The sequence below is a fragment of the Bryobacter aggregatus MPL3 genome, from assembly GCF_000702445.1.
Classification (GTDB): domain Bacteria; phylum Acidobacteriota; class Terriglobia; order Bryobacterales; family Bryobacteraceae; genus Bryobacter; species Bryobacter aggregatus.
Genome location: NZ_JNIF01000003.1, coordinates 1,438,578 through 1,553,920, shown reverse-complemented (window position 1 = coordinate 1,553,920; position 115,343 = coordinate 1,438,578). Strand labels below are relative to the sequence as shown.

The following is a 115,343-nucleotide window of genomic DNA, read 5'->3' as shown; positions in this document are numbered from 1 at the left end:
CGCCATGCGCGCCAATGCGGCGGTTGATCGCGATGTCTTCGTCGTGCACCAGCTTTGCTTCGGCAATCAATTTTTCGCGCAGCAAGCCCAGTTGCTCACCGGCCAGGCTGGCCCGCAGCTTCTTCATGCGGTCGATGCCCCAGAAGAGGTTCACCGCGGTAGGGCGCGTCGCGGCGAGTGTCGCGCAAATCTCTTCGAATTCCGCCTCAAAGTTCGCGTCGCTTGCCTGCTGCGCGCCCAGCGCCACGCCCATCGCGGCGGCAACGCCAATGGCTGGCGCCCCACGGATGATCATGGTCTGGATCGCGTCCGCCACTTCCTTATAGTCGCGGCAGAGGACAAACTCCTCCACATGCGGCAAACGGGTCTGGTCGATCATTTCGACGCCCTTATCAGTCCAACGCAAGGTTTCAATCATGCCTGATTCAGTCTTCCTCCCTGGCTCATCATGCCAGCGACAAATGTCAAATTATATGCGGCGTGCATGAGCGTCGAGGCTGCCGTCGAGCCTGTTCGTTGACGCTCCGCGCCGAAAGCAATACTGGCCAGCGTGAGGATGAGAAGCCTCTGCCAGTTCCAGTTGTATTGCGGACCGTGCAGCAATGCGAAGGGGACGGCGGTGGCCAGCAAGCCCCCGGCGACGCCCAGACTTCGGATGAACAGCGGCTGCGCAAATCCGCGAAAAATCAGTTCTTCAAACAGCGGCCCGACGGTCGAGGCGACCAGGCCAATCGCCACCAGGCTCCAACGATCCTGCAGCAGGCTGTCGAGCACCATACCCTCCCGGGGCGTGTTGAGCCCGACAGCCACCAGGGCCATGACAATCGCCAGCACCGGGCCCAGCAATGCGGTGAGGGCCATTCTCGGCCACGGAATGCGCCACGACAACGCTTTCCAAAAGGCAAGGTCATAGCGCGTGCGCAGCAGCACAAACAAGCTGCCGCCGACGCCAAGATAGAGCAGAATCTGGACGAGCGCGGCCAGCACACCCTTCTGCGGAATCCAGAGCGCAAACAGCCGCGCGGCCAGGCTGGCAAGCAGGAGAACCGGCAGGATCATCCCGAGCAGAATGCCCAGGTCTTCATAAGTCCAGACCGGATTCTCCTCGCGCGGCTCCATCCCTCTACTTTGCTTTCCTGAGCAACTTCACCAGCGCCTGGCCCGTGTAGCTCTTCTTGACCTTTGCAATGTCCTCGGGAGTGCCGCTGGCCAGCAGCGTGCCGCCGCCTTCGCCCCCCTCCGGACCCATATCGAGAATCCAATCGGCGCTCTTGATGACGTCCAGATTGTGTTCGATGACGATGACCGTGTTGCCCAGATCCACCAGCTTTTGCAGCACTTCGAGCAGACGGCGAACATCCTCAAAGTGCAGGCCGGTGGTGGGCTCATCGAGAATATAAACCGTGCGGCCCGTCTGGCGCTTGCTGAGTTCTTTGGCCAGCTTGATGCGCTGCGCCTCGCCGCCGCTCAGCGTGGTGGAGCTCTGGCCAAGATGCAGATAGCCAAGCCCGACATCGACCAGCGTATCGAGTTTGATCGCGATATTCGGCAGGTTGGCCAGCAAGGGCGCCGCGTCTTCGATCGTGGTATCGAGCAGGTCGGCAATGCTCTTGCCCTTCAGCTTTACCTGCAGCGTTTCGTGGTTATAGCGCTTGCCCCGGCAGACGTCGCAAGTGACGTAGACGTCGGGCAGAAAGTTCATCTCAATGCGCTTCAGGCCGTCGCCCTGGCAGGCCTCGCAGCGGCCCCCCTTCACGTTGAAGCTGAAGCGGCCACTCTTGTAGCCACGTTCGCGGCTCTCCGGCAGCATCGCAAACAACTCGCGGATGGGTGCAAACACCTGGGTATAGGTGGCAGGATTGGAGCGCGGCGTCCGGCCAATGGCGCCCTGATCGATCTCGATCACCTTGTCGATCTCGCCGAGGCCCATCAGCCGCTCATGCTTGCCCGGTTCGGCCTTGGACCCATAGACATGCTTGGCGAGCGAGCGATAGAGGATGTCATTGACCAGAGTCGACTTGCCACTGCCCGAAACCCCGGTCACCACCACCAGCATGCCGAGCGGAAACTCTGCATCGACATTCTTCAGATTGTGTTCGGTTGCATTGAAGATGCGCAGCTTCTTGCCGTTGCCGATGCGCCGCACGGCGGGCACTTCGATTTCGCGCGTGCCACTCAGATATTGTCCGGTGAGGCTGTTCTTGTTCCGCGCGATTTCCTTTGCCGTGCCCTGTGCGACGATCTCACCGCCCAAACGGCCTGCCCCAGGTCCCAGATCGATGACGAAATCGGCGCGCTCAATGGTGTCCTGATCATGCTCCACAACAAGGACCGTATTGCCCATGTCGCGCAGGCTCTCAAGAGTGCCCAGCAGCCGCTCATTGTCGCGCGGGTGCAGACCGATCGATGGCTCGTCCAGCACATACAGAACGCCGCGCAACTGGCTGCCAATTTGCGTTGCCAGCCGGATGCGCTGCGCCTCGCCGCCGCTCAGCGTTTGCGCGTTGCGCGCCATGTTCAGATAATCGAGCCCGACATTTTCAAGAAACTCCAGACGGGTGCGAATCTCGCCCACCACGCCGCCGGCAATCTCTTCTTCGCGTTTCTCGAGCTTCCAGCCGCGGCAAGCGGCCAGCGCCCGCCGGATGCTGAGGTCGCTGAATTCGGCAACCGTCATTCCCTTCACGCGCACCGCCAGGCTGGCGGCCTGCAAGCGCTTGCCGTGACAGGATGGACATTCCCGAGCGGTCATGAAATCGCTTAGGTATTCGCGATAGTTGTCGGTGGCGCCTTCGAGGCTGTCACCAAGCAGCTTGATCAGGCCGGGATAATTCCCCTTGCCGCCGTTCAGCAGCACTTCGCGCTGGGCGGCGCTCAGCTTTTCCCAGGGCTTGGACAGATCGATGTTGTTCTTCCAGGCGCCGTCGGTGACCCGCTGGCCGACATAGTTCGAGCCGGCCCCAGGGCCGAGGCCGCCATCGAATAGCGGACGGGTCTCGTCGACGATGATCTTGTCGGGGTCAAAACTCCACATGCTGCCCAGGCCATTGCATTCGGGACAAGCGCCATAAGGACTGTTGAAGCTGAAGCTGCGCGGCTCGAGCACCGGCACGCTGGTGCCGCAGTTCGGGCAGGCCATCTTCTGCGAGTACATCCGCTCTTCCGGTTCAGCGTTCGGGTCGTTGCTGACAATGCTCACCACCACCAGCCCGTCGGCGAGCTTGGTGGCGGTCTCAATCGAGGCTTCGAGACGCTTGCTGATGTCCGGCTTGAGCACCAGCTTGTCGACAACGACGTCGATGGTGTGGTTCTTCCGCTTGTCGAGGACAATCTCGTCCTCAAGGTTGCGCATCACGCCATCGACGCGCGCTTTGACAAAGCCCTGGCGGGCAAACTTTTCGAGTTCCTTCTTATACTCGCCCTTGCGGCCACGCACAATCGGCGCGAGGATCAGGATGCGCGTATTCTCGGGGATCTCGGCGACGCGCTCGAGAATCTGCGCCGTCGTCTGGCGGCTGATCTCGGTGTCGCAATTGGGACAATGGGAGACGCCGATCGAGGAATAGAGCAGACGCACATAATCGTAGATCTCGGTGATGGTCCCGACGGTGGAACGCGGGCTGCGGCTGGTGGTCTTCTGCTCAATCGAGATCGCCGGGCTCAGCCCTTCGATCGAATCGACTTCCGGCCGTTCCATCTGGTCGAGAAACTGCCGCGCATAGGGCGACAGTGTTTCGACATAGCGGCGCTGGCCTTCGGCATAGATTGTGTCAAAAGCGAGCGACGACTTGCCCGATCCGCTCAGGCCGGTGATGACGGTGAGCGTGTTGCGCGGAATCTCGACGTCGATGTTCTTGAGGTTGTGCTGCCTCGCTCCATGCACGCTAATTCGACTGAGCATAGTAGCCGGGCCTCACTTTCTCCATAATGTGTTTGACGGGCCGGTCGAGCATCTGGAATACAGGCTGGGGATGAATTCCGATGCCGATAGCGGCCAGTAGCAGCGGCAACACGACGGCCCACTCACGCAGGCTGAGATCGGGCAGCCGCAGATTCTTTTCGCTGGTGACGCCCAGGCTCACCCGCTGGTAGCACCACAGCAGATAGGCTACGGTCAGCACCACACCCAAGCCGCCCCAAAGCGCCCAATAGACGCTCATCTCAAAGGCGCCGCTCAGAATGCGAACCTCTCCAATGAAGCCATTCAGCGGCGGCAATCCCATCGAGCTGACCACAGCGAGAAGAAAGACCAGGCTGAAGGCGGGCATCGGTCCAAACAGCCCGCCATATTCAGAAATCTCGCGCGTGTGGCGGCGTTCATACATCAGACCAACGAGTAAAAAGAGCAGGCCGGTAGAGATGCCATGGTTGATCTGTTGCAGCATGCTGCCGGAGATGCCGGCCGGATTCATCGCGAAGATGCCGAGCATGCAGAAGCCCATGTGGCTGACGCTCGAATAAGCGACCAGACGCTTCCAATCGCGCTGCTTCAGGCAAACCAGCGCACCATAGACGATTGCCACCAGGGCGAGAATGCTCATCCACCAAAGGACATTCGAACTCTTGACCGCCTCCGGCACACCGGGCAGCACCAGGCGCAAAAAGCCGTAGGTGCCCATCTTCAACATCACGCTGGCCAGATAAACACTGCCGGCTGTTGGCGCTTCGGTGTGCGCATCGGGCAGCCAGGTGTGGAAGGGCGCCATCGGCACCTTGACGGCAAAGCCGAGGAACATCAGCCAGAAGATCCAATGGGCCAAGTCGCCTGCCGGTTGCGTCGCCCAGAGAGCCGGAATGCTGAAGGTGGCAAAGCCGGTTTGGCGGGTGTGTTCAAAGTGCAGCAGAATCAGACCAAGCAGCAGCAACATGCTGCCGGAGATGGTGTAAATGAGAAACTTCATCGCCGCGCGGCGACGGTCTTCGCCGCCCCAGATCGAGATCAGGAAGAACATCGGAATCAGCGAGGCTTCAAAGAAGACAAAGAACAGCATCGCATCCATTGAGAGAAAGACGCCAGTGACGCAGGTCTGCAGGATGAGCAGAGTGGCGTAGAACTCTTTGAGGCGGCTTTCGATCGCGTTCCAGCTAGCGAGGCTGGCGAGGAAGCCAACACCGGCGGTCATCGCGACGAGAAGAATCGAATAGCCATCGACACCAAGAAAGAATTCCGCGCCGATGCTGGGGATCCAGGGAAGGCGTTGGACAAATTGGAGGTCTTTGCCGGAATCGAAGCTGCCGAGCAGGCTGATGGTCCACAATGCGTTCAATCCGAGCACCAGATTGGCCCAGAATTTGAGCAGAATCGGCTTCGCGGCAGGCAGAAGGGTAAGAATCAGCCCGCCAAGCAGCGGAAAGAAGAGAATCAGGGTCAGGTTGTCGGCCATGAAAACTAGCAAGAGAGCGTACCGGGAAACCGGTACGCTCTCTTGCTAGTTTAGCGCCAATCGCGGGGCCAACAAGACTACTGGACTACTGGCAGAGGCGATATGCCACTACTTGATTGCAAAACTTGCAACGTACAAATCGTCGAACCTCCGCATAACGCCCAAGAGCAGCTTGGATCTCTGTAGTCCTGCGATCGTCGATCTTTCCAATCCACGTCTTCTCGATTCGTCCGCCTGGATCAAGAAGCGCAAGGAAGGGAGTCGCTGGAACGGTTACCTGCACCCCAGACATCGATATGCAATCTACCGACTCTAGCTTAAGACCCCTTTTTATGCAGTAATCCATAGGTTGCTCTTCTGCTCCTGCCACTACGACCAGTGCTCTCATCCCCTTTGCCTGAGTCGCCTTCAGGATTGCTTGAATTTGAACCAGGCTTTCATCGCAGAAACGACATACTGGTGACGTTACAAAAGCTAACCTAGAAATAGTACGTTGATTTTCTTTTGCAGTAGAATGCAGAAAGCCTTTTCCCTTAAGAGAGGCCAGTATTGATTGGATGCTGTCTGGGTGCGCACTGGCTTGTCCCCGAGTTGAAAAGATATTCCACAACTGTGTCGAAATGAATATACAACAAGATACGATTAGCAGAAGCGTCGCTACCTTGCTCAACTCTCCTGAATCTGGATAATTTGGCAGATTTGGTTGGGAGTTGCGTATGAAAAAGGGGAGGGCGAACCGTCTCGGTTCGCCCTCCCCTTTTCAAGCTATTGTCGAGAGGGCTACTGGTAGGTAACCGTCTTTCCGACGATACTAGTGGCGGCGATGACACCGGTGTCAATCCCGCTCGCCGTAAAGCTTCCAGGATTTGAGATCCCTCCGACTCCCAGCATCGCCGGAGGGGTATCGCTCGAACCTGCTGGAGTGGCAGGAAGATAGAGTAAAACCGCCGATGGGACCGTGAAGCTGCCCTTGCTGGTTTGTTCCACGCAAACGAACGTGCCAGTGATTGCTTTTTCTGTCAGATCAGAAGCCGAATAGCCGTAGATCATGACGAAGCCCGCCGGGTCGCCACCAGTCCAGGTTACCGTCTGACCCGCAGCCCGGTTGACGTTGTTGATGTTGGACTTGTTGGTCCAATTCAACGGTTGGGGCAGTGTGTAATTTGCATTGAAGCCTTTCACGTCCGCACCGCCGGCTCCGTTGCTAAAGGTGTAATTGCCCGGATCGAGGTACGGGGCTTCGCCGATACCAGGAATTCCAGGTGGTAAATCCTTGATGGAGATTGCAGTGGCAAACGTGGCACCATAGGATCCAACGACATTCGGTGTCTTCGCGAGGGACTTTGTACCCTTAGGGCCATTTACGCTGATAGCCGTACCGGCATCGAGTCCGCGGGGCTGTACCGGGTCAACAGGGAACTGACTACTTGCCGTTCCGGCGTAGACCGAGCAGGTACCAATCGACGGAGTGCCTCCGACATTCAGCGAAGAACTGGAGCCGATGGTTTGTGCGTTGAATTCCTGGAAGTCTGCGCTTCCCGTATCGAGACTAAACGAAGCTGCGAGGCCAGAGTAGTTCATCTCGTAGGACAACCGGGTAAGGGCAATGGACCCGATCTTGATGGTTCCGCCGTTGCTGATTGTAGTGAGTTGAGCGCTGGACAATCCAAGAGGATCAGAGCACACTCCGCCGTTGGCTGAAATTGCGATCGTCGTCGCGTTGCTGATGACGGTCCCAGTCTTAATCAGGACGGGAACGGCGCAGCCACTGAGATTACCAGGAACAATCAGATTGATCTGATCGAGACCGGCAAAGCCAGGTGCTCGTCCAGCATAAGAAACCGCAGCCTTAGATGCACCGACATAGACTTCGACCTGGGATTGATTGATGGCTACTGCAGCCGCGCCAGCATTATCCGCTGAGCCCGCCGGCAACGCGCCAAGACCCGTGCCGTACAGAATCAGGGTCTGGCCGGCTTTGGCTGATCTCAGGGGAGAGTTCACAGGCACCGACGATGCACTTTCGTAGTTCTGAACCACACCAGGACCACTACCGGCAGAATTCACTGCGAAGGTACCGAAGGCGCTGGCAACCACCTTAAAGCTGCGTGCGGCGCTGGTGGCTCCGCCAAAGCTGACCGTGAGCGTCGCATTGCCAACCGGTGTGGCCGAGGGAAGGATTGCAGCCAACTGGCCTGCAACCGTATAAATGAGTGGGCAGTCTAGGGTCTGTCCGCCGCTCGTCACTTTGACGCTGGTGCCAGCGAGGGTAGAGGGGAGAGGGAAGCCGGCCTGCGCGAGCGCCGCAGGGCCCATTTTACTGCCAAAAACTACAAATATGGAACCCTGCGCGATTGCTCCACCCGGTAATCTCGAACTGGTGTAGCTGGCCGCATTCAGGATTCCTCCATCATTGACCACTGGCTGGGCGAGGATCGTACCGGCCAGCGCAGTCATCATGACCGCTGAAAAGAGGGTTTTAGACATAGGTTTCATACTATACGCGCCATCGGGCGAAAGCACGGGTCATGCTGGTTGCAGAATTCTCCAGATTTCTTGGATGGAATGCTATGTGCGTTTGGGGGGACCATTTCGATTGCTGCTTCCTTGGCCGCGAAGAGTAGATGCTGGTTGCAACATTTCTCGCTAAGCGAATCGTCCCAACTGAGCATAACGGCCGATTGCGGTGGCCCCTCAATCCGTATATAGTTCTCCAAGAATCAGCCGGGTCTTGGAGAGATTTCTTGCACAATCGAATCCTGTTCGCTGTATTTTGTTCCCTCGCAACCACCCCGCTCGTGGCGCAAACCTTCCAGGGGGCCGTAGTCGGTACCATCACCGACGCCTCTGGAAGCACGGTTCCACAAGCAAACATCACACTCCTCAATCTAGGCACCTCGGATCGAAGGACGGCGAAGTCCGATGATGCAGGCTCCTACCAGTTCGTCTCTCTCGTTCCGGGCCAGTATCGAATCGAGATTGAGAAAACCGGATTCCGGCGTTTCGTCCGGGAACCCATTACGGTCGAAGTCCAGAGTAGCGTTCGCATCGACATTCCCATGCAACTGGGTGACACCACCCAAACCGTCGAGGTGACGACGCAGACTCCGTTGCTGCAAACCGAAGACGCCTCTCTCGGTCAGGTGGTGCAATCGCGAAAAGTGCTTGAGATGCCTCTGAATGGCCGCAATGTATTTGGCTTGGTGGCGCTGGTGCCGGGTGTGGTGCCTGGAGGACAATCGGGAACCACACCCACCGGCACGAACGTGTTCGCCTGGGGAAACTATCAAATTGGCGGGGGACAAGCGAATCAGAGTGCGGCCTTCATTGACGGCGCGCCGATCAATGCCATCTATGCCAATCTCACGGCGCTCGTGCCCACGCAGGACGCGATCCAGGAATTCCGCGTGCAGACCAATAACCTGGGCCCCGAGTTCGGGCATCTTGCCGGTGGCGCCATCAACCTCGCAACCAAGTCGGGCAGCAACGCCTTCCATGGAACTGCTTACGAGTACCTCCGCAATCGGTCGCTCAACGCGAACACCTTCTTCAACAACCGCGCCGGCGTGAAGCGTCCGGCCTTCACGCAGAATCAATACGGCACCAACGTCGGCGGCCCTGTGATTCGCGACAAGACCTTCTTCTTCGGCGGCTGGGAGGGCTTCCGCCTGCGACAGGGGATGTCCTACGTGTACTCCGTTCCAACCGACGAGATGCGTGCCGGCAACTTCTCGAACTTGCGGAATGCGGCAGGCGCAATGATTCCCATCTACGACCCGCTCACCACCTGCGGCCGTCTGGGCAATGCGGCCTGCGCCCGCGACGCCAATGGGAATGAGGTCATCACGCGCCAGGTCTTTCCCGGCAATGTCATTCCGCAGAATCGATTCGACCCCGCCGCTCGCGTGCTGTCGAATCTCTGGGGTCGCGCGAATGGCCCTGGCTCTCAGTTCACCAACGTCAATAACTTTACGGCCAATGCGAGTGTCGGCGGACAGAACGATCAGTACAACGCGCGCATCGATCACAATGTTTCCGAAAAGCAGCGCCTCTTTGTCCGCTACACCTTCTGGAAGAATCTGAATCTCCCCATCGACCCCTACGGCACCAAGACTTGCGTTGACCGTTGCACCGAGACCTTCAACACCAATCAGGCCGTGATCGCGGACACCTACTCGATCACGCCAACCCTGGTTGCCGATGTCCGAGTCGCCTACATGCGTTTTCACTATGATCGGACTTCGCTCACCCAGGGCTACGATCTCACCCAGCTGGGCTGGCCGGCTGCCCTCAACAATCAAGTGGTGTTCCGCGTTGTGCCGCAGCCCTCGGTGACCGGCTACAACGGAGTCTTCAGTACGAGTGGAACTGGCAGCACGATCTCATCGCGAAACGATGTCTATTCGCTTGCCCCCAGCCTCACAAAAATCTGGGGCAACCACACGATGAAGTTCGGAGCGGATCTGCGGCGCAGCACGCACAACTACTACCAGCAGAACAACCCGTCCGGAAATTTCAACTTCGACGCACTTCTCACCTCAGCAAATCCCTTTGCTGCTGCGGGCACCGGAAATGGCTTTGCTTCGTTTCTGTTGGGATACGGTTCCGGCGGTGGTATCAATCAGAACGCGCTGGTGGCCGCACAGATTCTCTATCGCGCCTTTTACGCCGGAGACCAATGGCGGCTCAACAGCAGGCTGACGCTGAACTATGGCATTCGCTATGAGCAAATGGGGCCGTGGTCGGAGCGCTATGACCGGCTTTCGGTGTTGCTCCCGGATGTGGAGAATCCTCTGTCTTCGATCACGGGCTTGAAGCTGAAGGGACGCCTGGGCCTGGTGAATTCGCCAGACAGCGCGAGCCGCAACAACCAGAAGCTGGGACACCTTTTCTCTCCTCGTGTGGGCATCGCCTATCGTCTCTCAAACACCACGGTCATTCGCAGTGGCTATGGCATCTTCTATTTGCCGAACGATGTGCGCTGGAACATGGCGCCCAATAATGACGCCGTCAATTCTTTCAATAATCCCTTCAACGGGACACTCGATGGCTCGCTGACTCCGCTCGATCGCTTGGGCAATCCTTTCCCGAATGGCCTGCTGCAAACTCCGGGCCGTAGTGCCAACTTGCAGAAAATCTTCTATGGACAGGGCGTAAGCGGGGCAATCTTCAACGATCCCTTCTCCTATGCCCAGCAATGGAACTTCGATGTGCAACACGAACTGCCGGGCGGCCTGGCGCTGTCCGTGGCTTACGCCGGTTCGAAAGGAACCCATCTTCCCGGTCCAGACCAGCAACTGAATCAATTGCCCAACCAATACATGGCGCTTGGCAGCCGCTTACAGGAGCAGGTTCCCAATCCCTTCTATGGGCAGGTCGCGCTTGGCACACTCGCGCAGCCGCTGGTCGCCTATGGACAACTGTTGCGGCCCTATCCGCAGTACACGGGCTTTGCAATGAAGAACCCGACCAATCGCAACTCCACTTACCACTCCGCGCAACTCAACCTCCAGAAGCGCTTCGGCGCGGGCGGCAGCATTGTCGGGGCCTATACCTGGTCGAAGTTGATCAGTGACACCGATACGCTGACGGGTTGGCTGGAACCGGCAGGTGGCGCGGGCGGTGTTCAGGACAATTTCAACATCCGCGCAGAGCGGTCGCTCGCTCTGTATGACACACCGCATCGTGGCGTCATCAGTTATATCGTCGATCTACCTTTCGGCAAGGGGCGGCGTTTTGGAAGCCATGTGACTGGTGTGGCGGATCGTTTTGTGTCCGGCTGGGGCGTCAATGGTGTCAGCACCTTCCAGTCCGGCGCTCCGTTGCCGATTAGTGTCGCGGTCAACACGAACGTCTTTGGCGCCGGACAGCGTCCGAATCGAACCGGGCAACCGGTGTCTCTCGATGGCTCGGCTCAGGACCGGCTCAACCGCTGGTTCAATCCAGCGGCCTTCTCCCTGCCCGCCGCCTTCAGCTATGGCAACGCTGCTCGCAGCATGCCTGACATGCGCTCGCACGGCATTGCGAACTACGACTTCACGCTCTTCAAGAACACGAGCATTACGGAGCGCGTGGGATTGCAGTTTCGAGCGGAGATCTTCAACCTCTTCAACCGAGTCCGCTTCGCTGCGCCGGGGACGGCTCTCGGCAATCCACAATTTGGAGTGGTCAGCGGTCAATACAACGACCCAAGACTCGTTCAACTGGCCTTGCGGCTCGTGTTCTGACGAGGCCCAATAGAAAACCGGGCTCGCAGCAAGCTACGAGCCCGGTTCCGATTTCGAAAAGCGCGCTATGCCTTCTTGCCGCGGCCTGGCGTCGATTTCGCCTTGATCTCGATCGGCGTCGCACCAAAGTGGAAGTGCTTGCGGATCTGATTGATCAGGAATCGCTCATCGGAGAAGTGCAGCGGTTTCGATTTATCGGTAAACACCACAAACGAAGGCGGACGCACGCTGGCCTGCGTGATGTACTTCACCTTCATATTGGTCTCGCGGGTAATCTGCTCGACAAAGCGATTCAGTTCGCCCGTGGTCACACGCTTGTTCATCGCTTCCTGTGCGCTCTGGATCAAGTGGAAGAGCCGCTTGACGTTCGTACCCTTCGTTGCCGAAATGAACTCAATGGGTGCGTACTCGAGGAACTTCATTGTGTCGCGAACTTCCTCGGTAAACTCCTTGGTGCGCCGTGTCGGATGGGCATCCCACTTATTGACGCAGAGAATCACCGGGCGGCCTTCTTCATGCGCGTAGCCCGCAATGTGGGCATCCTGCGCCGTCGGGCCTTCGAGCGCGTCGATCATGACGATGATAATGTGCGCCATGCCGATGTGCCGGCGCGCCATCATGACGCTCAGCTTCTCGGCCATCAGGGTCGTCTTCCCCTTGCGGCGAATTCCGGCCGTGTCGACAAAGATGAATTCCTGGCCGTCGACGGTCACGGTCTCGTCGACTGCGTCCCGGGTGGTACCGGCAACAGGCGACACAATCGCGCGTTCTGTGCCAGTCAGCGAATTTAATAGAGTGCTCTTGCCCACATTGGGACGGCCAATGATGGCCACCTTGATCGGGCGAGCAGGCTTTACAGTCTCTTCCGGAGACTCGCTTTCCGGAAAATCTGCCGTGATGTGATCGAGCAGATCGTCGATTCCGGTGCGATGTTCCGCAGAGATGGAGATGACCGGATCGAGTCCGAGATCATGAAAGCCCGAACTGAGAACTTCGCGCTTCGGGACGTCAATCTTATTGACGGCCAGCGTGATCGGCTTCCCCAGCCTGCGCAGCATCTGTGCTAACTCCCGGTCGGAGGAAGTGATCTCGGTACGGCCGTCAATGACGAAAACGATCTGCGTTGCTTCCTCAAAGGCTTTCTTGGCCTGCTTGAGGATGTTGGCGGGGATCAATTCGTCGTCGTTGGGGATGATGCCACCGGTATCGATCACGTCGAAGTGACGATCCCGATATTTGGCGCTGCCGCGAATTCGGTCGCGAGTGATCCCAGGCTCATCTCCGACGATGGACCGGCGTGTACCCGTAATTGCGTTGAAAAGAGTGGATTTACCGACGTTGGGTCGTCCGACGATGACCACTACCGGCTTACCAGCGCTATGCGCCATAACGTCTTAGGGTAACATCGTGAGCGTTGAAACCCCTCTTTCCTATTTTTATTCGTATCGAAGGGCGCCAGATTCTCATCGTGGGTGCTGGGCCTGTTGCGGTGAGAAAAGCCAAAGGGCTGCTGGAATCAGGAGCCCACTTACGGGTGGTGGCGCCGGAAGGAGATCCCGAAATGGAAACTCTGGCCGTGACCCGGGAGCGGCGGAACTTTGCCGTTTCAGACCTTGACGGCGCCGAACTGGTCTTTGCCGCGACAAATGACCGGGAGCTGAATCAGTCGATCGGAGAAGCGTGCCGGCAGCGTGGAATCTGGGTCAACATCGCGGATGCTGCCGAAGAATGCGACTTTCATATCCCGGCCCGGATCCACTCTGGCGAGTTCCAGATTGCGATCTCGACGGGCGGCAAGGACCCGAAAGCGGCCCGGGAGCTCCGGAAGCGGATCGAGCGGCTGCTAGCTGAGCCGTGCGACCATAAAGTTTAAACCCCTCACATGCCTTTTTCACCTGAGAAAATTCGAAACATCGCTATTGTTGCGCACGTTGACCATGGCAAGACCACGTTGGTGGACACGATGCTCCGCCAGAGCGGTATCTTCCGCGCCAATGAAGAACTCACCGATCGCGTGATGGACTCCAATGATCTGGAGCGCGAACGCGGAATTACAATCCTAGCCAAAATCACTGCCGTCAACTATAAGGGCGTCAAAATTAATATCTGCGACACCCCGGGCCATAGCGACTTCGGTGGAGAAGTCGAGCGTGCACTGAAGATGGTGGACGGCGTCATGTTGCTTGTGGATGCGAGCGAAGGCCCGCTGCCCCAAACCCGTTACGTCCTTTCCAAAGCCCTCGAAGCGCATCTCACCCCGATCGTGGTCATCAACAAAATCGACCGGCCCGATGCCCGTGTGCAGGAAGTTCTGAACGAAGTCTACGATCTGTTCATCGATCTGGACGCCCAGGAACACCAGCTCGAGTTCCCTGTCGTTTATGCCATTGGCAAGCAGGGTCTCGCCAAGATGAGCATGGACGAAGAGGCCACTACTCTCGAACCCCTCTTTGAAACCATCGTCAAGCATATCCCGCCGCCGAAGGGTTCTGCCGATGCCGAACTGCAGATGCTGGTTGCGAACCTGGACTACTCCGACTATCTCGGACGTCTTGCCATTGGACGTGTGTTCAACGGCACGATGAAGGTGAATTCTGAAGTGAACATCGCCAAGATCGATGGCAGCCTGCAGAAGACCAAGATTACGAAGATGTACTCCTTCGACGGGCTGAAGCGCGTTGAAGAATCTGAAATCTACCCCGGCGACATCGTTGCCATCGCGGGCGTCGAAGGCATCACCATCGGCGAAACCGTAACCAGTGTTGAGAATCCCAAGCCGCTGCCGAAGATCCACATCGACGAGCCGACGATCGCGATGACTTTCACGATCAATACCTCGCCCTTTGTCGGCCGCGAAGGCCAGTACGTCACCTCGCGCCACATCCGCGATCGCCTGACCAAGGAACTGCTCACCAACGTTGCCCTGCGCGTTGACGATACCGGTACGCCGGATAGCTTCAAGGTGATGGGCCGCGGTGAACTGCAGTTGGCGATCCTGATCGAAACCATGCGCCGCGAAGGCTATGAGCTCCAGGTCAGCAAGCCCGAGATCGTCACCAAGACCATCGACGGGGTGCTGAAAGAACCGCAGGAAATTCTTCTGATCGATTGCTCGGAGCTGTTCATCGGCACCGTCATCGAGAAGATGGGCCATCGCAAGGGCAAGATGATGAAGATGATCAACAATGGCTCTGGCCGTGTTCGTCTCGAATTCCAGGTGCCCTCGCGCGGCCTCATCGGCATCCGCAATGAAATGCTGACCGAAACCCGTGGCACCGCGCTGATGAACTCGCTGTTCAACGGCTACATGGACTGGCAGGGTGACATCCCGATGCGTCCCACCGGCGTGCTGATCTCCGATCGTGCCGGCGTCACCACCGCATTTGCGATCAATGCAATGCAGGAACGCGGCGAGATCTTTGTCAGCCCGGCGCAGGAAGTCTACGAAGGCATGATCATTGGCGAAAACGCCCGCGATTCCGATCTGGTCGTCAACATCGTCCGCGAAAAGAAGCTCACCAACATGCGTAGCTCCTCGGCCGACGACGCCATCCGTCTGGTTCCGCCCAAGGTGATGACGCTCGAGCTCGCCATCGAGTTCATTGAGATCGATGAGTTTGTCGAAATCACGCCGAAGTCGATCCGTCTTCGCAAGAAGATTCTGAAAGCCAATCAGCGTTGATCGAGACCCTTAAGCAAGCGCTTCGGGGTGACCATCACGATTTCACGAAGGGTAGCCTCAAAAAGGCGATCATTCTTCTCGCAGTGCCCATGGTGCTCGAGCTCTCAATGGAGAGTTTGTTTGCCATTGTCAACGTATTCTGGGTAGCTGGCCTCGGCGCGGATGCCGTGGCCACAGTCGGCCTCACCGAGGCGATGGAAACGATCATATTTGCGGTAGCAATGGGCCTTTGTGCCGGTGCTACCGCTTTTGTCTCCCGGCGCATCGGTGAAAAGGATGAGGCCGGAGCCAGCCTGTCGGCGGGCCAGGCCATTCTGTTAGGTCTCATCTGCAGTGTCCTGATTGGCGTTCCCACCGCGCTCTCCGCCAAGACGTTGCTGAGTTTTATGACTAGCTCACCCGGAGTGATTGCCACCGGGGAAGGCTATGCGACGGTCATGTTCTCGGGAACTTACTCGATCCTGTTGATTTTCCTGATCAATGCGATCTTCCGGGGCGCCGGTGATGCCGCAATCGCCATGCGAGTTCTGATCCTCGCAAATGTCATCAATCTCGTCCTCGACCCCTGCCTGATCTTTGGCTGGGGCCCTTTCCCCAAGATGGGGGTTACTGGCAGCGCGGTGGCGACCACCATCGGCCGCACTGTGGGCGTCTGTTATCAGTTCTATCGCCTGGCGAGCCCCGGCAGTCGTATCACGATCCACCTGCGAGACCTCCGCATCCAACCCAAGCTCATGTGGGAGATGCTGCGGGTCAGTTTCCCGGCAATGTTTCAGTACGGCATCGGCATGGCCAGTTGGATGATCCTCAGCCGCATTGTGGCTCAGTTTGGCGCGGTAGCGACGGCGGGTTACACCATTGCCATTCGCATCATCATTGTCACCATCCTGCCCAGTTGGGCGCTCGGTGGGGCCGCGGCCACCTTGATGGGCCAGAACCTGGGTGCGGGCCGGCCGGAACGCAGCGAGCGCGCCACCTGGCTCTGCGGCTTTTACAATATGATCTTCCTCGGTCTGGTCAGCCTCGTCTTTATCTTCTATGCCGAGCCGCTGATCCGGATCTTTACGCAGGAGCAGCCAATCATCGACGTTGGCAAGAGCGCGCTTCGCTACATCAGCTACGGGTATGTCCTGTACGCCTACGGATTGGTGCTGGTGCAGGCCTTCAACGGCGCTGGCGATACGGTCACTCCCACCGTGATCAATGTCATCTGCTACTGGCTCTTCCAATTGCCGCTGGCCAATTACCTTTCGGGCACAGCAGGCATGGGGCCGAATGGTGTCTTTACCGCAGTCACGCTGACCGAAAGCCTGATTGCGGTCTGTGGCATCATCGCATTTCGGCGGGGCCGCTGGAAGCAATCGAAGATCTGATCAGGTCTTCCACCTTTTGCCACACCTCGGGGTCGAACTCCATCTTCACGTGTGGGTTCATCAGAAGCTGGCGCAGCGGCGTTTCCTCCGAGACATCGATCTTCTTCGAGCGTGGATAGCGATAGCGCCAGTTGCCTAAGATGACGGTCTTGCGGGCATCCTCAGCCTGAATCCGGGAGCGTCCGCGGATAGGCCCCATCTCCCGCTGGTACAGATTTGCCGCCGCTTTTACATTCGAGGGCACCTTCCCATCGCGGAACCCAACGCTGTCGATCTGTACATTCAACAGCACGGGAATCTCCTGCTTCTGCAGCCAACGGCAAAGCTGGATGGTCGCCGATCCGCCCAAGGATTGTCCATAGATCACAATGCGGGCGCTGCTCCGCTCCGCAGCGCTTAAGACTCCATCGCCATTGCCATCCAACGCTCTCTGAATCAACTCTTGCGCCAGTTCCAGGCGATGGTTTTCTACCGTTTCGATATAAGTACGAGGCAACTGCTCGGTGCGTAAATGCAGACAAATCCGACGCACAATTCGGTGCGGTAAATCCCAATCGTCCCAACCTCCAACCATCCCAATGACAAGCGTGTCTCCCTGTTTCAGTGGGAGGGGTGTTGTAAAGTCCGCGAAGTTTTGGTGAGCCAAAATTGGAATCACGGAAAGACCCCAAAAAAAGAGCCTGCGCAGGAGGATGTGCGCAGGCTTTTGGGGTTTGCAAGGAGATACAAATGATCCTGATCTCATAGCCCTTGAGGGATGTCAGGATTTCTTATCGACAACCAGCTTGTTGGTGACGCTGAACACCCCAGGGACCTGATTGGCGAAAAGCCCAGCCAAGTTTTTATCCATTTCGTTGATCACGACACCAGTCAATGTGACGTTGCCGTTCTTGACGATAATGCGCACCGGTGGGTTGGCGCCCAAAGTATAACGGCCTAAGGAAGCCTGGCCGAATATGGTGCGATAGAGAGCTAAACGAAGCCGATCATCATTGGGAGAGAGCGGTAGAACCTCAATCCGGTTATCTACCTCTTCTACCCCTGGGATCCGCTTCACAACGTTGCCAGCCGAACTCTGAAGGGTGGGGCGAGTAACTTGTCCAGTAAGTATCACCTTATGTCCTTCGAGTGAGAAACTCATTTGATCGAAGACTCCGTAGAAAGGCAACATCACGAGCTCATGACGGACTTTGTCCGCAAGCCGCTCCTGCTCTGTGGCCCCCGATGGGAGTTTGGAGGAAAAGAGTGGACTGGTAGCCAAAACACCTGCGACAACTGCTGTAAGTATTGTCTGTTTCATCTCTTTGGCTTTTTGACCTTCTTCCTACTCAATGAGATGCACAGTCACACTGTGAAGTTTCGACCTTTACATGGACTTGACTTCGGTCCAAAGGCGATCGCGCAGCCGCTGCGTTGGGGCGTTGCTGGTGCGAAACCACTCCCCGCGCGCCAGCACTTCGTCGCCCGGAAAGAGTGTCTTTAACGCACGGAATGAAGCAGGCAGATGATCGATTGCTGCCGCATTCGGAGTTGAGGCGCGGCTGGCTTGCGTGATCGCCGCGGCCACCTCCGGGCGACAGAGATAGTTCACAAATTCATGGGCCAGTTCCGCGCGCTGCGATTCCGCCAGAATCGCCACGCAATCGCAATAGAGTGAAAAGCCTTCTCTCGGATGGCAGAACTGAAGCTGGGGCGCGCCATCCATGGTGAGTTGCGCGCTTCCAGCCCAGAGCTGGCAGGCTTGCACATCGCCCGCCGCCACTTGGTCTCGAACTTCGGTGTTCAGATAAGCGCGCAGGATCTTCTTTTGTTCTCCTGCCAACTGTTGCGCTTGGCGAAGTTCCTCGGGCGAGTTGGTATTGATCGAATAGCCGAGGCGCTTCAGGCAGGCCCCAAAGACTTCCGAAGGCTCATCGAGCATGGTGATCTTGCCGCGATAGCGAGGCTCCCAGAGATCGCTCCACCCTGTGAGGTTCATTCCAGCCTGCGAGAGAATGCCACAGCAAGACCACAGATAAGGAATGGACCAATCGAGGTTCCTGTCCCATTCAGGGGACTGGAAGCGGGCTGCCAGATGCTTTAGGTTCGGCAACCGGGCCGGGTCGAGCCTGCGCAGCAAGCCCATCTCCCGCATGGGGTTCACCAGCCGGTTCTCCGGAAAGACCACATCCCATCCGGAGTTCCCGGAAATGGTCTTTGCCATGGTCTCTTCGCTGCCTTCGATCACCGGTGAGTAACGCACTTCGGCGCCAAACTCGCGCTCGAAATCAGCAATAGTCGTTTTGCCGATGTAGTCGGTGTAGTTCAGAACGTTCAGCCGCGGTTTGCGTCCTGCGCTGCATCCGGCCAGGCCCGGCAAGCCCAATAGAAAGATGCGCCGTCTCATGCCTTGTGCTCCAGCCGTTGTGAGATCACAATCAGTACCCCAAGCCCGAAGACGATGAGGGTTGAGATTGCATTCACCGCCGGATTCACCCCGCGCCGCGCCATGCCGTAGATGATCATTGGCAGCGTTTCTGAATCGACGCCCGCTACGAGACTGGTGATCACGTAGTCGTCCAGCGAGGTGGTAAAGGCCAGCAGCGCGGCGGCCACGATGCCGGGCCGCAACATTGGGAGGGTCACTTGCCAGAAGGCCTGCCAGGGCGTGGCGCCAAGGTCTTGTGCGGCCTCCTCATAGGAAGCATCGATGGTCCGCAAGCGCGCCAGCACTACCATCACGACATACACCAGGCAAAAGCTCACATGCGCGAGCACCACGGTGTGCATGCCCAGTTGCAGGTGCAGCACGCGGAAGACAATCTGAAAGAGTGCGAGCAGCGATACGCCAGTGACGATCTCTGGGGTGACCAGCGAAACATAGAGCGAAGTGCTAAGCCAGGGAGCGCTCCGCTTCCAAATGGCATGGGCGGCGAGCGTACCGATGGCCGTCGAAAGGAGCGTGGCGAAACTTGCAATGAGCAGACTGTTCCAGGCGCTTTCGAGCAGTGTGCGATCGCGGAGCGCGGCCTCATACCAGCGCAGCGAAAATCCTTCCCAGTGCGTAAACTTCGAGCGGTTGAAGCTGAAGACCCCTAGAATGACCAAGGGAAGATGCAGAAAGGCGTAGATCGCCACCGCATACAGAGTCAAGATGGGCGCCCTCACATCAACTCCTCACCTTTGCGGGTGACAAGCTTCATGCCGATCAGAACGATGCCCATCAGGATCAGTGACGCGGCCGCCCCAAAGGGCCAATCCCGTGCAGTGGTGAATTGGTTCTGCACCAGATTCCCAATGAGAATCGTGCTGCCGCCGCCGAGCAGATCGCTGGTCAGATAGGTGCCCAGCGCGGGGATGAAGACAAGGAAGGCGGCGGCGCGAAGCCCTGGAGCCGACACCGGAATCACCACCTCGCGCAGCGTCTCAAACGGTCTGGCGCCGAGATCGGCTGCCGCCTCTACCAGGCTGTAGTCAAGGCGTTCAAGGGTGGAATAGATCGGAAGCACGGCTAGCGGCAGGCTGCAATAGACCAGCCCCAGCAGCACCGCGCCATGGTTGTAGAGCAGAGGCAAGGGTTCGTTGATGATGCCCAGCGCCAGCAGCAGGGTGTTAAACAATCCGGTATCGCGCAACAGAAAAACCCAGGCGTAGGTGCGCACCAGGAAGCTGGTCCAGAAGGGCAGCATCACCAGTTGCAGATACAGTTCGCGCCGCGGGCCGCTTCTCGCAATGAACCACGCCAAAGGGAAGCCGAGGATCAGGCAAAGCACCGTGGTTTCTGTCGCAATCAGAAACGAGCGCAGCAGGATCTGGCCATAAAGAGGATCGAAGAAGCGCTGGTAGTTTTCGATTGTCCAGGGGGCTCCCTGCCCTCCGTAAGGGCCGCGCGTCATGAGGCTATAGACCAGGACAATGCCAAGCGGCACCAGGAACAGAAGTCCGGTGACCAGCGCCGCCGGCAGCAAAAAGAGGCGTCGCAGGTTCATGTTAGAAGCGCAACTCGTCGCTCGGGTCCCACCAGACATGCACTCGGTCGCCATGACGATAGGAGCCGCTAAAGCGCGACACCTCCGAAACAATCAATTCGCCGCCCGGCATCTCGGCTTCGACATGGATGCAATTGCCAAGGAAGGTGGCGTTACGCACCGTGGCTTTGTGACTCATGATTCCGTTCGCTGGGATCTCGGCGGCCATGCGGGTGGCTTCGGGCCGCACCCCGATGCCTTGGAACCAGTTCATCTCGCCGAGAAACTGCGCGACAAAAGCCGTCGCGGGCTTCAGATAGATCTCATGCGGGGTGCCGGTTTGTTCCACCCGGCCCTGATTCATCACGGTGATGCGATCGGCCAGCGTGAGGGCTTCTTCCTGGTCATGGGTCACCATCAAAAAGGTGATGCCAACGCGCTTCTGGAGTGCGCGAAGTTCGGCGCGCACCTGCTTGCGCAGATTCGGGTCGAGGGCGCTCAGTGGCTCATCGAGCAGCAATACAGCAGGAGCCAGGACCAGAGAGCGGGCGAGGGCGGCACGCTGCTTCTCGCCACCGGAAAGCTGGGCGGGATAGCGATCCTCTTTGCCCTGGAGCTTGACCATCTCCAGGACCTCGGCGACGCGTTGCCGCAGGTCTCCAGCGATGCCCTGCCGCTTCAGGCCAAATTCCACGTTCTCGCGGACGCGGAGATGGGGAAAGAGGGCGTAGTTCTGGAATACGGTCGAGACATTGCGGCGGTATGGAGGCAGCGGCGCCACATTGTGGCCTTCGAGAAAAATTTCTCCTGCCGTGGGAATCTCAAAGCCCGCAACCATCCGCAGCGTCGTTGTTTTGCCACATCCTGAAGGGCCGACCAGTGCGTGGAACTCCCCGGCTTGCAGGCTGAGACTGATGTCGTCAACCGCCCTATGGGAGGGGAAGATTTTCGAAACATTGCGGAGTGCCAGCACATCGCCCATTGCAATCGCATCCTAACGCAAAAAGGCCCGCAAGCTGCGGGCCTTTTCACCAATCGACTCAAATGGAAAATTCTATGCGTTGAAACGGGCTTCAGCCGCGTCCCAATCGATCACGTTCCACCAGGCTGCGATGTAGTCCGGACGGCGGTTCTGATACTTCAGATAGTAAGCGTGTTCCCAGACGTCCAGGCCGATCACGGGGAACTTGCCTTCCATCACAGGGTTGTCCTGGTTGGCGGAAGAACTGATCTCCACCTTGCCATCCGCAGTCTTGGTCAGCCAAGCCCAACCGGAACCAAAGCGCGTGGTGGCGGCAGCGGAAAACTTCTCCTTAAAGGCATCAAAGCTGCCGAAGCTCGCATCGATCGCAGCGGCCAGCTTGCCGCTGGGCGTGCCGCCCTTGCCCGGTCCGATGATGGTCCAGAACAGGGAGTGGTTGTAGTGGCCACCGCCATTGTTGCGGACTGCCGTCTTAATTCCTTCCGGCACGATCGCGAGGTGATTGGCGAGCAATTCCTCAATCGTCTTGCCTGCCAGTTCCGGCGCGGACTCGAGCGCCTTGTTCAGGTTGGTCACATAGGCGTTGTGGTGTTTGCCATGATGGATTTCCATCGTGGCTTGATCGATGTGTGGCTCGAGTGCGTTGGTCGCGTATGGGAGGGCGGGGAGTGAGAATGACATGATCTTCAGATTGTTTCCTTCACTAGTTTAGATGACACAATAGACCGTATGGCTACTCTTCTGGCCGGTAAAACGGCAATTATCCTCGGCGTCGCGAACAAATGGAGTATTGCCTACGCAATTGCCGAATCGTATCGGCGCGAAGGCGCCCGTGTCATTCTCACCTATCAGGGAGAACGGCAGAAAGGCACAGTCGAAGATCTGGCGAAAGATTTGGGGGCAGACCGGGTTCTCAATTGTGACGTGACCAAGCCCGAAGAACTGGCGGCGCTGGTGGAGGCTCTCTCGAATGAGAAGCTCGACATTGTCGTTCACTCGATCGCGTTTGCGAACCGCGAAGACCTCAGCCGTCCCTTCATCGAGACCTCGCGCGATGGCTTCCTCCTGGCTCACGAAGTGAGCGCCTATTCGCTGATCAGTGTTTCGAATGCGCTGGCTCCGTTGATGGCGCATGGCGGGTCGATTCTGACACTTACCTATCTGGGAGCCGTCCGGGTCATCCCGAACTACAACGTCATGGGTGTCGCCAAGGCCGCGCTCGAGGCAAGCGTTCGTTATTTGGCCTCCGACCTTGGCGCGAAGAACATCCGCGTCAACGCGATCTCTGCCGGCCCGATCAAAACCGCCAGCGCTCGCGGCATCAAGGACTTTTCAAAAGTTCTCGATGGCGTGGCTGCCGTCGCTCCGCTCCAGCGCAATACGGACCCGGCCGAAGTCGGCGATACCGCTGTCTTCCTCGGGAGCGATCTCGGACGTGGCGTCACGGGCAACGTGATCTATGTCGATGCCGGCTTCCAGATCATGGGGCTGCAAGCACCCGAATAAAAGCGGCATGTAATGCGGCACAGATCGCCTCTATTCAATATCAACTAGTTGATTTATCATGAAGGAGAGGCTCTATGTCAGCGGCGAAAAAAGCGGCATACAAACCGGCGCCCCACACAAGGTTGACCCCTCCTGGTCCCCTTTCAGGGGACGGCATCACACCCGTCCTCCCGCGAGAGGGGATCGAGTCCTTAGAAAACCGCGCCTTCGATCTCATCCGTGAGGCTAGTGCCTTTGCCGGGCAAGTGCCTGCCGGGAACCAATTGCTTGTGGGCAGTTTGGTGCGTTCGATGAACTGCTACTACTCAAATCTCATCGAAGGGCACCATACCCATCCGCTGGATATTGATGCCGCGTTGCAGAAAACCTACCAGGAAAATGGGGAGACACAGAATCTGCAGCTCGAAGCGGCAGCGCATATCCGGGTGCAGACTCTGATCGACGAGGGGCGTGCGCCCGCTGTGGCTCCAGCCAGCGAAGTGTATGTCCGCTGGTTGCATCGGGAGTTTTACAGTACGATGCCGGCTGCGCTTCTCTTTGTCGAAAACCCGGATACGGGGGAACACAAGCCTTTGATTCCGGGAGAATTCCGCGACGGCGGTGTTGCCGTTGGGGAACACATTCCTCCAGCCGCTGAAGAGCTTCCTGCCTACATGCGTCGCTTCACAGAAGCCTATGGCAACCTGTCGAATCTTCGTCAGATCATTGCCCTTGGCGCCGCTCATCATCGTTTCACTTGGATCCATCCGTTCTATGACGGCAACGGCCGTGTCGTTCGCTTGATGTCGCATGCCATGCTGCTCGGCACCGGCATCGGAAACAGCATGTGGAGCATCTCTCGCGGCTTGGCCCGCACGGTGGAGCGCTATAAAACGCTGCTTGCAAACGCCGACGCTCCCCGCTACAACGCCTATGATGGGCGGGGCGCGCTGAGCGAAAAGACATTAATCACCTTTTGCGAATACTTTCTGGAGACCTGCATCGATCAGGTCCGTTTTATGTCGCAGTTGCTGGATACAAAAGATTTTCTCTCTCGCATTGCCGTTTGGTGCGCGGGAGAGATTGCGGCGAAGCGTCTGGAGCGGGGTAGTTTTGAAGTGCTGCGAGAGGTCTGGCTGACCGGCACCATCCTACGGGCTGCCGTGCCGGGAATCGCCAATGTCAAAGAACGGCAGGCGCGTGAAATCGTCTCACGTTTACTCGCCCGAGGCGTCTTATTGACTGAAACAACAAAGACGCCCCTACGTCTTCACTGCACAATCGATACGCTCGAAGCGTGGTTCCCAGGGCTCTATCCGCCCTTCTCGCGGATGCCAGAAACTGGAGCGGCGGCGGGCGCTTTGCTAGGTATGATGTAAGTTCACCTCAAACGATAGAAGGCACATATCCATATGATCCAGGTCGAAGGACTGACGAAGCGTTATGCGCGCAACGTCGCGGTCGATCACGTCTCATTCTCTGTGGAGAGAGGGCAAATCGTCGGGTTTCTCGGGCCAAATGGGGCCGGGAAAACGACGACGATGCGCATGCTCACCTGCTTCATGCCTCCCAGCGAAGGCACAGCGACAGTAGCCGGTTTTGATATTGTCAAGCAGCCGCTCGAAGTCAAAAAGCGCATTGGTTACCTGCCGGAAACCCCTCCTGTCTATCCAGAAATGGAAGTGGGCGAGTATCTGCAATTTGTCGCTCGCATCAAGGGCATTCCTGAGAAGGAAGTGCTGAAACGAAGCCAGGAAGCGGCGGCGCGCTGTTCTGTCAAAGACGTTTGGAGCAAGCTGATCGGAAAGCTCTCGAAGGGCTATCGCCAACGTGTCGGCTTGGCGCAGGCGATCATCCACAATCCCGATGTGCTGATTCTCGACGAGCCGACGAGCGGCTTTGATCCTAAGCAGATCCTCGAGACCCGTGATCTCATCAAGAGTCTCGCCGGAGAACACACCATCGTTCTTAGCACCCACATTCTGCAGGAAGTGGAAGCGATGTGCGAAAGCCTGGTGATCATCAACAAGGGCAAGATCGCGAAGTCCGGTAGCGTCGAAGAGTTAACCCGCCGCAACGGAGCGCTTCTCGAAGTGACGGTTCCGGCAGGTGCAGCCGATTCCGCTTTGCTCACTGCTCCCTTCGCCCATCTGGCCGGTGTGAGCGGCGCTCAGGCCAGCCCACTCGAGCAAGGCCTTTGGCGGATTGAGGTCGATACGGCAAACGATGCCGATATCCGGCCCCAACTTGCGCAGATTGCGCTGTCCCAGGGCTGGAATCTCTATCGTCTCGATTCCACCTCCGTCAACCTGCACGAACTCTTCTTATCCCTGACAAGCCCGGTGGCTGCCTCTGCTCTGACAGTCTCCGCTCCGGAGGTCACCGAGCAATGAGAAACGTGATTACGATCGCGCGAAAAGAACTGAACACTTATTTTCAGTCGCCGATTGCCTATATCCTGCTGGCTGCTTTTGCCGCGATGTTTGGCTATTTCTTCTGGTCGCTGGTCTACTTTTTTGTCCGCGCCAGCATGCAGTCGCAGATGAGCGGCCGTCCGATGGCGCTCAACTTGAACGAACTGGTGATCCGCAATCTTCTGGGCAACTGTGGTGTCTTGTGCCTGTTCATGATTCCGATGCTCAGCATGCGGCTTTTCGCGGAAGAGAAGAATCGCGGCACGATTGAATTGCTGCTCACCTCACCGCTCAAAGACTGGGAAATTCTTCTGGGCAAGTGGATTGGCGCCGTGGGCATGTATGCGAGCCTGCTGCTGTTCTCCGGCATCAATCTGATCTTTCTGTTCGCCTACGGCAAGCCGGATTGGAAGCCGCTGCTGGTGGGATATGCCGGTCTGCTGTTGCAGGCTGCCGCGATGCTTGCCATCGGCATGTTCATCTCGTCGGTGACTTCCAATCAGATTGTCGCCGCCGTCACCACCTTCTTCCTGTTGCTGCTGCTCTGGGTTTTTGAATGGATGGCGAATATGGACCAGAACCGCCTCACCGAGGTGCTGACCTACATCTCGCTGCTACGGCACAACGAATCGTTCATCAAGGGTGTTTTGGATCTCAAAGACACGCTGTACTACATCAGCGTCAGCTTCCTGGGGCTCTTCCTCACAGCTCGCTCGCTTGAGTCCACACGGTATAGAGGATAGGTGCGCACATGAACCAACGACAACGCCAATACAGCATCTACTCGACTTTCTACGTCTTTGTCATCATCGCCGTTCTTGGGGTAGCCAACTATCTCGCCAACAAGAACAACAAGACCTATGACACGACGGCCAACAAGCGATACAGCCTCTCGGACCAGACGGTGAAAATCGTCAAGGGCCTGAAGGATGACGTCAACATCACCTACTGGGACAACTCCGAAGGCTTCGGCGCCGCGCGCGACATCCTCAACCAGTACACTGCTCTTTCCTCGAAGCTGAAGGTGGAGTACGCCGATGCAGTCAAGAAACCGGCTCTGGCCCGGGCCGCCGGGGTGACGAACTTCGGCACGATTGTGATCGAGTCCGGCAAGCGCCGTGAAGAGGCCAAGGGGCTGACCGAAGAGCAGATCACCAGCGCACTCGTGCGCGTGTTGAAGGGAACCGATCGCACCGTCTGCTTTGCGCAGGGTGGCGGCGAAAAGGATCTCGATAAGTCCACTCGCGATGGCTTTAGCGCCGTTAAGGATCTGGTCGAGCACGACAACTATAAGATCGCCAAGCTGAATCTGCTGGAGAGCTCCGACATCCCCGCCGCATGTACTTTGGTGGTGATTCCCGGACCACGCTTTGATTACCCCACAGCCTCGGTGGACAGCTTGAAGAAGTACGTCGAAGGCGGCGGCAAGGCCTTGTTCATGCTGGATCCGCCCTTCAATGTCGAGAAACTGCGGGTCAATGAGAACAAGGCGCTGGTTGATGCTCTCGCCTCCTGGGGCGTGACGCTGAACAAGGATCTGGTGGTCGATCTCAGCCGTGTCGGCCAGATGATGGGCGGCGCGGTGCTGGCCAAGGATTTTGACACCCATGCAGTGGTGAGCGGCATGGCCGGCAAGCCGGTCGTGATGTCCTTCCCACGTTCGATGGAAGGCAAATCGACGGACAAGACAACGGTTGAAAAGCTCTTCTCGTCGATGTCGTCGAGCTTCGCGCTGACGGATCTCTCAAAGGCCGAACTCGAACCGAACCCGGCCAAGGACAAGCGCGGCCCCTTCACCATGAGCGTGGCCGGTACTTATAAGACAGGCCAGGCAAACAAAGATGGCCGCTTTGTGGTGGTGGGCAACTCGAGCTTTGTCGACAACGGCAATGTGCAGCTCTACGGCAACAGCGACCTCTTCCTGAACATGCTCGCCTGGCTCAGTGCCGACGAGGACCTGATTTCGATCCGGCCCAAGGATCCGGAAGATCGCCGCATCCAGCTCGAACAGGGCCAGATGAATACGATCATCGTGGTCTCGCAGTTTGTTCTGCCGCTCATCGCTCTCGGTGCCGCGGTTTACATCTGGCGCAAGCGCCGCTAAGGGGAATCGCAATACATGCAGTCTCGTGGATTACTGATTGGCGTTTCCGTACTGGCCGTGCTTTGCGGCTGGCTTTGGTGGAGCGATAAGAAGGCAGACGAAGCGGCGAAGAATCCGGCAAAGGATGCCAAGACGGTTCGCCTGACTGACCTGAAGACAGCCGACCTCGTCGAGATTACGGTGCAGCATGCCGGGGCGCCGGCGGTACAGCTCCGCAAGAACGGGGCTCTTTGGGCTCTGTCCTCAGAGCCCAAATTTGCGATCGAGAACGATGCCGCCGTCACTCTGGCCACCAACGCCGCCAGCATCTCGAGCGACAAGGTGGTGGACGATAACGCGAACGATCTCCTGCAGTACGGTCTGGACCCCGGCCAGATTTCGCTGGAGATCAAAGATAAGAGCGGCAAGACGGAGAAGCTGCTCTTCGGCGACGAGACCCCGGTGGGCAACCTGTACTATGTGCGCAAGCCGGGCGAGAAGAAGGTGTTCACGGTTCCAAACTACATCAAGCAAGGCATCGACAAATCGGCAACCGACCTGCGCGATAAGCGGCTGCTGCTGCTCGATGATGCCAATGTGAGCCGTCTCGAAGTGATTCGCAAGGGCGAGACGCTCGCCTTTGATCGGGACAAGAAAGGCACTTGGCAGCTCTCGAAACCACAGTCCTACCGTACCGACACCGTGGTGGTCGATGGGCTGTATAACAAGCTCCGGGAGGCGAAGCTCGACCCTGCCAGCACGGCAGAGCAGCAGAAGACTTTTGCGGCTCAGTTTGCGGCCGGATCGCCGGTAGCCACCCTCCAGGCCGTCGATGGCGCCGGCACGCAAAAGATGGAAGTGCGCAAGAGCAAAGAGAATCTCTTCCTCGCCAAATCCAGCGCCGTGCCCGGTGTTTACAAGATCTCCGAGGAACTGGGCGCCGCTCTCGACAAGACTCTCGAGGACTTCCGCTCCAAGAAGCTTCTCGACTTCGGCTTTGAAGACCCCACCCGCATCCAGATTGTTTCCAGTGGCAAGACCACGCTACTGGAGCACAAGGGCGAAGACTGGTTGCTGAATGGCAAGAAGGCGGAAGCCTCCACCGTGCATCCCGTCCTCGAGGCGCTGCGTGGCTTCTCTGCGATGAAGTTCGTCAAGGCCGGCTTGTTCACAACGCCAGTATTTGAAGTGAGCATCACGCAAAGCGACGCGAAGACTACCGAGAAGCTTCTGGTGTCGAAGGCGGGCAATTTCCACTATGCGAAACGCGAAGGCGATAGTGCGGAGTATGAGATCGATCCCAAGACGCTCAGCGACCTTGAAGATGCGGTGAAAAACGTCAAAGAGCCCGGCGCGGTTCCAAAGAAATAGACGCTCTTGCGCGCTCTTTACACAGATCTCTATCAGCTCACGATGGCCGCCGGGTATTGGATGGCGGGCAAGCAATCGGAGTTGGCGACCTTCGAGCTCTTTGTCCGCCGCTTGCCTCCGAATCGCGACTACCTTGTCGTTTGTGGTCTCGAGCAGGCGATCGAGTATCTGACGCAACTACGCTTTGAGGAGCGCGAGATCGCTTATCTGCGGAGCCTGCCGCAGTTGTCGCGGGCTCCTGAGGGCTTCTGGGATTACCTGCGCGCGTTCCGCTTCCGGGGCGACCTCTTTGCCGTTCCCGAAGGCACGGTGATGTTTCCTGGCGAGCCCCTGCTGACCGTGCGTGCCCCGCTGATCGAGGCCCAGATTCCAGAAACCTATCTGCTCAGTACGATCGGCTTCCAGACCGTCATCGCGAGCAAGGCGGCTCGCATTCTGGCGAGTGCGGCCGGACGGGATGTGGTGGAGTTTGGTTGCCGGCGCGCCCATGCTCCTGAGGCGGGATGTCTGGCCGGGCGGGCTTCTTTCCTTGCTGGTTGCGCGGGCACAAGCAATCTCGAAGCTGGAATGCGCTTTGCGGTTCCGGTCTTTGGCACTGCCGCGCATAGCTGGATTCTCAGCTTTGGCGATGAGAAGCGTTCCTTTCAGAAGTTGCAGGAACTGCTGGGGGAACGCACCGTACAACTGATCGATACCTATGACACGCTCGAGGGAGCTCGTAACGCGGTTTCCGTTGGACGGCCGCTCTATGCGGTGCGTCTCGATAGTGGCGATCTGTTGAGTCTCTCGCAGGATGTCCGTCAGATTCTCGATGCCGCTGGTTTCCACGAGACCAAGATCCTGGCAACCAATGATCTCGACGAGCACACGATCGCGGCACTCGTGCAGGCGGGCGCGCCCATCGACATCTTCGGCGTCGGCACCAGCCTTGCCACCAGTTTCGATGCTCCGGCTCTTTCGGCTGTTTATAAGCTGGTCGAGATTGAGGCGCAGGGCGAGGTCCGCTATGCGTCCAAGAACAGTACCGGCAAGCGAACGATCCCCGGTTGGAAGCAGGTCTTCCGGCTTGCGGACCGGGACGTGGTCGGGGTACACGACGAAGTTGTGCCAGGCGGACAAGCGCTCTTGCGGCAGGTGATTGCAAACGGAGAAGCGGTGGTGGATGAGAAGAACATTCGCCGCATCCAATCCTATGCACGGCAGCAGATTGCGCAGTTTGGACAGCCCGGCCGCATCGTCGAGCAGAGCGATTCTTTGGAGCGGCTCGATCGTTCCTGCCAATTCTTCCAATAAGAAGCTCTATTTTCGCGAGCGGCATGTTAGCTTTACTCGGAGGTACAGTAGCGTTTGATCCATCGCTTAAAGCGGTTCCCTATTATCAGAAGACTTTCTTATTTCCTGAAGATTCGCAGCTTTGAATCGCAGTTCAATCCTGTTCTGAATGCAGCCAAATGCGGGGCTCTGTTGATTCATGCGGCTGTGCTCCGGTCTGTTCGCCCCACTGCGTCGCTGCTGTCCCTTTGCCGGGCCCACCAGGTGCTGATGCGCTCGATTCCGTCGAAAGGCCTGCTCGGGGCCTGGAACCGTCAAATTGAGGCTAGTCTTCGCCGGGCCTGTGCTCCCGCTGGTTTGGTGGATCAGAGTGAAAAGATCGTGCGCGCGGTGCCTCAAATCGGCTCTGCCCGGCTGGTCAACTCGGCGATTGTGCTGAAGGCGCCACGAGATAGGAACGGGCTGCAGGTTGAGCGCGGAGTCCTGCTTCTCAAGAACACCAGTTGGTGCGAGACGTATCATCGCGCCGCCGACTTTCGCTCCCTGCTCCAGCACTATTCAGTAGTCGTGGAGCCGAGCTGGTCTGGTTATGCCGATCCGAAGCTCCTGGCCTTGACGCAATACAGAAGCGACAAAATTCTGGTGACTGCCTCCTATCAAGGGGATTTCCAGTTGATCCAGGCGTTGCAATCGAATCTGGTGCCGATCTGGATGGGGGCCAGCGACTGGGTGCATCCGGAGATCTTCCATCCCCTGCCCAATGTGGAGCGCGAGTTTGATGCCGTGCTGAACGCACGTTGGCATGTTGTGAAGCGGCATCACTTGCTCTTTGATGCCATGCGGAAGATGGCGGACCCGTCCTACAAACTCGCCATTGTCGCCCCGCATCACGATGACGAAGGCGATCGCGCCCTCCTGCTGGATATGATCCGGATTTATGGCTTGAGCCAGCAGATTACGATTTACGAGAACCTCGATGCGGCCGGCGTGAATGAGGTGCTGAACCGCTCGAAAGTAAATCTACTGCTATCGCGCCAGGAAGGGAGCAATCGAGCGATTTTCGAAGGATTCTTTGCGGGCGTACCGGGCCTGGCATTCGAGAATCATATTGGTCTGTCCAAGATGCATTTCCATCCGGATACAGGGCGCCTCATTGAGGAGTCGGATCTGTTGGAGAATCTTCTCTACTTCCGTTCGCACTGGAAGGACTTCAATCCAAGGCCCTGGGCACTCGCCAACATCGCGCCTGTCGTGACCACCGCAAAGCTGAACACCATTCTGAAGGAAATGGCGCTTGCGAGGGGAGAAGAGTGGAGCAGCGATATCGTACCGAAGTGCAATGTCCCGAATATCCGCTACTATCCTGTGCATGAATCAGGAGCGGCGCTTCCGACGGGGGAGGAGCTTCTGCAGCGCTTTCCTGCAACCCGTTCCCATGCGAGGCATCATAGTCAATAGGCTTGCCAACTCTCTATCTCGACATTGACACCCAATTGGATTTTGTTTTTCCCGCTGGAGCCTTATATGTACCGGGTGCAGAGTGGATCCTGCCTCAGGTAGAAAAGCTGAATCGGGAAGCCATCGAGCAGGGGCATTCCCTGCTCGCCACTGTGGATGCCCACACGGAGAATGATCCGGAATTCGTCTCCTGGCCTCCTCATTGCGTCCAAGGGAGCTTGGGGCAACGGAAGCCGGAGCGATTGACCGTTCCGGGCCTCCGGATTCTCGAGAAACAAAACGTGAATTGCTTCACGAATCCACAGATGGAAGAGTTTCTCCGGGAAAAGGGAATTACGCGGGCTGTTGTTTATGGCGTGGTCACAGAGATCTGCGTTCTGCATGCTGCTTATGGCTTGCTTGATCGAGGGATCGAGGTGACTTTGCGTACAGACGCGACGAAGGAACTCAACAGTGCCGCGCGCGATCAGTTTTTTCAGACGGTCAGAGCGCGCGGCGGTCAGATTCTTTAGCTGGTGGCGACAGGCTCTTCGGGCACGGCCACCGCAGGGGCGACGCCCCACAAACGTTCGAGGTCATAGTAGCCGCGGCTTTCTTCACTGAAGATATGAACGATAAAATCGCCAAAGTCCATCAGAATCCAGTTTGCGGAGCCATAACCTTCGACGCTGGTTGCTTTCAGGCCCAACTCGAGAAGTTGCTTGGCAATCTCGTCGCTGATCGCTTGATTCTGGCGAATGTTGCTGCCGGAACAAAGCAGGAAGTAATCCGTAAAGCTGGATATGTTCCGCAAGTCGAGAATTTTCAGATCGAGGGCTTTCTTCGATTCGGCGGCGCGACAGGCGGCAAGAATCTCAGGATGTACGATTTCCGGGGTGTTACTCAATGATGCTCCGTGATTTTGTGCTTCTGTGCGGAAGAATACTACACTAATGAAAGTGCGTCAAAGTCTTTTCTCGCGGCTGCTCGTGCTCTGTCTGGCGCTTCCAGCCCTGGCTAGCACTCCCGCCATCGAGAAGGCGAAACAGGATCTCGCCCGTCTCCGTGAGTTAGCCACAATAGGCGCCGTTTCCCGCGCCCGGCTGCTTCAAGCAGAAGACGCCCTGGGGGATGCCCAGGACGAAGATACACTGCACCGACTCCTCTATGGTAGCGTGGGCGTCGAGCAACTGAGTGAAGGGCAGACGCAAGAGCTGCTTGCCGCCGCCCAACGGCGTGTCGAGCGCGTGGCGAAAACATACGGCAATCTGACAGATCTGGTGCAGCAGGGCGTGATCCCGAAGAGCCACATCGAGGATCTGGAACTGCAGCTCAAAGACCGTCGCCTGGCTCTGCAACTGGCGGAGAATCGCGCACACATTTTCCAGGACCTGCTCAATATGGCAAAGGCGGAAGAACTCTTGCAGTCGGTGGAGCCGCAAGAGGAGAGCGCCAAACCTCTGGTGGAGAGCTTCACCGGAAGCGGTGTGTTCAAAGACGCTCATCTCAAGTACGTGGAATCGGCATTCCAGAAGCAGTTCCATCGGCCCCTGCCGATTACAGCGCAAGGACAGTCGAACCTGCACACCTCATTTGGCTTTGATCATTCGGGCCGGGTGGATGTCGGGGTGAATCCGGATGATGCCGAAGGAAAGTGGCTCCGCAGCCAGCTCCAGACTTTGCGGATTCCGTACATCGCACTCCGCGCGATGATCCCGGGCCAGAGTACGGGGCCGCACATTCATATCGGGCTTCCAAGCTTGCGCCTGAAAGTGCCAGACCTTTCGAGCGGCAACGGGGCTGGCGGCGGTCTACACTAGTAGCTCAGCCACTCAAGCCATGCCTGATATCGCCTCCACCTTCACTCCCCCCAAACTTCGCGTTCTAGTTCCTGCTGAAAAGATCAAAGAGCGGATCGAGGAACTGGGCAAGCAGATCAGCGCCGATTACCAAGGCCCGATCATCATGATTGGAATCCTCAAAGGCGCTTTTATCTTTATGTCCGATCTGGCGCGGGTCATTGAGAATCCCACCCGGATCGACTTCATGGGCATCTCCAGCTACGGGAATTCAAAGTCAACTTCCGGCGAGGTGAGACTCACCAAGGATCTGGACATGAGTGTCGAAGGGCTCGATGTTCTTGTGGTGGAAGATATCGTCGATAGCGGCGTGACGCTCACCTATCTGATCCACCTGTTGAGCCAACGGCGCCCGCGCTCGATCCGGATTGCGGCACTGCTCGACAAGCCGGACCGGCGCATGCGTCCGATCAAGGTGAACTATTGCGGGTTTGAAATTCCCGACGAGTTTGTGGTGGGTTTTGGTCTCGACTACGCCGAAGAACATCGCAATCTCAAGGACATTTGCGTCCTGGAGGGCTAGTTAGACTTTCGGCTTCGGTGCGGGGAGTGCAAAAGCCTGGCAGAGGCTCTCGAACCCTTGCTTGCCGTGCTGCCCATCGCAGAACGGCTTATTGCCGCTCAAGCCGCAACGGCAGAGGCCAATGGCCGCACGGCCGGCGAGATCATACTTCGCACCCTGGGCATCGACGATTTCAAAATCTCCTTCGATGCGAATCGGTCCATGATTAAAAATTGTGACTTTGGCTGACATACGCTGAAAAGAAATGATCGCACGGCTTGCGCTGTTCTGGACAACTTTCGCCTCGCTGCTTTGGGGCCAAGTGGATTCGCGGCAAGAAGACGTGATGCGGCTGGCCGGAATCCGCCGGGCCATTGCCTCGCATCTCGAGAACATGCCGAACTACACCTGCCTGCAAACGGTGGAGCGTTATCACCTCGCGCTGCATGCAAAAAAGGAAGAGTTAGTCGACATCCTCAGGCTTGAGGTCGCCTATCTTGCGGGCCGTGAAATGTACGCTTGGCCTGGGAGTTCGCGCTTTGAGGATCGGGAACTGCGCGAGATCATCTCCACGGGCGCCTTCTCCACCGGAGGCTTTGTGCTGCATGCGCGCGCCATTTTCCTCGGAGAAGAAGCAAGCTTTCAATACGCAGGCGAAGAGACGCTCGACGGCAAGCCCACATGGCGTTATGACTATGAGGTCCCCCAGCGCCGGAGTGGCTATCAGATTCGGAATCCGGTGAAATCGATTATGGCGGCGGTGGGATACCACGGGAGCATCTGGGCAGACCGCCGCACGAACGCTCTGGTGCGCATCTCGGTGCTGAGCCGCGAAATCCCCGAAGAAATCCAGATCAAAAGCGCAGCCGATCAACTCGACTATCAGCCGGTCCAAATTGGCGCGGTGGACGCGCTGCTCCCCCGTCAGGGGGTCATCAAGATCACGGACGAAAAAGGCGACAGCAGTATCAATCGCACACGCCTCAGCCGCTGCAAGCAGTACTCCGGCGAAAGCACGATTTCGTTTGAGGACATTCCAGACGGCAATGCGAGCGTGGCCAAGCCACAGCGCCTGGTGGAACTGCCCCCTCATCTCGAAATAGAACTGGCGCTTGACCAGGAACTCGATCATGCCAACAGTGCCGTCGGGGATTCAATCACCGCGACACTGCGCAACGACCTGCGGGTGAAGAAGACTTTGATTGCGCCCAAGGGGAGCATCGCGCGCGGACGCATTGTCCGCTTTGAGCATTCTCACGATACCTTTTCCACCTATCAGGTGGCTTTTTCGTTTGAGGAACTTGCGGGCGTGGATTGGCGCGCGCCCCTGTCGCTCAAGTTCGTCCGGCTCGCGGTGCCTTCGCTGCCCCCCTTCGATCTTTCCCGCCGTTCGAATCTGAACCGGATGGTGGCCTTGCCTCGCGTCACTGGGAATGAGTTCCTTGTCTTCTCAGAAAAGCTTCGCCTGCCGCGCGGCTTCGTTACGATATGGCAGACTCAGTAAAGTATTTCCAAAAATAGTAGGACATCCCGTTGATTCAATTCGAGCTTCCCACAGACCGCGCCCGCTTTGAGGACGCACTCGCCTTTGCGCAGAACCAAGTCAAGGCTTTGGTCACCAACTCTCCTGGCTTCTACCCGGTCTATACCAAGGACGGAAAGTGGAAGCATGAGGGAGAGTCCTGGACGCATTGGTGCGACGGATTCTTTCCGGGCATGATGTGGATCTTCTCCAAGCACGCTAAGTTCGATACCGCATTCTGGAAAGCCAAGGCAATCGAGTACACCAAGCCGCTAGAGGCACGCAAGACAGACCGCGAAGTGTATGACCAGGGTTTTCTCTATTTCTCCACCTATTACCGCTGGCTGGATGTTGATAAAGACCCGGTCCATCGCGAAGTTCTCATCACTGCCGGCACAACCTTGTCCCAACGTTTCCAGGAGAAGGGCGGCTACCTGCGCAGTTTTGTCGCTCCGAATTCTCTGTTCATCGACAGCATGATGAACGTCGGCATCATCTTCTATGCGGCCCGTGAGACAGGGGATAAACGCCTGCGTGAAATCGCGATCCGCCATGCGCTGACCGTGCGGAAGAATCTGGTGCGCGGAGATGGTTCGGTGGCGCAGGAGGGAATTTTCGATACGGATAGCGGCGAGTTTCTGGAGCAGTCAACCCACCAGGGATTCCGTCGCGATTCCTGCTGGTCCCGTGGTTTGGCTTGGGCCACTTATGGCTTTAGCATGTCGTATGAGTACTCACGTGATCCGCGCTTTCTGGCCACGGCGGAGGCCTGCGCAGACTATTACGTGACGCATGCCAATGGCGATGGAATTCCCCCTTGGGACTTCCGCGCTCCGCTCGAGTTCCGCAAGCTGGTAGATACTTCAGCGGCCGCCATTACGGCCTCGGCCTTGATCCGGCTCTCGCGGCTGATCCAGGATCCGGTGAAGGGGCATTTCTACTACAACACCGCGGTTCGAATCCTGCGTACTCTTTGCGACGAGTATCTTGGCAATCAAACTTCTGGTTGGCAAGGCATTCTGCAAGGAGGGCTGTACCATATGCATCGCGGACTCGGCATCAATGAGAGCGCGATCTGGGGCGACTACTTTTTTGTCGAAGCGTTAGAGCGAATTCTGCGTCATTAGGAAACGCTTCGCCGTTGTGTGATTCCTCTCTTTTGAGGATGCTTGCACTCTAACAGCACGGCGAAAGCCATTACGATTGCGGACCTGCTCCGTCCCCACCGCACGCTGCTTTTCTTTGGCGTGCTGGCGGTGGTGGGCGAGGGCGTGGCGAATCTTCTCGATCCCTGGCCCCTGAAGATCGTGCTTGACGGTGTGATCCGATCGAAGATGGATGCGGGCTGGCTCAACAACTGGATCACTTCCCTTGTGGGTACCGATCCAGTGGGTACTCTCAAGATTGCGGTTGTGGCCACCCTGGGAATCGCCACCCTGGGGGCGCTTTGTTCCTATGCCGAAAGGTACATCACCGTCAGTGTGGGGCAAGGGATTCTGCACTCTCTCCGGCGCACGCTGTATTCGCACATCCAGCGCTTGTCGCTATCCTTCCACGATCAAGCGAGAACTGGCGATCTGATCTCCCGGGCGACGGGCGACATCGATACGATCCAGGGCTTTGTCACCTCGGGCTTTCTGGGGACAATCATCAACCTGCTCACCCTGTTCGGCATCGTGGGGGTGATGTTCTATCTGAACTGGCGCTTTACTTTGATTGCGCTGTCCATCACTCCCCTGCTCTTTCTGGTGGTCTTCAGCTTTACGCGCCGCATCAGGACCGCCACGCGCGAAGCACGAAAGAAAGAGGGCGAGATTGTTTCGGTGATCCAGGAAGTGCTCTCTTCGATGCGCGTCGTCAAGGCGTTTGCCCGCGAGGACTACGAAGAAAAGCGGCTGGAAGAAGAAAGTCTCGAAAGCATCGGAATTGCCCTGCAGGCACGCGGCCTGAAGGGGATGTTAGTGATGCTGGTCGAGATGATTGTTGCGGTGGGTACGGCGCTGGTGCTCTGGTTCGGGGCCAAGCTGGTGCTCGATGGAACGCTTTCTGCCGGGTCTCTGGTGGTATTCGTTTTCTACCTTGGCAAGATGTACAAGCCGATGCAGGAGCTCTCGAAAATGACGGATACCTATGCGAAGGCGGCGGTTGCCTACCAGCGCATCAACGAAGTGCTCGAGATCGATCGGGAGGTCAAAGATTCTCCGGCGGCGCGCACGATGGGGCCGGTCCGAGGGGAGATCCGTTTCGAGAATGTGTCCTTCAGCTATGAGCCGGGCTCGCCGATTCTCAAGTCCCTGAGCTTCACCATCCAGCCCGGCCAATCTGCTGCTTTCGTTGGGCCGACAGGAGCAGGAAAAAGCACCATCCTTAGCCTGATTCCGCGCTTTTATGATCCTGTCTCTGGTGTCATCAAGATCGATGGGGTTGACCTCCGGGAGTACACGCAAAAATCGCTACGCGATCAAATGAGTTTTGTTCTTCAGGACAATTTGCTCTTTCATGCGCCGGTCTGGAACAACATTGCATACGGAAGGCCTGAGGCCAGCCGGGAAGAAGTGATCTGCGCGGCAAAAGAAGCCAACGCCGCCGAGTTTATCGAGAAGATGCCGGAAGGCTATGACACGATGCTCGGCGAGCGGGGCCAGACACTTTCCGGCGGCCAACGGCAGCGCATCGGAATCGCGCGAGCGATCATTCGGAATACGCCGATTCTGCTCCTGGACGAACCGAGTTCGGCGCTCGATGCCGCCTCGGAGCAGGTGGTCTTTGAGGCGCTGGACCGGCTGATGCAGGGCAAGACCTGTATCGTCATTGCCCATCGCCTGTCTACCATTCGCCGTGCCGATACCATCCACGTCATCGAAGACGGCACTATTGTCGAGAGTGGAAGTCACGATCAGCTTGTCGCCGCAGGGGGCGTCTATGCGAAGCTCATTGCGGCTCAGTCGCCAGAGCTCCCGGTGTTGGAGCCGCTGGCGCCAACGGGCTAGGAGTTTTTCTATTTTTCCGCCGCGGATGCCGGATCTCCGGCCAGAACTCCCGCACCACATTGAAGGTGGCATCGCTGCCCAGCATGATTCCGGCTGAGGCAAATCCACTGGATACGGTCCGCAAGCGGACCGGTTGCCACAAGCGGGAGATCATTCCGCTTCCGATCGCACCAGAAATCTCTCCCATCGCGAGGGTACGCTTGCCAGAGGTTTTCTTGCGGGTGATGATCGTACTGACCAAGGCATGGCGCAGACGGAGCTTGAAGGCCGTGTCTTCCGAGCGTTGGTAGTGCAGCTCTTCGTGGAGCAAGGTGCCGATGCCATATTTGATCGTCGTGCGGATGGCATGGCGTCCCGCCGAGGATGCCATCCGCTTCCCCAATCCGTCCCAACCCTGGCCCCACTCGCGCGGGCTATTGCGAAGATGCTGGAAAGCTCCAGCAATGGCAGGCTGGAGATAGCCGGCCGGGTTCAAGACCTTTCTGCGCCAGTGATGCCCCTCGGAATGGACTGTCTGTTGCGGGATCATTTCCTGGCTGTGCAGGGGGACGGCAAAGATCCCGGCAACGATTAGCGTTGAAAGGAGCTTCAAGGGCAGAAAACAACTCATCTGTCGTTTATAGCAACGAATCCTCTGGGTCTTGCTCATAGACTTTGTAATGCTTCAATTCGTTTTAGTAGTATTTCAGAAAAGCGCTGGATTTCCAGTGGCGAGTAGCCAGCCGCCCGGAAGGCGTCTCCGATTTGTGCGGGAGACAGCTTTCCGAGAAGATTGCCGAGCCAGCGCGCATCCTCCCGGGGGATGTTGTGCCCGATCGAGCGCAGTTGGAATCTGCGATAGAAATCCGGGCTCAGAAATAAGATCCATGGCGCCGAGGCTGGAGTGCCGAAGTCGACATTCTGGCCATGGACCTTGGCGATGAACTTCGACTCCGTATAGGCCTTCAGATTGCCACGGGCATTTTGGAGTGGGAGGGTGAGCCCGGTGGTGCCGAAGCTGGCGCCCAGGTCGCTCACCAGATATACGAGCCTGCCGTCTTCCGCCACCCTCACGTTGTTCTCATCCTTGAGATCCCAGTTATTGAGCAGCGCCATCAGGACGCGCAATCCATTGCCCTCGCGCGTTGCAGAAAACGGATTCTCTTTCCATTTCCAGTCGCCTTCTGCCTTGCCTTCCCGCTGCCGTTTGAGACGGACATGGCGCACAGATCCATCCGCTTCCAGTAGCTTGTTCCCTCGCCGTAAGTGCTGGGGCATGTGTTGAATCTTCAATGTTTCGAGAAAGTACTCTTCATCGGCGAAGTAGCCTGCAGCCCATACAAAGCGTGTCGAGACCGTTTCGGGGCGTGCCTCGGCGCCCAGCTTCACCTTCCACTTCACCCCATCGCGGTCGAGAACATCGAACTTTGGGTTCGACCCCGAATGATCCTCCTTGAGAAAAGTAAAGGGCTCTCGCGGCTGGTGCTGTTCGCCTCCAGGACCAAAGAAAAGGTTGCGTGAGGCGATGTCGGACGGATCGATCCAGAGCACTGGCGGACCGCCCGAGTAATTCTTCCCTTCTGGGTTATGACTCTTCCTTTTTTTCACACCCGCATCGGAGGCAGCGAGCGTCATCACAAGGAAAATCAGGAAAACGGCACGAAAACGGCCGAATCGCAGCTTCTTCGTCTCGATCTCCGCTTGGATCAGAATCATCGGAACTTCACTTGCAAGCAAAGTGCCATGACGCACCAGAAACTGCTGGGGATGGAATGGAGATGAAGATCCTGGTTCAACCGGACGATGGATTGCAACCAATTTGGGAGGCTCTCGGACGGGCCAAGAGAACGATTGAAGTTGTCATCTTTCGTTTCGACCGGCGAGAGATTGAGGGAGCACTTGCCGATGCAGTCCGCCGTGGGGTTGTGGTGCGAGCCCTCATCGCCCATACCAACCATGCGGGCGAGGCCCTGCTCCGCAAGCTGGAGCTCCGCCTGCTTGCGGCGGGAGTGATGGTGGCGCGCACTGCCGGCGACCTCACACGCTACCACAGCAAGATCATGATCATCGACCGCCGCGAACTCTTTGTGCTGGCCTTCAACTACACCCGGCTCGATATCGATCGGAGCCGGAGCTTTGGCATCGCAACCAAAGATCGCAAAATCGTGCAGGAGGCGTTGAAACTCTTTGAAGCCGATGGCCAGCGTCAGCCCTATGAGGCGGGGAGCAATGCCCTGGTGGTGAGCCCTGTCAATGCCCGGCCGCAACTCACCGCGTTTCTAAAAGGCGCAAAGCAGGAACTACTGATCTATGACCTGGCCGTCCATGATCTGGCGATGGTGCGTCTTTTGGAGCAGCGGGCGAGAGATGGCGTTACGATTCGGATTCTGGGCCGGGTGAAGAGCACGCAACTGGAGGCGCGCGTGACTCCGATGCGTCTGCACACGCGTACGATCATTCGGGATCGCCATACGGCCTTCATCGGGAGTCAGAGCCTGAGACGGGCCGAACTGGAGGATCGGCGCGAGGTCGGCCTCATCTTCAAGGACGCTGGAGCGCTCGCCCGCCTCTGTGCAATCTTTGATGAAGACTGGTCGTTGTCAACGCCTACATTGCCGGCGGCGAAATCGCAGGAATCCCACTCCGTGCATGCGGGTAAGGTGGCAAAGAAGACCGCGCAGGTGGTGGTGCAAAGTTTAGCGCCGCTGGCTCCCAGGATTGACGAGATTGTGCGCGAGATGAATCCAGGAGGCGGGCCAGTTGAAATTGATGGTGCGGCGCTGGAACTCCTTGTTGCCGATGCGGTCAAGACAGCCGTAAAGGTGGTGGTGAAGCAGGCGGTGAAAGATGCGGTCGAGGAGGCGGAACTGCATGCTTAGGCTCATCCTCTTTCTCGGTGCGATGGCTTCGCTCTGTGCACAACCAAGAGAGAACGCCCTCAGCCTGGTGCTCGCCGACTTCGACCAACGCGTGCGAGCGTATGTGGCGATTCACAAAAGGGTAGAACGCGAGCTTCCTCCGATGAAGCCAACCAAGGCTGTCGAGATGCTCCACAGCCAGCGCCTGAGCCTGGCAAAGGGAATCATTGCTGCGCGTAAAGATGCCTTGGCCGGGGATGTGATCACCCCGGCGATCGCAAAGGAACTTCGCGGCTTGCTCAAGCTCGCCATGACCGGCCCCAATGCCGTTCGAATTGCGAGAAGCCTCGATCATGCCGAACCGCAAAGCTTCGTGCTGAAGATCAATACACCCTATCCCCCCAGAGTGCCGCTCCAATCCATGCCTCCCACGGTGCTTGCGAATCTGCCTTCGCTTCCTCCGGAACTGGAGTACCGTCTTGTCGGGCAGGCCCTGCTTCTGTACGACGAAAAAGCGAATCTGATTGTCGATTTCCTGCAGGCGGCCCTTCCGTGAAGTTGACGCGAGGGACCTTTCTCGCTGGCGTGCTGGGAGAATTCACAGGTGCTTTGGATCACACGGCGCTCTTCGATCTGTGGAGTAACTGGTCGCTCGCGCAGGGGCCGATTGTGGTGGGCGAACCGCCTGCGATCGAGTTGCCGCTCCAAGACAAGTCGCTGCGCTTTGCCGTTATCGGAGACAACGGGACTGGGGCTCGGCCGCAGTATGAAGTCGGGAGTCTGATGGCCAAGACCCGCGCGAAGTTCCCCTTCGAGTTTGTGCTGATGATGGGGGACAACATCTATGGCAGGAAATCGAAATCCGCCTTCAAGCGAAAGTTTGAAGATCCTTACAAGACGCTGCTCGAGGACGGAGTCAAGTTCTATGCGTCTCTGGGGAATCATGATGATCCGAATGAGATTTACTACCAACCCTTCCATATGGGCGGCAAGCGCTATTACAACTGGAAAAGTGGCAATGCGGAGTTCTTTGCACTCGACAGCACTTATATGAACCCGGCCCAGCTGACATGGATTGAGGAGAAGCTGCGCGAGTCTTCCGCCGCGTGGAAGTTCTGCTTCTTCCACCACGCGCTCTATTCCGATGGACGATTCCATGGCCCCGATCTCGACCTGCGGGCGAGGCTGGAACCGATCTTTGTAAAGTACGGTGTCGCTGTGGTCTTCAACGGTCATGAACACTTCTATGAACGCCTCCAGCCGCAGAAGGAAATTCACTACTTTGTGGTGGGAAACTCGGGACAACTGCGGCGTGGCAACATCCGGCCCGGCCCGAATCTTGCGAAAGGCTTCGATACTGACCAGGCATTTCTGATCGCCGAAGTGGTGGGCAAAGAGTTCTACTTCCAAACGATTTCCCGATCGGGCAACACCGTGGACTCGGGAATGATTCCGCTCCACCGCTAGGATGCCTTACCCGGACGATTGCGCTAAGCTTCGCAAGATTAGATCGGCTCGCGCGGCCACGCTGACTTTGGGCAGCACAATCACCTCGTAGCCGAGCTTTGAGTACGCCTGGAGCAAGCGCCGATATTCGAACGTGGCGGTCTCGAAATCATGGCGCCTTGCGGCATCGGTCACATAGATTTCCGGCCAAGGTGGTGTCAGAAACACCTGATGATGATAACGGTACAAGCGGCCAATTGCCTTGAGTGTCTCTTCACCTGCGGCAAAATCAAGTGCGGCTGCCGCGTCGACTAAGCCGCGATCAAAGAAGACCCACCCATTCCGTGAACTCGCCAAGGCACGGTCTGCCTGGGCCAGAGCAATGCTGCGGCGGGCAAAGGCAGCCAAGTCCACCCACGGGAGTGCCAAGCCTCCGGTTTGTAGTTCCTGCTGGACAATCCGGCGTCCGGGTTCCTCTACGGTGGCATAGCCACGCTGGTTGAGCGCAGCAAGAAGGGTGGACTTGCCACCGCCCGAAGATCCGGAAATCACCACAAAGCGGTTCATGGGAGGGTCAGTACTTTGTCTCCTGGCGGCATGCTTCCTCGATCACCGTTGCCCGGGCCAGAATCCTTTGCATCTCATCCAAGGTAGAGTGCGCCTCGTAGTACGACGACTCCTACCCCGGAGAGTTCCGGCTCGGGCGTGAGCCGGATTCGCAGAACGCTGCGACGTCCCATTTTCGTGCCTTGCTCGATCTCAATCTCGTTGTTTTCGAGGTATCCCGTGGCGGCAAGATAAGCCGCGAGGGGGCCGGCTGCGGTCCCGGTCGCCGCATCCTCCCATAGGCCAACGGTCGGATTGAAGAAGCGGGCATAGGCCTTAGCCGGTGCATCGGAATCGAAGGCATAAATGTAGCAGCCCTCTGCCGAGGCGCCCTGCAGGACAGCGAGCAATGTAGGTGCATTCGGGAGCGCTTGATCGACGACGCCGGCATTGCGAACACGCACCATCAGATGAGCTGCTCCGGTATCGGCGGGACGCGGCTTGGGTTCCAAGAGGATCTCGCTTGGATCGAGACCAAGGGCTGCGGCGAGCGGGCCTATATCTTCCAGCGGACTCGACAAGCGGAGTTGCGCTTGGCGCATCCGGCCATGGACGCGGCCGTCGATCGACACAAGCTCGATCGGCAGGACATCTGGGCCGATCTCCTGCTGAAAAGTCCGTGCCGTCGTGAGCGGACCGAGCTCACCATGTTCTCCGAGCCAGAGCCACGCCCCGAGGGCATTGTGTCCGGCGCCAAAGACTTCCACACCGCTCGCGGTGAAGGAGCGTAACTTCCAGTCCGCGCGGGTGCTGCGCATGAGGAAGGTGGTCTCGGCTTGATTGAACTCACCGGCGATCCGCCGCATCTGTTCGTCGGTCAGGTTGTCAGCGCCCTGCACCACGGCGAGCGGGTTTCCCGTTAAAGGAGTGTCGGCAAAGACATCAATGAAGCCAGCGATCAGTTCGGCCATTGCTCTGCTAGATGAGCGAAGAGAGGAAGAGGATGCGATGAGAGAGGATCAAAAAGCGAATCTTGCCGATCACGCCTTGTAGGCCACCCATCCTCTGAATGTGAAACCCGCGTAGAACAGGGCAACGCTGGCAAATCCGGCCTCCCACAACAGCGCTTCGTCCTGCTCCGGGGACAGGACAGGCAATCGTTCTTTGATGGCCGAGATCGCTCTTTCCGCGTTTGCGGCTGCTACGCCGGACGCCACCGCAAAAGCGGCATAGCGGGCCAGCCATTTCGCGTTCTCCCCATCCTCTTGTGGAAAGCTGTGGTGAGCGACGACGAATGGAGCATTGGGCTTTAACCGTCGATGCACTTCGGCCAAGGTGCGCCGCCGTTCGTCTTCCGGGATGAAGTGGAGGGTCAGGAGGCAGGTCGCCGCATCAAAGGGGCCCAGGGGCGCACTATCGATATAGCCTTCATGGAGGTCCACGCGCGAAGCAAGTGGACCGAGAGTGCGCTGGGCCAAACCCAGCATCTCTGCCGAGGGATCAACGCCGCAGAAGCTCCATTCGGGCTGCAGGTCCGCAAAGGCCTTCAGCTCCAACCCGCCCCCGGCGCCGAGCACGAGCACCTTCGCATCGTCCCGAATGCGTTCGGCGAGAAGGAGGCCAGTCATCTTCTGGAGATCGTGAAAGCCTGGAACCTGTCGCACAGGGCTTTCCGCATAGCGGGCGACGCTCTCAGGATCGGAGAAAGGGGACATCGGTGCGCTTTCCTCTTATGGTGAATACACCTTGGGCCCGAATGGTTGATTTGGGTTGAATTCTGCCGGTACCGGGGACCCCGGACGCCGTGTGGAAGTGGCGGAGAGAGAGAGATTCGAACTCTCGGTAGCTCTATTAGAACTACGACGGTTTAGCAAACCGCTGCTTTAGACCACTCAGCCATCTCTCCGCGAGGTGCTAATTAGCGTGGCCCTACCTTTCGTAGATTAGCATAGGGCTAGGAGTTCCGATGCTGATCAAAGTCCCAAAATCTTGGCAAATTCCAGAACGCGATGCGACACCCGAGACGGATTTTCTCACCCGGCGCAAACTCCTGGCTCTTGCGGCCTTGCCCATGGCGCTTCCGGCCGCCACTCGTAATCCCGAATTCACTCTCGACCGGCCTCTGACCGAGGAATGGGCCGTCACCAGCTACAACAACTATTACGAGTTCAGTTCCAACAAGCAGAAGGTGAAGGACTTGGTGGGCAACTTCAAACTGCGCCCCTGGACCGTCGAAATCAGCGGCCTCTGCGACAAGCCCCAGAAGCTTTCAATCGAAGAGATCGAGAAGACGATGCCGATCGAAGAGCGGCTCTACCGGCACCGCTGCGTCGAAGCCTGGTCGATGGCTGTGCCCTGGACTGGCTTCGTTCTCTCCAATTTGCTCAAGCGGGCCGAACCGAAGTCGAGCGCGAAATTTGTGCGCTTCACCAGCGTGAACCGGCCGGGTGAGATGCCGGGAATCGGACAGGCTCCCAGCTTCCCCTGGCCCTATGTCGAAGGCTTGCGGATGGACGAGGCGATGCACCCGCTCACCTTTGCCGTGACCGGTCTCTATGGCAAGCCGCTCCCCATCCAGAACGGAGCGCCGCTCCGTCTTGCTATTCCCTGGAAGTACGGCTTTAAGGGGGGCAAGGCGATCTTCAAGATCGAGTTCATCGCCAACCAGCCTGCCACCACATGGAATACTGCAGGTCCCAAAGAATACGGCTTTTACGCGAATGTGAACCCCAAGGCTCCGCACCCGCGCTGGTCGCAGGCAGTCGAGCAGATCATTCCCACGATGGGCCGGCGGCCCACTTTGCTGTACAACGGCTACGAAAAATGGGTGGCTTCAATGTACAACGGGCAAGAAATCTGAAATAATTTTCGGCGGAGTTCCTATGATGCGCCGTCGAGATCTTCTTACCAGCTATAGCCTTGTGGTGTTGGCCGATCAGCTTCCTGCTGCCCAACAGAGGCCGCCTTTCGATCGCATCGCGCCCCCGGGCAAGGATGCGAAAGACGCCGGTTCCGTCCAGGAGCCGCACCTGTCTCTGGTGTCGCTCGATTGTGATGTCCTGGTGGCTGGAGGAGGCGTGGCCGGTGTTTGCGCCGCCATCTCCGCGGCCCGCCATGGAGCGAAGGTGGTGCTGATCCAGGACCGTTCGCGATTAGGAGGCAACTCCTCAAGCGAAGTCAAAATGCACATCGTTGGCGCGGACTCCCATCGCGGACGCCCGGGCTGGCGCGAGTCCGGATTGATTGAAGAGCTTCGACTCGAAGATGCGGTCAACAACCCGCAGCGCTGCTGGGAGATGTGGGACTTCATCCTCTACGACAAGGTGGTCAGCGAGCCGAACATCACGCTCCTGCTGGAGACGATTCTCTACAAGGCGAAGGTGCAGGGAGACAAGCTCACTGAAGTCTATGCCCGCTGCGATAAGAGCGAGCAAATCTATCGCATCACGGCGAAGTATTTTGTGGACTCGACGGGCGATTCCCGCCTCGCGCTCGAGTCTGGTGCGGCCTTCCGTACGGGCCGCGAGCAGCGTTCCGAGTACAACGAAAGCCTGGCGCCCGAGAAGGCAGACCAGGAAACCCTGGGCAGTTCCATTCTCTTCACCTCGCGGCTCCATAACAAGCCGATGCCCTTCAAGGCCCCGGCCTGGGCCCGCAAGGTGACTCCCGAAACCCTTCGCTTCCGGAAAGTAGACAACTGGGAGTACGGCTATTGGTGGATCGAGTGGGGCGGCAACAAAGACATCATCCGTGACAATGAGTTGATCCGCTATGAACTACTCTCGATCGTGATGGGCGTCTGGGACTACATCAAGAACAGCGGCAATCACACCAACAGCGCAAACTATGCCTTCGATTGGATCGGCATGATGCCCGGCAAGCGCGGCAGCCGCCGCCTCACCGGCGATCATGTGTTGACCCAGCACGACCTGATGAGTGGCAGCTTCCCCGACGCGATCGCGATGGGCGGTTGGCCAATGGATGATCATCCGCCGGGTGGCTTCGATCGCGCCGATTTGCCTCCAAATACGAATCTGCGAACTCCCGAGGTTTACCCGATTCCACTGCGCAGTTGCTACTCGAAGAACATCGCGAATCTGTTCATGGCAGGCCGCAATATCAGCGCCACGCACGCCGCTTTTACTTCGACGCGCGTCATGGCCACCTGCGCCACGATCGGGCAAGCTGTCGGTACAGCAGCCGCGCTTTGTGTCGAGAAGAGCAAACTGCCGCGCCAAGTGGTGGCCGATCAGAACCTGATCCAGACCCTCCAGCAGCGTCTGCTGCGCGACGACCAGACGATCAAGGGCAAGCCCGGCGAACTCTTCTGCAATGAGGACCCGAGCGATTTGGCCCGCAGCGCAACCTGGTCCAGTTCTGGCGATCTGGGCGAGGCGGTGTCGAAGCTGGTGATCGACGGGATCACGCGCGATATTCCCAAAGGGCCAGCCCATCATTGGGCCGGACCGATGAGTGCCGAAGGTGCCTGGATCGAGTGCAAGTTCGAGCAGCCGCGCACGCTGCGCGAAGTCCAACTCACTTTCGATTCCGGCTTCCAGCGGCAACTCTTTCTGACGGCGAACGACGCTTTTGCCCGCGACACGCCGCGCATGCCCCAGCCGGAGACGGTGAAGGACTACTCGGTGTTGGTGCGTAAAAAGGGCACGAGCGGCTGGGAGACCGTGGCAACGGTGAAGGGTAACTACCAACGCTTGAATCGCGTGAAGTTTCAGCCGGTCGAGGCCGAGGCGGTGCGTGTCCACGTGACGGCAACGAACGGCGTCGAGGAGGCGCGCATCTTCGAAATACGCTGCTACGCTTGAGGCAGGATGCGGCAGTCGCAACGATTTCGGCTCTCGCCAGGAACAGCGGCACTGCTCTCAGAACTCGGTCCCAAGCCCGCGCCGCCGCGCTTTTGGCGTAGTAATGCCCGGGTTCTCGATCTTCTCACGCAAGTTGGTGAATCAAACGATGCCGCTGCCATCGGCGAAATCTTGGCCTTTGGCCTGGCTGCGGAGGACGAGATCCGTTCTGCGGCCCGGTTCGCCATCGGCAAGCTGTTTGCGCTGCTTCCACTCGAAGCTTTGCCCCAGTTGGATGATCTGCTCCGCCATCGCTGGAGCAACTTAAACGATTGGCATGACCTTTCGCCAGAACCTGGTGCGGCGGACTGGACGCTGCCGGAGGATCGCCTTTTTCTTGCCCTCTTAAGTTGCCACAGCAATGGCTTCATCCGGGAGAAGGCGCTGTGGCAGATGAACGAAGACCCCTCCGAAAGCACTCTTCCGTTCCTGATGCTTCGACTGGTCGATTGGGTGCCTGCGGTACGCCATGCGGCAGCAATCGCTTTCGCTCGAAAATGCACGGCCAGTTACAGTCAGCCGATCGTGAACTGCCTGGGTCTGCTCGATCTTCTTTCTCACAGCTCCCGCTACCCGCTATCCCTCGACACCTCGATTGAGGCGCTCCTCCATGCGCCCGAATGCGCTGCCGCCTTGCGGGCCGGGTGTCATGCAGCCTCGCGGCGCGTGCGGGCACGCAGCTTCCATTGCGCCGTCGACAACCCTGCCATCGCAACGGATCAGCTGTATCGGACAGCTAGTTCCGATCGGGATTCCGGGATTCGCAGCTGGGCCTTCCAGAACTGCAGCGTACTCCACCATGAGGCAGCTCAGGACCCCTTTGGACCCATTCGGAGGATTGCCTTTGAAGCGTTTCGTGCCGAGTCCCCCGCCAGCAGGGAACAACTGCGGCCTTTTTTATTTGATGTGTCTGCCTCGATCCGGAGGGACTGCCAGGCCTTGTTTGCGGATGCAGCGGCAGTCTATCGAGCGGCGATCGGGCAGGATTCCCGGCACACTGCTATTGCGATCCGTGGACTGGTGGAGACGGGCGACCGAAGCGACGCGGCGCTGATTCTATCGAAGATCGGGCATCCACTCGCCCGTGTCCGGCAGGCAGTGGTGGTGGCGATCCAAGCATTTGGGTTGGAAGACCAGCACGAAGTGTTGCTGCGTCTGGTCACCACCGATCGCCCCTTGGTAGCCAGAGAGGCCGCCCGCACTCTGCTGCGGGGTGTCGAAAGGCCGGCCGAAACGGTGTGGGCCGCTGTCAGAATGCATCCTGATCCGCGAGTTTCCCGCACCGTGATCACGCTGTTTCGAGGGATCGGAAAATGGCGCCAGCTTGCGATCTATCTCGATGCCGTTGCGGCGGAAGACCTGATTCTGGCTGACTCCGCAACAAAGCTTCTGATGGCCTGGTTCGGAGCCTATAACAAGAGCTTTGAGCAACCGGACGCTGCGGCAGTCGTGCTGCTACAAGAGCGATTGGAACAGTTGAACTCGCATCTCCCGGCGCCGCTGCTCCGAGAATTGCGTAGCATCTTAGCCGGTGTTTAGCCAAAGATCGGCAGCAACGATTTGGGCTGATAGCCGGGAAAGATTTTGGACAGACTTGGCTGCCCCAGATGGCGCTGCACGACAGTACTTAAAACATCACGAAAATCGGTAGTGACGTCCAGGTCCCGTTCCTCGTAGAGTTGTTCCCGCTCCATGCCCGGCCAGGGGCCGTAGACCTTGCCACCTTGCATCGCCCCGCCCATCGTGAACATCACGTTTGCATGACCGTGGTCTGTGCCCCGATTGCCGTTCTCTCGGGCCGTCCTGCCAAACTCGCTCATCGTCACGACCACCACATCGTCCATGCGCGGTCCCAGATCCTGATAAAACGCCGCCAGGCTATCGCCGAATTCCCGCAGCAACCCGGCCAGCGGACCATCGAGCGCCGTCGCCCCCACTTCATTGACATGATGATCCCAACCGCCGATATCGGCAAAGGCAACCTCGAGCCCGGCATCGGCCCGGATCATCTGCGCAATCTGCTTCAGGCTCGGCCCCAGCCGGCCCGTCGGGTAGACGGCGCCATTGGCAGGCTTGTACTCCGTTTTGCGGAGTGCATCGAGCAGACGGATTGCCTCGAAGGTCTCGCGGCCCGTGCCTTTGAGTTGCGTGTCAACCGAGGCGGCGTAACGGCTCATATAGTCGTCGCCTGCCTTCTTGTCCTGCACTTGAAAGCCACGCACACTGCTCAAGGCCACCGCCGCATTGTTGCCCCGGAGAGTGCGGGCCAAGACCGGACCGACGGAAACAGCCCGGATGGGCGATTGCCCCGCCACCTGCGGAATCGCCCGGTTCAGCCAGCCGTCGCGCGTCGCCTTCAGGCCCGGCGTGCCGCTCTCCATGTAGTCCTGCGCATCGAAGTGGCTGCGCGTCGGGTCCGGACTGCCGCAGGCGTGAACAATGGCCAGCTTCTTTTCGTCAAAGATGGGTTTGAGCGCCTTCAGATTTGGATGGAGGCCGAAGAATCCGTCCAGATCCACCGCAGAAGCAGGCGCGGCTCCAGGCTTCGGAATCGCGATACTCGGGCGTCCGCTGTAGTAGGCGTTTTCTCCGTGCGGCACGACGATATTGAGTCCGTCGGCGGCTCCACGCTGGAAAATCGCAACCAGGATCTTCTTACTTGAGTTGACGGCCATGGCGCGTTGCAGCCACAGCGGCGAACTTCCGATGCCAAACATGGCGATTCCCGAACGGCGAAGGAACGCTCTTCTGCTTGCCATTCCTGACTCCTGTTTCTAGCGGCGCTGTCCCTCGGGCGCGCCGGTACTTCTGGCGATCTCGGCATAGCGATCTTTATCGATGCTGACGCCGTTGATCTTATTGTTGCTGAGCGCGATGGCAAAGTTCATGCGCGCTAAAAGTCCAGCTGAGTTCACCCATTCCTCGCTGTTATTCGAATAGCCAGTGGGCTCCTGTTTGCGATAGAGCGGCTGGCCCATGTTGGCGATGGCCTGGGAGGCAGGCACGGCATTCGTGATCTTCGCTTCTGTCGCCCGCAGCGCAGCTGCCACCACCTCGAGCGGACTCTTCATTTTCGCCCGATACGCGCCCGCACTGAAGAATTCAGGGCTATTCAGCATCGTGCGCATGACCACCTTGAGGTCTCCTTCCGATTTGAGAAAGCTGGCAGCCATCCGTTCCACTAGCGCCTTGGGAGGCTCGTCCGCCACAAAACGTTGTGCCAGCTTGCGGGACAGGAATCGCGCCGTCGCAGGATGCTTGGCCAGAATCTCGATGACCTTGATGCCGTCTTCGATACCCCCGCCGGCCGGAATCGTGACCCCTAAAACAAGCTTCTCGCCCTTGTCATGCACGCGCTCGTTGAACTTGAACTTCCCCAACCGGTTGGGCTCCTCAATCGTCCAGCCCGTAAAGCAGCGGGCCACTTCCTGCACATCCTTCTGGGTATAGCCGCCGTCTACGCCCAGCGTGTGCAATTCCATGAGTTCGCGTGCATAGTTCTCGTTGAGGCCCCGGACCGGCCGCTTGGACTGCGTTTTCCGCGGCCGGTCTGCAGGCGCTTCGCTGACGCTTTGCCAGTTATCAAGAAAAAACAGCATCGCCGGACTCTCGGCTGTTGCCAGCAGCATCTCCTGGAAGTGGCCGAGCACAAAAGGCCGGATCGCTTCGCGCTCATAAGCGGTGGTGAGCCAGTGGTCGGCTCCCTTATCGAGATAGACGTTGAAGTGATTGAACCAGAAATCGACCAGTACCTCGTGCAACTGCCGCTCGCTCAGCACGGCTCGATAGAGTTTCGACTCGGTGAGTTCTCCCGCAATCGCCTGCTGGGGAGCGGTGCTGCGCAGAATGCCGTTACGCTCCTCCGTACTCATGACGCCGATCCGGCGCCGCCGCTCTGCCGCGGCTTTCTGATTGGCTTCGTTTTCTAACTCCGCCGCCGATTTGCTTTCCTCGTTACGAGGCTTGTAACGTGCACTGAGCCGGGTGTAGGTCTCCCGGAGTTCGGGGTTTTCAGGTGGCGTGATTTTTCCCGCGGCAAAGGCAGTCAGAATCTGGGGAGTCGGGTATTGGACGAGCAATGCCTCCATCGGCAGCAAAAGCGTTGGCATCGCCGCGAGCTTTTCGAGCAGCTCAGGATTCTCCGGGATCGAAGTCGGGTTCAACTGCAATTCGATCCACTTCTTGAGGCCGAGCTTCCGGAGCTTTTCGCGATCCTGAGGCCGGGGGCCGAAGCTGAGGCGGCTGAGTGCGTGCTCCCCTTGTTTTTCTTTCGCCAGTTTCTCGCGAAACTTCGCATCGGCTTCGTTTGGCTTCTTCGAGTTTCTGGCAGCCAGAGGACTCAGGAGCAAAGCCAAAACGGCAATTGTCCGAACCAAGTGCTGTGTCTGGAAGGCTTTGCTGTTCATCCCAACCTTTCCTCCTAAAAAGAGAACTCTCGCAATCGGGAGAAGTTTCGCTTTGAGGATGGACTTCTTTAACTAGTGGTATTAACCTACGCCTTCTAAGCGATTACCCTAATACTATCCCTACGGCCTATAAGGATTCGAGGCGGTTCTGCCGATCTTCGGTCAGGGTGCTTTGGAAGAAGGTAGTACGGTTCCTTGAATCGGATTTCTCCACGACAAGTATTAAATCCGCTGATCGATGCACGGGCTTCAAAGATTGAAGACCCGATCGAGAAATTGCGCTTTCTCCGGCACAGCGACCGCCGGGTGGGCCAAGTCGAAACGGTTCTCGGGCGGCCCCGCTATTGGTGGCTCCGGAATCGGAAGCTCTGGCTTGCTGTGTTTTTTGCTCTCCTGGTCCCGAGCTTGACACTGTTTCGACCGGCGACGCCACTGGCTCCGGCTGCGGAGTTTGTCCCGCCAGCGCCGGCTGTCCCACGAAGCTTTGCAGAATCGCCACTGGAGAAGGTCTGGCTTGTCGAGACCAAAGGGGGCGTGGAGACCTGGTCGAATGGCCTGCACATTGAAACACGCTATGCGACCACCAATCGCCCCCGGGAATACTACGTGTGGAACCGGAATCTTCCTGCCTCCTCGCTGACGCAGTTGCCCAGCAAGCAGGCGGCGGGAATCGTATTCCACACCACAGAAAGTACGCTCGAAGATCTGGTGGAACATAAAACCTCCCGGTTGAAGTTGCTGGGGGAATCGCTCGTGCAATTTGCCCGGGAAGAGAAGGCCTATCACTATGTCATTGACCGCTTTGGCCGCGTGTTCCGTGTGGTGGCTGAATCCGATGCGGCCAATCATGCGGGCAAGTCGATCTGGGCCGATAGCAAATGGGCTTATATCCAATTGAACGAATCGTTTCTTGCTGTGTCTTTTGAGACACAAACCCGTCGCGGAGACGAGCCGCCGGTGGTCTCGCAGGCGCAAATTGATGCGGGCCGCCTGCTCACCCGCATGCTGCGGGCCCGCTATGAGATCGCAGCCACCAACTGTGTTACGCATGCGCAGGTTTCCGTGAACACCAGCAATTTCCTGATCGGCTACCATACCGATTGGGCGGGCAACTTCCCATTTGAAGAAATCGGCTTGCCCGACAACTACGCACAGCCGCTGGGCAGTCTCCAGCTATTTGGATTTAGCTATGACAACACTTTCTTTGCCGCCACTGGAACAAGGATGTGGAAGGGCTTAGGAAGTTCTGAAGACCTGATCCGGGCGGAAGCCAAAGAAAAATCGCTCTCCATCGCGCAACTCCGGACCCAGTTGCGAAACAATTACCGACGCCTGAGTGCGCTGTTGCCTGAGAACAACTCGCCCATGGCCGAGAAAACTATTGCAGACTCTGAACGAAGCCAGTGAGGTTAAACCCATGAAACACTCCCACAACACGCCGGCCATCGGCCTTGATGTTGGCACCAGCCGCATTGTGACGGCATCGCGTCACGAAGAAGACTTTCAATATCGGACACAGCTCAACGCCTTTGTGACCGTGCCGTGGTCCAAGATGACGGAGGCTTCGCTGAAACGCGAAGGCGTCCCTTATGTCGTGCACTCCGACAACGGCGACAAGAGCATCATTGTGCCGGGCAACGAGAGCTCGCGCTTCGCCGATCTCCTACAGACCGAGACGCGCCGTCCGATGACGCGTGGCGTTCTCAACCCGCAAGAGCCTGCCAACGCTGCGATGCTGAAGCAGTTGATCGAGAACCTGACGGCCGGGGAACGCCGCAGTGGCTTGCCTGTTTACTACAGTGTGCCTGCCGCCCCGCTCGGCGCCGAAGAGAATCTGACCTACCACGAGGCAACCATCGCCCAGATCCTGCGCGAACTCGATTGCTCGCCGACGCCGATCAACGAAGGCCTGGCGGTTGTCTTCTCGGAACTCGAAGACACCAACTATTCGGGCATCGGCATCAGCTTTGGCGGCGGTCTGGTGAATGTCTGCCTCAGCTATCTGGCCGTTCCGGTGCTGAGCTTCAGTGTGCCGAAGGCTGGCGATTACATCGACTCCTCGGCCTCGACGATCACGGGGGAGTTGTCGACGCGCATTCGTCTCGAGAAGGAAGAGTCCTTCTACATCAATGGTCACTTCTCCGATAAGCTGCACCAGGTGTTGAACGTGTACTACGACGAGATGATCCGCGCGGTGGTGGCCGGATTGAAGGATGCCTTTGCGAACGCGCGCAACATCCCGAAGATGGGCAAGCCAGTGCCGATGGTGCTCTCCGGTGGCAGCGCGATGCCGCGCGGCTTCCGGGACCGCTTCGAGAAGCTGTTGAAGGAGAGCGATTTCCCGCTGCCGCTCAGCGAGGTGCGGATGGCGAAGTCGCCGCTCGACGCAACGGCAAAGGGCGCGCTGGTGGCGGCGCTCGCCGAACTCTAGGGACTATTTTCTGGCGGCTTCCAGCATCCAGGCAATCTTTTGCTGGAAGTCGCCGTCGGCCAGATATCCATCCACCTGGAAGCGAATCTGGCCGGCGCCATCGATCACGTAGAGCTTGGGGATTGCGTCGGTCTGGTAGAACTCATCGATGCTGCCATCGCTGAGAAGAATCGGGAAGCGATAGCCACGCTCTTTCGCCGCGACGGGGACCGCTTCCTTATCGCTGTCCACGCTGATGGCCAGGAAGGCGACGGTCGGATCTGCGCGATAGCGGTCAAACTCCGCACTGAACGCCATCAATTCCGCGGCACAGGGGCCGCACCAGGTCGCCCACATGCTGAGGATGAGCGTGCGGCCCCGATAATCCTCGAGGGAAACTTTTTCACCGGATAGGTCTTGCAGCGTGAAGGGCTTCGCCGCCCGTTTCTTCTCTGAGGCGAGCAGCTGCGTGCGGATGCCTTGCATCCGATCCCCACGATTGCGGTCTGGAGTATCGGCCAGCCGGCGCTCGCGTTGCGCGGCTTCTGGCTGCTGCAATTGGTCGAGCGCCTTTGCATAATCGAGCCGCAGCTTTCTCTCGTCGAAGTTGGGCTCCTTCTTGCCTGACGCCAGCGCGCCATCCAGTTCCCGCAGCATCGTTTCGGCGATTTTTGAGGCGGCCTTCCAATTGCTTTGCGCCAGATACGCTTGCAATAGTACCGGCCAGAACGCGCGGCGATCCTCCTCGTGGAGCGCGTTTGTGAGCGGCCATTGCTCCTCAATGAATTGGATGCCGCGATGGGCAAACTGCAATGCCGCTGCCGGGTCGCGCTTGGTGAGTGCCTCGGCCATGCCTCGCATCGCGTTGACATGGCGCAATGGATCTGAAAAATTCCTGAAAAAGACGAGGCTTCGCTGCTCTGCTTCGCTTGCGGCTGCGGTCAGGTCCTGGGTGGAGAAGAGTTGCGGGTTCTGTTCGAGCAAGCGGAACCGGGAATTGGCCGCTAAGGAGGCCCAACTCACGTTCTCGCCGAATGCCGTTAGATAGTCGGAGTAGGCCTTTGCCGCTCGCAGTGGATCTTTCTCTGTGTCAGCGCGTTGGAGCCGCTTTTGCTGGGCCAGTCTTCCGGCTGGAAATCTAGCGACACAGATATCTTCGAAGGAGGTTGCTTTCTCTCGATTGCCGAGGATTCCATGGCCCGTAGTGACGGCTGCGTAGTAGTCCTCGTCTCGCTTCGTTTCTGGCACTGTCTCGAGATAGCGAAGATTCCATTCGATGATCACTTTTCGCTCCGCCGCATCGTCCATGCGCCCGACGCTTCTCCAGTAGGGGTCATAAATGCGAAAGAAATCTGGGGAGATGCGGATGCTCTCTTCAAAGAGACGCCGGGCTTCCGGGATACGTCCTGAGTTGTAAGCCTCCACGGCTTGGACAAAGGTAGGGGGCGACGGTTGCGCACAGAGCGTGGCAATCGGAGACAAGAGAAGAATCACGCCAAGGAGTCGGTGCATCGCTGGCCTTTCAACGGCAATCGTTGCACAGTTGACGATGGAAGTCGTGCAGGTGTGGAGTGGTGGGCCCTGTTGGATTCGAACCAACAACCAACGGATTATGAGTCCGCTGCACTAACCGTTGTGCTAAGGGCCCGTCGCTACGATTCTATTCCCACTCGATCGTCGCGGGTGGTTTGTTCGTTAGATCGTAGAATACTGCGCAGACACCGTTGACCGCCATCAGCTCTTCGCACATCTGCTTGAGGAGGGCCTCCGGCATCGGAACCGCTTGCGCCGTCATGCCATCCACGCTGTCGATCGGGCGGAGAACGATGCTATCGGGCTTTCCTAGTATCCCGCATGGCAGCAACACCACGGGGAACTGCCAGACCTTCTCCTCAAATCCGCTCTCCACCGACAGCCTCCGGACGATCGCGTCACAGCGGCGCAGGCGTTCGAGACGCGTGGCGTCGATTGCCGCGACCTGCGAGGTGAAGGAGGCGAGCGGAGCCGCCGTCTGCACCAGTGCGACCACCCGGTTCACATCGGCAAGCTGATTGATAGACTCGGTTGCCGTGTGGAAGGCGGCCTCCGAATAGTTTTCCAGCGCCAAGGTCGCGCGGTAGGTTCTCGCATCGCCCTGCACTCCCACACTCAGTACCGGCAAAATATAACCCGCGTCCACTTGGCGCGCCGCCTTCACCTCTGCCGAGCAGAGGCAGCGGATCGCCAGTCCCGGGCCGGGGAAAGGATGGCGATCGAGCAATTCGTCCGAGACGCCAATCGCCGCGCCCACCTGGCGAACTTCATCCTTATAAAATTGCGCGAGCGGCTCAATCAGACGGCCCGCGTCAATGAGAGCCTGGATGCCGGCGACACGGTTGTGGTGGGTCTTGATGACCTCGGCCTTCGCCGTTCCGCCGCTCTCGATTGTGTCAGGATAGATCGTCCCCTGCCCGAGAATCCATTTGCCGTTGAGGAAGGGTCCGGTTTCGAGAACCCGCTCCTGGACAGCCACAAACTCCTCGCCAATTGCCTTGCGCTTCGCCTCGGGCTCCACCAAGCCGGTCAGCTTTTCGAGAAATTCCTGCTTGGCGTCGACAACTTCAAAGGAGTCGCCTGCCATCTTCGTGAAGACTTCCCGCACGAATTCGGTTTCGCCTTCGCGCATCAGCCCGGTATCGACATAGGCGGCGTGGACCCGGTCTTTGCCGAGAGCTCGCAGACAAAGGGAGAAGGCGACGGTCGAATCGACGCCACCGGAGGCGAAGAAGAAGACATTGCGCCCGCGCGCGGTGCTGCGGATTTCGTCTTCCAACTGCTCCAACTGGTGGGTTGGGCTCCAGTCCTGTGCACAGCCTGCAATGGTGAACAGGAAATTGCCGAGGATGATCTTGCCCCCGTGCGTATGGACCACTTCCGGGTGGAACTGGATGCCATAGAGCTTGCGCCAGTCATTGGCGATGGCGGCGATGGGGCAGGTGGCGGTAGCGGCGGTGACTTCGAAATCTTCCGGCGCCTGGCCCACCCGGTCGCGATGGGACATCCAAACCTGCGAGACCGACTGGAAGCCCTCAAAGAGGCGGTCCTGCTGGGTGACGTTCAACTGCGCCATGCCGTATTCCCCCCGGACGCCTTTGATGACTGCGCCGCCCTCAAGGTGGTGCGCCATCAACTGCATGCCGTAGCAGATCCCCAGTACGGGGATACCCAACGAGAAGATCTCGGGGTCCACTTGCGGGCTGCCAGATTCATAGACACTGGCCGGGCCGCCGGAAATGATGATGCCACGGCGGTCCTCTAATTTTTCAGCGGCGATCTCGCTCGGTTGGACCTCTGCGTAGACGCCCAGTTCACGAACCCGGCGGGCGATCAGGTGGCAGTATTGCCCGCCCGCGTCCAGAACGGTGATTTGCGGTTGTTTCGTCAAACTACCAGGATAAAGCGAATTGTGTGTGTGCAGCTACTAGGCCGGAGGAGCCATGCGCTGTACGATCATCTTCTTCGCCTTGTCTCCCAGCTCGCGCGCCTTGGGCAGCGCTTCGATCGCCCGCTGCACTTCAGGGTCGGTCTCGATCTCATAGCGGCCTGCTTCGTCGATATCGAAGGCCGTCTTATAGAACTCCGCCTGCAGGGTGGTTTTCACCCAGGGCAGATTCGCCTTGAAGTCGTCTTCCGTGAAGGTCGCGTTCTGCTTCTTCAGGAAGGCCTTGAACTGATCCATGACGGCGGCGTCCGGCGCCCAGCCCTGCGGCAGCTTCGCTTCCTTTCCATTGAAGTAGGTGGGAATGAAGCTGAAGAAGGAAGCCCGGCGCAGGAGCTCGATCTGGAAGGGATTCAGTTTGGTGGGGACGAATTTCTCGTCGGGAGCGATTCCATTGCCCCCATAGACCGCCCGGCCCGAATCCGTCATCTTGACGTCCTTGGGGTTTTTCAGTTCGGTATCTTTGCGGTAGTAGTAGTCGAAGAAGCTGATGTTCGAGTAGTCGCGCTGGATCAGGCGGCCGCTCGGCGTGTAGTACTTGGCGGTAGTGAGCGCGAGGCCGGTGTTCTCGCTCAAGGGGTACACCGTCTGCACGAGACCCTTGCCGAAGGTATCTTCCCCAATCACCCAGGCACGGTCATGATCCTGCAATGCGCCCGAGACGATCTCTGCAGCGGAAGCGGAATACTTGTTCACGACGACGACGATGGGATAGTCAAAACCATTGTTCCCGCGCCGCTCGACATAGGTGCGCTCCGGGTTGGCCCGGCCCCGGTGGGAGACGACGAGCTGTCCCTTTTGCAGGAAGCGGCCCGCAACGGCAACGCCTTCATTGAGGAGGCCGCCGGGATTATTGCGCAGGTCGAGGATCAACCCTTTGACATTCTTTTCGCCCAGACGCTTGAAGTTCTCGTTCACCTCGGAGCTGGTGTTCTCGTTGAAGGATTCCACGTCGAGGTACATGATGCCCGGCTTCACCCAGAAGGCATCCTTCACGCTCTTGCGCGGGATCTCATCGCGGGTAATGTTGAGGGTGAGCGGCTTGTCGACGCCCTCGCGTTGGACCACGATCTGAGCCTGGGTGCCACGGGGACCTTTCAGCAGGTCGGCCACGTCAGAGGTGCTCATGTTGTCCGTCTTCTTGTCGTTCACCTCGGCGATGATGTCGCCGGGCCGGATGCCGGCTTTATAGGCGGGCGAGGCGGGGAACGGCGCCATCACGATGATACGGCCGTTGCGCTGGCCAATCGTCATCCCGACCCCGAAATAGCGCCCGCGCTGGTCGTCGCGCATGGTGGCATACATTTTCGGATCGAAGAAGTTGGAGTGGGGGTCGAGGGTCCGGAGCATACCGGGGATGGCTCCCTGGTAAATCACCTTGTCGGCGCTCACTTTATCGGCAAAATTGTCTTCGACAACCTCATAGACCTTTGAGAAGACCCGCAGGCCAGCTTTGATGTCGTCCTCGGATGTTGCCGCGTTGACTTCATCCAATTCAGGGCCGAAAACTCCCCCTAATATTGAGCAAAGAGCGACAAGCAGGGGAATAATAATCCACGATGCGCGGCTACGAGCCATAAAAATAGAGGCCTCCGGGAAAAACGCTACGACTGGTGACTACAGTATATGCCAACGTCTTCTAGACGTAGTGGGGGGACACTTCGCTTCGGCGGAATGTTAAACGATCCGTGCTTTTTTCGCAGGATGGGCGACGGAGAGCTCGCGGCCGACGGGTTTCCGGTTGGCGGGCAGGGTTTCGGAGATGCGGCGGATCTGGTCGCTGATGCAGACCAGGAACATCGGCAGGCGCGCATTCTTCATCAGATCGATGATGCGCTTGGCGTCTTCTTCGAGATGAATGGTCTTGCCGTCGGTCACCAAATGCAGCTCCGCTTGCTCGTCGAGCACTTCCATCAGCCGCTTGCCGACCTGCTTCTGCATGAAGCGGAGGACGCGGCGGATCTTCTGCAATGAGAATCCCTTGCGGCGCAACTCGGCAATCAGCGAGATTTCCAGAACTTCTTCGGCCAGGTAGAGGCGGCGGTGCCCTTCCTGCCGGGGGGAGACTACTTTCTTTTCATCCCACCACTGCAACTGGCGCAAGCTGACGCCGGTAATGGAGGACACGTCCTGGGAGGAGAAGGATGGTGAGGGTACTAAAAAATCAAATTTTGCCTTTTTCGTTTTAACCATTCCAACCCCTTTCTGTTCTGGTCCGTTTGCGACCACTCAAATATGACCGATAAAAGGGGGTGGGGTCAAGCTACCAGATATAGGGGTAGCCCCTATTTTCCACACGAGTGGGAGGGGCTTGGTTGAAGCGACAACCGAGGACTAATGGGCTACTTTTTCTGAGCGGTGAGCCGGTCGAAGACGAAACCAGCAGTGCCGCCCGAGGCTGCGCCGATTCCTGCCCCTTTGCCGCCGCCCGCCAGGGCTCCAATGGCTGCGCCTGCTCCGGCGCTTCCGGCAACAATGGCGATGGACTTGCCGGTGCTGCGGCGGGTACTGGAACTGGGCTTGGGTGCGGCGACCGGCGCGGCAATCGAGAATGCAGAGGACTTCGCGGCGACGCCCACTGCGACAATCTTGCCTTGTGCGTCATATAACGGACCCTGGTAGCCCGGGACATGCACTTCGGGGGCGGAGACCATGATGGTCTGCACGGGCGCTTTGTACGCTTCGTTACTTGCACTCTCCGATTTATGGTTGATGGCAACCGTACCGATTCCGGCGACGAGGACGCCTCCCAAGACTGCGGCTAGAGCCGCGAGACGAATTTGTTTGGCATGCATGCGATGAACTCCTCTGTCCCTGCACTAGAGCAGGTGCCATGCCATTTTGTTCGTTTTAGCTAAGTGATTGATTCGATGCGAGTTGTTTCGGAGGCCAGTTCAGCGCGGCCCAGGTAAGAAATTCCGGTTTCGTCAGCCGCTTCGTACTTTCTTCCTGATTTGCTAGCGGGACGGCCCAAATTGCTTGCTCATGGCCGAGTCCTGCTGGGAGCCGGCAATATCCCCGAGCTTCTGGCGAACCACGGCACGGTTGGCGTAGGCATTCGCGTACTTGGGGTTGTACTTGAGCGCGAGGGTGAAGCTTTCCTCTGCCTGTTTCCATTCCCCCAGGCGCATTTGAGCGTAGCCGCGGCCGTTATAGGCCTGCGCAAAGTCCGGCTTCTTCGCAATCGCCAGCGAAAACATGTCGGAAGCGCCGCGGAAGTCGCCCGTCTGGCTCAATTCCCGAGCCAGGAAGTTCATATTCTCCGCGGACAGGCCCTGTTTAGCGTCCGCATCCTGCGGCGGTTCGGGAACTTTGATTTCCGGGCTTACCGGTTGCGGCGGCAGTGCCGGGGTGGCGACCGGCTTGGCGGCCATGGTCTGGGCTGCGGTCACTTTGGGAGGATTCTCCGGCGCGGGACGGATGGAAATCGCGGGCGGAGCTTCCACTGCCTGCTTCTCTGCGAGGGTCTGGATGGCCGATAGGTCCGATTCCGGACGGGCGGCCGCCTTCTGCGCTGCCTTGGCTGCGGCGATTTTTTCTTCGGTACGCGCCAGCACTTCCTTCGCCTCTTCGAGATCGGGGTTCAGCTTCAGCGCTTCTTGCAGATCGCTCTTTGCTTTTTCAAAGTTATCGGTTAAAAAGTACGCACTGCCGCGCGCGAGCCACGCTTCGGCCATCTTCGGATTCAGTGCAATCGCTCTGTCCCGATCGGCAAAGCCCTTTTTGTGATCACCCATCAGATGGTAAGCGCCGCCGCGGGCTATGTAGACTTCGGCGGATTGGGGCGACAGCTCGACGGCCCGGTTCCGGTCGGCCAGTGAGGCGTCGAATTGCCGCATTTCGGAATAGGCGGCCCCGCGGGCGAGCAGAACGCTTACCGCATTCGGTTGGCGCTTGAGAGCTTCCGAATAGTCGATCACTGCTGCCTGCGGCTGCCCCATCTGCTGGTAGGCTGCCCCGCGTAGCGTATAGGCCTTGCTGTTATCGGGTTGAGTTCTGAGAACGGTGGTGAAGTCCGGAATCGCCCGCTCAAACTGGCCCAGTTGGCCATAGACATAGCCGCGCTCGAGATAAGCTTCGGCGTAGTCCGGCTTCAGCGCAATGGCGCGGTTGTAGTCTTCGAGCGCATCCTGAAAGCGGCCCTGGATCGTGTAGGTGACGCCGCGATCTTTATATGGCTGGGGGGCGTCGAGACGGAGCTTGATTGCCCGGCCAAAGTCCTCAATTGCCTTGTCATAGCGCTTGAGCTTGACGAGCGTGACCGCGCGCGCGGCATAGAGCTGGGCAGATTCGCGACCAAAGCTCACGGCCTTGGTGTAGTCACTGAGCGCTTCTTCGAGCTGATTGGCCCCGGCCAGAATATCGCCGCGCAGCATCCAGGCTTCGGCGTCGTTCGGGTCGAGCGCGAGAGAGCGATTGAGGTCGGCAGCTCCAAATTCCGCTTCACCGAGTGTCCAGCGGATCTTGCCGCGCTCCCGCCAGGCTATGGCATAGTCGGTGTCGGCTTCGATTGCTTCCGTACAGGCCTTGAAAGCCTCTTCCAACTTGCCCGATTCCTCAAGCTGTAAGGCGCGATCCATCGCCTTTTTCGCCTTGGCGCTGTCGGCCTTGGCGGACTGAGCGCCGCTCATCGAATCCAGAGCCAAAGCTACCATCGCGATGAGAATCAAATTTCGCATTATGACACCTGCCGGAGTAGTCGACCATCCTTTGTTAGCTTCAGTACGCCGTCTCGCCAGACCACGGTATTTCCCGTTAGCCCGGCCATCCAGACCAGAAAGGCCCATACGTCCCACAACGGGGCAAGCCAGAATCCACGCAACGCAATCGGGCTGCGCAGAACCAAAACGCCTCCAACAAAAGCAGTCACCCATCTGAGTATCGTCAGACTGAGCGCCAGACTCCAGGCCCCCGAGAGGATTGCAATCAAGATCCAGAGACCGGTATGAGTGACCGGGAGTCCGAGATAGCCATCGCCGCGCGAGACCCGAATCGTTCTTGCCCAGCGCACCTGATGCTTCCAGACCCCATCCCAGCTATCGTCGCCGATTGAGGTCTCGACGACAACTTCGGACATATGCGAACGTTTGCCGAGCTGGGTGATCTTGCGCGCGAGCTGATAGTCGTCTGCCAGATATTCGGCGATGGAATGGAAGCCGCCGATGCGCTGCAGGTCGGCGGCGCGAAACACGAGGGTCGCTCCCAGGCCGAATTCCCGGATGCCGACCAGCGGCGCGACCAAGACACTTGGCGCAAAATCGATTGCGATCCCGAGGGCTTCCCATTGGCCGGGGGTGCTGTGTGCCGTGGCGCGGTACAGTGCTGTGACAATCCCGATCTTGGGATCGTCGAGGGGCGAAACAACTTTCTTCAGATAACCCTGGGGCACCAGGATATCGCTGTCATTCACCAGCAGAATCGGATAGCGGGCTTCCCGGGCAAGATCGATCAGGACGCCGACCTTCGCATTGGCAGCCTGGGTGGTGGAATGGATGACGCGAATCTCAAGATGAGGGAAGTCGCGGCGCAGACGCCCGATCTCGGCCAGGCTCGGGTCATTGGCGTCGGCCGCGCCAAACAGAATCTCAAAGGGGACGGGATAGTCCTGGACTGCGTGCGAGCGAATGGCCTCGTAAAAGTCCGGGTCCAGGCCTCGAACCGGCTTGAGGATCGAAATGGATTGGAGATTGCGAACCGGAGTGGCTCTCACCAGCAATTGGCGGAGACAGGCCAGCAGCGCGGTCAACTGATAGACCGCGGCCGCCACAGCGATCGCTGACAGGAGATAGATCAAAGTTCGAGGCAGAATACGCCGATTGCCACCAACACGGCGCCCGCCCACCTTCTCCAGCCTACATTTTCCCGTAATACAGAACGGGCCATAAATGTTTCGGCGGGAATCGTCAAAGCCGTTGCAGGAACGGCGAAACTCAAGTCTGCCACAGCCAGCAACTGGGTGAAGCTGAAAAAGCTGAGGGCCATAAACACGATGGAGAGCGCCAGTCTCCACTGCCGGAAGAGCTTGGCGAACACGCTCAGCTCGCCAGGGGCAATCTCACCATGTTCTTTGACTGCGCTTGCTTGCAGATAGTCGCAGGCCATGGTCGAGAGGACGATCAGCGAGACGAGAGTCCATCTCATGAATCCACCTCTGTTGCCTTGGGAGGGGTGGCGCCGGTGAGGATGGTGCCGCTCAGAATAAAGGCGGTGCCCAGCCAGCGCTGCCAGGAGATGTCTTCATGTAAAAAAACGAAGCCAATCAGCGCATTGAGGACATAGCCAATGCTGGTCACAGGCAATACGAAAGAGAGATCAGCCCAGGATAACAGCGTGATTCTGGAAAGAGTCCAGACGGCGAGGAGTACAATCCCGAGCAGTACCCAGGGGCTGATCAGCGCATCAATCGGGGGGATCTGGGTGAGTTTGATTCCGGTGGGGTTCTTCATGCCCCAGGACAAGGCGAAATTGCCAATCACGTTGGCCGCCACCACAAAGGCCGTGAGTAAATAGACACGGCCGCGCGCGTTTTTCATCGAAACAGACTAGTCGCCGGTAGCGGCGTAGCTGGACTCTTTCAGAGCCTTCTGATCGGCTACAAACTTCTTGCGTTTCTTGCGGAGGGCAAGGTATTCGCGAGCTTCCTTCACCAGGCGGCGGCGTTCTTCGGTGGAGAAGATGGCCTTCTTTACGACGCGCCAGGCAGCCTTCGGACGGAAGTAATATTCGCCGTAGAAGCGTTCGACGGAATCGACCAACTCGGCCCGGTCGAGGCCCGGATAGATGACGGTGGGCAACTGGTGGCCCAATTCGTCGGTCATCGAGGCGTTCAACTGGATGAGATTGTTCTTCTGCGCGTAATCGTAGAATTCGGTGCCCGGATAGGGATGTGCAATCGAAACCTGGATGGTCTCGCAATCGAGTTTCTTTGCGAAATCGATACTTTGCTGGATGGTCTCGCGGGTTTCGCCCGGCAGACCGACGATGAAGTCGGCGTGTACGGTGAGGCCCAGCTCATGCGCGTTCTTGGTGAAGCGCTCGGCCATGTCGACGGTAGCGCCTTTTTTGATGTTCTTGAGAATCTGCGGTGCGCCCGATTCGTAGCCGACAATCATGAGGCGGCAACCAGCTTCGCGCATGGCAGCCAGCGTTTCGCGGTCGGTGGTGACGCGGCTGGTGCAGCTCCAGGTGAAGTTCAGCTTCTTCAGCTCTTTGCAGAGTTCGATCGTACGTTCCTTCTTGTAGTTGAAGGTGTCGTCGTCGAAGAAGATTTCCTTGAGTCCGGTGAAGTTCTCGAGCGCCCAGGCCACTTCATTCGCGATGTCTTTCACCGAGCGCAAGCGCCAACGATGACCGGAGTGCGTCTGCGGCCAGAGGCAGAAGGTGCACATGGCCGGGCAGCCGCGCGAGGTATAGAAGCTGATGAAGGGGTTGAGCAGGAAGGGTACGTTGTAATTGCGGAAGTCGAGGTCGCGCTTATAGACCTTGGTGACCCAGGGCAGCTCATCGAGGTTCTCGATGTAGCCGCCTTCGGGATTGTGCATCAGTCCGCCATCTTTGCGATAGCTGACCCCCGGCAGTTCCGACAACGGCGTACCCTTCGCGTAATTGACGATCTGGTAGTCAAACTCACGGCGCACAATGAAATCGATGGCCTTGGAGGCAAGCATCGTCTTTTCCGGCTCCACCGTGACCGGCGGGCCGACAAAGCAGACCTGCATCTTCGGGTTGACGTCCTTCATCATCTCGGCGATCTTGACGTCCACATGGAAGCCAGGGGTCGAGGTGAAGAGTACAAGCAACTCGAAGTCCTTCGCCATGGCGACGGTGTCCTCGATGGAGATCTTGTGCGGCGGCGCGTCTACTACTTTCGAATCCGGGAGCAGACCGGCCGGATAGCAGAGCCATACCGGGTACCAGTAGCTTTCGATTTCGCGAGTCGCGGGCCAGCGGGAGCTAGCGCCGCCATCAAAACCTTCAAACGAAGGCGGATTCAAAAAGAGTGTGCGCATGTAGGAACGGACTACCTGAAACTATCATTCTAGCAACTACTAACCATTAAAAGCGCAGGCCAATGAGGAACTCGACCTGACTGTCCCTGGGAGTATTCGCTGTGTTGATCCAGTGAGTGTAGCGGAACTCCGGTTCCAGCTTCAAAGGAAGAAAGCGTGGGGTGAGCCCTGCCGCCACCGTGATGCCGCCTGTGCGCTCATCGCGCGCGGGCACCATACGGATGGTGGCGCCTCCGGAAAGAAAGGGCTGAATCGCAATCGCATTGAAACGTTTTTTGACCAGGATCGGAACCTGATAGACCGAAACAGAGCCAGTGGGCGAGTTGAATCGTTCAAACATGAACCCACTTTCGATGGTGGGGAGGAAAGGGAGCTTCAACTCCAGATAAGGGCCAATTTTAAAGGGGAAGATTCGATTGTCCCGCCCGGGGATTTCCTTCTCGTTGTTGACGAAGCCACCCTTGAGTCCAAGGCTGAGAGGGAGTTGGCCGAAGCAAAGCGGCGCGAGACAAAAGAAAGCAATGAGGGGTATACGCATCCTAATCGAGAGATGCATGTGTCTTTTCTAATGTTGCACTGCTGTAATGCGGCGTATCGAATTCCATCCGGATCAGCACCTTCCCGATGAGGCGCGTATCGGCCTGGGAATCCTGAAAGGCCAAATAGAGGATTCCGTCCTTGAAGTCATAATCACGCGTGAAATCGAGAGTTTTGAAGATGACGGAGGGGTTCTTGACCAGACGGCCGGTCTCTCGTAGCGGCATGCCCGAATCCTCGTCGAGCCAGAGTTCGCCCTTAAATAAACCGATCGCGTTTTTTCGCGGTACCAGATCAAAGACCACGGCGTTGCGTTCTTTGAGCCGGTCCCGCCGCTTCAACTTAAAACGGTAATTCTGCGCGGTGATACCGAAGCTGGGTGTGGCTGAGGCTTCTTTTTCGCTGCTCAAGTAGCGGCCGATCACTTCCTTCTTGATCGTGTTGTCACCGGTAAAGGAACGCATCTCGTAGTCGATGGTGCCGTTTGGCGCCAGTGTTTTCTCTGCCACCATTTCCCCCTTTTTATTGAGATTGGGCAGGGAGGCTTCGATTTTTACGACGCCCACCAACGAATCGGGACGAGGCGTTGGATGCTCCTCGCGGTCGAGGTATTTTTTCAAAGTGGCGCCGGATGGTCCCAGACTCATGGGATCGAAGACGATTGGTTTCGATGCCGTGCGGCAAGACACCAAGGTCCCGAGAAGCGCCGCCAGGTAAATTAGCTTGTCAAATTTCATTCAAATGGAGGTGTTCAGTGGGGTTGTCAGATCGAGAAGATAGCCCCGCTTGCCCACGTTAACACCTGTCGTCCTTCCTCGGCTTCCCAATTGCGCGGAGACCCCGGCGGCCTCATGGATGTGACCGCACAAAAAATAACGCGGGGAAACCTGCTCAATAAAGCTCGCGACAGAGGAAGAACCAAAGTGCCGGCCCCCGGGACCAAGGTCGAGAGGCGTGTCTTTCGGAGGGCAATGGCAGGCGAGAACCAAAGGATGGAGGGCCGCAAACGGGCAAGTTGCTGCTCCAGCTCCTCTTCAGTGAACTCACCAGGGGTATGGAACGGGGTCGGGTTCGAAAAGCCTAAACCCGCAATCGATACGCCTCCTAAATTCTTTGTCTTCCCATGCAGATTTTCCAAGCCATATTGATTACACAGATCTTCGATGTCGGAAGCAGACTCATGGTTGCCGGGAATCACGAAAGTTTTTCCAGCTCGCCGCTGGAGGATTTCCCCGGCAAGGTTGAGATGCTTCCTCCAGGAGACCAGATCACCCAGGCAGAAATAGTAATCCGCCTCGAGATCCAAAAGCCGGTGCAATGCGGCCCAATCGGTATGGATGTCTGAAAAAAAGAGGATGTTCATCAGCACCGGCGCCTTCTCTTAGAAGGCCTTTTTCAAATATCTGCCATTGGTGGCATCGACAAAGACCGAATAGGCCGAGGAGCCGACGCTGGTACCCCAGATGACACGCCAGGCGACCTCCGCGTTTCGGTCGGTCAGTTCTAGCAGCATCGTGATGGGTGCGTCGGGGTTCTTGGAGGCGTAGTCCTTGGAGTTCTCTAAGGCCACTTTGTAGATCTCATCCGTGTCTTTCTTGACGGCTTGGATGATGAAGGGTTGGGCGAGCTTGGAGGGGCCGCTGTAGGCTTCGTCGTTCGGATTATAGACACCTTCAAAGAGGCCGTCTTCTTTCACGACGGAATAGGTGCAGTGCTTGATTCGATTCTTGGAGGGCGACACAAAGGTCACCTGCCAGGCGTAAGCCTTGCCGGGGGGTGCAACGCGCGATTTGATGGCCAGATTCTGCACGCGCAACACCTGGATGTCTTGCGCCCAGATCCGCGAAGGTCCGTAGCAGCGGTACAGGCCGGTGAGGCCGGTCACGGGTTCTGGAGCTACTTCAGACTTTTTTTCTGCTTCTTTTGTGGGTGTCGGGCTGCTGCAGGAGATCGCAAAAAGGATCGCCAGCGCGGGAGCCGCGAATATGCCGATGTTTTGGAGTTTCACCTTATGAAATAATACCGCCAGCGCAGTAACCGACTCGCTCCGAGGTCTCTCATGTCCTGGTCACGGTTTCTCTCTTGTTCTGTGCTGAGTGCGGCAATGCTTGCCGCGCAAGCGCAATCCGGCTCTCCAACAGGCGGCAGTGCGGCTCCGGCAACGGGTGCTGGCACGGGGGCCACCACTGGCAACGGCGGCAACACGAGTGGCGGACGGAGCGGAAGCTTAGGTGGCCGGCCGACGCCTGACTTCCCGAACCAACTCCCTCAACCGGGTACCGATTCGAGTGAGACCCGGCCTATTTTCCTGTCCGGAAAAGTGCGCATGGACGACGGCTCGGCGCCGCCTGAATCTGTTGTCATCGAAAGACTCTGTACGGGGCGCGGCAATCCTGTCCAGGAGGCCTATACCGATCAGAAAGGGAACTTCAGTTTCCAACTCGGACAGCGGATGGGCATGATGACGGACGCCAGCAGTGGCGGGTTTGGTTCCATGGGTGCGCCGGAGATCTCAGGTCCCAATGGCCGCGGTGGCATCAATGAACGCGACCTGTTGGGTTGCGAATTGCGAGCCTCGCTCCCTGGTTATCGCAGCAGTGTCGTTAGTCTGGCAGGACGCCGCAGTCTGGATAGTCCCGATGTGGGCATCATCATTCTGCGCCGCCTGGCCGATGTCAGTGGCTTTACCACCAGTGCCACATCCCTGATGGCGCCGAAGGATGCCAAAAAGGCGATGGACAAAGCCCGCGCGGCATTGAAGAAGAACAAGCTGCCTGATGCGCAGAAGGAACTGGAGAGCGCCGTCAACCTGCATCCGAAGTTCGCCGAGGCCTGGTATGAGCTGGGCCGTGTGCAATCCATGCAGAATCAGATGGACCTGGCGCGCCAGAGCTACGTCAAATCTGTGGAAGCTGACGAGAAGTATGTCCGGCCCTATCTGGGCCTTGCGGTGCTCGAAGCACAGCAGCAAAAGTGGGGCGAGGTCAAGCAGCTCACCGAGAAGGTGATCAAGTTGAATCGATATGACTTCCCTTCTGCTTTTCTCTATGGCGCGATTGCGAACTACAACTTGCAGCAGCACGAACAGGCCGAAAAACTCTGCCGGGCCGGCTTGGACATCGACCAGTTCCACTCGCTCCCCAAGATGTCTCATCTCCTTGGGATTTTGTTGGCCGAGAAGCAGGATTTCAAAGGGGCTTCAGAGCAGTTGAGCGCCTATTTGAAGATGGCGCCGAAGGCGCCTGATGTAGAAACGGTGAAGAAGCAGCTTGCCGACATTGATGGCAAGATCGCGCACGTCAACCCATAGCAGCCAAATCGGGGGAGAATTAGAGGAGGCAGCGGAGCGAATTCGTTGCGCTCCTCTGATCCACCGGTCGACCCGGACGAGAAGTAAAGCTGGAGACGACGTACCCACTCCCCGACATTGACCATCGAATTGCCTGGGACGCCATTGCACCCTTCTACGAGCGCCATTGGGGCACCGCGTTTTTCGACAGCGCCTGCGATCTGTTTCTCGTTTCTCTCCAATCCCGGGTGCGGGAGGACGCGCAGATTCTCGATCTCTGCTGTGGCACGGGAGACTTTGCCCAGTGGCTCGATGCTCGTGGTCTGCGGGTGACCGGGGTCGACAATTCCGCGCCGTTTCTCGCTTCTGCGCGCGCCAAGCTCCCCTCTGTCGATTTCTATGAAGCGGACATGGGCTCCTTCCGATTGCAACGGCGATTCGATGCCATCACCTGTTTTTACAACAGCATCAACCAGGCGCTGACGGCGGCCTCGTTACGCGCAGTGTTGCATACGGTGCGCGAGCATCTGGCGCCGGGAGGCTATTTTCTCTTCGATGTGATTGAGGAGCAGGGCTATCTGGAGTTTTGGGAGTCTGAGGATGTGGTGGAGCACGAGGGGCGTCATTGCGAACTGCACTACCGCTACGACCGCATCGCGCAGTTGGCCACTTGCCAGGCGGCGATCCGCGAAAACGGGACGGAGCCGCTGGTGGAGTTTACGCTCTACCAACGGCCGATCCGGCGCCAGGAGATTCGGGAAGAATTGCGCCGGGCTGGCTTCCTCGTCGATTCGATTCGGGCCGTACGAAAGGATGTGCCGCGACGCGGACGTCTGGCCGTTCTGGCTCGCGTCGCCCAATAAAAAGGCCCGCCATCTTGCGAAGGCGAGCCTCTGGGTTTCGGGTGGAACTGCTTCTTACCAGTAGACCTTCATGGCGATCTGTACCTGTCGGGGGAACGTGTTCTGGTTGGAAACAACCGACGGGAAGACCGCGCCGAAGTTCGGGCTGGTGGGGTCAACGTTGAAGGTATCGCGGCCGAAGTAGTTGTGATTGAAGATATTGAAGGCTTCAAAGCGCAACTGCATACGGATGCGTTCGGTGATCTGCGTATTCTTGTTCAGCGACGAGTCCATCGTGAACGCGTGGTGCTTGCGGATCTGACCGCTGCGCAAAGGTGTCGAGCGCGGAGCATAACCGGGCAGCATCTGCCAGTAGTAGTCTGTGCTTCCGTTGCAGTTGTAGCTGGTGGTGCTGCCATCGTTGAAGATGCGCTGGGTGCAAGGCTTCCAGCCCTGTACCTTGTTCGCCTTCCAATCGACGTTGTCGATCTTCGGGTCTTTCAACTGGATGACATTGCTAGGCAGGTCCGCCGGTTCACCACTCGAATTGGTGTAGAAGCTGGTTGCTTCCCAGCCGCTGATCAGCTTCCCCACAAATCCACGGCTCCCGGCGCCCCATTGCTTGCCCTTGCCAAAGGGCAACTGGTATACCGCGTTGACCTTGAAGTAGTGCGGACGATCATTCAAATAGATGCCGCGCTGCTGGACGTCTGCGTAGGGATCGTTCCAGCCATACTGCTCGACCGTTTTCGAGAGTGTGTAGTTGGCCAGCAGGTTGAGATCACGCAGCCGGATATTGTAATTTGCCTGGAAAGAGTTGTACCAGGCCTTCGATCCGTTGACGGCGCGCTGCGTGAGGTTCCCGGCAAACTGTGGATAGGGACGGTTCAGATTGAAGTTGGAGATGGAGTCCTGCACGTAGTACGGAGTGCCCTGGAATGCGGCCACACCCTTGAACGGATTGGGAACATTCTGGTCGCAGAAAGCCGGGCTCCCGCCTTCAAGGATGTTGCACTTCTTGCGGAAGTCGAGCGAGGGAATGTTGTAATCCCGCGCGTTGTTCAGATCAATGGAGCGGCTGCCGACATAAGTCAGTTCGAGCGAGGAGAACTGAGAGGTCTGGACCTGGAATCCAAGCGAGAACTGATGCACTTTGGGGGTGCGGAAGTTCGGATTGGCCCAATCGCTGTTGCGTCCAGCAAAGGTCAGGGCCCCCAGCGAGGATCCGCTTGGCTTTGAGATTCCGCCCGGATACGGATTGGAAAGAACGCCAGGAATTGGGGTGCGATTCCCGTCCAGCGAGTTTGTGATCGGCGTGTTGGTCTGGAAGCCGGCATAGCGCAACCAGTCATTGTTTGGATTGAGGAAGTATAGGCCGTAGCCGCCGCGAACCACAACGCGGTTGCGCACCTGATAGGCGACGCCGATGCGCGGCTGCAAAGTCTGGTAGGTCGGATTGGCGACGAGCCGGGAGTTCCCGTTCACGCCAGCGAATTCAAAGCCTCCCTTCAGATTTTTCAGCTGCGGATACATGTCCAAGGTCGAGGCCGAGAGCTGACTGGCAATCGGACTGGCCACCGATCCGTTGAAGCCGCGATTCAGCCGATTGTACTTCTCGCTTGCGGGGCCGTTATAGTCCCAACGCAATCCCAGGTTTAAGCTTAACTTGCGGGACACTTTCCAATCGTCCTGGAAGTAGGGCGCGAAGTACCACTGCTGGATGAAGGGGAAGACGGGGTAATTCGAGGCTCCATTGACATAACCGAGCAGGAAGGTCGCGTAGGCGTCTCCTGAGGTTGCGTCGCCCTGATTGAAGAGCTTCTGCGTAAAGCTCTTGTCGTTGAAGCCGCCTGCGAGAACGCCACTGTCTTTGCCAAATTGCAGAATGTTGCCGGTGTCCTGGATGATGTAGTGAATGCGTCGTAGGTCGGTACCGAATTTCATGGTGTGCGAGCCGGCGATCTTCGTGATATTCGCAGCCAGATTATAGTTGTTCGTGATGTTGACGCTCTGGTAGCGGCCCAGCGTCGAATAGTCGTTGAACTGATATTGGCCAAAGAATGTGGGGGCGGGAAGTTGGCTCACGAGCGAGGAAGAGAATCCCAGCGATTTTAGGTCAAAGCCATCATTCGCCTTCCCGAGTCCCTTTTCGATGAAGCGATTGGAGGAAGCCCGGATGTTCATCACCAGGGTTGGGGACAGGGTGGATACCCAATCGAAAACGTAGGCGTCATTGATGCGCTGGAAGGGCTGCTGCCCATCTGTGCCCACCTTGTTGTCGATGCCATTGGACGCTCGGTCTTCGGTGCGATCGTTTGAGGCATGTCGGAAGAAGGCGCGGTGTTTATCGCCAAAGTTCCAGTCGAACTTGAGGATCAGATTGTAGAACTTGTCGTGGTTCACGTAGTCCGGCAGCAGGTGATTGTTGGTGGAATACCTGAAGCCGTCTTTGGTTGCCGCATTCGGAGTTGGCATGTACTTGGTGATCGCCTGAGCCACCGGATTGATGCGCGACTGGGGGATGATATTGCCGGCGAAGGGGACTCGAACCGGATTGCCGCTGGCGTCCAAACTGTAGTTTGTGGGGTCGTAAATCAGGATCGGAGCTTTTTGCGCATTGGTGAGCTTCGAAAAGTCCCCATTGCGGAAGGCCATATCGGGATAGGAGTTGGTCAGGGGATTCGGAGTATTCTCGCGATAGTTCTCAAAGGTGCCCAGGTAGAAGAGCTTGACCTTGCTCTCTCTGGTGAGGAGTTTGGGAACCAGCACCGGACCATCGAACTGAAAGCCATATTGGTCCAGCAAATGATCCGCGCGCTGAGCGCCTGCGGCATTCCCCTGGAAGGTATTGGCGTCCAGGAACTTGCGACGCAGAAACTCCCAGGCGACGCCGTGGTGCTGCGAGCCTCCGGTCTTCAGTACGACGTTAAAGACGCCGCCACCGGTCTTGCCATATTGGGCATCGTAAGAATTCTGCTGCACGCTGAACTCCTGTACAGCGTCGACAACCGGCACATAGGCGATATTGTTGCCACCGGCCTGCGCATTGTTCGGCGCGCCGTCCATCATGAATTCGTTATTCGATTGCCGTCCGCCATTCACGCTCCATTCGGCGATCGCGCCATTGTCAAAGGGCCGCTGCCAGATGGCGGCGCCGCGGAAGACGACGCCCGACATCATCGAGCCGAGCATGAAGGGGTTTCGGGCATTGAGCGGCAGTTCGGACACCTGCATCTGATTGACGACGCCAGATCGACTGGCGGTCTGTGTTTCGAGGAGCCCAGCTTCCGCGGTGACCGATACGGAATCCGTCATCGCGCCCACTTCGAGCAGAATATCGACGCTGAGCAGACGGCCAACTTCTACCGTCAGATTCTCACGGTTGTAGGTCTTAAAACCACTGGCGACGGCCGTCATTCTGTACTGGCCGGGCCGCAGGAAAGGCAGTGTATAGGCACCGGAGTTATCCGAGCTTACGTTGGTCGTTTCATTCGTTGCCAAGTTGATGGCGGTAATCTTCGTATTGGGAACAGAAGCGCCTGAGGCATCGGTCACGCGCCCGGAGACAGTGGCTCGAAACTCCTGGGACCAAGCGGCAGTACCGAGCAACACCATAAGCAAAACTGCAGAAATCTGTCTCGACATCGAGAACCCCCTATTCAGCCTTTTTGGCTCGTCATAATCTATAATCTTTTGCCTGTATGTGCAAGCTAAATATAAAACCTAAACAATGTTTCATCGCTCTTTTCCAAGGGTGATGTCCCATAGATACCCGCATTTGGGGGTGCCAAAACCCGCAACCTCCCACTCTCTCAAAAGGGGCCAGTACGCCGATTAGGTGAATAGTACTGAAACCAGTCAGGCGGAAAGTACCTTGAGCCCTCAACCTCGGGAGGTAAGACTGTGAGTGGGGAGAAACCCATGGAACGTGCTGATTTTGAACAATGGAAGCCGAAAGAAGTGGCGCGGTTGCTTGCTTTGGTGGAGACAGAGCGCCGCTATTACCAGGAAATCGTTGCCAACGTTCCCGTTAGTCTTCTGATTGTGGGGCCTAATCTCCTTGCGATCTCGTCCAACCGCCAGTTTCGCGTCACGACTGCGAAGAAGAACGATGAGGTGCTCGGGCATCCGCTGGCTGAGTTGATTCCGATTGATGCGGTGGTCGAGTTGGCGCAACAAGTGGTATCCACCGGTCTTGCCGCACCGAAGGTGGAGGTATTGTGGCCGCTGGGTGAGGGGAATCGTCCTGTCACCGTTTCGGCGCTGCCACTGCGTAGTTGGGAAGAGGATTCTGAGTCGGAGGCGCTTCTCGTGATTCAGGAGCAGGTGGCTGCTTCTCAACTCCTGCCACCGCTGACTGAAAAGCAGGCGAAGGCGGTGGATCTTGCCTCTGCAGTGGATGCGATGCTGTGGGAGGCAGATCTCACAAGCGGCCGGATTGAGTACGTCAATGACCGTGCCGAGGAACTGTTTGGACATCCGGAGTCTACCTGGCTGGACAAGGCAGAGGTCTGGACAGACCGTGTCGCGCCTGAGGACCGGGAGCGTGTCAAGCGTTTCTATGATCACCTTGCGTCGAGCAAAGGAACTACCTATACCGTCGAGTTTCAGGCGGTGCGTGCCGATGACTCCACCTTCCATGTTCGTGAGACCGTTCGTGTGCAGCGAGATAGCTCCGGCCGTCCCCTCAAGCTTTATGGGTGCACCTCGGACATCACCGAGCGCCTCCAGATTGAGAGTCAGAACGCGGCGGCACAGAAGAGCGAAGCGCTTACCCGCCTCAGCGCCAAGCTGGCTCACGATCTGAACAACCTGTTGATGATCATCGCCGGCTATGGGGAAGAGTTGAAGAACTCGCTGCCGGCGGAGAATCCACTGCATCACGATATGAAGGAGATTCTGTCTGCGACAGAACGGCTCTATTCCGTCACCACGCAGTTGCAGACCTATACGCGGCGTCCTGTTGTTAACGCCAAGATCACGAGCATCCCGACCTTTCTCCAATCCGTAACTCCGGTTCTGGAGAGAGTGCTCGGCCAGCACATCAGCCTGACGGTCGAGCAGTTGCCCGATCTTGCCAAGGGCAAGATGGACGCTGCTCAGATCGAACAGGCTCTGGTATCCCTTGCGCATCACGCTTTCCTCGAACTGGGGGGAGCCGGGAGCGTGGTGCTGCAAGCGGACCAGGTCCGGGTCCAGGAATCGACCGGTTCCGAAAGTAGCCTGGATGCGGGGGATTACATCCGCTTCTCCTTTAGCCACTCCGGTACGCCGATGAGCCCGGAGGCGCGCCAGCGCATTCTCGAACCCTGGCTCTATTCGGAAGAGAGCGTCCGTGACATCAAGATGGGCCTTTCGACGGCCTATCAGATCCTGCGCCAGAGCCACGGCGAGTTGATGGTCGAAAGTGGTCCTGGAAAAGGGACTGCGTTCCTTTTGTACTTACCGATGGTGAGCCGGGCCGAGCTCGAAGCGGAGCGCGCACTTGCCGGCACCGCGGTGGCGCCGCCAGTGCTCGAAACGCCTGCAGAGCCGGAAACCACTCTCGAGACGATTCTGGTGGTGGAAGACGAAGGCGGCATTCGCGCCCTGGTGCGAAAGATCCTGCGCCGCCAAGGCTACAACGTTCTGGAGGCCGCGCATGGCGAAGAAGCCTTGCGTGTCATGCACGACTTCAACGGTCATATCGACTTGCTCCTCACTGATGTGATGATGCCTGGAATGAATGGTGTGGAGTTGAGCTACAAGGCTCTCGAAGCTAAGCCGAGCTTAAAGGTGCTTTTTGTTTCGGGATACACCGATGAGAGCTTGCTCGAAGCAGGACAGTTCCCCTCGGGCACAGCCTTCCTGCAGAAGCCCTTCACGTTGGGGAGTCTGTTGGGGAAGGTGCGCGAAGTGCTCGATACGAGTATGTTGCGGACGGCGGCGGGCTAGGAATCGGATAATGGGTTCGGCTCTATGCAGAACCCTTATTTGTTACGCGCCATCGAGCTTGCGCTCCGCAATGTCAATGATCGCGGGGGTGGCCCCTTTGGGTCTGTCATCGTCAAAAGTGGCGAGATCCTCGCCGAGGGTGTGAATCAGGTCACGACTCATCATGACCCCACCGCTCATGCGGAAGTGGTTGCCATTCGCAATGCCTGCCGGAAGCTGGAGACCTTTGAGCTCCAGGGGTGCGATATCTATGCGAGTTGCGAGCCTTGTCCGATGTGCCTGGCCGCGATCTATTGGGCCAGGATCGACCGGATCTACTATGCTGCTTCCCGGCAGGACGCCGCACTCGCGGGTTTCGATGATGAATTCCTCTACCGCGAGATCGCTCTTCCGCCTGCAGAGCGTAGAATTCCGATTGAACAACAACATCGCGACGAAGCTCTCTTCGTCTTTGAGAACTGGGGCAAAGACTATGGAAAGATTCCTTATTAAGGCGGCAAAACGCCAGCCGGTCCATGTATTCTACGGCGGGGCGCATCTGTTCAAGAGCGGCATTTTCGCCAAGATGGGGCAACGTGCTCTGGCCCTGGCGGAAGACATCGGAATCAGTAGCGCCGTACGGGAAAAGTTAGAGAACGAACCCATTGAGGACTATCGCATCGACTTTGAAGACGGTTTTGGCGAGCGGAGCGAAGCCGAGGAGTTGGAGACAGCAAAGCAGGCGGGCCTCGAGTTTGCGCGGATGTCCAAGGATAAACAACTTCCGTTTCGCATCGGAATCCGCCCGAAGGCCGAAGGCCGCCGGGCCCGGCATACCCTGGAGACTTTTCTGAAGCATGCCACCGCATCGCCGCTGCCTGCCTCTCTGGTGGTCACCCAACCGAAGATTGAGAAGGCGGAAGAGGCGAAACGATGGCGTGAAATGCTGGAGAAAGCGGAGTTTCACTTTCATCTCCCCCCCTTGACCTTGCGCCACGAGATCATGGTGGAGCACCCCACCGCCATTCGCGGCCTGAGCGAGATTGCCAAGGCTTGCGAGAACCGCCTGGAATCGGCGCACTTTGGTTGTTACGACTATCTCAGCGCGATGTGGATCCCGGCGCCCGCACAGTCTCTCGATCATCCCTATGCAATGCGCGCCCGGTGGGCTATGCAGCAGGTGATGGCGCCGCTCGGAATCGCCACCAGCGATGGAGCGTATACGCAGCTTCCGACCGGGGAAGATCTTGCGGCCAAGCAAGCGGCGATTGCGGGCCATCGCGAGCGGGTGACGCGTGCACTCACCGAAGGGCTATATTGCGGTTGGGATCTCCACCCGGGACAGCTCATCAGCCGCTATTCCGCTCTTTATGATTATTTTCACCAGCATCTTCCTGCGATGCGGCAACGTTACCAGGCTTTTCTTGCATCCCAAACCAAAGCCCGTGTATCGGGAACGCAGTTTGATGATGCTGCTACGGTCGAAGGGCTGCTGGTCTTTCTGCGCCGGGGGATCGGATGTGGCGCTTTTACCGAAGCAGACTTGCAATAGCCGCGCACTAACTTGAAAATTATAAAATGATTTCGCCGCAATAGCTGCGCGTTAGACTATTGGAACCTATGTTGAATCGGAGAGCTCTACTTACGGCACCAGGTCTCGCCTTCTTATCCGGCTGCAAGCGTGCGCCTCGGGTCAAGGTTGGGGGCAAAGAGAACATTGAGGGCTCGCTGCTTGCCGAGATCATGAGCCAGCTTCTCGAACGGAAGCTCACGGCTCAGATTGAGCGGCGGATGGGCATTAAGGGCGCAAACGCCGTTTATGCGGCCCTGCAGGGGAGTGACGTTGACGTTTATCTGGAATACTCCCGCATCGCCTTCCAGGTGCTCCTCAAGTCGATTGAGCCGATTGATTTAACGATGCGGCTTGAGAAACTACAGAAAGATTTCCGCACCAACGCGCAGGCGGAGTGGCTTGGCTTTCTTGGTTTTGAAAACATTCATACGGCGGTGGTGCGTGCAGACGACCCTGCTTTTGAGAAGATCAATACCCTTTCTCAAGCGGGTGCAGACCGCACGGGCTGGAAGTTAGGCTGCACGAGCGAGTTCGCGCAAAGCTCCGAAGGCTATCAGGTCTTAAAGACGACGTATCAGATTCCAGAGCGTACCGGAACCCGGCTGGAGCCCATCAATCAGCTCTATTTTGGGTTGGGCGACAAGCGCATCGATATGCTGATCACAGGTTCGACCGATCCGCGGATTCCGAATCAGAAGTATAAAGTGCTGGTGGATGATCGAGGCATCTTCACGTCGAACCAGGCCGGGCTGCTGCTACGGCAGGAAGTGGCTGCGACCAATCCGCAGGTGCGTGAGGTTCTCGACAGCTTGAATGGCAAAATCGATAACACGACGATGAAGAATCTGAATCGCGAGATTGAGATCAATAAGCGGGGCTTGGCTGAAGTTGCGATCGAATGGCTGACTTCGGCGAAGCTGATTTAGCGGGTCTACCTCGTTGCATGAGATTTTAGAGCGGCTGGGTCCTGAGGCGATCGTCCTCGATCTGGGGAGCCGGAGTGGGAGCTTTGCGCGTGCGGCCACACGGGCGTGCGTGGTCCGCATGGATCTGGATTCCAGTACTGCCTCAGACTTTGTGCAGGCGGACGCGCGCCGGATGCCGTTTCGTGATGCGTCCATCGCGGCGGTCATCGCCAACCACAGCCTCGAGCATGTTGAAGGCCTGGACGAATGTCTGACTGAAATCGGCCGGGTGCTCCAACCGGAAGGACAGCTTTATGTGGCTGTGCCGGATTCCTCCACTCTCTCTGACCGGGTGTATCGTTGGCTGAGCCATGGCGGCGGCCACGTGAATGGAATCGAAGACGCCTCGGCTTTTGCCGAAAGAATCCAGAAACCAGTCCCTCTGCCGCTCGCTGGAATCCGGCTTCTGCACACCAGTTTTGCCTATCTCAATTGCCATGGGCCAGTCCGTTGGTCGCGCCGTATCTATCTGCTTGGCGGCGGCGCGGAATGGACTCTGCGTCTGGCTAGTATTGCTTTCCGGCATTGCGACCGGCTCTTCGGGACGCGCTGGAGTGTCTACGGGTGGGCCTTTTACTTTGGGAAGCTGCCTCCGATCGACCCGGTTCCGAGCGTGAATGTTTGTATCCGCTGTGGCGCAGCCCATGTTTCGGAGTGGCTGCTCGCGCTCGGGATTGTCCGGCGCCGTTGGCTGGGGCGGGAGTTTGCCTGTCCGGAGTGTGGGGCGCGCAACGCCTTTACGGATGATTTGCCGCGCTCCTTCTAATGGTGGCCGCTCACCTCGGGGGCTTTTGTCTCATGCTTTTCGTCGCTCGCTTTGGCTGCATCGGACTCGGCTGGCGGCCGGGCGTCCTGGTATTGCACAATCACCGAGATCCGGCGATTCTTGGGGGCATTCGGGTCCTGCTTGTCCATCAGCCGCTGGTCTGCAAACCCGCGTACTTGCTTGATCTGGCCAGACCGCAGCCCGGCGTCGGTCATCAGTCTCCGCGCAGAATTCGCCCGATCGGAGGATAGTTCCCAGTTCGTATAAACACCGTCGGCAGAGAAGGGCTTGGCGTCTGTATGGCCTTCGATCACGACATTGTTGGGAAGCTTGGCCAACTCCACGCTCATCTTGGATAGAATCTCCCGGCCGAAAGCACTGGGGTTGGGGCTGCCACTTTCAAAGAACATTCCCTTCTCTTTCTCCATCAACTCGATCCGAAGACCCTCGCCGGTGACCGTCATCGTCACATGATCGCGGATTTGCTTAAAGTCGGGCAGTTGCTTCATTGCCGATTGAATCTTTTCCTTCAGTCCCTCCATATTGTCCTGGGAAATCGTGATCTGCTCCCCATCGCCAGTGATGCCGGTTCCGGACTGCTTCTTGAATCCCTGTGGGTCGCGGAAGTATCCGCTCACGGCTTGCTTCACCTTATCGGAGGAACCCATCAGCCACATCACCATGAAAAAGGCCATCATGGCCGTGACAAAGTCGGCATAGGCCACCTTCCAGGCTCCTCCATGATGACCGTGTGCGTGGACTTTCTTCTTGATGATGTAAACCGGCGGGAGACCTTGCTCACTCATGAACTACTTTGCGCCCCCGCCCTTGACCTTCTGCTCCATCTCCTTGAAGCTGGGCCGTACGTGGGGGGGAATGGAGCGGCGGGCCATCTCGACGGCAAGAATCGGAGCCGCGCCTTTGCAGAATGCGGCAACCCCGGCCCGCAGCGAATGCATGTACTCGATTTCGCCTTCGTTCATCTTCTGGATGTTGCTGGCCAGTGGACCAAAGATGCCATAACAGAACAGAATTCCCAGAAAGGTACCCACCAGCGCGGCCGCGACGTGCTCGCCGATCTGTTCGGGGGGCCCGCCCAAGCTTCCCATGGTGATGACCACTCCCAGAACCGCGGCTACGATTCCCATGCCGGGCAAAGAGTCCGCCATTTCTTTCATGGCGCTCACTGGCTGCTCCAACTCATGCTTCATGATGTCGATGTCCGCCTCCATCGACTGCTCGATTTCAAAATGCCCAATGCCTCCGGCAATCGCGGTGCGCAAGGTATCGCAGACAAAATCGAGCGCGTGATGATTCGTGCTGAAGACCTTGTGCTGCGAGAAGAGCTGGCTCTGCTTCGGGTTCTCAATGTCGTTCTCCAGCTTTTGCAGGCCGTTCTTGCGCCCATAGCTGAAGACATCGGCGAGGGCTTTCAAGGTATCGAGATACATGCTTTTTGAATAAGGAGTTCCCTTCAGAACAGCCAGAATCCGCTTGATCAGATCGCGTACGATCGAGAGCGGATTGGCCACGAGCATGCTGCCAATGGCAGCTCCAAAGATGACGACAAGCTCGGCTGGCTGGAAGAGCACGCCAAATTTGCCATGAGACATGAAATAGCCGCCCGCAACGGCCCCGAAGACAACTAGAATGCCAAGAATGGAAAACATCGCTGTATTCTCATATCGGAATCTGGAGGGGCGCTAAGAGCCTAGATTCCGGCCCAAATTTGAGGGGGCGCGATTCCATTTTTCATAGTTGGAAACATGATTGACATCCCTTGCGATCCGTGTGAACATGCTACGATCCCACGTCGGATTCACTCTCTCTGGAGCTGCTCATGACTGCATCAAGATTAAAGAATATAAGTTGTAGTAGAAATATACTCATCGCATTTGCGATGTCCGTCCTACTTCTGGCCTCGAGTTACCCTGCTGTAGCCCAGGTTCTTTACGGATCTATTGTCGGTACCATCCAGGATGCCAGCGGGGCCGTTGTTCCTGGGGCAAGGGTCACAGTCACAAATAAGGCGACCGGCTTTAGCCGCGAAGTTCTGTCCGATGGCAACGGCAACTTCTCGATCGCCAGCATTCCTACCGGTATCTATTCGGTCGGCGCCTCTGCCAACGGGTTCAAGACGGTGAACCGCGACCGGATCGAAATCACCATCAACAGTACTTCACGCCAGGACTTCAGTATGGAAGTCGGAGCGACCACGGACCAGATCATGGTCGAGGCCTCGACGGTAGCGCTGCAGACGGATCGATCCGAGACGCGCACCGAGATCAGCACCAAAGTGGTTCAGGAGTTGCCTCTCAACTCGTATCGCAACTACCAGGCGCTGCTCAATCTGGCCCCCGGCGCCACACCCGCGGCGACGCAGAACTCGGTGACCGATACCCCTGGCCGCGCCCTGCGCACCTTTGTGAACGGTACGGCAACCAACAACAACGTCACCCGTCTCGATGGCGCGACCAACATCAACATCTGGCTCCCTCATCACGTTGCCTACGTGGCGCCGGCAGAAACAGTTGCCGAAGTCAATATTGCTACCTCTGGTCTCGATGCGGAACAGGGCATGGCGGGCGGCGCGGCCATCACGGTCGCTTCGATCTCGGGAACCAACGTGCTGCACGGCGCGGCTTGGGAATATCACGAGAACCAGGAGCTGAAAGCCCGCTCCTACTTCCAGCCGACCAACACTCCGAACGCGCGCTACACGTTGAACATCTTCGGTGCGAAGCTCGGTGGTCCCATCATCAAGAACAAGCTCTTCTACTTTGCCCACGCGGAGTGGACCCGTCAGCGCACCGGCGGCCAGAGCTTCTTCACGTTGCCGGATGCGGCGATCCGCAGCGGTAATTTCTCGAACTACATTGCCGCCAATGGCGCGGGAACGATTTTCGATCCGGCTACTGGCAATGCGGACGGTTCAGGCCGCACTGCCTTCCCGGGCAACCAGATTCCGGTCAGCCGGATGAGCCCACAAGCGCTGAAGGTTCTGGCTCTTGTACCGCTGGCGAACAACGAGGGCAGCCGCGTCTTTGATGCCAGCAGCCGCACCTACTCGAATAATCATTTTGTCAACGGCACTGGTGTTCTGGACCGTGGCAACTATGACGGGAAGTTGAACTGGAATCGCAACGAAAAGCACACCATGTTTGTGAAGTACTCCATGCTGCAGGCCACCTCTGGTGGTGTCTTTGGTCTCGGCGCAGCGGGTGGCGGTGGTGTGGGTGGCGATCCTGGTCTCGGCGATACACACCAGTATCTCGCCACTGTCGGCACCAACTACACCATCTCGCCGACAATGTTGTTTGATGCGACCTTCGGCCTGACACGCATGGACCAGACCGCACAGGGGCCGGACTTTGGTAAGAACTATGGAACCGATGTCTTTGGCATTCCAGGCACCAATGGTTCCAGCCCGTTGCAATCGGGCCTGCCTGCCTTCAGCTTCACCTCGTTCAGCTCTTATGGCCAGACGGCCACCTGGATGCCGCTCGAGCGGCATGAGCGCAGCTATACCTTCACCACCAATCTTTCGATCATCAAGTCGAAGCACGAGATTCGCTTGGGTTTTGATGCGGTACATCATGGTTTGAACCACAACCAGCCGGAACTCGACAATCCCCGCGGCGCCTTTACTTTTGGTGGCGGCCTCACTGCCAATCGCGGTGGTGTTGCAGCCAACATGTACAACTCCTACGCCCAGTTTCTTCTCGGCCTGCCGACTGCAATGAGCAAGTCTTTGCAATACGAGCTGATGACGACGAGCGAATGGCAGCTCGGCGTGTATCTGCGCGACCGCTGGCAGGTGACCCGCAAGTTGACCTTCAACCTCGGTGTCCGTCTGGAGCGCTATCCGCTGATGACCCGCGGCGATGGCAAAGGACTGGAACTCCTCGACCCCAGCACGATGAAGATCTATCTGGGTGGGCGCGGCAGCACTCCGGAGAATCCCGGGATCAAGGTACAGCCGTTCTTTGTCGCTCCGCGCATTGGATTCGCTTATCGTGCCACTGAGAAGACTGTCGTCCGTGCCGGTTACGGCATGACGATTGATCCGCTTCCCTTCTCACGCCCCTTGCGCGGCGCCTATCCGTTGACGGTTGCCTCTACCTTCCAGGGTGCTGACAGTTTCACGCCGTATCAGAATCTGGTGACCGGAAGCCTGGCCACCGGCATCCCGCCTGTCGTCGGCCCGGATCTCTCCTCGGGTGTGATTACACTGCCGCCCACGATCGACAACCGCAGTCCATACTCGAAAATTGTTCGCGGCTATGTCCAATCCTGGAACGCTACGATCGAACGTCGATTGAACAACTCACTCGTGGGTTCGGTTGCGTATGTTGGTACCCAATCCACCAATGTTCTGGGGGATCGTGACATCAATGCTGCGGCTCCTGGCGCTGGGAACAATGGGCGTCCCTATTATGCGCAGTTTGGCCGCAACCGCGACCTGCGCATGTGGGATGGCTGGATGGGAGCTCACTATCACGGCTTGCAGGGCAGCCTTAGTGGAAATGTCGCCAAGGGCCTCTTTCTGAAGGGTGCCTACACCTATTCGAAGGCCATTAACATGACGGACGAAGACGGTTGGGTCAGCGTGAACTGGAATTGGGGTCCCACGATCAACCGCAACGTAGCCACTGCTGGTTATGACCGTACGCAGATGTTCCAGATGGGTTTCCTTTATGAGATCCCCTTCGGGAAGGGCAAGCAGTTCTTCAAGGACAACAAGTTTGTGGATGGTGTGCTAGGCGGCTGGCAGTTTGGTGGCATCTACTCCGCCTACTCCGGTACTCCTTTCACGGTCACCGCCGATGGTGGCTTGCTCAATGCTCCTGGCAGTCTGCAGACTGCGGACCAGATTGGGAATTTTGTTTATCTGAATGGCAAGGGGTCCAACACTCCTTACTTCTCGGCGACAAACTTTGCCCATCCTGGCACCCGCTTCGGCACCACTGGCCGCAATCGCTTCCGTGGACCTGGCGTTGCAAACCTCGATGCGAACCTGATCAAGACGATCAAGGTGCAGGAGCGGATCAACATCCAGTTCCGCGCAGAAGCGGCGAACCTCAGCAATACGCCGCGCTTTGCGAATCCGAACGCGAATCTCAATGGTTCAAACTTCGGCTTCGTCACTGCCTCGGCCGGTGGCGAGCGTCAGCTCCGCTTCGGTCTCCGTGTTGCTTTCTAAACGAAGCCAATCCAAAAGAAAGGGCCGCCCGCGAGGGTGGCCCTTTTTTTGTTGTGCTGGCTTGACTCGATTGGGAGAGGGAAGCGCTGCAGGGGTGCTTTCTGACTCAGCCGATCCGCTTGCGGCCAAGGAAGTGCAAGACCGCGACAATCTTGCACCAGACGCCGGGATGAAGTCACCCAGCCAAAGCTTCGCTCTACCACCCACGTCGAGGAAGTAAGCAAATCCTTTCTTGGCGGTCGATCGCTTGACCACTGCCGCTGCACCGGTATCGCCCTGATCGTCCCAGATCTAGCTGGGACCGATGAAAACCTCTCCTAATAGAAAAGGGGCCATCCTTGCGGATGGCCCCTTTCGACGGAGAAAACTATTTCGTCGCGAAGCAATAGAAGCGGCCGGAACCGCCGGTTGCAACCAGATTTTCCTGGCTGCAGCCTTTCGAGGCATGCGCTGCATTCCAGGAGGTGGGGTTGTCGCCGCCGCCCTGGCGGTCATGATGTCCCACTTGTGCGCTGCCGTCGCTGCCGCTGCTGGTCCAGTTCTTGCAGGTGTGGTCCTTCCCATCGGTGAAGGCCAGACCTTCGAGCGTCGAGCCCGTCAGGATGTCGTGCTGGTTCGGGGTATCGCCACGGCCGTTGAGCACCGCGCCCTTCTCCGAGATCGAACCCTGCTTGCCGAGCTTGTTGTTTGCGCTGTGCAGATCGGCTACGTCGACGGCCACCTGTTCCCCCTTGGCGTTGAACCAGGGGCCTTTGCCAATGCGATCTTTCGCATTGACGACCTTCGTGCCACCCGTGCCGTCCGTGCTCAGATAAGCTTTCCAGTCTTTCTTCTTTGAGCCCGCGGCCTTGGCCAACTGTGCGCAATGGGCATCGGCGCCCTTGAGACCACCGAGGTCTGCGCCCTTGCCGCTGCCCTCACTGGTCAGGAAAAAGTTCATCTTGTCTGAGGGGGCCTGTGCGAATGCAGCCGCCAGAAACGCTACTTGTGCGAATAACACTTTCTTCATCATGGTTTGCTCCTCCGTGTATTCTATCCTCAGCCGAACTCTTCCTGGAAGGTCTGTGAGAGTTTGCGTTCCTGCCGTTCTTCCACCACACGACTGAGCTCCTCACGCAACTCGGCCCGGAAGCGTCCTCTCGCCAAAGCCATTACGGCATAGACTGGCAGTTCGCCTCGATTTTCGTGAAAGATCTGCAAGAGGAAGTCACGCCCCTCAGGCAGCGGAGAGGCGCCCAAAGCTATGGTGATCGTTCTGCGCAGCTCTGCATCCATCTTCCCTTTCCAGCGGGACTTGAGCACCTGGATGGCTTCGCGGTGTCTCGATTGCGCCAAGGCGGTCACCGCCTCCTGTGCTCGCATCTCAAGCTCATCCTCAAGGAAGCTGGCGACAAAATCGAGAGAACCGCGCTCGCCCATCTCCACAATCCCGGCAAAGCAGGTGGCGAGTACTTCCGGATCGGTGTCGCCGGCTACGACCTTGTGCCGTAATAACAACTCGCCTTCCCAACGGCCTAATGAAAGCAGCACCCCAATGGCGGCCATCCGGACGATCTTGGTTCTATCGCCCATGGGAATCACCAACAGCCTGAGAATCTCGATCCCGTCCAGATCCGTGCCGACCAACGCTTCGGTGCAAGCGATGCGGAGAGGGGCAGCGGAGTCGGCGCGGTCGCCCCAGGAGGGTTCCTTCTGCACGTGTTGGAGTCCACGGCGGAAGATGTCTGGCTTTCCATATCCCAACTGCGCCAGCGCTTTGGCGATTGCGGTTTTGCCCCAACATTGCGGGTCACGCTTGACAGCATCGACCATGAGGCGATCGAATGCGGTAGCCAGCTCTTCTGTTAGCTCGCGTGAGCCGAACTCGGCGATCAACTCGGCTGCTTTGGCGACGACGTAGTTGGATGGGTCGCGAAGAGCCTTCGCCAGTGCGGCGGAAGTTTTCGAGTCATCGCCGCTTGTCCGTAGCGTGCGCAGCGCCTCCAGTTTCTTCTCGAAGGCTTCTTTGCTCATTGCTTAGGCGCGGCTCATCGCCTTTTCAGCGGTCTTCCGGTAGATCCAGGCAGCCACCAGATAGAGCAACCCGCCCAATACCAGTGTCTGGTAGAGGCCCAGGTAGATGGCGAAGAAGATGGCCAACGCGGAACCGAGCACGCTTGAGGCGGCGTTCATACTCCAGCCCCAGCGCACGGCGGTCTTCTCCCAGCCTTCGAGTGTCGCAAGCCCGGTTGGGAAAGGAATACCCATCAGAAAACCGAGTGGCGTGATGACCGCTACTGTCGCAGCCATCTTCAGCGCCATCGGCCAGTCTGGCCCGACGTCGCTCACCAGCCCGGCAAAGAAGCCCAGCACTGGCACCAGAATTACGATCATGAGCAGTACGATACGCAAGCGTTCCGGATTCTCCCGTACGATGCGCTTGGAATAGAAGCTGCCGAGGCCGCTCGACAGGAGCATCGAGAAGATGATGACCGTCAGGGCGTAGGTGGGGTGCCCCAACAGCAGAACAAACTTCTGGATCAGCGAGACCTGGATCATGATGTAGCCCGCGCCGAGGCAGACAAAGTAGAGCAGAAAGACGCGCAGCTTCCGGTCGCTGGGCAACTTCTGGCCGAGGACGAGCGGAGGCAGCAGTAGCGTCACAATGGTGGCGATGACGCTGACAAAGAGTACGCCAAACAGCATGGGGACGGCACGGTTGATCTTGTAATCGGCATTCTCGGTGTCTTTGGACTGGAAGAAGCTCCAGACGTCACGTGGTTGGACCGTATAGAAGAAGAAGGGCCGGTTGTCATTCACCGGAGTCACGTTGTAGTGATAATTTGCGTAGAACTTCTCGCGATCGCCGGTGGTGAGCAGTTCCTGGAAGGGATTGCGCCGCTCGGTGCCTGGATAGTAAACAATCTCCATGTTGCTCTCGTTCATGGCGGCGACGGCGCGTTGTACAAAGTCCGGTGTCATCGGCTTGCGGGAGAGGATGACGGTGTCGGTCGCGCCCCAGCCCTTGATCTGATTCGATCCTTCGCGGGCCACGACGACATGCTTGGCCACATCGAATTCGCCCAGGCGATTCAGGGCATCAATGGTTAAGGAGAGAAGCCGCAACGATTCGCGTGGTGGATCAAAGCCCCAGCGAGTAAAGGCCAGAATGCCATCGTCGCTGAGATGGCTCATGTAGTCGGCAAAAGCATCGGCGGTATAAAGATTGTTTTCACTGAGGCTGAAGGCGCCAGCGGCGGTGGAGGCCCATGTGTCCACAAGAGTTGCCTGGATCACCTGATACTTCTCCGGACTGCGGCGAACAAAGCTGCGACCGTCCTCGACGGCAATCCGAATCTCCGGACGTAAGTACAGCTCGTGGCTCAGGTGTGAGAACTTCTCGCGCATGATCGTGGTGGCGATGATCGGATTGATTTCAACACCCGTAATGTCCTTGCTGCCGCTGGCAAGACCGCGCGCTACGTCCCAGCCGCCGCCCGGCCCGATCACCAGCGCCTTCGCTCCTGGCTTCAGGCGATAAGGCAATCCCGGTCCGCTGCTGAGCAGCCGCTTCTTCGCGTCCTCAGTCATCGTGTTCAGGTCCTGAGTAAAGATGCCGGTGGCCGCGTCGGCATCGATCACGATATTGGGGAGATTGGTGCCGCCTTCCTTGGACACCGCAATACGGGAGAAGCTATTCCACTTGACGAACTGCTCGTTTGCGAGCACCTGCCCCTTGGCGTAGCGAATGTCGATCCACTCCGAGCGGATGTTGAAGATGAACAGCGCGGTGAGCGCCAGGGCGAGCCCTACTGCGGCCACGCGGCCCCGGAACTCGCGCGCCATGTTGTACCAGATAGCCGAGGTTGCAGCGAACAACACTGCCACCGCGATCACCGTATTCGGCCCGCCAAAGGTATCGAGCATCCAGATCAACATCAGGCAGCCGGCCGCGGCGCCCAACAGATCGAAGAAATAGACCCGCTCCACCTTCTCGATCGTCTCTGAGATGAGCAACGAGACAATCGCGCCTGCGAGCAGAAAGGGTAAGGCGGAGAAGAAGTAGATCACCAGCAGTTCCAGATTGTCTGGCGAGCCTTTGCGGCTGAGGAGAAAGGCAAGCGAGCAGATCACGACAATGCTGTTGATGGCCGCCAACCGGCCGAGCTTGGCATAGAGCTTGCCCGGCCAGCCACTCACGACATAGGAGAAAACTCCTCCAGCCCCCAGGCCGAAGAGTGCCACTGAGATCGCCAGGAAGGCGAAATGGTAGTAGAAGATGACGCTATAGATGCGGGTGAGCGTCAACTCCAGAAGCAAAGTAGCCAGAGTGGTGAGGGCGATGCCGGTATAGATTGTCGGCCAGTTGGCGCCGTTGGGCGCCGCAGTCGAGGTAGAAATTCGTGTCAACTTTACATCATAGCGGTGGGGGGCGCTGGTTCATCGGCTCTGCCCGCGGCGCGCAGCGGAAACTGGATCATCACATAGGCCAGCGCGAGGATGATAAGGCCTCCAGCCAGGTAGCTGGGCTGCTCAAAAAAGGCGAACAGTTTGACCTCCTGCCAGGCAAAGTAGGCCGTCACCAGACCACAGAGCGCCTCGCCTGCGATCAATCCGGAGCTCACCAGAACCCCGGCATTCTCCACCCGGGCCCGCTGGGCTTCGTTCAGGCCACGGCGTTCCGCAATCTGGTCGCCGATCCAGCGCATGACGCCACCGACGAAGATCGCGAAGGTGGTTGCAAACGGCAGATACATGCCGACCGATACCAGCATCGGGCTCTTCACTTGCACCATGATCAGCGCAATGCCAAAGAACATCCCAACGATAATCAAAGGCCAAGCCATTTCACCGCCGACGATCCCTTGCGCGAGCGAAGCCATCAGTCCTGCCTGGGGCGCCGGTAGGGCTTTATCGCCAAAGCCGATGCCGCCGGACTTTAAGTTCGCTTCGTTCAAGATCCACAGCGGCCAATACATCGCCGCGCTAGCGACAACAACGGCGACCAGTTCCACCAACTGGATGGTGCGTGGCGTGCCGCCCAGCAGCCAGCCGACTTTGAAATCCTGCAGGAGTTCGCCTGCCACTGCCGAACTCACACACACGACGCTCGCGACGCCGAGTACGGCCGTGACGCCCTGGGGTCCGGTGACACCGAGAGCCACCATCAGCAATGCCGCGATGATCAGTGTGGATAGTGTTAGCCCGGAGATCGGATTGTTCGAGGAGCCAATGACTCCCACCAGAAACCCGGAGATGGTTGCAAAGAAGAAGCCGACAATCACCATCACGATTGCTGCGGTCACGCCGCCGCCGATCGAGTCGGCAAGGTAGGTGTACAGCACACACATGACGGCAAAGAGGGCGCCGATCAGCAGAAGCACCACTTTGGAACTCATATAGCGTTCGGTACGGTTCAATTTTTCGAGGTCGACCTTCGGGCCGGTCAATTCTCCAAACGCGCGCGCCAGCCCGGTGCTGAGATTCTTGCGCATCTTGAACATGGTGTAGGCGGCGCCCACCAGCATGCCGCCAATGGCAATGGGCCGCACAATGAATCGCCAGACGGCCGCGGCCATCCCCGCCCAATCGTCATCGCTCGCATTCACGGGCATGTACTCGCGGATCTTCGGGCCGAGGAAGTACAGAAACAGGGGAACGAGTACACCCCAGGCAATGACGCCACCGGCGAACTGCAAAGAAGCCAGCCGTACACCGATGATGTAACCGACCCCCAGATAGGCAGGGCTCACCGTGGGTCCGGCAGCCAGTGTCGTGGCGCCCACCGGCACGGTGTTCCCGGTTCCCGCAGGCCCAAGACGGAGGAAGCTGCGGCCGAGCTCGCCGACGCGGAAGAAGAAGTCCTTATCCACGGCAAAGAGCTTGAAGACGCCGAGCAGATAGACGAGCCCGCCGGTGCCGATATTCCAGAAAAGGAACTTTGCCGCGCCCGCGCCGTGCTGCCCGGCCTTATGGATCTCCGAGGCGGCGACACTTTCCGGGAAGGGGAGGTCTGGATCTTCCACCAAGGCTCTGCGCACCAGGCTGACGAACAGGACGCCGAGGAGGCTGCCAATCACCATCAGCACTGTCGATTTCCAATACGCTTCCGGACCCGTGAAGCTGGGCCATACCTTGGCGATCACAAAGGCTGGCAGCGTAAAAATAGCACCGGCCGCGACGCTCTCGCCAATCGAACCGGCGGTTCGCGCGATGTTCTCCTCAAGGATGGTGCCTCGCCACATCCGGATCACGGCCATGCCGATGACCGCCGCCGGATAAGTAGCGGCAATGGTGATTCCCGCACGCAATCCCAGATACGCGTTAGCAGCGCCTAGGATCACCGTCATCACCAGGCCAAGCAGCAATGCCGCCCAGCTAAACTCCTTCATCTTCATGCTCTCGGGAACGTACGGGATGTGCTTCACGATCCATCCAGACTACAACCAATTCCATCCGCCGAAAAAGCAGCTTCATCGGCGATTCTCGCCCTTTCATCACATTGGCGAAACTGAGGCGAAGAGAATCCCTTACAATGATCCACATGCTCCGTTACTTGCCATTGATCTTGAAGAACACCTTGCGCAGTAAGCGGCGCAGCATCCTGACCATTCTGAGTGTCACGATGTCATTTACTCTGCTGGGCGTTCTCTTTGCGATGTATCACGCCTTGTACTTTTCCGATCCAACACCCGGCCAGGCGCTGCGCCTGATCACACGCAACCGGATCTCGCTGGCCGTCGTGATGCCAGCCTCTTACAAGCAAAAAATCCAGACGGTGCCCGGCGTTCAGGCAGTTACCATCTCGCAGTGGTACGGCGGGCAGTATAAGGATCAGAATGCCGACCGCCGGAATAACTTCGCCCGCTTTGCCATTGAGCCGGAAGACTTCTTCAAGGTCCACACGGATCTCACGATTCCCGAAGAGCAGAAGCAGGCCTTTATCCGCGAACGCACGGCCTGCATTGTAGGCCGTGTTCTGGCCGAGAGACTTGGTCTGCACTTAGGAGACCGCATCACGCTCAAGGGCGACATCTTCCCTGGCACGATGGACTTCATTTTGCGCGGCATCTACACGGACGCGAATGACAACGAGTCGATGTACTTCAACCTCGAATACCTGTTTCAAAGCCTGCCTGCCGGCCGCCGCGATTTTGCGGGGATGTTCGGAATCCTCGCCCGCTCGAAGGAAGATGTGTCGAAGGTGCAGCGCGATGTCGATGCCTTGTTCACTAACTCGCCAGCCCAGACCCGCACCGAGACCGAGGCCGCCTTTGCGCTCAGCTTCGTCTCCTTCCTTGGCAATGTGAAGGTCTTTCTGCTGGCGATCTGCGCGGCGGTCACCTTCACCATCCTATTGGTCTCGGCGAACACGATGGCGATGAGCGTCCGCGAGCGTGTACGCGAGGTGGGAGTGATGAAGACACTTGGTTTTACCAATGGCGGCATTCTGACGATCATTCTGGGCGAAGCCGTGGTTCTCTCTGTGGTGGGTGCGGCCTTGGGATGTATTCTGGCGACGATACTCGCGGTGGGCGTGGGAGCGAGTGCCGGAGCTTTTATCGGCCAGTTCCGGAATCTCACGCTGACGCCATCTACCGTCGCTGTCATTCTTGCTTTCTCTGTGGTCGTCGCATTGCTCTCTTCCTTTGTCCCTGCCTTGACAGCAGCGCGGACTAATATTCTTGACACCTTGAAGTACTCTGGCTAACTCACATGGCAATCCCGATCTCATATAACATCCGCAATCTGGTGGTGCGCCGCACCACCACACTCATGACCGCTTTGGGAGTAGGACTGACCGTGGCCGTGCTGCTCTCCGTTCTCGCCTTGGTGCAAGGGCTCCGCTCGGCCTTCGAGGCGACGGGGGATCCGCTGAACGTGCTGGTGCTGCGCAAGGGTTCTGACGCCGAACTCAACAGTAACTTCACGCGCACGATGTACCAGGACCTCAAGTTCAAACCGGGCATCGCGCGCGATGGTGAGGAACCGATGGCTTCTCTTGAGATGGTGACGATCATCAATCTGGCCAGCGTCGATACGCCCGATGGCATGAACATCACACTGCGCGGTCTGCCGCCTGTTGGCGTCAAAATGCGCGATCAGATCCAGTTGACCCAAGGCCGCTGGTTTGCTCCCGGACAGCGGGAGATCGTGGTTGGCAAATCGATTGCCAATCGCTTTCCCGATGCCCGCCTCGGTGGCAAGCTGAAGTTTGCACGCGGCGAGTGGACCGTCGTCGGGGTGATGGACGGAGGCCGCAGTTCGGTCAACAGCGAGATTTTCGGTGACCTCAATCAGGTCAGCTCCGACTACAACCGAGCGGAAGTAGTGAGTTCCGCACTGGTGCGGGCTACAGATGAGGTGGCCGCACAGGCACTGATCAACGATCTCAATGCCGATCAGAAGCTGAACGTCAATGCAAGAAGCGAGAAGAGTTATTACGCGGCGCAAACAGTGTCTGCGGCGCCGCTACAGTTTTTGGGCATCTTCATTTCTGTCGTGATGGCAGTGGGCAGTTGCTTTGCGGCGATGAATACGATGTACGCCGCTGTCGCGCGGCGCGCCAAAGAGATCGGAACCCTGCGCGTACTGGGTTTTGCGCGATTGAGCATCCTCACCAGCTTCTTTCTCGAATCGGTGCTGCTGTCGCTGCTGGGCGGCATCCTTGGTTGCCTGCTGGTGTTGCCGTTGAACAACATTGAAACCGGAATCGGCAACTTTGTCACCTTCAGCGAAATCGCCTTCAACTTCCAGGTCACCCCGGCCATCATGCTCATTGGCATGGGCTTTGCACTTTTCCTCGGTGCGATCGGTGGGCTCTTTCCTGCCCGGAATGCCGCAAATAAAGAAATCCTGACCGCGCTGCGGGAAGTGTAGAGAGAGATCATGGACGCTGAAATTAAAAATCTTCGAATTGATCGCTCGAAGAAACAAAGACATGATGAAGGCTCTTCCTGGGCCAAACGTTTCATCATCGCCGGCATCACACTCTTTGTTCTGGCCGGTGCGGGCCGCTATCTCTATGGCTTGATGAACTACGCTCCTGAGGTGGAAGTGTACCGCGTGAAGTCTGCTTCTTCGGCGAATGCTGGCGGCAGTTCCAAATCCGTCATCCTCAATGCCACCGGGTACATCGTTGCCCATCACAAGATCCAAGTGGCCTCGAAGGTGGTGGGGCGCGTGTTGTGGATTGGCGTCGAGAAAGGGGATCGCGTCAAAGAGGGCCAGGTGATTGTGCGCCTCGAGGATGACGAGTACAAGGCCCAGTTGCAGCAGTCCCAAGGGCAATTGCACACGCTGCAAGCGCGGCTTGAAGAGCTGACCAATGGCTCGCGTCCGGAAGAGATCGCCACCGCGAAAGCGAATGTCGATCAGGCGCGCGCTGATCTTGAGAACGCCGAGGTGACACTGCGCCGTACCGCTCATCTGGTGAAAGAGAAGGTAATGTCGCAGCAGACTCTCGATGACGCTGATGCGCGCGTCAATTCCCAACGCGCCCGTGTAAATTCGCTTGAGAAGACGCTGGACCTGGTGCGGCTCGGCGCCCGCCGCGAAGTGATTGATGCGGTGCGTGGGCAGATTGTGGAGGCGCGTGGCCGCGTGGCCTTCTACCAGACGCAGTTGAACAACACGATCATCAAGGCTCCGGTCACTGGCACTGTGCTCGAACGCAATGTGGAGAAGGGTGAGTTCGTCACTACTGGCTTTGTTGGCGACAAGGGCGCTAAGGGCTATGTGGTCTCGCTCGCAAATTTGAATGATCTGCAAGTGGAGCTAGACATCAATCAGAATGACTTCGCGCGGCTCGATCGCCAGCAGAAGGGCATCATCACAACCGATGCTTATCCGGATCGCAAGTACCAGGGCATCATCGATGAGATTGCGCCTGAGGCGAATCGGCAAAAGGCCACGGTGCAAGTGAAGGTGAAGGTGTTGGAGCCGGATGATTATCTGCGGCCGGACATGAATGCGAGCGTTGCCTTTGTCAGCGACGAGAAGAAAGACACCGGAGCGCCTGTGGCTGCCGCCAAGGCTGTTGTCTTTATTCCGAGTGCGGCGATTCGTAGTGACGCGGTATTTATTGTGCTCAATGGCAAGGTGGTCAAGCGCCCGGTGCGAGTGACGGGCAATAGTAGCGAAGGCATGCGCGTTGAAGAGGGATTGATCGGTGGCGAAGACCTTGTGCTCAATCCGGGAACCGAACTCAAGGATGGCGACAAAGTGAAATTGAAGGGGGCAAGCAAATGAGCGAAGTAGTGATCGAGACCCGGGAGCTGACCCGTGTGTATAAGCGCGATCAGTTTGAAGTCACGGCCTTGCAGGATGCTTCGATCCAGATCCGCAAGGGCGAGTTTGTCGCACTGATGGGGCCATCGGGGTCGGGGAAATCAACCCTGCTCTATCTCATCGCCGCGATGGAGCGAGCCAGCGGCGGCAAGATCGAAGTGCTCGGGCAGGACCTCCGCGCGCTGAGCGACAAGCAGGTGGCACATTGGCGCAACATCCACATTGGCTTCATCTTCCAAAGTTTCAATCTCATCCCCGTTTTGACGGCGCTTGAGAATGTTGAGCTTCCTCTGCTGCTGACCAACCTCAATAGCAGAGAGCGTCGCGAACACGCCACCACCGCGCTGAAGCTGGTGGGGCTGGGCGACCGGTTGACCCATCTGCCGAAGCAACTCTCGGGTGGACAAGAGCAGCGCGTCGCGATCGCCCGCGCACTAGTGACCGACCCCGACCTGATCCTCGCCGACGAGCCGACCGGCAACCTCGATTCCCAAAGCGCGAACGATGTATTGAAGATGCTCGAGACCTTGAATCGCGATCATGGCAAGACCGTGGTGATGGTGACTCACGATCCTCATGCGGCGCGCTTCGCCACTCGGACCCGTTATCTCGAAAAGGGAGCGCTGCTGCCGGAAGGCCAAGTGCCACAGGATTGGTTTGTCAGGGCTTGAGCTTCTGCGTCGAAACAAACTTGTAGTCCTTGTCGAGGATGAGTTCCTGCCGCCAGCGGCTTTCGAACAGAACGATCATCTGTTCGCGATCCTCCTTGCCATCCGGATCAGTGAGGTCGACGCCAAGCTCCCGCACCCGGACCATCACGGACCCAACACTCGTGCTAACTTTCACGAGGCCTTCGGCGACCGTGCCGCGCGCGACCTCAATCTGGAAACTCAGCGGCAAGGCAAAGGACGAAAGTCTTCTCATGTATCTCCTTGCTTAAGCCTTGGTGCCTGATCCGACGTCTGCATCGAAACGATGTTGAGCCTTGCTGCCAGCACTCGCATTCTCATCACCTCCGAAACTCTGCCAGTGGAGACGCAGAAGGGGCGCCGAATGTAGAAATTGAAAAAGGCCAGAGCACGAAGCCCTGGCCTTTGTTTGGGGAAACGAACTCAGTGCTTAGAAGCTAAGACGGAGCACACCCTGGATATTGTGCGGGTTGGCGCCCGGAGCAAGCCCGGTTACCCTCCCGAAGTCACCCGCGCCGACAGTCGTGTTAGCACGGCCAAACTGCGGGGTGTTGGTGAGGTTGAAAGATTCCGCACGGAACTGCAACTTCAGACGTTCAGCGACCCGCCAGTTCTTGGCGAGCGAGAAGTCGAGGTTGCGCGTGGGACCGAAGCGGACATCGGAAATCCAGCGCGGAGCCGAGCCGATCGTGAACTGGCCCGGGGCGCTCACTGCGGCCTTGTTGAACCAGTTGTCCGGGGTCGGGTTTGAAACCGCCAGATCCTTGGTGCTGGTGATGTTCGGACGTTGCACGGCAAAGCCATAGGCAGAGAGCGTATTGGGAGCGCTGAACTGCAGCGGCAGACCGCTCGACAGACGGCCAATGCCCGATACCTGCCAGCCACCGAGGATGGCGTCCGTCACCTTGTTCATGCCTGCGCCGTAGCTCTTGCCGCGTCCGAAGGGGAGTTCATACACAAAGGCGAAGGCAAGGCTCTGCGGCAGATCGTGCGCCGAGATCGAACGCTCGATGGCCTGGTTGTAGTAGTCGCGGAAGGCGTCACCCACTTCCCAGCCCTGGGTTTCCGATGCGTTGTCGATCGCCTTGGACCACTGGTAGGTGACCAGCGTCGACATGCCGTTGTTGAAGCGCTTCTGGAACTTGACGCTCAGTGCGTTGTAGATGGATGAGGTGCCGGGCGTGTCGCCTTGCAGGTTCACGCTGGTGAACTGCGGATAGGGACGCAGCAATTGGTTGCGGGCAATGGTCGGACCATTGATCGAACCGGAATTGAACAAGCCGTTGAACGGATTGGCTACCGAATCGTTCAGGCTCTGGCCGAGCGACAGATAGATGGGGTTCAACTGGTTCATGTTGCGATTGACGCCGTAGGGCAACTTGCGGCCCTGGGTGCCGATGTAGCCCACTTCAATCAGCGCGCTCTTGCTGAGCTCGTACTGGACGTCGAAGCTGTAGTTCATCGAGTAGCCCGAGGGACGCGAACGCTGCCAGGCACTCACTGCTTCGCCTGCCTGCGTGCTGAGGCCGAGGCTGCTGCCCGACACCCGGTTCAGGCCGTTCGGATAGGGGTTGCTCAGCGGATTCTGCGGAATCAGACCATTGCCGCCGACCGTCGAGTTCCACGAGGTGGAGGTGGAAAAGCCCTGTGCGGAAGCAACCGAAACCCAGGTGGTGGGGAAGTAGTAGCCGATACCCGAGCGCACCACAAGTTTGTCGGTCACCTTGTAGGCGAGGCCCAGGCGCGGCGCCGGGTTCAGGCCATCGGTGAGCTGCAGATTGCGATTGCCAGGACCGGCAAAGCTAAGGCCGCCATAGACGGGCATTCCAGCGCGATTGGAGAGCGCCGCATTGGGTGAGGTGGTATCGAACCAGTTGATGCGATCGTAGCGTTCTGTACGGCCACCCTGGTGTTCGAGACGCACGCCGTAGTTGAGCGTAAGGCGGCGGTTCATGCGCCAGGAATCCTGGAAGTAGAAGGCCCAGATCGGCTGGCTGTAGGCCGGCTGATTATTGTAGGGAATGCTGCCACCGGAGCCGGTGCCCAGCAACAACGATGCAATGGCGTTGCCGCTGCGTGAGGAGTCGACGACAGCGATCGGGCTGCCAGCTGCGTTCACTTCAGCAGCTGTCAGGCCACGGTTGAAGCTAAAGGTGCCGTTGTAGATGTCGGTCTGGTTCAGCTTCATGTTGTCGTACTGGAAGCCGAACTTGAGGCTGTGGTTGTGGATCTCTTTGCTCGCGTTCACCTGTAAGGTGTCGGACTGGCGCGGGAAGTTCAGGAAGCGAGAGTTGCCGATCTGTGCATAGTTGGCGACCGAGAACTGGGGCAGCGTCGTTGCTTGCAACTGCGAGGTGAGCGAGGAAGGCAAGCCGGTGATGGCTGCGCCTTGGCCCTGGCTCGGCGAAACCTGGCCTTCGCGCCAACGGCCATGTCCAACCAGGACATTGAGCACGAAGGTGGGCGAGGGGACAAAGGTGAAGCCGACCGAGGCGAAGTGGCGGGGATTTTCGCCGCCAAAGTTGGAGTCCGCACCATTGCCAAAGAAGATCGGGGCGATGTCGGTCTGATTCGCCTTGGTGATGCGGCCAAACAGGGTGAACTTCGAGCTCTTCGCCCAATCGATGCGACCGTCGAAGCGGTCGTTATGCGTTACGGCCTTGGCGCCCATCGTGAAGTTGCGCGTCTGGGTATTCAAGTCGCCAGCGGCGTTTGCGTTCGGGTAGAGGTCGACAATGCGGCGGCCCACGGCGTCGAAGCGATTGGCAGGGATCACGTTGCCCGGGAAGGCGTCACGGATGAAGCCGCTGCCGTTCGGGTTCGGACGGGTCGTGGTGGGGTCATAGATCACGGAGAGAGTGCCGTCGGCATTGCGGGTGTTCGAGAAATTGCCCTGGCGTTCGAGTGCGGTGGGCACGGAGGAGATGTTCTGGGTGGGGCTGGCCTGGCGCAGGCCTTCGTAGCCACCGAAGAAGAAGAGATTCCACTTGTTGACGATTGGGCCGCTCAGATTGCCGCCAAACTGGTGGCGCTGGAAGCTGGGCTTTGAGATGCCGCTGCGGTTGGAGGTCCAGGAGTTCGCATCGAGATTGCTGTTGCGCAAATACTCAAAGCCGAGGCCGTGGAACTGGCTGGAACCGCCCTTGGTGATCATCGTGACAACGCCACCGTCGGTGCGCCCGTATTGCGCGTCGAAGGTGGTGCGGATGACTTGTGTCTCCTGGATCGAGTCGACGCCAGGAGAGGCAATGAGGCCGCCCCAGTCGCCGGCCGTGGCCGGGACACCGTCGATGAGAACGAGGCCGCTCTGGCCACGTCCACCATTCAGTGAGAAACGATTGTGGTTCTGGTCAGTGGTCGCGCCGGAAACACCGGTACGGACTGCCGTGACACCGGCCGTTGCATGCACCAGCACGAAGGGATTGCGGGCGTTGACCGGCAGTTCGGCGACCATCTGCGAAGACAGGGTGACTTCCTTATTGGCTGTTTGCGTATCGATGGCAACGGCTGAGGCTTGCACCTCGACGCTCTCGCTGACGTCACCGAGACCGAGCTGCGCATTGATTTCCGCAACCTGCGAGGTCTGGAGGTTGATCGAAGCAACCTGGTACTTCTTGAAGCCGGTCATTGTGACTTCAAGACGGTAGGTGCCCGGTGCGAGCTGTGGAAAGTTGTACAGTCCGCTCTCATTCGTCGTCGCATTACGGGTGTCATTGGTGGCTGTATTTTTGAGACTCACCGTGGCTCCTGCCAGTGCAGACCCGGAGGTGTCGCTGACGGTGCCGGTAATGTTTCCAGTGAAGGTCTGGGCAAGGGAGAGAAGGGGAAAACAAAAGAAAAGAAGGAAGGATAGCACCGATACTTGGGCACTACGGGGGTAAAACATCAAATCAACTCCTTGAAGCTAAAGCTACCGGGAGGATATCACATTAAGATTTGCTTAGGTTGCCAAGTGCAACAAACTACTCGTATCGCAGCGCTTCAATCGGATTCAACTGGCTCGCGCGGTTCGCCGGCAACAGCCCAAAAATCAACCCGACGCCAAATGAAACCAGAAACGCGACCACGACGCTGGTGATCGAGATGGAGACGCCAAACTCCGGCACCAGCCATTGCGCGAGGAGTGGGCCACTGACGCCCACCAGGATCCCGATCAGGCCTCCACCGGTAGAGATGAGCACCGCTTCCATCAGGAACTGGGCGAGGATCTCACGCCGCGATGCACCTACGGCCATCCGCGTACCAATCTCCTTCGTGCGTTCGGTGACGGTCACCAGCATGATGTTCATGATCCCGATCCCGCTGATCACCAGGGCGATTGCCGCCACCAGAATCAACACAAAGGTGAGGATCATACTGATGTTCTTCGCGGTATCGAGAATCGCACCCAGATTGTCGACAAAGTAGCGTGCGCCTTTGCGATGACGAGCCTCAAGGATGGCCTTCACCTCGGTGGTGAGCCCTTCGACGTCCTCTGAGCGCTTGGCCTGGATGTACATCGGATCGATGCGTTCTACCCGGTTGTAATAACGGAGCACCGTGATCGGCACCACCATTGCCTTATCGGCCAATTCGCTCAAACCAAAACTCTGTACCCGTTCGCGAAAGACACCGATCACCGTGAACTGGTGATCTTTGACTTTCAGCATCTTGCCGACGGCCGCCTCGGCGCTTCCGTAGAGCAGTTTTGCCAGCGGCTCGGTCAGCATAGTCACTTTCGTACGCTGCTTCACTTCTTCCGGGTCAAAGTAGCGGCCCGCGAGCAGAATCAGATTCCGCACCTTCGGGTAGTATTCATCGACGCCCAAAACGCTGGTGTCCTGGGCCTTGCCGTCAATGGTGAGGCTGTTGTTGCTGGACATCGTCGCGGTGACCGCAACGATGCGGTCGGCGAGTTGGGTGCGCACCGCATCGACGTCGGCCAGTTTGACGAAGTCACCTTCGCTCTGCTCACTGTCGCGGCTACCGGCCTCAAAATAGGCCCACACGACATTGGAGCCGATGCCCTTAATTTGATTGAGAATGAATTGGGTGCTGGTGAGTGAGATGGTCACCACCAGAATGACGCTCGCATTGCCGATCACCAAGCCGAGAGCAGTCAACAGCGTCCGCACGCGGTTTGCTTTCAGAGCCTCATAGCTCGACTTGAGGACCTCTGCGAGATTCAAGACTTAAGCCCCGTGGATTTTGGCAAGAAGCTTGCGCGCTTCTTCTTTGTGGTCGTCGTCGGGCTGAACCTTCGAGCTGAGGTAGCGCTCGAGGAGTTGGCGTGCTTCGGGAATATTGCGCTTGGCCTCAATCAGGATGTTCGCACGATTCCACAAGTAGGTTGGGTGATTCGGGGCAAGGCGTTGTGCCTGTGCAAACACATCGTCGCTTTCGGCCGTACGGCCCCGCTTGGCGAGGAACATGGCGAGATCACAAACGCGGCCCACCTGTTTCGGCGCCAGTTCCATGCTGCGGCGCAGTTGCGCCTCCGCAGTGTTGAAATCCTTGCGTTCCTCTGCGATACGCGCCATAGCCCAATGTTTCTCTGCCGGGTCGACGCTGGCGATCTTTTCGATCAGACCTTGTGCCTTATCGAGGCCGCCACCCAGGAAGCCGGGAGCTTGCAGGTAGTATTCAAAAAGGTCGTTGAGCGCTTCGATATTGCGCGGGTCTGTCTGGACCGCCCGTTCAAAATTTTGCCGGGCTTTCGACGCATAACCGGGAGCTGTGAGGAAGGTGCTGAGTTCTGCGCGGCGTCCATAGGTACGGCCGAGCCAGTGCCAATGTGCGCTCACGCGCGGTTCCATCTGGGCGGCTTTCTCAAACAATTCGGTGGCTTTCTTGTAGTCAGCCATCATGAAGTGGTCGCGGCCAAGAAGATTGAGCTCGGTACCAGAAGGCTCTTTGAGCCGCTCCAAGATCTTGGCGCTGGCGGCATACTCGGTCTTCTCAAAAAGAACACGAGCCTTTTCATATTGATCTGAATCCACCGCTGCCAGCAGCGGCAGCGCGCAAAGGATCAGAGTCGCACTTCGATACCTCAAAATATCAGTCCCCGTTGTTATTAGTATACGCTAACTTCGCGTTTGGCCACATTCCATAGGACGCACTTCAATTCCGTAGGATTCAGAAGAGATTGGACCTATCACCCACGCGACATCACGGGTCCAGATTGGCTCACCCGGAGTTGCTACACTTTCAAGCAGTTCTGAAATGCGTAGAATTCTACTCACAGGCCTCCTGATCGCCGTCTTCTTGTCCGCCCAGGACAAAAAGCCCAAGCAACCGGAACTCCTGGTTTCCCAGGTCAGTGTTCGTCGAATTGACGACCAGTTGCTTGCTGTCGATGGCAGCATCAAGAATACGGGTACCAAAACCTACAATAAGCTTCAGATCGTATTTGAATTTTTTGCTCCGGGCAAGCAATCGATTACCATCCAGCGCGGCGCGCCGGAACCTGACACCATTCCGCCCGGGGAATCGGCAGAGTTCCACTTACAATTGCGCGCTCCGGCGCGGGCAGTTCATGTGGAGTTGGGCGCCGAAGACGGCAATGGGCGGGAGTTGCGAGTGGGCAAGTCCGGGCCTTATCCCGTCGAGTAGGCCGCGAATGGAAAAGAATGACTGAAATTATTCACCCTGCCAATCAGATGGCCGGAGCGATCCGGCTGCCTGGCGACAAATCAATCTCTCATCGCTGGGCGATGATTGCGGCACTGGCCGAAGGCAAGACGACGATCCACGGCTATGCGACCGGCGAGGATTGCCACTCGACGCTCGGGATTCTGAAAGAACTCGGAATCGAAGTCGAGGATGGCGGTAGCGAAGTCTCTATCGTCGGAAAAGGCCTCGATGGCCTGTCTGCACCAAAGCAGATGCTCGACGCTGGCAACTCCGGCTCCACCATCCGCATGATGAGTGGCATTCTTGCCGGTCAATCCTTCACCTCACGCATTGCTGGTGATGAATCCCTGGCGAAACGTCCGATGCAGCGTGTGATGAAGCCTCTGGCTGAAATGGGCGCTGAGATTATTGCGACGGACGAGAAGTTTCCTCCCCTCGAGATTCGCGGCGCAAAGCTGAAAGCAATCGATTATTCAACGCCGGTGGCCTCGGCACAGGTCAAGACCTGCGTCCTGTTTGCCGGGCTGTTCTGCGAGGGCGAGACGATTGTCCGCGAACCCGTCAAGACTCGCGACCATACCGAGCTTGCCTTGCGCATGTTTGGCGCAGACATTGTTTCTGCCGGTAAAGTCGTGACCTTGCAAGGGCGTCCGCGCCTTGCAGCGAAAGAGCTCACGGTTCCCGGGGATCTCAGCTCTTCGGCCTTCTTTCTGTCGGCAGCGCTGATGATTCCCGGCTCGAATCTGGTGATCGGTGGCGTGGGGCTGAACCCGACCCGCACCGCTTTACTCGACTATCTGGTGAGCCTGGGTGCAGAGATCAAGATTCTGAACGTTGGCGACCAGTGCGGCGAGCTGGTGGGCGACATCCTGGTGCGTGGCACGATTCAGAAGCGCGGCGAAATTTCGGGCGCCTTGACCGCATCGTTGATCGATGAGATTCCGACGCTTGCGGTTCTGGGCGCTGCTACCGAAGGTCTTGATGTTCGTGACGCCTCCGAGTTGCGCATCAAGGAAACCGACCGCATCGCTACCGTTGCGGACAACTTTAAGCGCGCCGGGCTCGAGATTGAAGTGAGGCCCGATGGCTTTACGGTGCCGGGAAGACAGAAGTTCCATGCGGCGCATTTCGATAGTTTCGGGGACCACCGCATTGCCATGGCTTTCGCCGTCGCGGCCTTGGTTGCCGATGGCCCGTGTCAAATCGAGAACGCGGAAGCCGCCAGCGTCAGCTTCCCGGAATTCTATTCCACACTCCGAAGCCTCACCAGCTAAGCGATGGCGGTCCGGCCTGAAGCACTCACTCTCGCAGGCGTTGTTCATGACTTGAACAACGTCTTCGAGACGCTTTTCGAGGCGAATGAAGTCCTGAAGGCAGATCCGAAGCAGGCGAAGCTGAGTGCTACCATTGCCCGCAACCTGGAGCATGGCGCGCGGATTGTGAAGAGCCTGGAGGCTCAGGGCGGCTTGACGGAAGTCGCCGGACTTTTCGAACAGGTGGAGGCCTTGCTGACGGATTTTCTTGTGTCCTCGCGTGGTCCCAAGATCGAAGTGGTTTCCGCCATTGAGCCGAATCTCCAGATTGCCGGGATGCGCGGAGCCTGGGAGCGCGTGTTTCTCAACCTGTTTCTGAATGCGGCGCGCATGATGCCGCAGGGGGGGCGCATTGAAGTGAAGGCGGACACTGTACCCACAGGCATTAAAATCCATGTCACAGACAATGGACCTGGCATTCCCGCACGGCTGCTCGAGCGGCTCTTTGAGCCCGGTTTTACGACGACTCCGAAGCACAAAGGCCTCGGACTTCATATCGTGCGCAGTATCGTCGAGAGCCAGGGGGGCGAGGTGTTTGCCTCGAATCGCGAGGATGCTTCAGGCGCCAGTTTTCTGATTCGCCTGCCGCATGCGTTCGAGCATCCTGTAACCGCCTAGCTCGATGCCGGCTGCGGCCAGCGCCGGCCGCAAGCGCGGATCGGTCAAGGCTTTTAACTCTTCTGCCCGGCTTTCTTTGAGCCGGGTTTCCGCGCCAGCCAAATCCGGCCCCAGCACGCCGGGGTGGGCCATGAACTCCGTGGAGCCTTCGGGCAACACCGCAAAGAGGCGCAGCAGATCATCTGCGGAATAGTTTCCTGTCCATACAAAACCGGCAAAGTGATCGGTGTATTTTGCATGATGGCGCAGAAGCACCCGGCGAAAATGAAGCCGCATCTGGCGCATCACCAGCGCCGCTACCCGTGTCTTGAATCCCCCGGCATTGCCCGGCATGGGGAGATCGAAGGGACGGCGGACCCAGGAAATCCGGAAGTCCTCACTCAGGCGCGCGACGGCATCAAGGACAGGAGGCAGCAGATGCGTGTGTTTGTGGGTGTCGAGATGGGTTGGCGTAATTCCGGCCGCTAGAATTCTCTCCACCTGGGCACGCAATTCCCGATAGACATCCCAACGCTTGGCCATCAGCTCCCCCATCAGCACCGTGACGGTTTGTGGCAGCGGGCGTTCCGGCTGGCTGAGACTTTTGCCCTGCACCATCTGCAGGTGGACGCCAATGTCGAGCTGAGGGTTCTCATCAGCCAGGCGGACCGCGTCTTCAAACGCGTCGCCATTGGCCATCAGCGTGGTTGCGGTTAGAATCCCATCGCGATGTGCCCGAATGATTCCTTCGTTCACGTCGGGCGTGAACCCGAAATCGTCGGCATTGACAACAAGTGCGCGCACTGGAAGCTTCTATCTAGAACAGGGCGAGTTTGATTCGCAAAAACTTCTTGGGGTTGGCGCGGAAGTCCTTCATCAGGCTCTTCAGTTCCACCGCCGTCCCATTAAGATTCTCGTAGAGCGAGGGATTGACTAGCAACTGGCCCAGTGTTCCATCGCCACGATTGACTTTGTCGAGCAGGGTGTCGACGCGGCCAATGGTTGCCGAGAGCTGCTTGGCGAGTGTATCGTCCTTGAGCAACTTGCCCGCCGTTCCCTGGCCAGCATTGAGGTCGGAGAGCAGCTTGCGCATCTCCACCAGACTGGCTTTGGCTTCGTTATAAACGGCTTCGTCCTTGAGGAGTTTGCCGGCGGTGCCTTGGCCTGCCTGGATGTCGGCAATCACCTGATCGACGCGCGAGATGGTCTTGCGCACGTCGGTATAGAGAGCATCGTCGCTGAGCAGTTTGCCCAGCGTGCCGCGTCCCTGGTTCAGCGAGGCAGAAAGCTTATCTACTTCCTTGGTGATGCTGAGGAAGCGATTGTAGAGCTCTTCGTCCACCAGCAACTTACCAATGGTGCCCTTGCCGGCTTCCACCTGCCCGACAATGCCTTCCGCCTTGGTGAGGATGTTCTGCATGACGGCAATGGTCTGCGAGGCCTGCTGTTGGATGTCGTCCAGTTCTGGAGTGGACCCGCTAGGCAATTCGCCGCCTTTGGCAATCGAGACGGGGGCCACACCCTTTTTGATGGCGATCAGCTTGGCGCCCAGGAGATTCTCGGCGCCGACGGTGACCTTGGAGTCGTTCGGAATCGCAGACATCATCCGGTCGTCGATCTCCATGGTGACGCGAATGATGCGGTTGGGGCTGTTCTCACCCGACAAAACGATTTCGGTGACCTTGCCCACCAGAACTCCATTCAAGCGGACCGGAGCGCTCTTCAAGAGACCGCCACTGGTGTCGAGATAGGCGTAAACCTTCGATCGCGACTCAAATAGATTTTGTGTGCTGGTGATGTAGAAAACGAGCACGGCGAGCAGTACGAGACCTGCGATGGCCAGGAGTCCGACGCGTAGCTGTGCCCAAGTGGTCTTTTTCGACGTCATGCCTGAGGCTGTCCCCGCTCTGCACCCGCAAGTGGTTTCGGCGGGGGCTGATGCAATACAAATTGTGACACATAGGGGTCACGCGAGAGTTCCAGTTGCTGCTGTGTGCCCGAGAATACAATGCGTCCTTCACTCATAACCAGGAAGGTGGTTCGTAAGTCGGCATATTTGCCAGGAGGAGCCGCGCGTACGACGTCATGTGCTTTCTCATCCCAAATATAGTTTGCCGCCATGGAACCGTCCTGGTAGCGGTGGGAGGCCAAAATTGTGGTGGTGTGCCGCAACTGCCGCTGCTTGATGATGAGTGACATGATGGTGTGCGCGGTGATCGGATCGAGCCCGGCGGTGGGCGAATCGTACAGCGAAATCTTGGGATTGGTCACATTGGCCCGCGCAATGCCCACACGGCGGCGCATGCCGCCCGAGAGTTCACTCGGAAATTTGTCGAGTGTGTGTCCGAGCTCGACGAAATCGAGTGATTCCTGAATTCGGACCGCAATCTCGTCCTCTGGGGCGAGTAGGGACATCTGATTCCGCAAGGGGTAGGCCACATTGTCGGCAATCGTGAGCGAGTCAAAGAGCCCCCCTTCCTGGAAGAGCACGCCGACCTCTGCCCGCAACCCAAACAGCTCTGATTCCTTCATGGACGTGATGTCGTGCCCGAGCAGCAGAATGCGGCCTGAAGTGGGAGACAACAGCGACATCGCCAGCTTCAGCAGTACGGTTTTGCCCGAGCCGGCAGCGCCAAACAAAATGAAGGTTTCGCCGGCCTGGACGGTGAAGCTGATCTTGTCGAGAGCAAGTTTCCCGTCGAAGTCCATGCTCACTTCGTCGAACTGAAGGATGACGTCGGACATGGCTTCGTTCAGGTGAGGTTGACAAAAATCTGAGTGATCAGCGCATCGATCACAAAGACCCAGACGCTGGATACCACGACGGCCTTGGTGGTTGCCAACCCGACGCCCTGGGTGCCGCCAGAGGTGCGCATGCCGTAGAAGCAACCCACCAGCGCGATAATCATTGCGAATAGAAAAGGTTTTACGAGCCCTTGTACCATGTCGTTCAAGCGCAGGATGTCGATCGCCGAACTCCAGTACTGGTTCGCCGTATTGCCAATCACGGTGACGGCAATGATCAAACCGCCGAGCAGGCCGACAAAGTCGGCAATCGCAGTGAGCAAGGGCTGCATCACCGCAGTGGCAATCAGCCGGGGAACGATCAGTTTCTGGATGGGATCCGTGCCAAGCGCCCGCATGGCATCGATCTGTTCGCTTACCTTCATCGAACCGAGTTCAGAGGCAATGCCCGAGGCGTTCCGGCCGGCAATCAACAGCGCGGTCAGCACGGGCCCGAGTTCACGCACGATGCTGATGGAAACCACCTGGCCGGTTTGCGATGTGGCCCCGTAGGTGGCAAGAGCCCGCGAGAGCTGCAAGGTCATGACGATGCCGCTGAAGGCCCCGATTAACGTGACAATCGGCAGGCTGCCCACGCCGATCGAGTCCATCTGCATGAGGATGTCTTTCCAGTAGATGGGTTTCCTCGTGACGTTTTTCAGGCTGCGCCCAGCCAGAATCAGGAAATCTTGAAATGTTTGTACAGGGCTCTTAAGGTAATCGAGCAACCGGCTTGCCCCCGCAGTCAAGGTGAAAACGCTTTGATGCTAGCATACCCTCGTGAACGGCATTACCGCGATAGAAGGCATCCGTGTAGGGCATGCGACTGATCTGAAAGGGATTACCGGTTGTACGGTGATCTTGTGCGAGGCTGGAGCGAGCGCAGGAGTGGATATTCGGGGAGGAGCGAGCGGCACCGCAGAGATTGGTGTGCTGGATCCGATGCACATCACTCCAGTGGTCCACGCGATTGTCTTATCGGGCGGCAGCGCCTTTGGGCTTGAGGCCTCCAGTGGCGTGCGGACCTTTCTCGAACAGCACGGTGTGGGTTTTGATACGAGAGTGACGCGGGTCCCGATCGTACCTGCGGCGATTCTCTATGACCTGGGCATTGGCGATGCGCAGGCGCGCCCCAATCGGGAGATGGGCGCAGCAGCAGCGGCTCAGGCCTACATGAGCGAGCCGGGCACGCCAGTGGCGGAAGGCAATGTCGGCGCTGGAACCGGCGCGACCGTGGGCAAAATCAACGGCTTGTCCTGTGCAATGAAGGGGGGCATTGGGACAGCGGTGTGGGAACTCTCAGGGCGCTTTAAAGGGGTGAAAGTCGCGGCGATCGTCGCCGTGAATGCGCTGGGCGACGTCATCGACGACCGACGCGAGGTGATTGCGGGGGCCAGAAAGACGGCGAACAGCCGCGAGTTCGTCAATACCGCGAGAAAGATGCTGGATGGGGCGGTTCCGAAGTTTACGGGCGGCAATACCACGCTGGCTGTGGTGGCCACCAATGCCAAACTCACCAAAGTGGAGGCAACCAAGCTTGCCCAGTTGTCGCAAGCCGGTGTGATGCGTGCGATCTCACCAGTGCATACGACGCGAGATGGAGACACGGTCTTCGCCATGTCGACAGGCGCGATTCCGGGAGTAGATATCAACGCGTTGGGAATTGCAGCTTCTGAAGTGATGGTCGAGGCGATCCATCGGGCCGTGCGGGAGGCTGGCACGCTGGGCGGCGTACTGGGCCTTAAAAGCTAACGGCTATTCCGCGTAGATTCCGGTTCGAATCGCCTTTTCGCTCCAGCCCCAGGCATCGCGCACGATATTTTCGATGGACGAATGTTGTGGGCTCCATCCGATCACTTCTTTGGCCAGGCCAGCCTGGGCGACCAGTGCTGGCGGATCGCCTGCCCGGCGGCCAAAGCGCTCGCTAGGCACTGGTTTTCCACTCACATTCTCGACGGCCTGCAGCACCTCGAGAACGCTGACGCCGGTTCCAGCGCCTAAATTCACCGCCGTGCTCGCGCCACCGGCCATCAGATAGTTGACGCCCAAGAGGTGCGCACTGGCCAAATCCTGGACATGGATATAATCGCGAATCGCCGTCCCGTCTTGTGTCGGGTAGTCCGTGCCGAAGATCTTCACCGGAGGCCGCTGGCCCATTGCGCCGTAGATGACGAGCGGGATCAGGTGGGTTTCGGGGAGTGCATCTCGCCGATCTCTCCCTCTGGATCGGCACCCGCCGCATTGAAGTAACGCAAGGCCAGGCACTGGAACTGCCGGGCCTTGGTGTACCAATCGAGCAATCGCTCCGTAAAGTACTTCGCCTCTCCATAGGGGTTGATGGGAGCTTTGACGGCATCCTCCGGGATCGGGCTGGCGGCCGGGATTCCATATATCGCCGCCGTCGAACTGAAGACGATCTTCCGGACGCCCACGGCGTCCATTGCCTCGAGAAGACTCACGCTAATCGAGAAGTTGTTGCGGAAGTACTTTCCTGGGTTCTGCATACTCTCACCGACATTGATCGAGCCTGCCAATTGGATTACGGCATCGATCGCATGCGTGCGCAATGCAGCCTCTACGGCGTCGCGATCGCTCAGATCCCCCCGCACCAGGGGCCCCCACTGTACGGCCCATTCGTGGCCGGCCGAGAGATTGTCAAAGACGACAGGCACATGGCCGGCCCGACGAATTGATTTCGATACATGGCTGCCGATGAACCCAGCGCCGCCGCAGACAAGAATATTCATATCGAGCTTCTATGGTACTCGCCAAAGTCTTCAGTTGAGACGGCGGATTAGTGTGGAGGAACCGGCTCCAAGCCCATGAATATTGCCTGAGTCCGCCACCGTCCAACTGGCTTCCATGACGTTGTCTCCCTGCAGTTGTAACTGGATGGTGCCCCGGGCTCCTGCGGCTTGCCACTCGAAGGCTGTGGAACTGGCAGGGCCTCGAAAGCGAAACGTAACCTCAGGCTGCGAGATGCGATTCGGTACTTTGTATCGCGATCGGTAGGCTCCTACGATCTCGCCTTCCCGTTCCTGCACTCGCAACTCCACGTATTCGGCTGCGTAGGCCCAGCGCGCGGGCTTCTCTTTCGCATCTGCGGCATACAGCCAGATTCCTTCGAGCGGCCTTGGTTCGATGCGGCGCGCCGGTTGCTGTGCCGCTACGGCGGACCGGGTTGCGGGAAGGGGCTGGACTGGTGCGATCCGCTCGATCGGCGGTGCGTCCACCATCGCCTCGGCAATGGGCATCGCATCCGTGGTGGGTTGCGGCGGCGGGAGTGGCACTTCCGCTTGCAGCTTTTTCTGGATGGCGGGGCTTGCCACTTGCCGGATCTGGCGCTCTGCTGCAGGAGCCTTGCGGGATTCTGTGACCACGACCCGCTTTTCGTTGGGTGGACGTTTGGCAGCCTCCAGTTCTGGACGCACCAGCACGGAGACACAGTACATGGCCAAAGAGCCAAGAACCAGACCTGCGCCCAATGCTGGCACGGAGGCCTGGGCTGCTCCTGTCCGGCCGGGGCCATCGGGCGAAGGCTCAAAGACCGGCAGCATTTCATATTGCCGCGCCTCGAGGGACTGGTCATAGGCCAGTCGCTTGTCCGGGTGGCAAAGTGTATCCATGACCTCATTCAGGCGACGCATCTGGGCCGCAGCCAACTGCCGCATCTGGTCGTCCATCTGCAGGTCTGGATGGAGCATCCGTGTGACGCCACGAAATGCCTTGCGAATCTGCTCCGGGCTGGCATCGGGGGCGATGTCCAGTTCATCGTAGTAATTCATAGCCACTCCTCAGCAGCCTACGGTCTGTCTAGCGCCGCCAAACCAACATGCCGGATGCGGTTCCGGCGCCGAAGGTCACCAGCCGGTCCACCATCGACATCGTCATCCGGCGCCGCTTGTTGTCGGGAATGTACAGGACATCATTCGGCATCAGGGTGACGTCGGGCGACTTGCGCTCGATGATCTTGGCGAGTGGGATCGCAATTTCGTTCTTACCGTTGTCGGCGCCCTCGCGGCGATAAATATAGGCCTCATCGGTTGCAAAGGGCATCAATCCTTCGCTGAGCGCCAGCATTTTCAACACTGTATTGTCGGCGTTGTCCCGCATTGCAAAGGCTCCTGGTTTCTTCACGTTGCCGACGACGAAGATCTTGCTAGCCTCGGGCACCCGTACTTCTTCTCCCCCACGCAGCGCATAGTTCAACTCAGGATCGGCCTGGTCGATCAACTGCTTGACCGGAACCCGCAGAATCAGATTCGTTGCCTTTCCGTCCAGGCCCGGTTGCGAACGGCTGAGCAGGATCTCTCCACCCGCGTCTGCGGTCAGCCCGCCAGCGCGGCTCAAGGCGTCGATCAGCGTGAGATTCCCAAAAGCCTGAAAGGTGAGTGGTTGCTTGACCGCGCCCATGACGCTGATCGGCCGGCTGACATACTCCGCCACGGTCACGGTGACGACCGGATCGATCAGAATCTGCTCCTGGGCCAGTGCGGTGGCGATCACGGCTTCCAGGTCGCCCGGGAATTTGCCTGCCGCGGGAAAATCGGCGCGCACCATCGGCATCCGGATCATCCCCTCCGGACTCACTCGAATCGTCCGGGATAGCTCGGGCGCCCCATAAACGGTCACGTTCAGAAGATCGTTTGCTCCAATCTGTTGGGCCGGCAGATTGCTTGGCGGAGTGGAGAGGGCGGGCGGGGTGATGTTCTGGCCAGACAGTTGGCTCAAACTGAGGAGGAAAAAGACGATTCGCATGGGTGTTCCTTTGGATGCAATGGGTTGGGAGGCGAAATCAGAGCCACGCCGTCTCGATGGGGATAGAGACGCAGCGCTGCAACACGCTCAGGCTCAAGAGGAAAAGGGGAGGTTGGCAAGTGGTGGTCAGCCGTCCGCTCACCCCTTCCAGAGGGCCGGATCGCAATAGGCAAGGGTGACCTTCCGCGGGAAAGGGAGCTGGCGCAGTGCGGAGGCGGCACTCCGCCACTCGCACCAGGGCGTCCAATTCCTTCTCGTCCACGGCCACGGGCTGGGCCGCGACGCCGATGATGGAGTGGACACCCGCAATCGAAGCGATCTGCAAGCGCTGGGAGGGGGAGAAGCGTGTGAAGAGAAAATTCGGCAGAAACTTGAGGTACAAGGCCTCAAAGCCCTGGGCCAGCAGTCGATCCCGCACCTGACGCTCCGCGCGCGGCTGGGTACGAATGACAAAATGTGGAAATTTCGGCTCGGCCGCCGTCACCAACCCACGAACAAACAAGTCCGCAAGCGCCCCAGATCGAAGAGCAGGGTTCGCCATCTTCCTTGCTCTATCGACCTGAAATCCGGGCGCCTGAGTATTCCAATAGGATTTTCAGGGGCTAGCCCGAATGGCTTAGACGGGGCGGAGGCTGACCTTCAAACGATTCGTGTCGTCCCGGTCCAAGGCTTTTGCCGTCGCGATCCGTGCATGTGGAATCTGTACCAGCACCTTTGATTCCTCTTTCACGATCGGATACACCTCGATGTCTTGTGCGCCTTTGGATTGCAGCTTCTGGGCGAACTCCGCCGTTGCGTAGGCAATGATGTGCAGCGATCCATCGGCGAGCTTGTGCATCTCATAGCTCTGTTTGGGTTCGTTTAGAAAAAGACCCCCATTTTCACTGGCTGGCGAATAGGTAAAGCCGTACACACCATTGGAAATCTTCGACCAGCTCCGGCCTTCATCCTCTTTCGAGACAGGGACGACCCGGTTGCTGGCGCGCAATTGTTCACGTTCTGACATAACTTCCAGAATAAACTGTGCGACCCTGATAGTTTCACAATGTCTCAAGAAGCCAAACCGGCTCCGGTTATGGCCACGGACCCTTGGGAAGACCCTCTCGCCAGTCAACTCAGTTCCGCCTTTACCCTAGCCATCTTGAAACTCGAATCGTTTCACGGCCAGCCCTTCGTGCAGGTCGAAAGCGGCGCATTCTTTCGGGTCGTCGCATTTCTCAAAGAACAGGGCTTCGACTATCTGGTCGATCTCACCGCAGTGGACTGGCCGAAGGTCGAACTGCGCTTTGAGATTCTTGCGATTCTGTACTCATTTGCAGATAATCGCCGTGTCCGCATCAAGATGAGTCTTGCTGACGGCGCCGCTGCCCAGTCGCTCACCCCGCTCTATGCGGCGGCAGACTGGCTCGAGCGCGAAGTTTTTGATATGTTCGGCATCCACTTTGCTGGGCACCCGAATCTGAAGCGCATTCTCTTGCCCGAGGATTGGCATCGCTTTCCCTTGCGCAAAGAACAGAGCATCGTGGGCATGGACCAGGATTGGGTGCAGCGGCATCTGGGAATCGAGAGTGGACAATGACGCCTGCCGCTACAAACTACCTCGAAACCCAGGAACTGGTTCTCAACATGGGGCCACAGCACCCCTCGACGCACGGCGTGCTGCGCTTGATTCTCAAGCTGGACGGCGAGCGGGTGAAAGCGGTGGAATGTGTCATCGGATATCTCCATCGTGGTGTCGAAAAGATTGCGGAGAACCGGACCTATGTCCAGTTTGCGCCCTATGTGGACCGCATGGACTACATCGCAGCCGTCTCAAACGGTCTCGGCTATTGTCTGGCGGTGGAGAAACTGATTGCAGTAGAAGCGCCGCCCCGTGCGCAGGTGGTGCGTGTCCTGTTTGCGGAACTGAATCGCATCGCTTCCCATCTGCTGTGGCTGGGCACGCACGCGCTCGACATTGGCGCGATGACGGCGCTGTTCTATTGCATGCGCGAGCGCGAAGACATTCTCAAGATTTTCGAGAACTATTGCGGGGCGCGGCTCACCACCCATGCCTTCCGTATCGGCGGGCTGCAGTATGACCTGCACGATACTTTTGAGGCGGAAACCCGGGCCTTCTGCGAGAGTTTCCAGCATCGCCTGGATGAGTACGAGCAGTTGCTGACGCACAACCCGATCTGGGTGCAGCGCCTGCGCGGCGTTGGGGTGCTGAGCGCCGAGGATTGCAAGAGCTACGCTGTCTCCGGGCCGATGATTCGTGCTGCCGGTGTTCCATGGGATCTGCGCAAGGCGCAGCCTTATTCTGGCTACGAGCAGTTCGACTTCGACATTCCGGTGCGCGACGGCGCTGATTGCTACGACCGCTACCTGATTCGCATTGAAGAGATGCGCCAGAGCATCCGCATCATTCTGCAGGCACTGGACGTGATCCCTAGCGGGCCGATTCTCGCGAAGGTATCGAAGATTCTCAAGCCACCGCCGGGCGAAGTATATGTTTCAATCGAAGCCCCCAAGGGAGAGCTTGGTTATTACATTGTTTCGGATGGCACTGTGCATCCGCATCGCATCCGGGTGCGCCCCCCCAGCTTCCTGAATTTGGCTTCGCTTGAGAAAATGGCGGTAGGGTCGCTTGTGGCTGATGTTGTGGCGATCATCGGGACAATCGACATTGTTCTCGGAGAGGTGGATCGATAATGGAACAGAACGCTA

Annotated in this window: 102 protein-coding genes and 2 tRNA genes (2 of these 104 cut by a window edge); 45 read left to right on the top strand and 59 right to left on the bottom strand. The window is 58.1% G+C overall.

The window, feature by feature from the left end; translation table 11 throughout:
• The 5 genes from mtnA to M017_RS0107450 all read right to left on the bottom strand — a co-directional run.
• A protein-coding gene (gene mtnA / locus M017_RS0107470) for an S-methyl-5-thioribose-1-phosphate isomerase (RefSeq protein ID WP_031497010.1) crosses the window boundary here: on the bottom strand, positions 1–418 show its start. Its footprint begins 614 nt before the window's first position; 418 of the gene's 1,032 nt are visible here — the first part of the coding sequence; its start codon is at positions 416–418; its stop codon lies beyond the left edge, outside the window.
• Positions 415–1,119 (bottom strand): CPBP family intramembrane glutamic endopeptidase, encoded by a 705-nt coding sequence (locus tag M017_RS0107465; RefSeq protein ID WP_031497009.1) that lies wholly within the window; start codon positions 1,117–1,119, stop codon positions 415–417. Before M017_RS0107465 ends, mtnA begins: the two co-directional genes overlap by 4 nt.
• A gap of 4 nt (positions 1,120–1,123) precedes the next feature.
• On the bottom strand, positions 1,124–3,901 hold the full coding sequence (gene uvrA / locus M017_RS0107460) for an excinuclease ABC subunit UvrA (RefSeq protein ID WP_031497007.1): 2,778 nt from the start codon (positions 3,899–3,901) through the stop codon (positions 1,124–1,126).
• Positions 3,885–5,384, bottom strand: a complete 1,500-nt coding sequence (locus M017_RS0107455; protein WP_035957716.1) for a complex I subunit 4 family protein — start codon at positions 5,382–5,384, stop codon at positions 3,885–3,887. The genes uvrA and M017_RS0107455 overlap by 17 nt, the downstream gene beginning before the upstream one ends.
• 780 nt (positions 5,385–6,164) lie before the next feature.
• A complete protein-coding gene (locus M017_RS0107450) occupies positions 6,165–7,871 on the bottom strand; it encodes a hypothetical protein (RefSeq protein WP_162179855.1) in 1,707 nt (568 codons plus the stop codon).
• Positions 7,872–8,128: 257 nt separating this feature from the next.
• Here M017_RS0107450 and M017_RS0107445 point away from each other — a divergent pair, with 257 nt between their 5' ends.
• The gene (locus M017_RS0107445) at positions 8,129–11,611 is read left to right on the top strand and encodes a TonB-dependent receptor (protein ID WP_031497003.1); all 3,483 of its coding nucleotides are present in this window, start codon (positions 8,129–8,131) and stop codon (positions 11,609–11,611) included.
• 65 nt (positions 11,612–11,676) lie between these two features.
• Here the strand turns inward: M017_RS0107445 and der are convergent, their stop codons facing one another.
• The gene (gene der / locus M017_RS0107440; protein WP_031497001.1) at positions 11,677–12,999 is read right to left on the bottom strand and encodes a ribosome biogenesis GTPase Der; all 1,323 of its coding nucleotides are present in this window, start codon (positions 12,997–12,999) and stop codon (positions 11,677–11,679) included.
• Positions 13,000–13,025: 26 nt separating this feature from the next.
• On the opposite strand from der, the gene M017_RS0107435 reads away from it, so the two are divergent.
• Genes M017_RS0107435 through M017_RS0107425 form a run of 3 tightly spaced genes read left to right on the top strand, consistent with a single transcriptional unit; the run spans position 13,026 to position 16,666 of the window.
• A complete protein-coding gene (locus M017_RS0107435) occupies positions 13,026–13,484 on the top strand; it encodes a precorrin-2 dehydrogenase/sirohydrochlorin ferrochelatase family protein (RefSeq protein ID WP_080507557.1) in 459 nt (152 codons plus the stop codon).
• 9 nt (positions 13,485–13,493) lie between these two features.
• The gene (gene typA, locus M017_RS0107430) at positions 13,494–15,293 is read left to right on the top strand and encodes a translational GTPase TypA (protein WP_031496998.1); all 1,800 of its coding nucleotides are present in this window, start codon (positions 13,494–13,496) and stop codon (positions 15,291–15,293) included.
• Positions 15,290–16,666, top strand: coding sequence for an MATE family efflux transporter (locus M017_RS0107425; protein WP_051669597.1), 1,377 nt, complete (start codon positions 15,290–15,292; stop codon positions 16,664–16,666). The genes typA and M017_RS0107425 overlap by 4 nt, the downstream gene beginning before the upstream one ends.
• Here the strand turns inward: M017_RS0107425 and M017_RS0107420 are convergent.
• The 7 genes from M017_RS0107420 to M017_RS0107390 all read right to left on the bottom strand — a co-directional run bounded on the left by M017_RS0107420 (position 16,623) and on the right by M017_RS0107390 (position 22,276).
• Positions 16,623–17,198, bottom strand: coding sequence for a hypothetical protein (locus M017_RS0107420; RefSeq protein ID WP_155121293.1), 576 nt, complete (start codon positions 17,196–17,198; stop codon positions 16,623–16,625). The two genes, M017_RS0107425 and M017_RS0107420, sit on opposite strands and share 44 nt — an antisense overlap.
• 228 nt (positions 17,199–17,426) lie before the next feature.
• Positions 17,427–17,966, bottom strand: coding sequence for a BON domain-containing protein (locus M017_RS0107415; RefSeq protein ID WP_031496994.1), 540 nt, complete (start codon positions 17,964–17,966; stop codon positions 17,427–17,429).
• 66 nt (positions 17,967–18,032) lie between these two features.
• Entirely contained in the window at positions 18,033–19,052 is a 1,020-nt protein-coding gene (locus M017_RS0107410) for an ABC transporter substrate-binding protein (protein WP_031496993.1), read from the bottom strand.
• The gene (locus M017_RS0107405; RefSeq protein WP_031496991.1) at positions 19,049–19,813 is read right to left on the bottom strand and encodes an ABC transporter permease; all 765 of its coding nucleotides are present in this window, start codon (positions 19,811–19,813) and stop codon (positions 19,049–19,051) included. Before M017_RS0107405 ends, M017_RS0107410 begins: the two co-directional genes overlap by 4 nt.
• Complete coding sequence (locus M017_RS0107400) at positions 19,810–20,634, bottom strand: ABC transporter permease (RefSeq protein WP_035957715.1); 825 nt, start codon at positions 20,632–20,634, stop codon at positions 19,810–19,812. Before M017_RS0107400 ends, M017_RS0107405 begins: the two co-directional genes overlap by 4 nt.
• A gap of 1 nt (position 20,635) precedes the next feature.
• Complete coding sequence (locus M017_RS0107395) at positions 20,636–21,595, bottom strand: ABC transporter ATP-binding protein (protein WP_035957711.1); 960 nt, start codon at positions 21,593–21,595, stop codon at positions 20,636–20,638.
• Positions 21,596–21,667: 72 nt separating this feature from the next.
• The gene (locus M017_RS0107390) at positions 21,668–22,276 is read right to left on the bottom strand and encodes a superoxide dismutase (RefSeq protein WP_031496987.1); all 609 of its coding nucleotides are present in this window, start codon (positions 22,274–22,276) and stop codon (positions 21,668–21,670) included.
• Positions 22,277–22,324: 48 nt separating this feature from the next.
• Between M017_RS0107390 and M017_RS0107385 the strand changes: the two genes are divergently transcribed.
• The 9 genes from M017_RS0107385 to M017_RS0107345 all read left to right on the top strand — a co-directional run bounded on the left by M017_RS0107385 (position 22,325) and on the right by M017_RS0107345 (position 32,190).
• Positions 22,325–23,101, top strand: coding sequence for an enoyl-ACP reductase FabI (locus M017_RS0107385; RefSeq protein WP_031496985.1), 777 nt, complete (start codon positions 22,325–22,327; stop codon positions 23,099–23,101).
• 74 nt (positions 23,102–23,175) lie between these two features.
• Entirely contained in the window at positions 23,176–24,459 is a 1,284-nt protein-coding gene (locus tag M017_RS0107380) for a Fic family protein (protein ID WP_080507556.1), read from the top strand.
• Positions 24,460–24,492: 33 nt separating this feature from the next.
• Complete coding sequence (locus tag M017_RS0107375; RefSeq protein ID WP_051669594.1) at positions 24,493–25,473, top strand: ABC transporter ATP-binding protein; 981 nt, start codon at positions 24,493–24,495, stop codon at positions 25,471–25,473.
• Complete coding sequence (locus M017_RS0107370) at positions 25,470–26,237, top strand: ABC transporter permease (protein WP_031496981.1); 768 nt, start codon at positions 25,470–25,472, stop codon at positions 26,235–26,237. The genes M017_RS0107375 and M017_RS0107370 overlap by 4 nt, the downstream gene beginning before the upstream one ends.
• 8 nt (positions 26,238–26,245) lie before the next feature.
• Positions 26,246–27,598: a GldG family protein gene (locus M017_RS0107365; protein ID WP_031496980.1), complete on the top strand. Its 1,353-nt coding sequence runs from the start codon at positions 26,246–26,248 to the stop codon at positions 27,596–27,598.
• Between the two features lie 15 nt (positions 27,599–27,613).
• Positions 27,614–28,948, top strand: coding sequence for a DUF4340 domain-containing protein (locus M017_RS0107360; protein WP_031496978.1), 1,335 nt, complete (start codon positions 27,614–27,616; stop codon positions 28,946–28,948).
• A gap of 6 nt (positions 28,949–28,954) precedes the next feature.
• Positions 28,955–30,241: a nicotinate phosphoribosyltransferase gene (locus tag M017_RS0107355; protein WP_051669591.1), complete on the top strand. Its 1,287-nt coding sequence runs from the start codon at positions 28,955–28,957 to the stop codon at positions 30,239–30,241.
• 54 nt (positions 30,242–30,295) lie between these two features.
• Positions 30,296–31,678 (top strand): glycosyltransferase, encoded by a 1,383-nt coding sequence (locus tag M017_RS0107350; protein WP_031496975.1) that lies wholly within the window; start codon positions 30,296–30,298, stop codon positions 31,676–31,678.
• 2 nt (positions 31,679–31,680) lie between these two features.
• Complete coding sequence (locus M017_RS0107345; protein WP_031496974.1) at positions 31,681–32,190, top strand: cysteine hydrolase family protein; 510 nt, start codon at positions 31,681–31,683, stop codon at positions 32,188–32,190.
• On the opposite strand, the gene rsfS is transcribed toward M017_RS0107345, so the two are convergent.
• Positions 32,187–32,564, bottom strand: coding sequence for a ribosome silencing factor (gene rsfS, locus M017_RS0107340; protein WP_202901628.1), 378 nt, complete (start codon positions 32,562–32,564; stop codon positions 32,187–32,189). The two genes, M017_RS0107345 and rsfS, sit on opposite strands and share 4 nt — an antisense overlap.
• A 52-nt stretch (positions 32,565–32,616) precedes the next feature.
• On the opposite strand from rsfS, the gene M017_RS0107335 reads away from it, so the two are divergent.
• Positions 32,617–33,477: an Atg14 domain-containing protein gene (locus M017_RS0107335; protein ID WP_238325836.1), complete on the top strand. Its 861-nt coding sequence runs from the start codon at positions 32,617–32,619 to the stop codon at positions 33,475–33,477.
• A 19-nt stretch (positions 33,478–33,496) separates the two neighbouring features.
• Positions 33,497–34,039, top strand: a complete 543-nt coding sequence (hpt, locus tag M017_RS0107330) for a hypoxanthine phosphoribosyltransferase (protein ID WP_051669590.1) — start codon at positions 33,497–33,499, stop codon at positions 34,037–34,039.
• Here hpt and M017_RS0107325 read toward each other — a convergent pair whose 3' ends face one another.
• Positions 34,040–34,270, bottom strand: coding sequence for a CDGSH iron-sulfur domain-containing protein (locus M017_RS0107325; protein WP_031496968.1), 231 nt, complete (start codon positions 34,268–34,270; stop codon positions 34,040–34,042).
• 13 nt (positions 34,271–34,283) lie between these two features.
• Here M017_RS0107325 and M017_RS27470 point away from each other — a divergent pair, with 13 nt between their 5' ends.
• From M017_RS27470 to M017_RS0107305, 3 genes are read left to right on the top strand one after another with little or no spacing between them, the layout of a single operon-like run.
• Complete coding sequence (locus tag M017_RS27470) at positions 34,284–35,522, top strand: hypothetical protein (RefSeq protein WP_155121292.1); 1,239 nt, start codon at positions 34,284–34,286, stop codon at positions 35,520–35,522.
• A 29-nt stretch (positions 35,523–35,551) separates the two neighbouring features.
• Positions 35,552–36,667, top strand: a complete 1,116-nt coding sequence (locus M017_RS0107310) for a glycoside hydrolase family 88 protein (protein WP_238325835.1) — start codon at positions 35,552–35,554, stop codon at positions 36,665–36,667.
• Between the two features lie 42 nt (positions 36,668–36,709).
• Positions 36,710–38,530, top strand: coding sequence for an ABC transporter ATP-binding protein (locus M017_RS0107305; protein ID WP_031496964.1), 1,821 nt, complete (start codon positions 36,710–36,712; stop codon positions 38,528–38,530).
• Here M017_RS0107305 and M017_RS0107300 read toward each other — a convergent pair.
• Together M017_RS0107300 and M017_RS0107295 are read right to left on the bottom strand one after the other, a co-directional pair.
• The gene (locus M017_RS0107300) at positions 38,472–39,140 is read right to left on the bottom strand and encodes a hypothetical protein (RefSeq protein ID WP_155121291.1); all 669 of its coding nucleotides are present in this window, start codon (positions 39,138–39,140) and stop codon (positions 38,472–38,474) included. The two genes, M017_RS0107305 and M017_RS0107300, sit on opposite strands and share 59 nt — an antisense overlap.
• A gap of 35 nt (positions 39,141–39,175) precedes the next feature.
• Positions 39,176–40,225 carry a hypothetical protein gene (locus M017_RS0107295; protein WP_051669587.1) on the bottom strand — a complete coding sequence of 350 codons (1,050 nt, stop codon included), beginning with the start codon at positions 40,223–40,225 and terminating at the stop codon, positions 39,176–39,178.
• A 62-nt stretch (positions 40,226–40,287) separates the two neighbouring features.
• Between M017_RS0107295 and M017_RS0107290 the strand changes: the two genes are divergently transcribed.
• From M017_RS0107290 to M017_RS27465, 3 genes are read left to right on the top strand one after another with little or no spacing between them, the layout of a single operon-like run.
• Entirely contained in the window at positions 40,288–41,388 is a 1,101-nt protein-coding gene (locus M017_RS0107290) for a phospholipase D-like domain-containing protein (RefSeq protein WP_162179854.1), read from the top strand.
• Positions 41,381–41,923 carry a hypothetical protein gene (locus M017_RS29660; RefSeq protein WP_031496956.1) on the top strand — a complete coding sequence of 181 codons (543 nt, stop codon included), beginning with the start codon at positions 41,381–41,383 and terminating at the stop codon, positions 41,921–41,923. Before M017_RS0107290 ends, M017_RS29660 begins: the two co-directional genes overlap by 8 nt.
• Positions 41,920–42,834: a metallophosphoesterase gene (locus M017_RS27465; protein WP_051669586.1), complete on the top strand. Its 915-nt coding sequence runs from the start codon at positions 41,920–41,922 to the stop codon at positions 42,832–42,834. Before M017_RS29660 ends, M017_RS27465 begins: the two co-directional genes overlap by 4 nt.
• 6 nt (positions 42,835–42,840) lie before the next feature.
• Here M017_RS27465 and M017_RS0107275 read toward each other — a convergent pair whose 3' ends face one another.
• The 4 genes from M017_RS0107275 to M017_RS0107260 all read right to left on the bottom strand — a co-directional run bounded on the left by M017_RS0107275 (position 42,841) and on the right by M017_RS0107260 (position 45,265).
• The gene (locus M017_RS0107275) at positions 42,841–43,380 is read right to left on the bottom strand and encodes an AAA family ATPase (protein ID WP_031496953.1); all 540 of its coding nucleotides are present in this window, start codon (positions 43,378–43,380) and stop codon (positions 42,841–42,843) included.
• A 74-nt stretch (positions 43,381–43,454) separates the two neighbouring features.
• Positions 43,455–44,330: a PhzF family phenazine biosynthesis protein gene (locus tag M017_RS0107270; RefSeq protein ID WP_031496952.1), complete on the bottom strand. Its 876-nt coding sequence runs from the start codon at positions 44,328–44,330 to the stop codon at positions 43,455–43,457.
• A 69-nt stretch (positions 44,331–44,399) separates the two neighbouring features.
• On the bottom strand, positions 44,400–45,074 hold the full coding sequence (locus M017_RS0107265; protein WP_031496951.1) for a class I SAM-dependent methyltransferase: 675 nt from the start codon (positions 45,072–45,074) through the stop codon (positions 44,400–44,402).
• A gap of 98 nt (positions 45,075–45,172) precedes the next feature.
• Positions 45,173–45,265: transfer RNA gene (locus M017_RS0107260), tRNA-Ser, on the bottom strand.
• Positions 45,266–45,325: 60 nt separating this feature from the next.
• Here M017_RS0107260 and msrP point away from each other — a divergent pair.
• From msrP to M017_RS0107245, 3 genes are read left to right on the top strand one after another with little or no spacing between them, the layout of a single operon-like run.
• A complete protein-coding gene (gene msrP, locus M017_RS0107255) occupies positions 45,326–46,219 on the top strand; it encodes a protein-methionine-sulfoxide reductase catalytic subunit MsrP (protein WP_031496950.1) in 894 nt (297 codons plus the stop codon).
• A gap of 22 nt (positions 46,220–46,241) precedes the next feature.
• Complete coding sequence (locus M017_RS0107250; protein WP_238325834.1) at positions 46,242–48,182, top strand: FAD-dependent oxidoreductase; 1,941 nt, start codon at positions 46,242–46,244, stop codon at positions 48,180–48,182.
• 6 nt (positions 48,183–48,188) lie between these two features.
• Positions 48,189–49,760 (top strand): HEAT repeat domain-containing protein, encoded by a 1,572-nt coding sequence (locus tag M017_RS0107245; RefSeq protein WP_031496947.1) that lies wholly within the window; start codon positions 48,189–48,191, stop codon positions 49,758–49,760.
• On the opposite strand, the gene M017_RS0107240 is transcribed toward M017_RS0107245, so the two are convergent.
• The gene (locus tag M017_RS0107240; RefSeq protein ID WP_035957709.1) at positions 49,757–50,980 is read right to left on the bottom strand and encodes a DUF1501 domain-containing protein; all 1,224 of its coding nucleotides are present in this window, start codon (positions 50,978–50,980) and stop codon (positions 49,757–49,759) included. The two genes, M017_RS0107245 and M017_RS0107240, sit on opposite strands and share 4 nt — an antisense overlap.
• A gap of 15 nt (positions 50,981–50,995) precedes the next feature.
• Positions 50,996–52,627, bottom strand: coding sequence for a DUF1800 domain-containing protein (locus M017_RS0107235; protein ID WP_051669585.1), 1,632 nt, complete (start codon positions 52,625–52,627; stop codon positions 50,996–50,998).
• Between the two features lie 195 nt (positions 52,628–52,822).
• Here M017_RS0107235 and M017_RS0107230 point away from each other — a divergent pair, with 195 nt between their 5' ends.
• The gene (locus M017_RS0107230) at positions 52,823–54,034 is read left to right on the top strand and encodes a peptidoglycan recognition protein family protein (protein WP_031496943.1); all 1,212 of its coding nucleotides are present in this window, start codon (positions 52,823–52,825) and stop codon (positions 54,032–54,034) included.
• A 10-nt stretch (positions 54,035–54,044) separates the two neighbouring features.
• Complete coding sequence (locus M017_RS0107225) at positions 54,045–55,058, top strand: disk-shape morphogenesis protein volactin (protein WP_051669584.1); 1,014 nt, start codon at positions 54,045–54,047, stop codon at positions 55,056–55,058.
• Between the two features lie 3 nt (positions 55,059–55,061).
• Here the strand turns inward: M017_RS0107225 and M017_RS0107220 are convergent, their stop codons facing one another.
• The 15 genes from M017_RS0107220 to M017_RS0107150 all read right to left on the bottom strand — a co-directional run bounded on the left by M017_RS0107220 (position 55,062) and on the right by M017_RS0107150 (position 69,069).
• A complete protein-coding gene (locus M017_RS0107220) occupies positions 55,062–56,549 on the bottom strand; it encodes a TlpA family protein disulfide reductase (RefSeq protein WP_031496939.1) in 1,488 nt (495 codons plus the stop codon).
• Positions 56,550–56,609: 60 nt separating this feature from the next.
• Positions 56,610–56,685, bottom strand: a tRNA-Ile gene (locus tag M017_RS0107215).
• A 12-nt stretch (positions 56,686–56,697) separates the two neighbouring features.
• The gene (guaA, locus tag M017_RS0107210; protein ID WP_031496937.1) at positions 56,698–58,461 is read right to left on the bottom strand and encodes a glutamine-hydrolyzing GMP synthase; all 1,764 of its coding nucleotides are present in this window, start codon (positions 58,459–58,461) and stop codon (positions 56,698–56,700) included.
• A 36-nt stretch (positions 58,462–58,497) separates the two neighbouring features.
• The gene (locus M017_RS0107205; protein WP_238325833.1) at positions 58,498–60,009 is read right to left on the bottom strand and encodes a S41 family peptidase; all 1,512 of its coding nucleotides are present in this window, start codon (positions 60,007–60,009) and stop codon (positions 58,498–58,500) included.
• Between the two features lie 183 nt (positions 60,010–60,192).
• Positions 60,193–60,744, bottom strand: coding sequence for a MerR family transcriptional regulator (locus M017_RS0107200; RefSeq protein ID WP_238325832.1), 552 nt, complete (start codon positions 60,742–60,744; stop codon positions 60,193–60,195).
• Positions 60,745–60,857: 113 nt separating this feature from the next.
• The gene (locus M017_RS29915; RefSeq protein ID WP_031496933.1) at positions 60,858–61,310 is read right to left on the bottom strand and encodes a hypothetical protein; all 453 of its coding nucleotides are present in this window, start codon (positions 61,308–61,310) and stop codon (positions 60,858–60,860) included.
• A gap of 162 nt (positions 61,311–61,472) precedes the next feature.
• Positions 61,473–63,194: a tetratricopeptide repeat protein gene (locus M017_RS0107190; RefSeq protein WP_031496931.1), complete on the bottom strand. Its 1,722-nt coding sequence runs from the start codon at positions 63,192–63,194 to the stop codon at positions 61,473–61,475.
• Positions 63,194–64,309 (bottom strand): bacteriohopanetetrol glucosamine biosynthesis glycosyltransferase HpnI, encoded by a 1,116-nt coding sequence (gene hpnI / locus M017_RS0107185; RefSeq protein WP_051669583.1) that lies wholly within the window; start codon positions 64,307–64,309, stop codon positions 63,194–63,196. Before hpnI ends, M017_RS0107190 begins: the two co-directional genes overlap by 1 nt.
• Positions 64,306–64,656, bottom strand: a complete 351-nt coding sequence (locus M017_RS29655) for an EamA family transporter (protein ID WP_031496927.1) — start codon at positions 64,654–64,656, stop codon at positions 64,306–64,308. The genes hpnI and M017_RS29655 overlap by 4 nt, the downstream gene beginning before the upstream one ends.
• A complete protein-coding gene (locus M017_RS0107175) occupies positions 64,653–65,048 on the bottom strand; it encodes a hypothetical protein (RefSeq protein ID WP_051669582.1) in 396 nt (131 codons plus the stop codon). Before M017_RS0107175 ends, M017_RS29655 begins: the two co-directional genes overlap by 4 nt.
• A 9-nt stretch (positions 65,049–65,057) precedes the next feature.
• A complete protein-coding gene (gene hpnJ / locus M017_RS0107170; RefSeq protein WP_031496923.1) occupies positions 65,058–66,524 on the bottom strand; it encodes a hopanoid biosynthesis associated radical SAM protein HpnJ in 1,467 nt (488 codons plus the stop codon).
• 46 nt (positions 66,525–66,570) lie between these two features.
• The gene (locus tag M017_RS0107165; protein ID WP_031496921.1) at positions 66,571–67,062 is read right to left on the bottom strand and encodes a hypothetical protein; all 492 of its coding nucleotides are present in this window, start codon (positions 67,060–67,062) and stop codon (positions 66,571–66,573) included.
• Between the two features lies 1 nt (position 67,063).
• Positions 67,064–67,798, bottom strand: a complete 735-nt coding sequence (locus M017_RS0107160; protein WP_031496920.1) for a LolA-like protein — start codon at positions 67,796–67,798, stop codon at positions 67,064–67,066.
• Positions 67,799–67,824: 26 nt separating this feature from the next.
• Complete coding sequence (locus M017_RS0107155) at positions 67,825–68,424, bottom strand: metallophosphoesterase family protein (protein ID WP_031496919.1); 600 nt, start codon at positions 68,422–68,424, stop codon at positions 67,825–67,827.
• An 18-nt stretch (positions 68,425–68,442) separates the two neighbouring features.
• Positions 68,443–69,069 carry a hypothetical protein gene (locus M017_RS0107150; RefSeq protein ID WP_031496917.1) on the bottom strand — a complete coding sequence of 209 codons (627 nt, stop codon included), beginning with the start codon at positions 69,067–69,069 and terminating at the stop codon, positions 68,443–68,445.
• Between the two features lie 51 nt (positions 69,070–69,120).
• Here M017_RS0107150 and M017_RS0107145 point away from each other — a divergent pair, with 51 nt between their 5' ends.
• The gene (locus M017_RS0107145; RefSeq protein ID WP_080507551.1) at positions 69,121–70,371 is read left to right on the top strand and encodes a tetratricopeptide repeat protein; all 1,251 of its coding nucleotides are present in this window, start codon (positions 69,121–69,123) and stop codon (positions 70,369–70,371) included.
• An 89-nt stretch (positions 70,372–70,460) separates the two neighbouring features.
• Entirely contained in the window at positions 70,461–71,213 is a 753-nt protein-coding gene (locus M017_RS27460; protein WP_080507550.1) for a methyltransferase domain-containing protein, read from the top strand.
• A gap of 54 nt (positions 71,214–71,267) precedes the next feature.
• Here M017_RS27460 and M017_RS0107135 read toward each other — a convergent pair whose 3' ends face one another.
• Positions 71,268–74,837: a TonB-dependent receptor gene (locus M017_RS0107135; protein WP_080507549.1), complete on the bottom strand. Its 3,570-nt coding sequence runs from the start codon at positions 74,835–74,837 to the stop codon at positions 71,268–71,270.
• A gap of 276 nt (positions 74,838–75,113) precedes the next feature.
• Between M017_RS0107135 and M017_RS0107130 the strand changes: the two genes are divergently transcribed.
• From M017_RS0107130 to M017_RS0107110, 5 genes are all read left to right on the top strand, one after another.
• Entirely contained in the window at positions 75,114–77,126 is a 2,013-nt protein-coding gene (locus M017_RS0107130) for a hybrid sensor histidine kinase/response regulator (RefSeq protein ID WP_031496910.1), read from the top strand.
• A 24-nt stretch (positions 77,127–77,150) separates the two neighbouring features.
• Positions 77,151–77,618 carry a nucleoside deaminase gene (locus M017_RS0107125; RefSeq protein WP_031496909.1) on the top strand — a complete coding sequence of 156 codons (468 nt, stop codon included), beginning with the start codon at positions 77,151–77,153 and terminating at the stop codon, positions 77,616–77,618.
• Positions 77,599–78,657: a DUF6986 family protein gene (locus M017_RS0107120; protein WP_031496907.1), complete on the top strand. Its 1,059-nt coding sequence runs from the start codon at positions 77,599–77,601 to the stop codon at positions 78,655–78,657. Before M017_RS0107125 ends, M017_RS0107120 begins: the two co-directional genes overlap by 20 nt.
• 68 nt (positions 78,658–78,725) lie before the next feature.
• A complete protein-coding gene (locus M017_RS0107115; protein ID WP_031496906.1) occupies positions 78,726–79,604 on the top strand; it encodes an ABC transporter substrate-binding protein in 879 nt (292 codons plus the stop codon).
• A gap of 13 nt (positions 79,605–79,617) precedes the next feature.
• Positions 79,618–80,409 carry a class I SAM-dependent methyltransferase gene (locus tag M017_RS0107110; protein ID WP_031496904.1) on the top strand — a complete coding sequence of 264 codons (792 nt, stop codon included), beginning with the start codon at positions 79,618–79,620 and terminating at the stop codon, positions 80,407–80,409.
• Here the strand turns inward: M017_RS0107110 and M017_RS0107105 are convergent.
• A complete protein-coding gene (locus M017_RS0107105; RefSeq protein ID WP_031496902.1) occupies positions 80,406–81,215 on the bottom strand; it encodes a flagellar motor protein MotB in 810 nt (269 codons plus the stop codon). The two genes, M017_RS0107110 and M017_RS0107105, sit on opposite strands and share 4 nt — an antisense overlap.
• A gap of 3 nt (positions 81,216–81,218) precedes the next feature.
• The gene (gene motA / locus M017_RS0107100) at positions 81,219–82,079 is read right to left on the bottom strand and encodes a flagellar motor stator protein MotA (RefSeq protein WP_031496900.1); all 861 of its coding nucleotides are present in this window, start codon (positions 82,077–82,079) and stop codon (positions 81,219–81,221) included.
• A gap of 230 nt (positions 82,080–82,309) precedes the next feature.
• On the opposite strand from motA, the gene M017_RS0107095 reads away from it, so the two are divergent.
• Complete coding sequence (locus tag M017_RS0107095) at positions 82,310–85,612, top strand: outer membrane beta-barrel protein (RefSeq protein ID WP_031496898.1); 3,303 nt, start codon at positions 82,310–82,312, stop codon at positions 85,610–85,612.
• A gap of 367 nt (positions 85,613–85,979) precedes the next feature.
• On the opposite strand, the gene M017_RS0107090 is transcribed toward M017_RS0107095, so the two are convergent.
• The 4 genes from M017_RS0107090 to M017_RS0107075 are packed head-to-tail and all read right to left on the bottom strand — an operon-like array spanning position 85,980 to position 92,019.
• Positions 85,980–86,621, bottom strand: coding sequence for a hypothetical protein (locus tag M017_RS0107090; RefSeq protein ID WP_031496897.1), 642 nt, complete (start codon positions 86,619–86,621; stop codon positions 85,980–85,982).
• A 29-nt stretch (positions 86,622–86,650) separates the two neighbouring features.
• Positions 86,651–87,625, bottom strand: a complete 975-nt coding sequence (locus M017_RS0107085) for a HEAT repeat domain-containing protein (RefSeq protein ID WP_031496895.1) — start codon at positions 87,623–87,625, stop codon at positions 86,651–86,653.
• Positions 87,626–87,628: 3 nt separating this feature from the next.
• Positions 87,629–90,001, bottom strand: coding sequence for a spermidine synthase family protein (locus tag M017_RS0107080; RefSeq protein WP_051669580.1), 2,373 nt, complete (start codon positions 89,999–90,001; stop codon positions 87,629–87,631).
• A 2-nt stretch (positions 90,002–90,003) separates the two neighbouring features.
• On the bottom strand, positions 90,004–92,019 hold the full coding sequence (locus M017_RS0107075; protein ID WP_238325831.1) for an OPT family oligopeptide transporter: 2,016 nt from the start codon (positions 92,017–92,019) through the stop codon (positions 90,004–90,006).
• Positions 92,020–92,126: 107 nt separating this feature from the next.
• Here M017_RS0107075 and M017_RS0107070 point away from each other — a divergent pair, with 107 nt between their 5' ends.
• The 4 genes from M017_RS0107070 to M017_RS0107055 are packed head-to-tail and all read left to right on the top strand — an operon-like array spanning position 92,127 to position 96,552.
• Positions 92,127–93,302: an ABC transporter permease gene (locus tag M017_RS0107070; protein WP_031496891.1), complete on the top strand. Its 1,176-nt coding sequence runs from the start codon at positions 92,127–92,129 to the stop codon at positions 93,300–93,302.
• Between the two features lie 5 nt (positions 93,303–93,307).
• Complete coding sequence (locus tag M017_RS0107065) at positions 93,308–94,471, top strand: ABC transporter permease (protein WP_031496890.1); 1,164 nt, start codon at positions 93,308–93,310, stop codon at positions 94,469–94,471.
• Positions 94,472–94,480: 9 nt separating this feature from the next.
• Entirely contained in the window at positions 94,481–95,842 is a 1,362-nt protein-coding gene (locus M017_RS0107060; RefSeq protein ID WP_031496888.1) for an efflux RND transporter periplasmic adaptor subunit, read from the top strand.
• Positions 95,839–96,552: an ABC transporter ATP-binding protein gene (locus M017_RS0107055; protein WP_031496886.1), complete on the top strand. Its 714-nt coding sequence runs from the start codon at positions 95,839–95,841 to the stop codon at positions 96,550–96,552. The genes M017_RS0107060 and M017_RS0107055 overlap by 4 nt, the downstream gene beginning before the upstream one ends.
• On the opposite strand, the gene M017_RS0107050 is transcribed toward M017_RS0107055, so the two are convergent.
• The 4 genes from M017_RS0107050 to M017_RS0107030 all read right to left on the bottom strand — a co-directional run bounded on the left by M017_RS0107050 (position 96,542) and on the right by M017_RS0107030 (position 102,602).
• A complete protein-coding gene (locus M017_RS0107050; RefSeq protein ID WP_155121289.1) occupies positions 96,542–96,805 on the bottom strand; it encodes a hypothetical protein in 264 nt (87 codons plus the stop codon). The two genes, M017_RS0107055 and M017_RS0107050, sit on opposite strands and share 11 nt — an antisense overlap.
• Positions 96,806–97,000: 195 nt before the next feature.
• Complete coding sequence (locus tag M017_RS0107040) at positions 97,001–100,456, bottom strand: TonB-dependent receptor (protein ID WP_031496883.1); 3,456 nt, start codon at positions 100,454–100,456, stop codon at positions 97,001–97,003.
• Positions 100,457–100,532: 76 nt separating this feature from the next.
• Positions 100,533–101,738, bottom strand: a complete 1,206-nt coding sequence (locus M017_RS0107035) for an ABC transporter permease (protein WP_031496882.1) — start codon at positions 101,736–101,738, stop codon at positions 100,533–100,535.
• 3 nt (positions 101,739–101,741) lie between these two features.
• Positions 101,742–102,602 (bottom strand): tetratricopeptide repeat protein, encoded by an 861-nt coding sequence (locus tag M017_RS0107030; RefSeq protein ID WP_031496880.1) that lies wholly within the window; start codon positions 102,600–102,602, stop codon positions 101,742–101,744.
• 169 nt (positions 102,603–102,771) lie between these two features.
• On the opposite strand from M017_RS0107030, the gene M017_RS0107025 reads away from it, so the two are divergent.
• The 3 genes from M017_RS0107025 to M017_RS0107015 are packed head-to-tail and all read left to right on the top strand — an operon-like array spanning position 102,772 to position 105,113.
• Positions 102,772–103,161 (top strand): FxLYD domain-containing protein, encoded by a 390-nt coding sequence (locus tag M017_RS0107025; RefSeq protein WP_031496879.1) that lies wholly within the window; start codon positions 102,772–102,774, stop codon positions 103,159–103,161.
• Between the two features lie 17 nt (positions 103,162–103,178).
• Positions 103,179–104,456 carry a 3-phosphoshikimate 1-carboxyvinyltransferase gene (aroA, locus tag M017_RS0107020; RefSeq protein ID WP_031496878.1) on the top strand — a complete coding sequence of 426 codons (1,278 nt, stop codon included), beginning with the start codon at positions 103,179–103,181 and terminating at the stop codon, positions 104,454–104,456.
• 3 nt (positions 104,457–104,459) lie between these two features.
• Positions 104,460–105,113: a sensor histidine kinase gene (locus M017_RS0107015; protein WP_031496876.1), complete on the top strand. Its 654-nt coding sequence runs from the start codon at positions 104,460–104,462 to the stop codon at positions 105,111–105,113.
• Here the strand turns inward: M017_RS0107015 and M017_RS0107010 are convergent.
• The 4 genes from M017_RS0107010 to M017_RS0106995 are packed head-to-tail and all read right to left on the bottom strand — an operon-like array spanning position 105,054 to position 108,604.
• Positions 105,054–105,896, bottom strand: a complete 843-nt coding sequence (locus M017_RS0107010; protein ID WP_051669579.1) for a carbohydrate deacetylase — start codon at positions 105,894–105,896, stop codon at positions 105,054–105,056. The genes M017_RS0107015 and M017_RS0107010 overlap by 60 nt on opposite strands.
• 13 nt (positions 105,897–105,909) lie before the next feature.
• Positions 105,910–106,980, bottom strand: coding sequence for an MlaD family protein (locus M017_RS0107005; RefSeq protein WP_031496870.1), 1,071 nt, complete (start codon positions 106,978–106,980; stop codon positions 105,910–105,912).
• Positions 106,977–107,837 carry an ABC transporter ATP-binding protein gene (locus M017_RS0107000; RefSeq protein WP_051669578.1) on the bottom strand — a complete coding sequence of 287 codons (861 nt, stop codon included), beginning with the start codon at positions 107,835–107,837 and terminating at the stop codon, positions 106,977–106,979. The genes M017_RS0107005 and M017_RS0107000 overlap by 4 nt, the downstream gene beginning before the upstream one ends.
• 8 nt (positions 107,838–107,845) lie before the next feature.
• On the bottom strand, positions 107,846–108,604 hold the full coding sequence (locus M017_RS0106995) for an MlaE family ABC transporter permease (RefSeq protein WP_031496867.1): 759 nt from the start codon (positions 108,602–108,604) through the stop codon (positions 107,846–107,848).
• 52 nt (positions 108,605–108,656) lie between these two features.
• Here M017_RS0106995 and M017_RS0106990 point away from each other — a divergent pair, with 52 nt between their 5' ends.
• On the top strand, positions 108,657–109,628 hold the full coding sequence (locus M017_RS0106990) for a P1 family peptidase (RefSeq protein WP_031496865.1): 972 nt from the start codon (positions 108,657–108,659) through the stop codon (positions 109,626–109,628).
• 3 nt (positions 109,629–109,631) lie between these two features.
• On the opposite strand, the gene M017_RS30410 is transcribed toward M017_RS0106990, so the two are convergent.
• The 6 genes from M017_RS30410 to M017_RS0106965 all read right to left on the bottom strand — a co-directional run bounded on the left by M017_RS30410 (position 109,632) and on the right by M017_RS0106965 (position 113,640).
• Complete coding sequence (locus M017_RS30410) at positions 109,632–110,033, bottom strand: NAD-dependent epimerase/dehydratase family protein (protein ID WP_202901626.1); 402 nt, start codon at positions 110,031–110,033, stop codon at positions 109,632–109,634.
• A 23-nt stretch (positions 110,034–110,056) separates the two neighbouring features.
• Positions 110,057–110,623 carry an NAD-dependent epimerase/dehydratase family protein gene (locus tag M017_RS30405; RefSeq protein WP_202901625.1) on the bottom strand — a complete coding sequence of 189 codons (567 nt, stop codon included), beginning with the start codon at positions 110,621–110,623 and terminating at the stop codon, positions 110,057–110,059.
• A 30-nt stretch (positions 110,624–110,653) separates the two neighbouring features.
• On the bottom strand, positions 110,654–111,661 hold the full coding sequence (locus M017_RS0106980; protein ID WP_031496863.1) for a J domain-containing protein: 1,008 nt from the start codon (positions 111,659–111,661) through the stop codon (positions 110,654–110,656).
• Between the two features lie 28 nt (positions 111,662–111,689).
• Positions 111,690–112,634 (bottom strand): polysaccharide biosynthesis/export family protein, encoded by a 945-nt coding sequence (locus M017_RS0106975; RefSeq protein WP_031496862.1) that lies wholly within the window; start codon positions 112,632–112,634, stop codon positions 111,690–111,692.
• 37 nt (positions 112,635–112,671) lie between these two features.
• The gene (locus M017_RS0106970; protein ID WP_031496861.1) at positions 112,672–113,175 is read right to left on the bottom strand and encodes a hypothetical protein; all 504 of its coding nucleotides are present in this window, start codon (positions 113,173–113,175) and stop codon (positions 112,672–112,674) included.
• Positions 113,176–113,250: 75 nt separating this feature from the next.
• Positions 113,251–113,640: a hypothetical protein gene (locus M017_RS0106965; RefSeq protein WP_031496859.1), complete on the bottom strand. Its 390-nt coding sequence runs from the start codon at positions 113,638–113,640 to the stop codon at positions 113,251–113,253.
• A 39-nt stretch (positions 113,641–113,679) separates the two neighbouring features.
• Between M017_RS0106965 and M017_RS0106960 the strand changes: the two genes are divergently transcribed.
• The 3 genes in view from M017_RS0106960 to M017_RS0106950 are tightly spaced (each overlapping or abutting the next) and all read left to right on the top strand, a layout consistent with a single transcriptional unit that may run on beyond the window.
• Positions 113,680–114,213 carry an NADH-quinone oxidoreductase subunit C gene (locus M017_RS0106960; RefSeq protein WP_155121288.1) on the top strand — a complete coding sequence of 178 codons (534 nt, stop codon included), beginning with the start codon at positions 113,680–113,682 and terminating at the stop codon, positions 114,211–114,213.
• Positions 114,210–115,328, top strand: coding sequence for an NADH-quinone oxidoreductase subunit D (locus M017_RS0106955; protein ID WP_031496856.1), 1,119 nt, complete (start codon positions 114,210–114,212; stop codon positions 115,326–115,328). The genes M017_RS0106960 and M017_RS0106955 overlap by 4 nt, the downstream gene beginning before the upstream one ends.
• On the top strand, positions 115,328–115,343 hold the beginning of the coding sequence (locus M017_RS0106950) for a NuoI/complex I 23 kDa subunit family protein (protein ID WP_238325830.1). 473 nt of this gene lie beyond the right edge of the window; the window shows 16 of its 489 coding nt (coding positions 1–16); it begins with the start codon at positions 115,328–115,330; its stop codon lies off the right edge, out of view. The genes M017_RS0106955 and M017_RS0106950 overlap by 1 nt, the downstream gene beginning before the upstream one ends.

Bases quoted from the DNA above. Each gene is read 5' to 3' on its own strand.
- M017_RS0107465 (WP_031497009.1), bottom strand. From the start codon at position 1,119: ATGGAGCCGCGCGAGGAGAATCCGGTCTGGACTTATGAAGACCTGGGC.
- uvrA (WP_031497007.1), bottom strand. From the start codon at position 3,901: ATGCTCAGTCGAATTAGCGTGCATGGAGCGAGGCAGCACAACCTCAAG.
- M017_RS0107455 (WP_035957716.1), bottom strand. From the start codon at position 5,384: ATGGCCGACAACCTGACCCTGATTCTCTTCTTTCCGCTGCTTGGCGGG.
- M017_RS0107450 (WP_162179855.1), bottom strand. From the start codon at position 7,871: ATGTCTAAAACCCTCTTTTCAGCGGTCATGATGACTGCGCTGGCCGGT.
- der (WP_031497001.1), bottom strand. From the start codon at position 12,999: ATGGCGCATAGCGCTGGTAAGCCGGTAGTGGTCATCGTCGGACGACCC.
- typA (WP_031496998.1), top strand. From the start codon at position 13,494: ATGCCTTTTTCACCTGAGAAAATTCGAAACATCGCTATTGTTGCGCAC.
- M017_RS0107415 (WP_031496994.1), bottom strand. From the start codon at position 17,966: ATGAAACAGACAATACTTACAGCAGTTGTCGCAGGTGTTTTGGCTACC.
- M017_RS0107410 (WP_031496993.1), bottom strand. From the start codon at position 19,052: ATGAGACGGCGCATCTTTCTATTGGGCTTGCCGGGCCTGGCCGGATGC.
- M017_RS0107400 (WP_035957715.1), bottom strand. From the start codon at position 20,634: ATGAACCTGCGACGCCTCTTTTTGCTGCCGGCGGCGCTGGTCACCGGA.
- M017_RS0107395 (WP_035957711.1), bottom strand. From the start codon at position 21,595: ATGGGCGATGTGCTGGCACTCCGCAATGTTTCGAAAATCTTCCCCTCC.
- M017_RS0107390 (WP_031496987.1), bottom strand. From the start codon at position 22,276: ATGTCATTCTCACTCCCCGCCCTCCCATACGCGACCAACGCACTCGAG.
- M017_RS0107385 (WP_031496985.1), top strand. From the start codon at position 22,325: ATGGCTACTCTTCTGGCCGGTAAAACGGCAATTATCCTCGGCGTCGCG.
- M017_RS0107380 (WP_080507556.1), top strand. From the start codon at position 23,176: ATGTCAGCGGCGAAAAAAGCGGCATACAAACCGGCGCCCCACACAAGG.
- M017_RS0107375 (WP_051669594.1), top strand. From the start codon at position 24,493: ATGATCCAGGTCGAAGGACTGACGAAGCGTTATGCGCGCAACGTCGCG.
- M017_RS0107370 (WP_031496981.1), top strand. From the start codon at position 25,470: ATGAGAAACGTGATTACGATCGCGCGAAAAGAACTGAACACTTATTTT.
- M017_RS0107365 (WP_031496980.1), top strand. From the start codon at position 26,246: ATGAACCAACGACAACGCCAATACAGCATCTACTCGACTTTCTACGTC.
- M017_RS0107360 (WP_031496978.1), top strand. From the start codon at position 27,614: ATGCAGTCTCGTGGATTACTGATTGGCGTTTCCGTACTGGCCGTGCTT.
- hpt (WP_051669590.1), top strand. From the start codon at position 33,497: ATGCCTGATATCGCCTCCACCTTCACTCCCCCCAAACTTCGCGTTCTA.
- M017_RS0107325 (WP_031496968.1), bottom strand. From the start codon at position 34,270: ATGTCAGCCAAAGTCACAATTTTTAATCATGGACCGATTCGCATCGAA.
- M017_RS27470 (WP_155121292.1), top strand. From the start codon at position 34,284: ATGATCGCACGGCTTGCGCTGTTCTGGACAACTTTCGCCTCGCTGCTT.
- M017_RS0107300 (WP_155121291.1), bottom strand. From the start codon at position 39,140: ATGAGTTGTTTTCTGCCCTTGAAGCTCCTTTCAACGCTAATCGTTGCC.
- M017_RS0107295 (WP_051669587.1), bottom strand. From the start codon at position 40,225: ATGATTCTGATCCAAGCGGAGATCGAGACGAAGAAGCTGCGATTCGGC.
- M017_RS0107290 (WP_162179854.1), top strand. From the start codon at position 40,288: ATGAAGATCCTGGTTCAACCGGACGATGGATTGCAACCAATTTGGGAG.
- M017_RS29660 (WP_031496956.1), top strand. From the start codon at position 41,381: ATGCTTAGGCTCATCCTCTTTCTCGGTGCGATGGCTTCGCTCTGTGCA.
- M017_RS0107275 (WP_031496953.1), bottom strand. From the start codon at position 43,380: ATGAACCGCTTTGTGGTGATTTCCGGATCTTCGGGCGGTGGCAAGTCC.
- M017_RS0107270 (WP_031496952.1), bottom strand. From the start codon at position 44,330: ATGGCCGAACTGATCGCTGGCTTCATTGATGTCTTTGCCGACACTCCT.
- M017_RS0107265 (WP_031496951.1), bottom strand. From the start codon at position 45,074: ATGTCCCCTTTCTCCGATCCTGAGAGCGTCGCCCGCTATGCGGAAAGC.
- msrP (WP_031496950.1), top strand. From the start codon at position 45,326: ATGCTGATCAAAGTCCCAAAATCTTGGCAAATTCCAGAACGCGATGCG.
- M017_RS0107250 (WP_238325834.1), top strand. From the start codon at position 46,242: ATGATGCGCCGTCGAGATCTTCTTACCAGCTATAGCCTTGTGGTGTTG.
- M017_RS0107245 (WP_031496947.1), top strand. From the start codon at position 48,189: ATGCGGCAGTCGCAACGATTTCGGCTCTCGCCAGGAACAGCGGCACTG.
- M017_RS0107240 (WP_035957709.1), bottom strand. From the start codon at position 50,980: ATGGCAAGCAGAAGAGCGTTCCTTCGCCGTTCGGGAATCGCCATGTTT.
- M017_RS0107235 (WP_051669585.1), bottom strand. From the start codon at position 52,627: ATGAACAGCAAAGCCTTCCAGACACAGCACTTGGTTCGGACAATTGCC.
- M017_RS0107225 (WP_051669584.1), top strand. From the start codon at position 54,045: ATGAAACACTCCCACAACACGCCGGCCATCGGCCTTGATGTTGGCACC.
- M017_RS0107220 (WP_031496939.1), bottom strand. From the start codon at position 56,549: ATGCACCGACTCCTTGGCGTGATTCTTCTCTTGTCTCCGATTGCCACG.
- M017_RS29915 (WP_031496933.1), bottom strand. From the start codon at position 61,310: ATGCATGCCAAACAAATTCGTCTCGCGGCTCTAGCCGCAGTCTTGGGA.
- M017_RS0107190 (WP_031496931.1), bottom strand. From the start codon at position 63,194: ATGCGAAATTTGATTCTCATCGCGATGGTAGCTTTGGCTCTGGATTCG.
- M017_RS29655 (WP_031496927.1), bottom strand. From the start codon at position 64,656: ATGAGATGGACTCTCGTCTCGCTGATCGTCCTCTCGACCATGGCCTGC.
- M017_RS0107175 (WP_051669582.1), bottom strand. From the start codon at position 65,048: ATGAAAAACGCGCGCGGCCGTGTCTATTTACTCACGGCCTTTGTGGTG.
- hpnJ (WP_031496923.1), bottom strand. From the start codon at position 66,524: ATGCGCACACTCTTTTTGAATCCGCCTTCGTTTGAAGGTTTTGATGGC.
- M017_RS0107165 (WP_031496921.1), bottom strand. From the start codon at position 67,062: ATGCGTATACCCCTCATTGCTTTCTTTTGTCTCGCGCCGCTTTGCTTC.
- M017_RS0107160 (WP_031496920.1), bottom strand. From the start codon at position 67,798: ATGAAATTTGACAAGCTAATTTACCTGGCGGCGCTTCTCGGGACCTTG.
- M017_RS0107155 (WP_031496919.1), bottom strand. From the start codon at position 68,424: ATGAACATCCTCTTTTTTTCAGACATCCATACCGATTGGGCCGCATTG.
- M017_RS0107145 (WP_080507551.1), top strand. From the start codon at position 69,121: ATGTCCTGGTCACGGTTTCTCTCTTGTTCTGTGCTGAGTGCGGCAATG.
- M017_RS0107135 (WP_080507549.1), bottom strand. From the start codon at position 74,837: ATGTCGAGACAGATTTCTGCAGTTTTGCTTATGGTGTTGCTCGGTACT.
- M017_RS0107130 (WP_031496910.1), top strand. From the start codon at position 75,114: ATGGAACGTGCTGATTTTGAACAATGGAAGCCGAAAGAAGTGGCGCGG.
- M017_RS0107125 (WP_031496909.1), top strand. From the start codon at position 77,151: ATGCAGAACCCTTATTTGTTACGCGCCATCGAGCTTGCGCTCCGCAAT.
- M017_RS0107120 (WP_031496907.1), top strand. From the start codon at position 77,599: ATGGAAAGATTCCTTATTAAGGCGGCAAAACGCCAGCCGGTCCATGTA.
- M017_RS0107115 (WP_031496906.1), top strand. From the start codon at position 78,726: ATGTTGAATCGGAGAGCTCTACTTACGGCACCAGGTCTCGCCTTCTTA.
- M017_RS0107105 (WP_031496902.1), bottom strand. From the start codon at position 81,215: ATGAGTGAGCAAGGTCTCCCGCCGGTTTACATCATCAAGAAGAAAGTC.
- motA (WP_031496900.1), bottom strand. From the start codon at position 82,079: ATGTTTTCCATTCTTGGCATTCTAGTTGTCTTCGGGGCCGTTGCGGGC.
- M017_RS0107095 (WP_031496898.1), top strand. From the start codon at position 82,310: ATGTCCGTCCTACTTCTGGCCTCGAGTTACCCTGCTGTAGCCCAGGTT.
- M017_RS0107090 (WP_031496897.1), bottom strand. From the start codon at position 86,621: ATGAAGAAAGTGTTATTCGCACAAGTAGCGTTTCTGGCGGCTGCATTC.
- M017_RS0107085 (WP_031496895.1), bottom strand. From the start codon at position 87,625: ATGAGCAAAGAAGCCTTCGAGAAGAAACTGGAGGCGCTGCGCACGCTA.
- M017_RS0107070 (WP_031496891.1), top strand. From the start codon at position 92,127: ATGATCCACATGCTCCGTTACTTGCCATTGATCTTGAAGAACACCTTG.
- M017_RS0107065 (WP_031496890.1), top strand. From the start codon at position 93,308: ATGGCAATCCCGATCTCATATAACATCCGCAATCTGGTGGTGCGCCGC.
- M017_RS0107060 (WP_031496888.1), top strand. From the start codon at position 94,481: ATGGACGCTGAAATTAAAAATCTTCGAATTGATCGCTCGAAGAAACAA.
- M017_RS0107055 (WP_031496886.1), top strand. From the start codon at position 95,839: ATGAGCGAAGTAGTGATCGAGACCCGGGAGCTGACCCGTGTGTATAAG.
- M017_RS0107050 (WP_155121289.1), bottom strand. From the start codon at position 96,805: ATGAGAAGACTTTCGTCCTTTGCCTTGCCGCTGAGTTTCCAGATTGAG.
- M017_RS0107040 (WP_031496883.1), bottom strand. From the start codon at position 100,456: ATGTTTTACCCCCGTAGTGCCCAAGTATCGGTGCTATCCTTCCTTCTT.
- M017_RS0107025 (WP_031496879.1), top strand. From the start codon at position 102,772: ATGCGTAGAATTCTACTCACAGGCCTCCTGATCGCCGTCTTCTTGTCC.
- aroA (WP_031496878.1), top strand. From the start codon at position 103,179: ATGACTGAAATTATTCACCCTGCCAATCAGATGGCCGGAGCGATCCGG.
- M017_RS0107015 (WP_031496876.1), top strand. From the start codon at position 104,460: ATGGCGGTCCGGCCTGAAGCACTCACTCTCGCAGGCGTTGTTCATGAC.
- M017_RS0107005 (WP_031496870.1), bottom strand. From the start codon at position 106,980: ATGACGTCGAAAAAGACCACTTGGGCACAGCTACGCGTCGGACTCCTG.
- M017_RS0107000 (WP_051669578.1), bottom strand. From the start codon at position 107,837: ATGTCCGACGTCATCCTTCAGTTCGACGAAGTGAGCATGGACTTCGAC.
- M017_RS30410 (WP_202901626.1), bottom strand. From the start codon at position 110,033: ATGGGCCAGCGGCCTCCGGTGAAGATCTTCGGCACGGACTACCCGACA.
- M017_RS30405 (WP_202901625.1), bottom strand. From the start codon at position 110,623: ATGAATATTCTTGTCTGCGGCGGCGCTGGGTTCATCGGCAGCCATGTA.
- M017_RS0106980 (WP_031496863.1), bottom strand. From the start codon at position 111,661: ATGAATTACTACGATGAACTGGACATCGCCCCCGATGCCAGCCCGGAG.
- M017_RS0106975 (WP_031496862.1), bottom strand. From the start codon at position 112,634: ATGCGAATCGTCTTTTTCCTCCTCAGTTTGAGCCAACTGTCTGGCCAG.
- M017_RS0106970 (WP_031496861.1), bottom strand. From the start codon at position 113,175: ATGGCGAACCCTGCTCTTCGATCTGGGGCGCTTGCGGACTTGTTTGTT.
- M017_RS0106965 (WP_031496859.1), bottom strand. From the start codon at position 113,640: ATGTCAGAACGTGAACAATTGCGCGCCAGCAACCGGGTCGTCCCTGTC.
- M017_RS0106960 (WP_155121288.1), top strand. From the start codon at position 113,680: ATGTCTCAAGAAGCCAAACCGGCTCCGGTTATGGCCACGGACCCTTGG.
- M017_RS0106955 (WP_031496856.1), top strand. From the start codon at position 114,210: ATGACGCCTGCCGCTACAAACTACCTCGAAACCCAGGAACTGGTTCTC.